Below are 110,542 nucleotides of genomic sequence, written 5' to 3'. Positions count from 1 at the left end.
TCAGAGGCTTGACCAGCGGGCCGCGGTTGATCACTTGGAGCGTTGTGTTGAGGAGCGGTCGGTGAGTGTGCGTCCTGCGCCTGGCGATATGGCTTATCTGACTGCGCTGCTGCCGATGCCGCAGGCGGTTGCAGCCTACGCGAACCTGAAGAAGTCGGCGCAGTCCGTCATCGCCACGGGCGATGCTGGCGGTCGGTCGCAGGGCCAGGTCGCTGCGGACCTGCTGGTCGAACGTCTGACGGGGCAGGAGTCGGCTGCGGCGGTGCCGACCGAGGTTCACCTCATCATGCAGGCGAGCAGCCTGTTCGAGCCGGGGGAGGAGCCTGCGTGGTTCCCTGGGGTTGGTCCGATTCCGGCCAAGGTTGCGCGTGACTTCGTGGCCGAGAACGACGCCGCAGTCTTCCTGCGCCGCCTCTACACGCGGCCCGAGGACGGACAGTTGGTGCGCATGGACTCGCGCCGCAGGGAGTTCGCCGGTCTGCTCAGGCGCATGGTCGTCATCCGCGACGATGTGTGCCGCTCGCCGTGGTGCGAGGCTCCGATCAGGCAGACCGATCACGCGGTCTCTTTCGCCGCCGGCGGAGACACCGACTGGGACAACTCCTCCGGCCTGTGCGCGGCCTGCAACTACGCGAAGGAACTCGACGGATGGCGGCACGATGCCACCCCGGATGCGCTTGAAGTGGTCACGCCCACGGGCCACCGGTACCGCTCGCGCACCAAACCGATCAGTGAGCCCGACCCGGGCTTGGTCCACGGCGAGGTCGTCGGCGAGACGACCGGCCCGCCGCGGATTCCGGCAGGAGCCGGTCCGCCGGGGATTCCGGCAGGAGCCGGTCCGCCGGGGTTTCCGGCGGGAACTGGTCCGCCGAGCCCGGTGGTCGGGTCCGACCTGCCATCGACCGACCCACCAGCCACTGAGGCTGGAACACCACCACCGACAGCAAAGATCGGGGAGACGACGACACCGGCAGACGGGGCCGGAGGGACTCCACCGACCGCTGACTCCGGCGTGACACCACCGGCGGAGGGGGTCGAAGAGACTGACGACCCGACGTGGCAGGTGCACATTCCCTGGCGATACATTCGCCGGGCCGAGCAGCCCCCACCGTTGAGGCTCGGGCGGACGACCGTCAGTGTCGATGTCTACGACGCCGATTACGAACCGCTGAGTCCGATCGAGAAGTCGCTCCTCACCGGAATCCGCAAGCACCTCGGACTCCGGTGAGGCGGGCGGCAGACGGTAGACACCGAAAGTTCAACTGTTCGTCTCCCGTCTCAGCTAAGGTGATGGCCATGAGCGAGGCGAACGGGCCCTCCTTGGCCGACGATCAGCACTCCGCGCCCCCGGTTGGTCAGGACTCCGCGCCCCCGGCCGACGACGTCTCGGTTGACGTTGTCTGGGGTCTCCCCGCCGGCCTCGGACCGTACTGGGAAGCGGTGCCCTCCAGCCCCGGCGTCTCGGGAGTCCTCCCGCCGCGCAGCGAGGTCGAGGAGCTCTACCGTGCCGCGGCCGCCGAACCGCCCCTGAACGAAGACCCCGAATACGCGAAGCTCTTCGCCGACGTCTACGATGTCTCTGTTCGCAACGGCCAGGTGCTGATGGCCCTGACCCGGGCCCGAACCGACGGCCGACTGACGTCTTTCGCCTATGGCCACTACTGGAAATGGGAAGAACAGAAGTATCCGTGGGCATTCGAGCTCCAAAGCAGTCTCGGCGAGAGCTCGCTCGACCTCGAATCGACGTTCGCGCTCAACCTCCTCGCCCGAGATCCGAACCATCGCAACCGCGGAATCGGGCGGCGAACGCTCGAAACCTGGCTGCAAGAAGTCGTTGGTTACGGCTGCTGGCTGCAGACCGATGACATCGACAGCTCTGCCCGTCGCCTCTATTCGAGTCTCGGCTTCACAGACCTCGGCCACGGTCCTAAGGCCCCGAACGGACGCCCTGGCCTCGTGATGCATCGCCCGGCCAGGTGACGAGCGGCTGATGCTGGTCCATTGGTGAACTCGACTGAGGTCCGACGAAATGCTGCGGCCCTGGGCAGCACAGAATACTTGACCGCGCAGAATTCATGACCACACAGGGCGCTGGGCTGTCCGATCACTAGGATGGGCATTATGCGTGATGACGACCCCACATCGACAGGCCCGATGACGAGCTCTGAACTGACCGAAGCTGAGCAGAGCGAATCCGAGCAGACCGAAGCTGAGATGCCCGAAGACGAGAACCTCTGGCTCGAAGACATCCACGGCGATGACCAGCTCGCCTGGGTCAAGGACCAGAACCAGAAGACGCTCGCTCGTTTCCACGACGACCTCTTCGACTCCATTGCCGGGGACCTGCGCACCGCGCTCGACTCCGACGACCGGATCCCGATGGTCACCAAACGCGGCGACCACTTCTTCAACTTCTGGCGCGACAAGACCAATCCCAAAGGCCTGTGGCGACGCACCACCTGGGACAGCTACCGCACCGAGGCTCCTGACTGGGAGATCCTCCTCGACATCGACGAACTCGCCGCCCGCGAGGACACCGGCTGGGTCTGGGCCGGTGCAATGGTGCGCCGCAGCGACAACCGCCGCGCTCTCGTCCTCCTCTCACCCGACGGAGGAGACTCACACCGCGTCCGCGAATTCGACGTCGTCGACAAAGCATTCGTCGACGGCGGCTTCGACATCCCCGCTGCGAAGACCCGGCTGGCCTGGCTCGACGACGACACCGTCCTCGTGGCGACAGAGACCGACGAGGACTCGCTGACCACCTCCTCCTACCCTCGCCAAGCCCGCGTGCTGCGGCGCGGCCAGGACATCGCCGAGGCCCCGATCGTCGCCGAGGTTCCCCGCGACCACGTCGCCATCTTCGTCGGCAGCGATGTGCGACCCGGCGACGAGACCACGGACCGTGCCGTCATCGTCGACGCTCTCGACTTCTTCAACTCCCGGCTGAGCTTCGTCGATCTCGATGAGATCAGGACGGCCGACGGCTCGCTGCCGACCGATCCCGAAGCCTGGTCGAACGCGCTCACCACGGTCGACGTCCCCACCGACGTCGAGGTCGGCTTCGAACGCGACCTCGTCCTCTTCCGATCCCAGTCGACCTGGACCGCCACCACCGCCGAGGTTCCCGCCGGAGGTCTCGCCGTCGCGGACATCGCCGACGTCAAGGCCGGCCGGATCAACCCGCGGGTGATCTTCGCCCCCGACTCCCACACCTCCCTGCAGTCGTTCACCTTCACCCGCGACTACCTCGTCCTCGAACTGCTCGCCGACGTCCAGTCGAGGCTCACTGTCCTCGACCTGCGCAACGACTTCTCCACATCCACACTGCCCGGAGTGCCCGCCAACCACATGGTCGGACTCGGTGCCGTCGACAAGTTCGACCCGGCCACCGCCAACGACTATTGGATGGTGAGCACCGGATTCCTCACCCCCTCAACCCTGTCGTACGGGACGCTCGGCGCTGATCCCGGAGACACCCACTCCGCCGAGGTGGTCAAGCCCGAGACGTCCGGGCCAGCGGTGCCCAGCCCCGAGGTGGTCAAGTCCGCACCCGCCTTGTTCCCGGCCGAAGGGCTGAGCGTCGAACAGCACTTCGCCACCAGCACCGACGGCACGACGATCCCGTACTTCCAGATCGGTTCCGAGGACCTCGAACTCGACGGCAACAACCCGACTCTGCTCGACGGCTACGGTGGTTTCGAAGTCAGCCGCACACCCGGTTATTCGCCCGTTGTGGGCATCGGCTGGCTGGGCAGAAGCGCCCTCGGGCAGGCCACTACTTCGATGCCATCCGGCCGCCGTGGCGTCTACGTCCTGGCCAACATCCGAGGCGGCGGCGAATACGGCCCCGAATGGCACACCTCGGCGATGCGGGAGAACCGGATGCGCTGCTACGAGGACTACTCTGCCGTCGCCCGCGATCTCATCGACCGCGGCGTGGCTAGCCCGCAGAAACTCGCCTGCGCCGGCGGCTCGAACGGCGGCCTGCTGGTCGGGAACATGCTCACCCAGTACCCCGAACTCTTCGGCGCTGTCTCATGCGGCGTCCCACTGCTCGACATGCGCCGGTATACGAAGCTGAGCGCCGGCTACTCGTGGAAGGCCGAGTACGGCGACCCCGACATCGCCGAGGACTGGGAGTTCATCCGCCGTTTCTCTCCCTACCACCTCATCGAAGACGACCGGAACTACCCGCCGGTGCTGTTCTGGACGGCGACCTCGGATGACAGGGTCGGACCTGTCCAAGCCCGAAAGATGGCCGCCCGAATGCAGGCGAAGGGGATCGAAGACGTGTGGTTCTTCGAAGACACCGAAGGCGGGCATTCGGCCGCCTCGGACAATGAGCAGACCGCGTTCACCCGAGCCCTGAGCTACCGCTTTCTGTGGAACGCACTGACAGGGGAGTAGGTTGGGAGACATGACGAACGAGACGCAGGAATTCCACGGCGAGTACAAGGTCATCGGCGGCAAACTCGTCGTCGCCGATGTCACCACCGACGGCCGGACCATCACCGAGGTGAAGATCTCAGGTGACTTCTTCCTCGAACCCGAGGAAGCCTACTTCGACCTCGCCCCGGCACTCGTCGGCGCCAGCGTCACCGCCGACAATGCCACTCTGCGTCACCGCCTCGACGACGCCCTGGCAGGCTACGGCTCCGAACTGGCGATGCACGGGTTCTCCACCGCCGACATCGCCACCGTCGTCCGCCGTGCCCTCGGTTCGGCCGCGAACTTCACCGACTTCGACTGGCAGGTCATCCGCGGTGAAGTGCTGCCCACCCAACTCAACGTCGCCCTCGACCAGGTGCTGCTCGAAGAGGTCGCGGCCGGCCGCCGTCAGCCGACCCTGCGCTTCTGGGAATGGGACGACACCGCCACCGTCATCGGCGCCTTCCAGTCCTATGTCAACGAACTGCGCCCCGAAGGCGTGGAGAAGTACGACGTGCAGGTCGTCCGCCGCATCTCCGGGGGAGGGGCCATGTTCATGGAGGGCGGCAACTGCATCACCTACTCGATGTTCGTCCCACCCTCCCTCGTCGCCGGCCTCGACTACGAAGAGTCCTACGTCTTCCTCGACCAGTGGGTGCTCGCGGCGCTGAAGACCCTCGGCGTCGAAGCCTTCTACAAACCGATCAACGACATCTCCTCGACCGGCGGCAAGATCGGCGGTGCCGCGCAGAAGCGGCTGCGCGACGGCACGCTCCTCCACCACGCGACGATGAGCTACGACATCGACGCCGACAAGATGGTCGAAGTCCTGCGCATCGGCGAAGCGAAGATCTCGGACAAGGGCGTGGCGAGCGCGAAGAAACGCGTCGACCCGCTGCGCAGCCAGACCGGTGAGGCCCGCAAGGACATCATCGACGTCATGGCCGACACCTTCGCCAGCCGCTACGGAGCCAGCTACGGCACCTACACTCAAGCGGAACTCGACCGGGCCCAGGAACTCGTCGACGAGAAGTTCGCCACGGAGACATGGACGCACCGCGTCCCGTGACGGTTAGGGCTGACTTCCGCGGCACGATCGTCGCCCTCGGCGGGGGCGGGTTCTCGATGTCGGAGACAGGGGAGTCAGCCATCGACGGCGCTCTGCTGCGGATGGCGCGGAACCGCCGACAGACGGTGCCGAGGCGGGAGAGCAGTCCCGAACTCCCACACATGTGCTTCGTCTCCACCGCCTCCGGCGACAGTCGGGACTACATCGGACGCTTCGAAGCCGCTTTCGCGGGGAGGGCCCAGACTCATGTGCTCTCCCTGTTCGGACAGAGCCCGTGGGACTACCAGGACCCGGCGATGCTCGAGGACATGGACCTCGTCTACGTCGGCGGCGGATCGACGGCGAACCTGCTGGCCCTGTGGCGCCGGCACGGCGTCGACGAGAACATGCGCCGAGCCGCTGCCGGTGGGACGATCCTCGCGGGCATCAGCGCGGGAGCCAACTGCTGGTTCGACGCCTCATCGACGGACTCCTTCGGTTCGCTCGCCCCGCTGCACGACGGGCTCGGATTCCTGCAAGGGAGTGCGTGCCCCCATTTCCACGGCGAACCCGGACGGGAGGAGTCCTTCCTCCGCTGGATCGCCGATGAGAGTCTGCCCGGCCCCGGGATCGCCATCGACGACCATGCCGCTGTCGTCTACGTCGACGGCGAGGCCACCTCGGTGATGGTGGAATCCGACGGTGCGCAGGCCTATGCCGTCGACGAGGGCGGCTCGCTTCGGCTCCTCGACGAACTGCTGCGGGTCAGCGCCGTCGACGTCGACGGGTGAACCGGGGAGGAAATCAACCCGGACCGATCGTCGAATCACGCCCGGCGGTCTGTAGGATTGGGAACCAATCACGTCCCCTTCACGAGGAGAACCATGCGCCAGGTCGAACCGTCCGTTGAACTGCTCGCCAAGCCCAGCATCGACTGGGAAGCGATGAGGACTTACCTCGACGAGGTGGGCGGAACCTCCTGGGCCGATCGTGTCGAAGATGCCGAGTCGCCCGACGCCGAGGATCTCCTCGAGTTCTCCGGACGCATGTGCTACCGCTCGTGGGAGCCCGGACTCAACCCGAACGTGTCCCGCGTGCGCACCGATTCGGCGCAGTACCTGGGCAATGTGGTGAAATCCCAGCACGGCTCGGTCCTCGAGCACGCGAACTTCACTTTCGTCCTCCACAACGTCTCCCGTGTGCTCACCCACGAGCTCATCCGCCACCGCGCGGGCTCGGCGTTCTCGCAGGAGTCGCTGCGCTACGTCCGCCTGGCCGACATCCCGTTCTGGTTCCCCGAATGGGCGCGCGAGGACCCCGAGCTCATGGAGCGCAGCCTCAAGGTCCTCGACACCCTCGAGGAGCACCAGAAGTGGATGGCCGAGCACTTCGAACTCGACGAGGACGGCACGAAGTTCTCGCACAAGAAGCACATGACCTCGTTCATGCGCCGCTTCGCCCCCGAGGGACTGGCCACCGGCATCGTCTACACCGCGAACCTGCGCTCGCTGCGCCACGTCATCGAGATGCGCACGGCCAAGGGCGCCGAGGAGGAGATCCGCCTCATCTTCAACAAGATCGGTGAGGTGATGCGGGAAGAGGCTCCCGCGGTCTTCGCCGACTACGAGGTCGTCGACGGAGAATGGATCCCCGGCACCCGCAAGGCCTGAGACCGGACCCGTGGGACTCGAGACCGGACCCGTGGGACTCGAGACAGGGCCCGCTCCACCCACCAGCAGCACCGCGCCGCCACTACCATCACCCGACGGTGAAGTCGGGCAGAGATCAGGAGGAACTCCCATGGCCGACATCTATGCAGCGCAGCTCGATCCCGGCAAGCTCGAGGTCATCACCGAGTGGGTGAAGCGACAGGACTGGGCCGTCGAGCTCGACCTCGAAGCGAATCCGCTCGAGACGGTCACCGCGTACCGGTTCGACGATCCCGCTGGTGAGGTGGGCATCGAAGTGCACATCGTGGCCAGCGGCGACCAGCTGCTGCAGGTTCCGCTGACCTACCGCGCGGCCCCGCTCGAGGGCGGAGACGATGCCTTCGTCGCGAACATGGAGCACTCGATCCTCGGCAAGCGCTGGGTGTACGCGGGCATGGGCGATCCACTCTTCCGCCAGCGCCTCGACCACACCATCGCCACCGCGTCGACCGCAGCGAAGCAGTATCGCGTCGATGACGCGGGCAATAGGCAGAATGAGATCACCGAGGTGGCCCACGCCTTCGGAACGGGGCCTCTGCCCGGCGCCGGGGACGTTGAGATCCTCTACCGGCTCTCGCCCGAATCCCCGGCCGAGAAGTCCGACGCCGGTCTTCTGCTGGGACGCTGGGACGGGCAGGACACGAACGTGGTTCTCGCAATCATGGTGTGAGGAGACGATGAGCGAGAACTGCATCTTCTGCCAGATCGTCGCAGGTGAGGCGCCGAGCGCACCGATCGCCGAGACCGATTCGACGTTCGCGTTCATGGACATCCAGCCGGGATCGGACGGGCATCTGCTCGTCGTGCCCAAGCGGCACAGCACGGACCTGCGCGATATCCCTGCCGACGATCTGGCCGCCGTGGCAGTCGAGTCACAGCGCATCGCCACACACGCCTTCGACGCGTGGGGCGCCGACGGGGTCAACCTCCTCAACTGCTGCGGGGCCGAAGCGTGGCAGTCCGTGTTCCACTTCCACATGCATGTCATCCCTCGCTACCGCGACAAGGACCGCGACCGCCTGCGACTGCCGTTCGAACCCGGCGTCCGCGGAGATCAGGAGCTCATCGTTGGGCTCGCCGCGAGCATTCGGGAGTCACTGAGCCACGGATGAGGCGAAGGTCGCCGAGGCGGCCGATGGGGTCCCCGTGAACCTTTGAGCATCCCGGGCGGGCCGACGTCACCCAGCGCTGCTCATCGGGCAAGGTCGATGATCGTCATCCCGGCCGTACGAGCCGGGATGTTCATCGCCTCCATCGCCTCCGGTGCCTCTGCGAGGCCGATGACGTTGGTGACGAGATCCTGCGGCCGCAGCCTGTCCTGGACGACGAGGTCGACGAGCTCGGGGTACTCGGCGGCAGACATCCCGTGCGAACCGAGCACACTGAGTTCGAGTGCGATCACCCGCGGCACATCGACGACGGGTTCATCCGGCAGCAGACCGATCTGCACATGCCGGCCCAGGGGAGCAAGCGCCCCGATCGCGGCTCTGATCGTATCCGCCCGACCCAGCGCGTCGACGGTCACAGCCACCCCATCGGGGTCGGTCGACGCGAACTGTGCGACCACCTCGGCGCTGAGATCCTCCGGACTGAGATCGCGGGCATTGACGGTGTGCGCGGCGCCGAGCTCACGGGCGGAGGCCAGGGCAGCATCGTTGACGTCGACGGCGACGATCTTCGCGCCGAGGGCGCGGGCGATCATGACCGTCGACAGCCCCACTCCGCCGCAGCCGAACACGGCCACCGTCTCACCGGCGGCCAGCCGAGCGCGCACGCACAGCCCGTGGAAGGCCGTGGCGAAACGGCACCCGAGCCCGACCACCGCGGCCGCCGGCAGATCCTCGGGCACGGCGACGAGGTTGGCGTCGGCATTGTGGATGACGACCTGATCCGCCCACGATCCGTTGTGGGTGAAACCCGGCTGCGTCTGCTCCGGGCACACCTGTGCATCGCCGTTGACGCACCACTGGCACGTTCCGCACCCGCAGACGAAGGGCACCGTCACGCGCTGGCCGACGTGGAATCCCGTGACACCCGACCCTGCCGAGGCGACCCGACCGACGAGCTCATGCCCGGGAACATGGGGCAGGGTGATCGTCGGGTCGTGGCCCGCCCACGCGTGGTGATCGCTGCGGCACACCCCGGTGGCCTCGACGTCGATGACCACCCCCGCATCGGGAGCGGTGGGTGCGTCGATGTCCCTCAGCTGGGGTCGGGCAGAGAACTGATCGAAGATGATGGCGCGCATACGCCTGATCGTAGGTGGTGTAGTCGGCCGGAACCGCACGTGTCCGCTCTGTGGCGGTAGGGGTGACGAGGCGGCCCACGATGTGTGCGCCGACGGGGCTGCCGACAGCTCAGCACCGACACGTCGCCGACAGCTCAGCGCGGATGCACCCCGGCCGCGGCGAGTACCTCGAGCAGGCGCCGACGCAGCTCCTGTGCCCGGGCGGAGAACTCCTTCTGCCGCGCCATGTACTCGGCCTTGCCCGCTGCGGTCTCGATGGCGACGACTCCGTAACCCCATCCGCGCAGGTCATACGGGGAGGCCTCCATGTCGAGGGTGCGGATGTCGAGTGCCAGGTCGAAGCAGTCGACGACGAGGGCCGAGTCCGCGATCGGCGAGATCTTCATCGCCCACTTGTACAGGTCCATCCCTGCGTGCAGGCAGCCGGGCTGTTCGTTGGCGACCATGCCTTCACGGCTCGGCTGCAGGGTGTTGAGCGGCCTGGCCGGTGCGGTGAAGAAGCGGAACGCATCATGGTGGGAGCACTGGATCCGGTGGCCCTCGACCACGGCGTCGGTCTCGGCCGGGCTCAGGCGCAGCGGCACCTGCTGATGCCGCCGTTCCTCGTCGGTCAGACGGTAGACCATCGCCCATTCGTGGATGCCGAAGCACCCGAAGTTCGCCTCCCGATCCAGCGTCGATGCCAGCAGGGAGGCGATGAACTTCGCCCCGTCCCCACGGTCGGCACGCCAGGAATCGAGGTCCACCTCGGCGATCTTCCGGTCATCATCGATGCGATACCAGCGCCGGTCGAAGTACCGACGATCAGCCTCGGTGAGCAGTTCGATGCGCGCCCCTGGCCCGGGATGCCATTTCTTCAGCTGCCCGACCTTGAACGGGTAGTAGGTGAAGAGGAAATCCTCGACCGGATGGGTCTCCTGCCGCATCCGCCGTGCAATGTGCGCATCCGTGCGCTCGCCGATCGCGGCCTCGTGGGCATCGCGCAGCGGCCGCCACACAGAGGCAGGCACGACACCATCGCCGAGGCGGCCCGACCCAAGGTCGGCGCGCTCGGTTGCGATGGGGGTCACGGACGGTGCTGAGGTCACCGATCCATTGTCCCAGACGGTGGGTGGGCACGCATGTCCGCCGGGCACGGGGCGGAGAGGCTCAGTGTCCCGAACGTTTCGTACCCTTCTGCGCCGGTGCGGCCAACGGGTCCTCCGGCCACGGGTGCTTCGGGTAGCGGCCCCGGTTCTCGGCCCTGACGTGGGCATATGCATTCGTCCAGAATGATGCGAGGTCGCTCGTCACTGCGAGGGGTCGCCCGGCAGGGGAGAGGAGGTGCATCGTCACCGGCACCCGGCCCTCGCAGATGCGGGGAACATCGGTCCACCCGAAGCACTCCTGGAGCTTGACGGCGAGGACGGGGCTCCCGGCCGCGCCGTCGGTCCCGGTGCTGCCGGCTTCATTACTGTCGCCCTCGGGGCTGAACCCATCGGGATCGGCATAGTCGAGGCGGATGCGTGAGCCGGTCGGCACCTCGAGATGAGTCGGAGCGAGTTCGTCGAGGCGGGCCGGCTCGGGCCAGGGCAGCAGTGTGCGCAGCGCGGTGACGAGGTCGACCCGGCCGGGATCGGTGCCCCTCGCGATCCGGTCGAGGGCCTCGGGGCACCAGTCGGGCAGCGTCTGCGACAGGTGCTGCCAGCCGACATCAGGCCACGGCTCACCGAAGACATTGCGCAGCAGACCGAGTCGTGCGCGCAGCGATTCGAAGGCTTCCGACGGTCTCAGCACCTCTCTCGCGCCGCGTTCGCCCACCGATTCGGCGATGGCTCGACGCGCCAGTTCGGCGCTCGCCCGAATCGGGGTGGCCGAGAGCTCGATCCCGCCGAGGCGCTCCCGCCGGATGGCGCGGACCTTGCCGTCGTCGAAGGTCGCGCTCTCCTCCGTGGCCAGCAGCCCAGCACCGGCGAGCTCAGCGACGTCCTGATCGATAGGGGCCGCGGCGCGGATGATCGCGCGCTGGCCGGTCAGTCCCACCTCGGCGATGGCCAACCATGGACTGCCCTGCAGGGAAGAATCGCGTGGCAGGGTGGCGGCGGTGCCCGAGGCGAGCAGATATTCGGAGTCCGAAGAGCTGCGCAGACGAGCGATCTGCAGCGGGAAGGACAGGGCGGTGACGAGCCCGAGATCGTCGGGGGTGAGGGTGCCGCCGCTCGGCGCAGTGCCGTTGTTCGACGCGAACTCGCGCGCCAGCCCGGCGAAACGCTTTCGGTCTTGAGCGAAGCGGGCGTCTTTGCTGCGTCGCAACTGCCGCAGAAGTGCTGTGAGATCGGCGCCGGGAGCCCGCTGATCGGACTCGATGACCGCGATGGCTTCGGCTGCGAGTCCCGGAGAGAGCAGCGACGCCCCGTCGAGGAGACCCCGCGCCGACCACACCGAAGAGGGAATCGTCGCGATCGCCCGGCCGGTCTCGGTCACATGAAGATCGGAGATCGGGAGGTCGGCGGCACCGCGGACAGAATCGCGCTCGCCGCCAACGCCGGTGGGTTCGTCGGCGAGTTCCGGCGTTTCGACCGCACCCAGCGCCCCAAGGTTCTCGATTGCCTGCCGTTTCGGCCCCGATGGCAGAGGCTCGGGCAGCAGGGATTCATCCCCACCCCACGTGGCCAGCGCCAGCACCGCGGCGGTGAGGTCCGAGGTCGCGACCTCGGGCGGAGTGTGCTCGGGCAGGCTCGCCCAATCCGCCTCCGAGAGGCACCGATAGGCCACGCCAGGGCCCTGCCTGGCCGCGCGACCGGAACGCTGCGTGCCCGATGCCTTCGACTCGCGCATCGTCACCAGCCCCGACATGCGACGGCGCGTGTCCAATCGCGGACCGCGGGAGAGACCCGAGTCGACGACGATGCGCACACCCGGCACCGTCAGGGCCGACTCGGCCACTGAGGTCGTCACGATCACCCGCCGCACCGCATCCGAGCCGGTCGGGCGGAGGATCGCATCCTGCTCCTTCGACGGTGTCCGCCCGGTCAGCGTGTGCACCTCGACCGCCGAGGCAGCTGACTCCACACGCCGCCGCACACGAGAAGCCGCTTCGTCGACCTCACGGGCACCCGGTGCGAAGACGAGCACATCTCCGGCACTGTTCTCACGCAGCGCCTGCACGGTCGTCTCCGCCAGATGATCGAGGAAATCCCAGGTGACACCCCTGGCATCGAGCGGTCTCTGCTTCGCCGGCGCCCACCGGATCTCCAAGTGATGGGCATCGGCGGCCACCGACATGACCCGCGCGGGAGACTGCGGCCCGGCCCCGAGCCGCTGCGCCCACAACCCGGCATCGAGCGTCGCCGACATCACGACCAGCGACAGATCGGACCGGAGTTCGATGAGCTCCCGACACATCGCGAACGTGAGATCCGTGTCCAGCTGCCGCTCGTGCACCTCATCGAGCACGACCGCCGACACCCCGGACAGCTCCGGATCCCGCAGCAGCCGAGCCATGAGCACACCCGTGGTGACGAACTCGATGACCGTTGCAGCCGAGGTCCGCGACTCGCCGCGGACAGTGAAACCCACGACCTCGCCGAGGCGGGTCCCCGTCAGCGACACCAGTCGCCTGGCCGCGGCGCGGGCGGCCATCCGCCGCGGCTGAGTGACGATGATCCTCCCCGGTGCGACCCGAGCGTCGGCCGATCCGGACGATCCAGCCGATCCGACCGATCCAGCCGTTCCAGGCGATCCGGACGAGGACTGGGCGAGCACCTGGGCGATCAGCGGCGGGACGAGGGTGGTCTTGCCGGTGCCGGGAGGAGCCTCGACGACGAGCCTCGGGGAGGGGCCCACCTCGGCGATGGTGAGCTCATCGATGAGCTGGGCTGCGGGCAGGGAGCCGCCGATGCGGGCCAGGTCGAAGGTGTGCGGAGTGGGCGAATGCGGCATGGCACCAGTCTCTCAGCCCCGTCGCTCGAGCCGCGCAGCCCACTCCGCGAGAACTCGGTGAGAACCCGCGCGCGGAGGCGGGCCGTCACTGACTAGACTGGGGCACATGCGTATCGCCAGATTTGTGCATCAGGACGAACCCAAATACGGAGTGGTCGAAGGTGAGGTGCCGCCGATCGCCGACGGCAGCTGGGACACCTCAGGACTCGAACTCGCGGTCCTCGACTCGGACCCGTTCTTCTCTCCGGCCCAATCGACGGGGGAGAGGCTGAAGTTCGACGATGTGCGTCTGGTCAGCCCCATCCTGCCGCGGTCGAAGGTCATCGGCGTCGGCCGGAACTTCGCCGACCACGCCGCCGAACTCGGCAACGAGGTGCCGGTGTCCCCGCTGACCTTCTTCAAACCGAACACCGCCGTCATCGGCCCGGGCGACCCCATCCGTCTGCCCGCCATCAGCGAATACGTGAGCTACGAGGCCGAACTCGCCGTCATCATCGGCCGAGTGGCCAAAGGCGTGAAGGCCGAGAACGCCTTCGATCACGTGCTCGGCTACACCGCGGGCAACGACGTCACCCTGCGCGACATCCAGAAATCCGACAAGCAGTGGTCGCGGGCGAAGGGCTTCGACACCTCGTGCCCGCTGGGTCCGTGGATCGAAACCGAACTCGACGTCGACGATCTGGGCATCCGCTCCTGGGTCGACGGGGATCTCAAGCAGGACGGCACCACCGCCGACTTCATCTTCGACATCCCGACCCTCATCGAGCACCTGTCGGAGACGATCACCCTGCTGCCCGGCGACGTCATCCTCACCGGAACCCCCGCCGGAGTCGGCCAGATCGTGTCCGGCAACCGCGTCGACATCGCCATCGAGGGACTCGGCGTCCTGTCGAACCCGGTCATGGATGCCTGAGCCGACCGCCGCCTCGGCGATCGCATCCACGGAACACCACGCGCCACCGCGCACACCACAGACTCACACCCGAGAAGATCACGCAAAGGACAATCGTGAGCGTCACAGTTCGTTTCTGCCCATCACCCACCGGCACCCCGCACGTCGGCATGGTCCGCACCGCCCTGTTCAACTGGGCCTACGCCAAGCACACCGGCGGGAAGTTCGTCTTCCGCATCGAAGACACCGACGCCGCCCGCGACTCGGAGGAGAGCTTCGGCCAGGTCGTCGAGGCGCTGAAATGGCTGGGCCTGGACTGGGACGAAGGTATCGAGGTCGGCGGTGACAACGGCCCCTACCGCCAGTCCCAGCGGAGCGAGATCTACGCCGACGTCATCGAGAAGCTCAAGGCCGGCGGCCACATCTACGAGTCCTACTCGACCAACGAGGAGGTCGAGGCCCGCCACAAGGCCGCCGGACGCGACCCGAAGCTCGGCTACGACGGGTACGACCGCGACCTCACCGACGAGCAGAAGGCCGCCTTCCGCGCCGAGGGCCGCGAGCCCGTGTGGCGCGTGCGCATGCCCGATGAGGACATCACCTTCACCGACCTCGTCCGCGGTGACATCACCTTCAAGGCCGGTACCGTGCCCGACTTCGTCGTCGTCCGCGCGAATGGGCAGCCGCTGTATACCCTGGTCAATCCCGTCGACGACGCGCTGATGGGTATCACCCATGTGCTCCGCGGCGAGGACATCCTGTCCTCGACCCCGCGTCAGATCGCACTGTACGAACACCTCAAGGCCATCGGCATCGCCGAGGCGACCCCCGAGTTCGGCCACCTGCCCTACGTCATGGGCGAGGGCAACAAGAAGCTGTCGAAGCGCGACCCCGAATCGAACCTCTTCCTCCACCGCGAGAACGGGTTCATCCCCGAGGGACTCATCAACTACCTCGCCCTGCTCGGCTGGTCCATCGGACCCGACCGCGACGTCTTCAGCGTCAAGGAGTTCACCGAGGCCTTCGACATCCACGATGTCCTGCCCAACCCGGCCCGCTTCGACGTGAAGAAGGCCACCGCCATCAACGCCGACCACATTCGTCTCCTCGACGTCACGGACTTCCGTGACCGTCTGGTGCCCTATCTCCAGGCCGCCGAGGTGCTTCCTGAGTCACCGTCGGAGGCTCAGCTGGCGATTCTGGATCAGGCGGCGCCGCTCGTGCAGACCCGCATGAAGGTGCTCGGCGAGGCCCCGGACCTGCTCGCGTTCCTCTTCACCTCCGACGCCGACCTCGTCATGGCCGAAGACGGGCTGAAGACGCTCAAGGATTCGGCCCCCGAGGTGCTCGCCGCCTCCATCGAGGTCCTCGAGGGACTCGAGGAGTGGACGACGGAGAAGCTCGAAGAGATCCTCGCCGCGAAGCTCGTTGACGAGATGGAGATCAAGCCGCGCCTGGCCTACGGTCCGCTGCGTGTGGCCGTGTCCGGCCGCAAGGTCTCCCCGCCGCTGTTCGAGTCGATGGAGATCCTCGGCAAGGACTCCTCGCTGACCCGTCTCAAGGCTCTCGCCGCACAGCTGTGAGCCTGAGGAATTGAGCATGAGCGAGCAGACGAACTGGACCCGTGGGGGAATGCACTTCTCCGATGTCACCGTCGATGTGCCCTTCGATCATTTCGGACGGGCGGAGGGCGCCGCCTCGGCGGGTGTGAACCTGCCGCAGACGCTCACCGTCTTCGCCCGGATCATCGCCGCCGAGGCGGACAGCCAGAAGCCCTACCTCGTCTACCTCCAGGGCGGGCCCGGCGTCGAGGCTCCACGCCCGGTCACGCCGGTGAGCCCCGGATCCTGGCTGGCGCGCGCCTTGGAGGAGTTCCAGGTCGTCATGCTCGACCAGCGCGGCACGGGCCGGTCGAATCCGATCGGTTCCGTGGACGGGGCCATCACGGGACTCGAGACCGTCGGTGAGGATCCGGCCGCAATCGCCGAGGCGCTGTCGTTCTTCCGCGCCGATTCGATCGTCGAGGATGCGGAGATCCTGCGCGGCCACCTCGGCGCGGATTCCTGGTCCCTGCTCGGCCAGTCCTTCGGTGGGTTCACCACGCTGCGGTACGTGTCCGCGCATGCCTCGTCGTTGCGCGAGGTGTACTTCACCGGTGGGCTGCCTGCCATCGGACTCGACCCGGCCGAGGTCTACGGACGGACCTGGGAGGGCATGATCCGCAAGTCCGAAGAGCACTACCGTGCCTTCCCCGGTGACCGGGAGAAGATGCGTCGGCTGGTCGATCTCGCCTCCTTGGGGGAGGGCATCGCCCTGCCCGGCGGGGCGCGGGCGACGGGGGAGCGGATCCGCCTGCTCGGACACTTCCTCGGAGCCTCCGACGGACCCGAGAAGCTGCACTATCTGCTCGACCTCGACCCCGCCTCGGCGGCGTTCCGCCACGACCTGGCGGCGTCGCTGCCGTTCTCCGGACGCAACCCGCTCTACGCGGTCATCCACGAGTCCTGCTGGGCCGACGGCACCGTGACGAACTGGGCGGCCCGGCGGGCGATGCCCGACGCCGTCCGCGAGGATCCCACCCTGCTGGCCGGCGAACATGCCGGACCCGAATCCCTGCACGAGGATCCCGAGCTCACCCCCTTCGCCGAGGTGGCCGACCTCGTCGCCGGGCGGTCGTGGCCGAGCCTCTACGACGTCGATGCCCTGCAGGCCGCCGAGGTTCGCGGAGCTGCGGCGGTGTATTTCGAGGACGCGTACGTGCCGGTGGAGTATTCCCTGGCCACAGCCGAGCACCTGTCCGGCGTGACGCCGTGGGTGACGAACGAGTACGAACACAACGGCCTGCGCGCCGACGGCTATCGGGTCCTCGACCGGCTCATCGGCCTCGCTCGCGGGTGAGCGGTCCACGCTGGTGGGGCCGGGGCTGGGCGCCGGAGGCTGGGTGTCGAGCAGGTGCGATTCTGTTAAGAAGGTCACACTCAAAAGGGGCTCCTGCGATTTGTCCGGAAGCGGTCTGCTTGTGTAGAGTTATATCTCGTTGCTCAGGGAAATCTCCTCGGGGATGACCTTGAAAAGCATTGGGCTATGGTGTAATTGGCAGCACGAGTGATTCTGGTTCATTTAGTCTAGGTTCAAGTCCTGGTAGCCCAGCGGACATCATCCGGAGGGAACTCCAGGTGTGTTGTTCTGAGCCCCCGTCGTCTAGTGGCCTAGGACGCCGCCCTCTCAAGGCGGTAACGGCAGTTCGAATCTGCTCGGGGGTACGGTTGAGCCCCGCATCGATTCTCGGTGCGGGGCTCACTCTAATTCACCGGCGTGTGTGGGCCGGAGGCGCGGGGTGCGGTGGGTCACTGTAGGCCAGAAGTGCACGCGTAGGGCACAAATGCGGGGGCACGCGCACTTTCGATGCACAGTTGCGGTGTGCGCAGTCGATCGCAGCTGGATGCGCCGAGGCGGCACCGCTGAAATCAGCGATTCGCCTCGGCGCAGTGATTGCACGTGGGCACTTCTGTGCAGCCCACAAACGGGCTGAGCGAGACTCAGCTGAGCGAGACTCAGCGGGAGACGGAGTCGGCGATCCTCTTCGTGTTCTCGGCCGTCTTGATGTTCGAGACAATGAGCTCGAGGACGAGGCGGACTCCGATGACCCAGAGGGCCGGGATGATCCAGCCGAAGACGATCGCGAGGATCAGCGGCAGGATATTGAAGCTCGGTCCGTTGCTGTAGTACGCCATGGCCGAACCGGCTGCCACGCCGGCGCTGATGCCGGCGACGATCGTGCCGATGTAGGACAGAGCCGCGACGATCATCGCGATGATGTAGATGAAGCCGGCCCACTTGACCGCAATGAAGCTGTCGAAGCGGAAATCGAAGAGTGACTTGAAGAAGCCCTTCTCTCCGGTTCCGGGTTGCGGGGTCTGAGCGTATCCGGGCTGACCGTAGGCTCCGGGCTGAGCGTAAGCCTGCTGGTAGCCGTCGGCCTGGCTGTACCCCTGCTGGTAGGCGCCCTGCTGATACGCATCCGGCTGAGCGTAGGCGCCCTGCTGGCTGCCCTGCTGATGGGTCTGCTGCTGATAAGCGTTGGGGTCGTAGGTTCCCTGCTGGTAACCGTTCTGAGCGTCCTGGCCCGGCTGGGAGTAGTCATATTGAGCGGTCTGGCCGGTCTGCCCGTAGTCGTTGTGTCCCTGCTGGGTCGCGTCGGGCTGTTCGCCGGTGGACTGCGGCGAGGACGCGTCCTGCGGGTCGTGTGCCATGGGCTGATCCTCCCCGTGATCAGGGACCGAGGATTCCTGAGCGCCGGGGTTCGACTCGGACTGGTCTGGCCGGCCTGAGGTCGGGTCGTTCGGGTTCTGCGGTGTCGACATGGTCGCCCCTCTCGCGAATGGTCTGCAGTCCGGGCGGAATGCAGCGGCTGGAAAACTGCCTGTATTCGCAACCTATCAGGGCGCCACCTGCCGAGGAAGGTTCACTGTCATGTTGGCTGCGCACTCCAAGCGACGACTCAGGCAGCTCCATCGGTGTCGGCATTGGAATCGGCACCGGCACCCTCGGTGCCATCAGCGCCAGCATCAGCGGACTCGCCGCTCGTCTCCAGCGAAATGCTCCAGGCCACGCTGAGCTCCTCACCGGGGCCGACGGCGTCGAAGTCCTCACCGGGCTCGCCAGCGGCGAAGGCGTTCGGCGGGCACGTCATCGGTTCGATGGCGATCGCTCGCCGCGCCATTTCCGGGTCGAGCCCGTCCCCGGTGCACACCTGCCAGGTGCGGAACTCCGGCCCCATGCCGATGATGATCTCACAGTCATCGGCGCCCCTGAGTCGAGCCCGCGACCATCCGTCGGGCCCGCGGCGAGGAGCGCCGAAGGCATCGTCGAGCACGGCGCCGCCGATCGATCGCAGCGCCCGGAAGTCTTTGCACATGATGCACGCGGATTCATCGGCGACGTGATCGGCAGGGATCACCGTGCCGTCATCGAACGGGCGCAGCCCCGTCGGAATGAGTCGATCATCGGTCTCGTACCAGGTGGTGGCGGGAATGAGGAGCTGAGCGTCGTCGACGAAGCCGGGGGCGCTCGTGTCGGCCGAGTGGACAGGGGCGCCGGCATCACCCTCGGCTGCCGCCGCATCCGCACCCGCACCCGCATCCGCACCCTCACCGGGGGAGAGCCAGGGGTGGAAGCCGAACCCGAACGGGGCTCGTACCGACCCCGTATTCACAGCACTCGCGCTGATGTGCAGCCCGGCCTCGGCGAGGTCGTAGGAGACGGACAGGGAGAACGGGAACGGATACCCCTCCGACGGGGCCAACGCGTATTCGAGGCGCACCGAGGATTCGGTGCGCTCGGCCACGGTCCAATCGACGTCGGCGACCAACCCGTGCAGAGCAGTGTCGCGCTCGGGCTCAGTGATCGGCAGCCGATGTTCGATGCCGTCGAAGTCGAAGCGACCGCCGTCCATCCGATTCGGCCAGGGAGCGAGCACGGCCCCGTCGAAGGCCTCCATCGACACCACGATCGGGCGATCGCCCACGGTGAAGCTCACCAGGCTCGCGCCGATGGGGGAGATGACCGCCGAGGACTCATCACGGGCGAGTTCGATGCAGGTGGTCATGAGTCTCCGTGATCGGCGGCGGCAAGCGGGTCGGGGTGGGAAGCGCAGTTGCAGATATTCTACGCGCAACGCCCGCTCCGAGGGCGTCAGATGTTAGCATTATGATCGAAAATGATCAGTTTTGGGAGGTCTGATGGCAGCGACACATCACCGTTCGAGTCTGGCCGACGGCCGTGAGGTGCTGTTCTTCCAGGACCCCGATTCCCCGACCCCGACGATCGATGCCGATCCGCGTCCCAGCGAAGCCCGGCCCGACAGCGGCACCCTCCGCTTCGACGTGCTCACCGGGGAATGGGTGGCCGTGGCCACGCACCGCCAGTCGCGCACGCACCTGCCCGCCGCCGCCGACTGCCCGCTGTGCCCGTCCACACCCGGCCGCCACACCGAGATCCCGGCCGCCGACTTCGACGTCGTCGTCTTCGAGAACCGATTCCCCTCGCTCGGGCCCGGGCTCGGCGATGTTCCCGCCGCGCCGATCTCGGCAGATTCCCTCGCCGAGGCGGCTCCCGGTAAGGCAGGATTCGATTCCTCCGCGCTGACGGCCCCGGCCTATGGCCGCTGCGAGGTCGTCGTGTTCTCCTCCGAGCACGAGGGATCGTTCGCCGGCCTCGGGCTGACCCGGGCGCGCACCGTCATCGACGCCTGGGCCAATCGCACCGCCGAGCTGTCGGCGCTTCCCGGCATCGAACAGGTCTTCGTGTTCGAGAACCGGGGAGAGGAGATCGGGGTGACGATGAACCACCCGCACGGACAGATCTATGCTTACCCGTATGTCACCCCGCACACCGCCATCACCAGTGCCCGCGCTCAGCGGTATCATGCTGAGACCGGTCGGGTGCTCATGGGTGACGTCCTCGACTTCGAACAGGGTGCAGGGGAGCGGATGATCGTTCGGTCCGAGCACTTCTCCGCCTTCGTGCCCTTCGCCGCGCGCTGGCCGATCGAGGTCCACGTCGTCCCCCATCGCCGGGTGCCGAATCTCGCCGAACTCGACGAGGCCGAACGTGACGATCTCGCCTGGGTCTACCCCGAGATCCTGCAGCGCATCGACGGTCTCTACCCGACACCCACCCCCTACATCGCGGCCTGGCATCAGGCCCCGGTCAACAGCCCGGACGCATCCGCCGAATGGCTCCACCTCGAGATCACGAGCCCGCGACGAGCGGAGAGCAAGCTGAAGTTCCTCGCCGGCTCCGAAGCGGCCATGGGTGCCTTCGTCGGCGACGTCTCCGCCGAGGAGACCGCGGCCCGGCTGCGCGCGGTGAACGTGCCATCCGAGAGCGCGGCGACCGGGAGCGTGGCGAGCGGGAATGCTGCGACCGAGCGTGCTGCAACGACGACCACGAGCGAAGGCGGCGACCGATGAACCAGTCCTCTGCTCCGAGTGCCGCGAGCCTGTCGGCCGAATTCACCACCCTCTTCGGCTACGAGCCGCTCGGCTGCTTTCGTGCCCCCGGCCGGGTCAACCTCATCGGTGAGCACACCGACTACAACAACGGGTTCGTCCTGCCTATCGCCATCGACCGTGCCGTCCATATCGCGATCGGACGACGACCCGAGAAACACAGCGCCGAGGTAGGAGAGCCTGACCGCGGAACGGCACAGCCGCCGCTGTGCGCTGAGAGCATCCGGATCATCTCGGACCATCGCGACGATTCCGGGCTCCGGCTGTCCGGCCAGTTCACGGCCGAGGAACTCGCACCGGGAGTGCTGCGAGGCTGGCTCAATCACCCTGCAGGAGTGGTCGACGAGATCAGGAAGACGACGGGGACGATCGTCGGCGGCCTCGACCTCTACATCGAATCGACGGTGCCGGTCGGTGCTGGACTCTCGTCCTCGCATGCGCTCGAGGTGGCGGTGCTCATCGCGCTCGACGATGTCTACGGTCTCGGACTCAGTGATGCGGAGAAGGCGCTGCTCACTCAGCGGGCGGAGAACGACTTCGTCGGAGCGCCCACGGGCATCGTCGACCAGGCCGCCTCCATCATGACCGAGGACGGGCACGCGCTCTTCCTCGACTGCCGCGACCTGCGCACCCGGCAGATCCCGTTCGACCTCGATAGAGAGAGCCTCAAGCTGCTCGTCATCGACACCCGCGTCTCCCACTCTCACAGCGAAAGCGGCTACGGGGTACGGCGAAAGACGTGCGAAGACGTCGCCGCGATCTTCGGAGTCGACAGCCTGCGCGAGGTCGACGACACGACCGATCTGAGCGGTCTGACCGAGGAGCAGCAGAAACGGGTGCGCCACGTGTTCAGCGAGAACGCCCGTGTGCATGCCATGGTGGACCTGCTTGAAGCGGCGGACCAGAAAACCGAGGCCGGCGGCAGGATCCGCGGCATCGGCGACCTCCTGCTCGCCTCCCATACCTCTCTGTCCGAGGACTACGAGGTCTCGTGCGTCGAACTCGATGCCGCTGTCGCGGCCGCAATGGGCGCCGGGGCCATCGGGGCGCGGATGATCGGCGGCGGCTTCGGCGGCTCGGCGATCGCGCTCATCGACGATGACGCCGTCGATCGGGTCAGTGCCGCCGTGATCGATGACTTCGCGGCACGCGGATACCGTGCGCCGGACATCTTCGCCGTCAGCGCCGGCCCCGGTGCCGGACGCCTCGACTGAGAGCCCGCCGACGGCCATCAGCCATCGGTCCACCGCCATCGGCTGACCGGCGACTATTGACCAACCACCCTCATGGGTTCATCATTGAAATCGAGGTTCTTTTTCTGAACCGAACTCGATGAGGAGGCCATGATGGACACGTGCGAGGTCAATGGAGTCGTACTCGGCCTCGAGCGCTTCGGCGAGTCGACCGCGCCACCCGTCCTCTGCCTCGGCGCCCCGACGATGCTGTCCTGGCCGGACGCCCTGTGCGAATCACTCTCCGACCGCGGGCGACATGTCGTGCGCTGCGATCTGCGCGGATCCGGGGCATCGACGCGCGGAAACCCCGAAGCCCCTGACTACACGCTGCGCGATCTCGCAGCCGACGCCGCGGCTCTTGCCGCCTGCCTCAGCAGCGCTCCCGCACACCTGGCGGGCATCGGCATCAGCGGCATGGTCGCCCAGGTCGCCGCGCTCGATCATCCTGGTGCCTTCTCTGCGCTCACCCTCATCGGGTCCCGCCCCGTGGCACCCGGCCCGGTGGACGAGGATCTGCCCGATCATGACGATGCCGCGATGGGACGCCTCTTCTCGCAGACGATGCCGGAGTGGACGGACATCGATGCGGTCGCCGATCATGCCGCCGAAGGTGCGCGGGTGCTCGGGAATGATCCCGAGGAAGCGCGCAGGGGCGCGATGCGGATCTGGCAGCGGACACGGTCGGCCGATGGGAAATCGCCGTCATCAGATCCCGCCGCACACATGGCCGATCAGCTCGGGATGGTCTTCTCCCGGCTCGACTGCCGACCGCGCTGGCGCGAACGTCTGCCCGACATCGGCCTGCCCACGCTCGTCGTCCACGGGAGGCAGGACCCGTTCTTTCCCGTGGGCAACGGGGAAGCTCTCGCTCGCGAGATCCCGAACTCCCGCCTGCTCGTCCTCGACGAGGCGGCGACGGCGATTCCCGCAGGTGACATCGCCGAGGTGGCGAAGGCGATGGCGAGCCTCTGAGCGGGTCCGGCGCGCAGAATCCCCGCCGGCGCGCGAGTATGTCGGCCAGCGGGGGTTCTGAACGATCAGTCGGCCTTCGGCCCCGCCTCGGTGCCGGTGACATCGTCGGTGTCCTCGATGATGCGGAGCGGGCGGATCTTCGCCCAGGCGAGGAAGACGACCGCGGCGACGAGGAGTCCGATCCCGGTCCACAGATTCGCGTCGATGCCCCCGGTGCGCTCAGCCTCGTCGGGCGTGAAGCCGACGATCCCGGCGATCGTGAGGATGATGCCGAAGATCCCCAGCAGAATGCCGATGAAGTTGCGGATGTCGAAGGCACCTGCGGTCTTCGTCAGTTCGTTTGCTTTGCTCATGGTGTTCACTGGCTCCTTCACCCGAAGGTCACATTGAGGATGATGACGAGGACCAAGGCGACTCCCGCAATGGGCACCGGACGCTTCCAGACCGGGGGCTTCGGTTCGCCCAGATCCTCGAAGTCGGTCTTCGGAGTCTCCGAATAGACGAGCCCGCGCAGCTCATGGGCCGGCTTCGGCGCAGTTCTGAAGGTGACGATGACGGAGAGGATGATGTCGACGACGAACGCGGTGCTGGCGGCAAGGAACGCCGCACCCTGACCGGGCAGATCGAGCACCCCGGTCTCAGCGAGGACGAACACGGCCACGGCCGAGAGTGTTCCGCCGACCAGACCGACCCAACCGGCGGTCGCGGACATCCGCTTCCAGAACATACCGAGGATGAACGTGGCGAACAGCGGTGCGTTGAAGAAGCCGAACAGCGTCTGCAGATAGTCCATGAGGTTGGAGAAGTTGCCGGCGATGAGGGCGGTGAAGATCGCGACGATGCAGGCACCGATCGTGGCGTAGCGGCCGACCTTGAGGTAGTAGCCGTCCTCGCGGTCCTTGACCACGTACTGCTGCCACAGGTCGTAGCTGAAGACCGTGTTGAACGCGGAGATGTTCGCGGCCATTCCCGCCATGAACGCGGCGAGCAGACCCGCGATCGCGATGCCCAGCAGACCGTTCGGCAGGACCTCGCGCATGAGCAGCAGCAGTGCGTCGTTGTAGGTCACACCCGTCTGCGCCTGCGCGGCCGCCTCGCCGGCGGTGGACGAGATCTCCTTGAACTTCGTCATCTGCGTTACGAGGACCGCGGAGATCATGCCGGGGATGATGACGATGAAGGGGATGAGCATCTTCGGGAAGGAGCCGAGGATGGGCGTCAGCCGTGCGGCGTTGATCGACTTCGACGCCATGGCCCGCTGGACCTCGACGAAGTTCGTCGTCCAGTAGCCGAAGGAGAGCACGAAGCCGAGACCGAAGACGATGCCGACGACGGAGAGCACCGGATTGGAGAAGCCGGAGAGCTGTTCCCCCGGCCAGCTGCTCAGCTGCTCGGCGCCGAGCATGCCGTCGCTGCTCACGCGCTCCTTGAGGCCCTCCCAACCGCCGACGCGATTGAGTCCGATGATCGTCAGGGGCAGAAGCGCTGCGACGATGACGAAGAACTGGAGCACTTCGTTGTAGATCGCCGCGGTCAGCCCGCCGAGCGTGATGTAGGAGAGCACGATCACGGCGGCGACGACGAGGGCGATCCACAGCGGCCATCCCAGCAGACGATTGACGATCGTGCCGAGCAGGAACAGGTTGACGCCGGCGATGAGGATCTGCGCGATCGCGAACGACAGGGCGTTGACCAGGTGGGCGCCGGTGCCGAAGCGCTTGCGCATGAACTCCGGCACGGATCTGACCTTCGAACCGTAGTAGAAGGGCATCATCACCACGCCGAGGAACAGCATCGCGGGGACCGCGCCGATCCAGAAGTAGTGCATCGTCGGCATGCCGTACTGCGCGCCCGTGGCGGACATGCCCATGATCTCAACGGCGCCGAGGTTGGCCGAGACGAACGCGAGAGCCGTGACCCAGGCCGGAAGGCTCCGACCCGAGAGGAGGAACTCAATGCTCGAGGAGATGCCGCGTTTGGCGAACCAGCCGATTCCGAGGACGAAGATGAAGTAGACCGCTATCAGCAGATAGTCGATCCACTGTGCGTCCAGGCGGATTGCTTCCAAGGTTCCTCCATATGCGTCAGTGCATTCGTGCAAAGTGCGTCAGCGCAAGGCTGTGTGTGGTGTGTGACACCCCGAGTGGACACTTTAGAGGATTGTGAGCCTGATCGCTAGTGATCGAACGTGAACAGTTTTGATCGTTTGCTCCGGCCTCACACGGCTTCGACCTCGACGCCGGCGGCGCGGAGCGCGTCGAGCTCAGCATTCTCGCTGTTCACGTCGGTGATGAGGTGCTGGATCTCATCGGTCGGAACAGTAAGCACCGAGGCTCGGAGGCCGACCTTCGTGTGGTCGACGAGCGCGATGACTCGGCCGGCGCCAGCGGCCATGGCCCGGTCCGTGTCGGCGACCGGGAACGCCGGGGTTGAGAGGCCGAAGTCGGCGGCCAGGCCGTTGCCGGAGAGGAACACCGTGTCAGCGCGCAGGCCGAGGAGCTGAGAGACCGTGCTGCCGCCGACGAAGGCACGGATCGAGTGTCGCAGGGTGCCGCCGACGACGATGACCTCGTTGTCGGGGGAGGAGACCATGGCCTCGGCGACGAGCAGGGAGTTCGTCACCACCCGCAGCCCCGAACGGGTCACGAGCTCCTTCGCCAGCAGCTCCGTCGTCGTACCCGGGCCCAGCGCCACGACATCGCCGTTGCGCACATAGGTCGCCGCTGCCCGGGCGATCGCGGTCTTCTCCGCCAGCGCCTGCTCGAGCTTCTCCGCGTAACTGGACTCCCGGGCGCTCGAGGCGAGCACGGCACCGCCATGGGTGCGCACGAGGCGCCCCTCCTCGGCGAGCTGGTCGAGGTCGCGACGAATCGTCACGGCCGAGGTGTCGAGCCTCTCGGACAGGGCGGTGATGGAGACGGCGCCGTCTCGCTCGATCGTATCGACGATGATGTTGCGTCTCTGGGCGGCGATCATGGGGTCATAGTACAGACCGCGGGCCCGAGGAGGAGTTCCCCAGGCCCGCGGGCGTGCGCAGGCGCGCATACGAATGATCAGACGCTGCAGGCTCAGCCGCGCACGAGGGCTTCGGTCAGCGTCCTGGCCGCATCGATGACGGACTTCGCATGCAGGCGTCCCGGCTGACGGGTCAGACGGTCGACGGGTCCGGAGATCGAGACGGCGGCGACCACACGGTTGCTCGGTCCCCGCACAGGAGCCGACACCGAGGCGACGCCGCGCTCACGTTCGGCGATCGACTGGGCCCAGCCTCGGCGACGGACGCCGGAGAGCATCGTCGCGGAGAACCTGGCCCCGCGCAGTCCCGTGTGCAGACGGTCCGGCTCCTCCCAAGCCAGCAGCACCTGAGCCGCAGAGCCGGCGCGCATCGACAGGGTCGCGCCGATCGGCACGGAGTCGCGCAGGCCCACGGGCCGTTCGGCCGCGGCCACACACAGGCGCAGATCGCCCTGACGGCGGAAGAGCTGAGCGGACTCGCCGGTCTGATCGCGCAGCTGCCCGAGCACGGGGCCGGCCGCTGCGAGCAGACGGTCCTCCCCGGCGGCCGAGGACAGCTCGGCCAGGCGCGGACCGAGCACGAATCGGCCCTGCAGATCACGGCCGACGATGCGGTGGAATTCGAGGGCAACAGCCAGGCGGTGGGCAGTGGGGCGTGCCAGTCCGGTCAGCGTCACCAGTTCGGCGAGAGAGGCGGGTCCGGCCTCAAGTGCGGAGAGAACCATTGCGGCCTTGTCGATGACTCCGACGCCGCTACCATTGCTTGTCATAGCACCTATTGTGCGCGTCTCAGTGGGCGAGATGCAAGTTCGAAATGCGATACGGGCGAGTAGATTTCTTCGCATCACCACAGAACCAGAGCAAGGACAGGCAATCCCTGTACCGGCGGGAGGAACCATGCCACGCACATTGGCCGAGAAGGTCTGGGCCGATCACGTCGTCTCACTTGGTGTTGACGGTGCGCCGGACCTGATCTACATCGATCTCCACCTCGTCCACGAGGTCACGAGTCCGCAGGCATTCGACGGACTCCGACTCGCCGGGCGCCCCGTGCGCCGCCCCGATCTCACCATCGCCACCGAGGACCACAACACTCCGACGTGGGACATCGACAAGCCGATCGCCGAACCCACCTCGGCCACGCAGATCAACACCCTGCGCAAGAACGCCGAAGAATTCGGGATCCGCCTGCACAGCCTCGGCGACGCCGACCAGGGCATCGTCCACGTCGTGGGACCGCAGCTGGGCCTGACCCAGCCGGGCACGACCGTCGTCTGCGGCGACTCGCACACCTCGACCCACGGCGCCTTCGGGGCCCTGGCCTTCGGCATCGGCACCTCCGAGGTCGAACACGTGCTCGCCACCCAGACCCTGTCCCTCAAGCCCTTCAAGACGATGTCGATCACCGTCGACGGCGACCTGCCCGAAGGCTCGAGCGCGAAGGACATCATCCTCGCCATCATCGCGAAGATCGGCACCGGCGGCGGTCAGGGCTACGTCCTGGAATACCGCGGCTCCGCGATCCGTCAGCTGTCCATGGAGGCACGCATGACGATCTGCAACATGTCGATCGAGGCCGGTGCCCGTGCCGGCATGGTCGCCCCCGACGAGACGACCTTCGAGTACGTCAAGGGCCGTCCGCACGCCCCCGAAGGCGAGGACTGGGACGCCGCCGTCGAGTACTGGAAGACCCTCTACACCGACGAGGGCGCCGAATTCGACCGCGAGGTCGTGCTCAAGGCCGAAGACATCGAACCCTTCGTCACGTGGGGCACGAACCCCGGCCAGGGCCTGCCGCTGTCGGCCTCGGTGCCCAGCCCCGATGACTTCCACGACGAGAACGACAAGGCCGCCGCGGCCAACGCGCTCGCCTATATGGGGCTGACCCCGGGCACGCCGCTGCGTGAGATCGAGGTCGACACCGTCTTCCTCGGTTCGTGCACGAACTCGCGGATCGAGGACCTGCGCGCCGCCGCCGAGGTGGTCCGCGGCCGGAAGAAGGCCGATAACGTCCGCTTCATGGTCGTCCCCGGCTCCGCGAAGGTCCGCCTCCAGGCCGAAGACGAAGGCCTCGACGTCATCTTCAAGGACTTCGGCGGCGAATGGCGTTTCGCCGGCTGCTCGATGTGTCTGGGCATGAACCCCGATCAGCTCGCCGAGGGGGAGCGCTGCGCCTCGACCTCGAACCGCAACTTCGAAGGCCGGCAGGGCAAAGGCGGACGCACCCACCTCGTCTCACCGCTCGTGGCAGCGGCCACCGCGGTGCGCGGCACCCTGTCCTCACCCGGCGACGTCAGCGACCTGCCCCGGGACGCCGAACCTGTGGAATGGGCCGACGAGCGCCTGTCCCTGACCCTGACGCCTGTGTCGGCGAACGACTGACGAAGGAGCACCGATCATGGAAGCATTCAGCACCCACACCGGCGTCGGCGTTCCCCTGCGCCGATCCAATATCGACACCGACCAGATCATCCCCGCGAAGTTCCTCAAGCGGGTCACCCGCACCGGCTTCGAAGACGCCCTGTTCTACCGGTGGCGGACCAATGACGACTTCGTGCTCAACGACCCGGACTTCGCGAACGGCTCCGTGCTCGTCGCCGGGCCCGATTTCGGCACCGGTTCCTCGCGCGAACACGCCGTCTGGGCGCTCAAGGACTACGGCTTCCGGGTCGTGCTGTCCTCGCGCTTCGGCGACATCTTCCGCGGCAACTCCGGCAAGGAAGGACTGCTCGCGGCGCAGCTGGCCCAGGACGACATCGAACTGATCTGGAAGATCCTCGAGAACCACCCGGGGACCCCGATCACCGTCGATCTGGGTGAGAAGACGGTCACCTGCGACACGGTGACCGTGTCCTTCCAGATCGATGACTACACGCGCTGGCGCCTGCTCGAAGGCCACGACGACATCAGCCTCACCCTGGCCAAGGAGGACGAGATCGTCGGCTACGAATCCTCCCGGTTCGCGTTCAAACCGACGACCCTGCCCGCGAAGGTCTGAACCCTCGCCGAGGTGGGGCCTCCATCTCGACCCCGCACGGTGCGCGAAGCCGACTGGCCGCCTCGGCGAATCGATGACGGCCCCTCGTCTGCGATAGTCTTAGACGGTGTCCGAACCACAGTTCGGGCACCGTCTCCGAGTCTCCGCAGGCTCGGAATCGCACGTTGGAAACAGGGAGGAACATGCTCGAAGTACGTGGGGGAAATCCGCTGGACGGCACCGTCCGAGTCCGCGGCGCCAAGAACCTGGTGCCCAAGGCGATGGTCGCCTCCTTGCTGGGTGAGACCCCATCAGTGCTCCGCGGCGTGCCCAACATCCGCGACGTCGAGATCGTCACCGGACTCCTCGAACTCCACGGTGTGCGCGTCAGCTCCGCGCCCGACGGCGACCTGCCCGACGGAGAACTCCACCTCGATCCGGCCGACGTCGCCCAAGGCTCCATCGTCGACATCGACGCCCACGCCGGCTCCTCGCGCATCCCGATCCTCTTCTGCGGTCCGCTGCTCCACAGCCTCGGGCAGGCCTTCATCCCCGATCTCGGCGGCTGTCATATCGGGGACCGACCCATCAACTTCCACCTCGACGTGCTCCGCAGCTTCGGCGCCGAGGTCGACAAGACCCCCGGCGGCATCATGCTCAAGGCCTCGCGTCGCCTCCAAGGCACGAAGGTCGAACTGCCCTACCCCTCGGTCGGAGCCACCGAACAGGTCCTGCTCACCGCGGTCCGCGCCGAAGGCGTGACCGAGCTGCGCAACGCCGCGATCGAACCCGAGATCATGGACCTCATCGCCCTGCTGCAGAAGATGGGCGCGATCATCACCGTCGACACCGACCGGGTCGTGCGCATCGAGGGCGTGGAGACCCTGCGCGGCTTCATCCACCGCGCCCTGCCCGACCGCAACGAGACCGCGTCCTGGGCCTCGGCGGCCCTGGCCACCGGCGGAGACATCTTCGTCTCCGGAGCCAGCCAGCCTGAACTCATCACCTTCCTCAACATCTTCCGCAAGATCGGCGGCGAATTCGACGTCCAGGAGACCGGCATCCGCTTCCGGCACCCCGGCGGCAAGCTCTCCTCCTTCGCGCTGGAGACCGACGTCCACCCCGGGTTCATGACCGACTGGCAGCAGCCCCTCGTCGTCGCGATGACCCAGGCCGGAGGCCTGTCGATCATCCACGAGACCGTGTACGAGAACCGCTTCGGCTTCACCGAGGCCCTGCGTGACATGGGGGCTCAGATCCAGCTCTACCGCGAATGCCTCGGCGGCACCCCCTGCCGCTTCGGTCGGATGAACTACCAGCATTCGGCGGTCGTGTCGGGACCCACCGACCTCAAGGGCACCCGCATCGACGTGCCTGATCTGCGCGGCGGCTTCAGCCACCTCATCGCCGCACTCGCCGCCCAGGGCACGAGCGAAGTCCACGGCATCGAGCTGATCAACCGCGGATACGAGAACTTCCTCGACAAGCTCACTGGCCTCGGCGCCGAGGTGTTTGCATGAGGGCCGAGCACGATCCCGGACGCGAAGCGGACGTGGACGATCACGCACTCGTCTCCTTCGACCCCGCCTCGGTGCGGTCGCAGAACCGGGCCGGCACCGTCGCGGCCACAGCCGCCTACGGCCTGATGCGCACGGCCACGAGGATCCGCGTGAAGGGCCTGGACAACCTCCCGCCCGAGGGAGAGGGCATGATCGTCGCCGCGTACCATGCGAACCACCTCGACCCGATCCTCGTGGGCCTCGCGCTCAAACGCAACGGCCGGATGCCGCACTTCCTCGCGAAGTCCACCCTGTTCACGGGCATCCTCGGCACGATCCTCAAACGCATCGGGCAGATCCCCGTCCTCCGTGCCTCGGCGCAGGCAGGGGACTCCTTGGCGTATGCGAAGCAGGCCCTGGCCAAGGGCGAGACCGTCGTCATCTACCCCGAGGGCACGCTGACGAAGGATCCGGACTTCTGGCCCCAGCACTTCAAGACCGGCACCGCCCGCCTGGCGCTGGAGACCGGAGCGCCGATCATCCCCGTCGCCCACTGGGGGCTGAACGAGATCTACCCGCGCGGGGACAAGAAGCGTCTGCGCTTCAGGCCCTTCAGCCACGACTGCGTCGTCGAGTTCGGGCCCGCCCTGGACTACTCGGACCTGTGGTCCCACCGGGACGAGAAGTCGACCATGGGGGAACTCTCCCACCGGCTGAAGAACACGATCGCGGCCATGGTCGCCGACCTCTCCGGCCGTGAGCTGCCGACCCGATTCGCAACTGAGGAGACGGACGAATGAGCGTGGATAAGATCGCAGTCCTCGGAGCCGGTTCGTGGGGGACGACCTACGCCGCGGTCATCGCCGACGCCGGATTCCCCGTCACCCTCTGGGCACGCCGGCCCGAGGTCGCAGAGGAGATCAACTCCTCCCATACGAATGAGCGCTACCTCGGCGATCGGGTCCTGCCCGAGCTGCTCAGCGCCACCGATGACGACATCGCCGCCGTCACCGACGCCGACGTCATCGTCCTCGCCGTGCCGGCGCAGACGCTGCGTGAGAACCTTTCGCGGTGGAAGCCTCACCTGCGTGACGGGGTCAGGCTGGTCAGCCTGATGAAGGGCATCGAGGTCGACACCGGCAAGCGCATGTCCGAGGTCATCGCCGAGGTCGCCGAGGTCGCCGATTCCCAGATCGCCGTCGTCTCCGGACCGAACCTCGCCCGTGAGATCGCCGATCGTCAGCCCACCGCCACCGTCGTCGCCTCGGCCGACATCACCACCGCCGAGGTGGTCGCCGAGATCAGTGCGAACGCGTACTTCCGTCCGTACACGAACACCGACGTCGTCGGCGTCGAGCTCGGCGGCGCGGTCAAGAACATCATCGCCCTGTCCGTGGGCATCGCCGATGGTCAGAAGCTCGGCGACAATTCGAAGGCCTCGATCATCACCCGCGGACTCGCCGAGACCTCTCGTCTGGCCGCGGCCATGGGTGCTGAAGCCCACACCCTGTCCGGGCTCGCCGGGCTCGGGGACCTCGTCGCCACGTGTGCGTCCCCGCTCTCGCGCAATCGCACCTTCGGGCGCCACCTCGGAGAGGGGATGAGCCTCGAGGAGACGATCGCGCACACCTCGCAGACGGCCGAGGGCGTGAAGTCGGCCCCGGCCGTGCTCGCGCTCGGCAAACGCTACGGCGTCGACCTGCCCATCACCGAGGCGGTATGCGCGGTGCTCGCCGGCAGACTGCAGGTTGACGAACTGGCAGGATTGCTGTTGTCTCGGAAACGTAAGCACGAAGGACCACCGCCAAAGGAGCAGCCATGAGCGCGAATTCCCCGTTCTTTAACCTTCCCGAACTCCCGACCTTCACGCTGACCAGCACCGACATCGAGAACGGCGGTGTGCTCACCGGCCCGCAGCTCTCCGGTGCGATGGGTGTGCCCGGCGGTGAGGACATCTCCCCGCAGCTGTCCTGGTCCGGGTTCCCCGAGGAGACGAAGGCGTTCGCCGTGACCTGCTACGACCCCGACGCCCCGACCGGGTCGGGGTTCTGGCACTGGGTCGTCACCGACCTCGACGCCTCGGTCACGAGCCTTGAGGCCAACGCCGGCGACCCGAGCGCGAACCTGCTGCCGGCCGGTGCCGTGACCCTGCGCAACGACGCCGGCGAACCGCGCTTCGTCGGTGCCGCACCTCCGGAGGGCCACGGTCCGCACCGCTACTTCTTCATCGTCACTGCACTCGGTGAGCCGCTGGGAATCGACGACTCCGCCACTCCCGCCTTCGCCGGTTTCAACATGTTCTTCAAGGCGATCGGACGGGCCTGGCTGGAGTGCACCTTCGAGCTCAAGTGAGCTAGAGTTCTTCAGTCCGCGCACTCGCCCTCAGATCGTGCGCACCCCGTGTCCGGCTCAGTTCGCGGGAGTAACACACAGCAAGGAATCGCATGGCAGACAACGATCACCGGCCTCTCATCGCAGTCCTCTTCGGCGGACGATCGAGCGAGCATTCCGTCAGCTGCGTCACCGCGGCCGGCGTGATCGGCGCCATCGACACCGAGGCCTTCGACGTCCTTCCCATCGGGATCACGAAGACCGGGGTGTGGCGGATCGTCGAGGACTGGGCGGACATGCGCTTCGACCCACAGGCGATGCCCGAGGTCACCGACGACGGCACCGAGGTGATCCCGCCGATCTCCGCGAACGGCGCACCGCTGCTGCACCGTGATGCCGACGGCCGGTATTCCGAACTCGGCACCGTCGACGTGTACTTCCCGCTGCTGCACGGCCGCTTCGGTGAGGACGGCACTCTGCAGGGGCTCTTCGAGATCAGCGACACCGCGTTCGTCGGCTCCGGAGTGTTCTCGTCGGCGGCGAGCATGGACAAGCACTATACGAAGTCGCTCATGGCCAACGCCGGAATCCCCACCTGCGACTGGGAGCTCGTCACCGAGACGATGTGGGAGGCGGACCGAGCCGACGTCGAATCCCGCGTCGCCGGCCTCGGCCTGCCCGTGTTCGTCAAACCCGCCCGTGCGGGTTCGTCGATGGGAGTGAGCCGGGTCGCCTCGGCCGACGGTCTGGAAGCGGCCCTGGTCGGAGCCTTCGAACACGACTCCAAGGTCATCGTCGAACCCCAGGTCAACGGCCGTGAGGTCGAATGCGCCGTGCTCGGGTCCCTCCACGACTCACACCTGCGCACGTCCTCTCCGGGGGAGATCAGTGTGTCGGGGGATCATGCGTTCTACGACTTCGATGCGAAGTACCTCGACCTCGCCGACGCCGAGGTGACCTGCCCGGCGACACTCGACGAGGCGACCACGGCACGGGTGCAGGAGTTGGCTGCCTCGGTGTTCCGGCTCTTCGACTGCACGGGTCTGGCTCGCGTCGACACGTTCGTCACGGACTCCGGCGAGGTCTTCATCAACGAACTCAACACGCTGCCCGGGTTCACCCCCACCTCGGCGTACCCATTCATGTGGGCCCAGTCAGGGCTCGAATACTCCGAGCTCATCGCCGAACTCATCTCCATCGCCCTGGTCGATCACGCCCGCGTGAAGTGAGCGGGCGCGAAGTGAGCGGGCGCGGCTAGCCCTCGAGGTCGTCGGCGCCGACGCACTTCTCGTCGGGCTTGATCTTCGCGAGTGCCGGTGAGATCGCGGCGAGCACATCATTGCCGGACTCGGCCTTGCGGTTGACGAGCACCTCGACGGCGGGCGTGCGGCCGTAGCTGGTGAACATCCACGTCGAATCGTCATCGTCGGTCGGTTTCGAGATCCAGTCGACCCCGCTCACGCTCACGCACTGATCGGTCGTCGGTCCGGGCGGCGTAACACCGCAGCGCAGCACCGCGATGTTCGGATCCCCCCACGCCTTCGTGCCCTGCGACGAGGTGGTGCGTGCCTTCGCTCCCGAGATCTCATCGGGCAGGGTGAGCATGATGTCAGCGCACTCGGGATTCGCCGCATCCTTGGCCGGGTCGACGATCACCGTGCGCGAACAGCCCGAGAGTGCGACGCCGGCGAGCACAGTGGCCACGGCGGCGGCGGCGAGAGTGCGCGGGCGGCGCGTCTCTCGTCGGGTGCGGTGCGGCGAAGCCGAAGCGCTGAGCGACGAAGTCGAGGCGCCACACGGCGAAGATGAGACGCGGCGCGTCGAGGCAGGGCGAGATCTCATAGGACAACCGTATCTCCCGATAGCCTTGAGCCATGACCCGACTGTCCGAACTTGGCGAATCACACGTTCTGGGGCGCATGCTCACCCACAACCGGAGCGGATCCCAGGTGATCGTCGGACCCGGAGACGACGGAGCCGTGACCCGGCCCAGCGGAGACCTCGTGTCCACGGCGGACATGCTCGTCGAGAACGAGGACTTCACCCGCGACTGGTTGGACTGGGGAAAGCTGGGGCGCAAGGCCGCGGCCCAGAACCTCGCCGACGTGTGCGCGATGGGCGCGGTGCCGCACGGACTGCTCGTGTCCCTGGCCGTGCCCGATGACACGGACATCGCCGACCTCGAAGCGCTGTTCTCAGGCATCGTCGCCGAGGCGTCCCGCGCAGGTCAGGCGCTCGAGCGCGACGTACCGATCATCGGCGGGGATCTGTCCTCATCAGGCCTCATCGTCGTGGCGATCACGGCGCTGGGGACCGTTGCTGCCGGGACCGGGGCGTCCGGTGTGGGCGGTGCGGGGTCGACGACAGCGATTCTCCGCTCGGGAGCTGCACCGGGAGACGGCGTCTACCTGGCGGGCACCGTGGGCAGGGCCGCCGCGGGACTCGAGCTGCTGTTCGCAGGGCTGCGCTCTGACACGGCACCCCCCGATCTCGCGGCCCTCATCGATACCCAACTGGCACCGCAACCGGACTATGCGTCGATGTGCACCCTGCCAGCCGCCTCGGCGATGATCGACGTCTCCGACGGGCTGAGCACGGACCTCGCACGCATCGCCGACGCCTCCGGGGTCGGCATCGACCTCGACCGTTCGGCACTCCAGGGGCTCATCGACCCGCTGCTGCCCGCGGCCGAGTATATGCTCGACTCCCGCACCCGTCGTGGCGGTTCCAACAGCAGCGGCGTGCACGCCGCGGATGGGGCGGCCGGCACAAACGATGCGACTGAGGTGGAGAGTCTCGCACTGTCCTGGGTCCTGGGCGGGGGAGAAGACCACGGCTTCGCCGCGTCGGCACGCCCGAGTCAGAGCCCTGGAGTAGGCTGGCGAAGGATCGGAGAGGTCCGCTCCGGACACGACGTCAGCCTCGACGGCACAGCCGTGCCGACGAGCGGTTTCAGCCATTTCGGGAAGTGACATGAGCAACGCCATCAGCCTCAACGGTCGCCTGGCCGCCAGATGGGCCCGCCGGGCGGTCGACCGGCTGCGCAAGGATCGCACCGAGATCGACGAGCTCAACGTCTTCCCCGTTCCCGACGGCGACACCGGCACGAACATGTACCACACGCTGCGCTCGGCCTACCTCGCCGTCGAGGAGCTCACCGGACCCGTCACCCTCCCGCAGGTCGTCGCCGCCCTGGCCGCCGGCGCAGGACGAGGAGCCCGCGGCAACTCCGGACTCATCCTCGCCGTCGCCCTCCAAGGTGTGGCCGACGCACTGGCCGGGGTCACAGTCGCCACCGCCGACGCCATGGCCACTGCCCTGGAGACCGCCTCCGACCGGGCCCGCGCCGCCGTCGCCCGACCCGTCGACGGCACCATGCTCACCGTCCTCGACGCCATGGCCACCGAGGCCCGGGAACACGCGGATGACGGTGAGAGCCTGTTGGCCGTCATCACGGCCGTGCGCGAACGCTCCCGCTCGGCTCTGCGCGAGACCACCGGTCAGCTGACGGTGCTGCGCGAAGCCGAGGTCGTCGACGCCGGCTCCACCGGGATCGTCGAACTCTTCGACCTCCTCTACGCCACCGTCACCGGCCGCACCCCTCAGGACTCCATGCTCACCGAGGTCTCCCGCGCTCCGCGCATCCTCCACGAAGCCACGGCCGAGGAACTCGAGATCGTCGCGATTCTCGCCACCGTTCCACCGGACGGACTCGCGAGAGAACTCGACCGCCTCGGCGGGACCTCGATCGTCATCAACGGCACCAAGGTCCACGTCCACGTCGCCGACGAAACGGCCGCCGCGGCCGTCATCGACCACCTCGGCGAATCCGGCATCGCCCGCTTGGACATGGAGGATCTGCGCCTCCACGAAGAGGAGGGCGAGACGAAGCTCATCGCCCTCGTCCAGGGCACGGGACTGCTCATGCATGCCGCGCTCAACGGGGCCACCGCACTCACCCCGGCCGTCGAGGAACTCACCGAATCGATCGCCGAGATCGTCGCCGCCGAGGACCGTGAGGTCATCGTCGTGCCCAGCTCCACCTCGGCGCTCAAGGCATTGTCCGGATTCAGGGCGCAGGTCGTGCGCTCACGCAACGTGGCCACCCTGCTCTCGGCTCTGGCCGTCTACGATCCCTTCGCCCCGGCGGCGGAGATCTTCGCCGACATGACCGAAGCGGCGGCCGGCACCAGGGTGGGGACGATCCTCTCGGCCGAGCAGCTCGCCGCGAACCCGCCGACGGGGGCCCTGCCGGTCATCGACGAACGGGTTCACGCGGTGGACGGCGCCGCCTCGGCGGTCGAACCTGCTCACCGCGCGGCGGGCGCGACGGCTTCGGCTGTCGGTGGAGCACATCCGGCGCAGTTCTACCGGGTCTACATCGAGGGGAAGGCGAAGACGCAGAGCACGGAGCTGTCCACGCTGGTCGAGAAGCTCGCCGACCGGCTCCTCGGCGCGGGCGGGGAGCTGCTCACTGTCGTCCACGGACCCGACTGCGCACCCGAGGTGCTCGAGCACCTGCGCGGGTGGATCGCGAAGTCCCACGACAACGTCCACTTCCAGGACATCGATGCCCGGGACTCCGGCGTGCTCGTGATCATGGGGGTCGAATGACGACCCGACTCGAGGACAACTTCCGGCCGGGCGATCGGAAGAACCTCGCCAAACGCGGGGTGCATACGGTGACCGACCTGTTCCGGTTCTTCCCCCGACGGTACCTGGTGCCGGGGGAGAGGACCGAGCTCGGAGCCCTGCCGCTCGGGGAGACCGCGATCATCCAGGCCGAGGTCATCTCGGTGAACACGCGGCGGATGAAGCAGCGACGCGGCACGATCACCGAGGTCATCGTTCATGATGGCCAGCAGTCGATGAAGATCGCCTTCTTCAATCAGCACTGGCTGGAGAAAGCACTGACCCCGGGGCTGACCGTGGTCTTCGGCGGCAAGGTCGAGTCGTATCGGGGGCAGCTGACCCTTGCCTCGCCGGTCTGGCTCAACCGCACCGAGGACGACCACGAATGGACGCCCGACGACCTCAACTCGCCGTTCCCCATCTACCCGGCGGTGAAGAAGATCGCGCAGTCACGCCTGTGGGGTGCGATCAAGACGCTGCTGCGTGTCGCCGGTTCCGAAGAGTTCGAGGATCCGCTGCCGAAGGGCCTGCGGGAGAAGTTCGATCTGCCGGATCTGCGCACCGCGCTTGAGGACATGCACAAGCCGCGGACGATCGAGGACGTCGAACGGGCCCGGCAGCGGTGGAAGTGGGAAGAGGCCCTGGCCCTGCAGACCGAGTTCGCCTCCCGCAAGGCCTCCTTCGCCGCCGTCCAGGCGACACCCCTGCTCACCCGTGGTCCGAAGAGCCGCCGCTTCGACGAATCCATGCCCTTCACACTCACCCCCTCGCAGGTCACGGTCGGTGAGGAGATCGGTGAGGACATGGCCAGGGACCAGCCGATGCACCGCTTGCTGCACGGCGACGTCGGCTCCGGTAAGACCCTCGTGGCGCTGCGGGCCATGCTCACCGCAGTCGATTCGGGCGCCCAAGCGGCCATGCTCGCCCCCACCGAGGTGCTCGCGACCCAGCATTTCCACTCGATCCAGCGCCTCCTCGGCGAACAGATGGCGCTCTCGCCCCTGCTCTCCGACGATGACCAGGTGACGGTGGCGCTGATGACCGGGTCGATGCCGGCACGTGAACGGCGCGAGCTCGCCCTCGACCTGGCCACGGGGAACATCGACATCGTCGTCGGCACGCATGCGCTGCTCTCGGAATCGACGATCTTCGAAAGCCTCGGCCTCATCGTCGTCGACGAACAGCACCGCTTCGGCGTCGAGCAGCGTGAGGCGATGCGTGCGAAGGGCGGAGTGACCACCCCGCACACGCTCGTGATGTCGGCGACCCCGATTCCGCGCACCGTCGCGATGACCGTCTTCGCCGACCTCGACGTCTCGACGCTGACCGAGATGCCCGCCGGGCCGAAGGACATCGCCACCCACGTCGTGCCGATCGTCGCCCAGCCTGCCTGGTTCGCCCGCGTTCGTGCGCTCATGCGCGAGACGATCGAGGCGGGACGCGGAGTCTTCGTCGTCTTCCCCCGAATCGAACCGAGCGACATCGAGGACCCGGAGACCGGTGAGGTTACGGGTCAGAAGCAGGGAATCGAGGACCTCAGCCGCAAGCTCGAGGACACCCCGGAGCTGGCAGGAACGAGGTTCGGGCTGCTGCACGGGCGGATGTCGACGGGTGAGAAGGACAAGGTGCTCAAGGACTTCTCCGCCGGAGACATCGACGTCCTCGTGTCGACGACGGTCATCGAAGTCGGCGTCGATGTGCCGCGGGCGACGATGATGGTCATCGCCGAGGCCGAGAACTTCGGGGTCGCCCAGCTGCACCAGCTGCGCGGACGCGTCGGACGCGACGGCAGTGCGGCCATGTGCTTCATGCTCACCGAGCTGAGCGAGGACAACGAGAGCTACGCCCGCCTGCAGGCAGTGGCCGAGACCCTCGACGGCTTCGCCCTGGCCGAATACGACCTCGACTCCCGCGGCGAGGGCGACGTGATCAGCGGCTCCCAGTGGGGCGGATCCTCACTGCGGCACCTGTCGATCCTCCGCGATTCCGAGATCGTGGCAGAAGCGAAGACAGTCGCCGAACAGATCGTCGCGGTCGACCCCTCACTCGAGGCGGTGCCCGCGCTGCGCGCCTTCATCCGTCGTGTCCTGCCCGAGGACGACGCACACTTCATCGAAGCAGGCTGAGGAGGCAGGTATGAGAATCATCGCCGGAGCGCACAAGGGAGCCAGGCTGTCCTCCCCATCGGGGGCGAACACCCGGCCCACTTCCGACCGGGTTAAAGAGTCCCTGTTCTCGATGCTCGAGGGCTACGGGGTGCTGCAGGCCGCGAACGTCCTCGACCTCTTCGCCGGATCCGGGGGCCTGGGATTCGAAGCGATGTCCCGCGGAGCCGCGCAGGTCGACTTCGTCGATTCCTCGCTCGCCTCGATCCGCTCGCTGCAGGCCAACGCGGACAAACTCGGCCTCGACCACTCCGTCGACGTCCACGCCGGCGACGTGCTCCAATACCTCGCCGGGCTGCCGGGATCCGAGCACCCCGAGGCGCGGATCTTCGACCTCGTGTTCATGGACCCGCCGTACCCGCTCGGCGAGGACGCGGTGACGCAGATCCTCGGCCGCCTGGCAGCACACCTGGACATGGAGTCGATCGTCATCATCGAACGCGCCGCACGCTCACCGGAACCGACGATGCCGGTCGGGCTCGAAGTGTTCCGGTCGAAGACCTTCGGCGAAACCGCAGTCCATTTCGTCCAGCTCGTCGGGGAGACGGACTAGAACACGCTAGCTTGGTGAAACTGCAGCAGCTTGGTCCATGCGCCGAGCTGCTGCAGTTCCACCAAGCTGGAGTGAAGTGTTCGGGCCTCAGAGCACGCTGGAGAGGAACGATTTCGTGCGTTCGTGGCTCGGGTTGTTGAAGATCTGGTCGGGCGGACCCTCCTCGAGGACCTGACCGCCGTCGAACATCATCACCCGGTGGGAGACGTCGCGGGCGAACTGCATCTCGTGGGTCACCAACAGCATCGTGATGTCCGTGGTCTCCGCAATGTCACGCAGCACCCCGAGCACGTCTCCGACGAGCTCCGGATCGAGCGCCGAGGTGACCTCGTCGAGGAGGAGGATCTCCGGGCTCATCGCCAATGCGCGGGCGATGGCCACACGCTGCTGCTGACCGCCGGAGAGCCGGGTCGGGTGGGCATCGGCCTTGTCCGAGAGCCCGACCTTCGCGAGCAGGGCCTTGGCTTCCTTGACCGCTTCGTCCTTGGACGTTCCGAGCACGTGGACGGGAGCTTCGATGATGTTCTCGAGCACCGTCATGTTCGGGAACAGGTTGAACTGCTGGAAGACCATGCCGATGCGTGTGGTCATCTCGCGAGTGCGCTTCTTCGGCAGCTCGACGCGTTTGCCGTCACGTTCCTCGAAGGTCAGCGGTTCGCCGTCGACGAAGATGTAGCCGCCGGTGAGCTCCTCGAGCGTCATCACAAGCCGGAGGATCGTCGTCTTGCCCGAACCGCTGGGCCCGATGAGGGTGACGCGCTCGCCGGGTGCGACGGTGAAGTTGAGGTTCTTGAGCACGGTCGTGGGCCCGAAGCTCTTCTCCACGTCCTTGAACTCGATCGCCGGGGTCGCCGAGGCTGAGGTATTCGGCCCGGAGGGGGTGGCCGAGGAGGAAGGAGTGTCTGGGGTGTTCTCAGTAGGTGGCAAGGCGTCGATCCAATCTCTGAATGAGCAGTGAGGTCGGGTAGCTGGCGACGAGGAAGATGATTCCGGCCAGGGTGAAGGCTTCCGTATACGCGAAGGTCGAACCGCCGAACTCCTTCGCGGCCGTGACGAGTTCGACGACGGAGATCGCGAAGAGGAACGGGGTGTCCTTGAACATCGCGACCGCATAGTTTCCCAGCGAAGGGATGGTCGCGCGCAGCGCCTGCGGCAGCACGATCGCGGTGAAAGTACGCACCGGCGGCAGCGACAGCGCGGTCGCCGCTTCGAACTGGCCCGGCGGCACCGAATCGATGCCGGCCCGGTAGCTTTCGGACATGTACGTCGAATAGTGGATGCCGATGACGATGAAGCCGATGACAAGGGCTGGGACATTGACGAGGCCCGGGATGTCGGCGAACGCGTAGTAGACGAACAGCAGCTGCACGACCAGCGGGGTATTGCGGATGAATGCGACGAGGAGTCGGACGAGCCAGTTGATCCAACGCGGCAGGCCGCGGATGGCCACAGCGAGGATGAGTCCGAGGATCGCGGCGATGACGGTGCCGACGACTGTCGCGATGAGTGTGTTGACGAATCCGCGGAGCAGGATCGGCAGCGCCTCAGCGGCGAATTCCCAATTCCACATCAGAGGCCACCTCCCTGACCGGGGAAGGGTCCCTTGGTGGGATCCGTGCCGGTGCCGTGGTTGGCGCCTTCACCGGCGGCCGTGTGAGAGGCGAGCCGGTCGCGGCGCGCGGCGTCTGCGCGAGCGAGGCGTCTGGCTTCGCGGCGGTCGGTGCGCGAATTCGGACGTCTGCGGCCCAGCGCCGCCGTGGCTCTGCGTTCGAGGAAGTTCATGAATTCCTGGAGCAGCCAGGCGAGCACGAAGTAGATGATGAGACTGACAGAGTAGGAGAAGAAGGTGTCACCGGTCGCTTGGCGCAGCTGACCGGTCTTGTCAGTGAGATCGGACAGCGTGATGAAGGAGACGGCCGCAGTGCCCTTGAGCAGCTGGATGAGCAGGGTCGCGATCGACGGGATCATGAGCGCCCAGGCCTGCGGGAAGATCACCCGGATCATCCGGCGAGTGGGGGAGAGGCTGAGCGCGATCGCGGCCTCCCACTGCCCCGGGGCCACGGTCTTGATCGAGGAACGGACCACCTCGGCGCAATAGGCTCCGTAGTTGAGCGCCAGCGCTGCGATGCCGCAGACCATCGGATCGAGATCGAAGCCGAAGAGCGGCAGGACGAAGAACAGCCAGAACAGCTGCACGAGCAGTGAGGTGCCACGAAAGAACTCGACGATGATGCGGGCCGGGATGCGCAGCCAGGCGTTCGGCGAGGTCATCGTCAGTCCGAGGATGAGGGCGATGATCACGGCCCCGATGCTGCCTGCGACCGTGAGGATGATAGTTGTCTGAACTCCCTCCCACAGCTGTGGGAGGAAGTTCAGCAGCGTTGAGACATTGTCGTCCATGGTGCGTGACTACAGTGCCGACTCAGGAATCAGCGGTGGGAAGTTCGCCCTTGCACAGCTGATCGGTCGTGATCGAACCGTCGGGGCGCTCCTCCTTCGTGAACCCGTAGTCGCCGACGGCATCGAGGTAGGACTTCTCATCGGAGACGATCTTCTCCAGACCCTTGTTCCACTCGTCGCGCAGCTCGTCGTCATCGGTGCGGAAGACCGTGGCCCCTGCGCCGACCTGCGGGACTCCGTCGATCTCCTGGACGAAGGAATCGCTGACCTCGACACCGGCGTCGGCGTTGTTCTTCGCCATCCAGTTGAGCGAGATCGCGGTGAGGGCGAAGACATCGGCGCGACCGGTGGTCACGGCGTCCATACCGTCCTGCGGGGTGCCGACCTGCTGAGTCTTGATGCCGAGGTCCTTCGCGTAGTCGGACTCGATGGCACCGGTCATGGTCGCGAGCTTGACGCCCTTCTTCTTGACATCGTCGAGGTTCTTCATCCCGTCCTGCTTGCCCTTCTTCGTCATCAGGGCGGTGGTGTACATGAACTCGGGATCACCGAAGGCGGCCTGTTCACAGCGGTCAGGCAGGATCGACATGCCGGCCGAGATCGCGTCGAAGCGGTCGGCGTTGAGGCCGGGGATGAGCGAACCGAACTCGGTGTTGACGCCTTCGACGTCATCGACGCCGAGCTCCTTGAACACGGCCTTCGCCAGGGACACGGAGGCACCTTGGAGCTCACCGCCCTCTTCGAAGCTGTACGGAGCTTCACCGGCGAAGCCGACAGTGATCTTTCCGTCGTCAATGGCCTTCTGCAGGGTCGACTTGTCCGAGTCGCCCCCTCCGCAGGCACCGAGCGAGAGCGTCAGCGCGAGGATCGAGGTCGCTGTGGCCAGTCCCTTGATGGATTTCATAGCTGTCCCTTTCGTCGAACTTCGACACACCATCGTGACGTGCGTCTCATGGACAGTATTCAATACTGATGTTGTCCGAATGTCACACTGTCTGACAACGTTATATGATCGTGATCGTGACGAACCCTCCGACTTCCGAACTGCCGGTCCTGCGCAGAGTGGTCCGATCGTCGACGATCGACCTCATCGCCGACCAGCTGCGCAATGCCATCTACAGCGGATCGCTCGAACCCGGTCAGTCCATCAACGAGGTGCGCACGGCCGAACTCCTCGTCGTCTCCCGGCCCTCCCTGCGCGAGGCGCTGCAGAGGCTCATCAGCGAGGGCGTGATGACGCACGCTCCCGGACGCGGGGTGCACGTGAGCCGTATGCGCGCGTCCGACATCGACGACGTCTACGCCGTCCGCGAGGCGATCGAATCGCAGGCGGTCAGACTCATCATCCGCCACGGGCGCTCCGTGCACAGGATCTCGACTGCGCTGACTGAGCTGGAGCGGGCGATCGAGGACAATGTCGCGCGCACCATCGGCGACGCCGACCTCACCTTCCATCATGCGCTCGTCGCCAGTTCGGGGTCGGTCCGACTGAGCGATCTCATGAAGGTCTCGATGGTTCACACCAGACTGCTGTCGCTGTCCGATGAGCGCGGGTACGAGGTCAGGTGCGACCTCATCGACAGCCACCGGGAACTCGCCGAGGCGGTCGCCGCGGGGGAGGAGTCGCGTTCCCTGACCGTCCTGGCCCGGATCATGGCCGAGGCGGCCTCTCGTCTGCACGATCCCGAGGACGGGCTTGAGGCACGGGTGGTTCGCGGCCGCGAGGGCGAGGCGTCCGTCGATGACCAGTGGCTGCGTCTCCGGGAGAGCTCGCAGTAGGGGTGAGCGTGCAATAGCGAGAGCACCGACGACCGGTGTCGGACTCGCCGTCGCCGGCTAGCGACCTGGACCCTCAGGCGTCTGAGCCGGGGCTGCCGATACGATGGGGGCATGAAGGTCGTCTGTCCCGGTTCCTATGATCCGATCACCATGGGTCATCTCGATATCATCGCCCGCAGCTCTCGCCTCTTCGACAAGGTGGTCGTGGCTGTCGTCCACAATCCTTCGAAGGCCGGACGCTTCGCCCCCGAGGTTCGCGCCGATCTCATCCGGAGTTCCCTCGATGAGGATGAGCGGACCCGCAGCGTCGAGAACGTGAGCATCGACATCGTCTCCGGCGGCCTCCTCGTCGACTACTGCACGTCCATCGGCGCCCCGGCAGTGGTCAAGGGGCTGCGCTCGGGCACGGACTTCGCCTACGAACTGCCGATGGCGCTGATGAACAAGCACCTGTCCGAACTCGAGACGATCTTCGTCCCCGGCAACCCCCAGTTCGAACACGTCTCGTCCTCACTCATCAAGGAAGTCCACGCGAACGGCGGGGACATCGAGGGGCTCGTCCCCGCCTCGGTGCTCGAGGCGCTGCGCAGTACCGGAACCGATGCCGGCGACGGCGCTCGCTGAGGGATGAGCGCGGCAGCTCCAGCCAACAGGGCCTGGTTCACGGGCCTCGTCATCCACACGATCATCGCCCACGCCACCTACAACGGTGTGCGCGTCCTCATCTCCTACCGCACCCTCGAACTCGGCGGATCCGGAGTCGTCCTCGGTCTCATGACCGCCTGCTACTCCCTCGTCCCTCTACTCACGGCTCTCCTCGTCGGCCGCCTCGTCGACCGGGGCTATGCCACGGCGGTGCTGTGGACGGGAACGGTGCTGTCGATCCTGCCCGTCGCGCTCGCGGCGATCGCGCCCAACCTCGGCGTGCTCCTCCTTGCCACGATGAGCCTCGGTTTCGGCCAGCTGCTCACCACCGTGGCCTCCCAGGCGCTCATCCCGCAGAGTTTCACGGCCTCGCAGCTGACCGCGAAGTTCGGGCACCTCACCCTCGGCGTCTCGATCGGGCAGACCATCGGCCTGCCCGTGGCCGGCATGATCGCCGACGCCACGGCCGGGGACGCCCACATCACGAACGCGCTGTGGTTCATGACCGGGCTCTCGGCGCTCACCCTCATCGCCGCCGTCATCGTCATGCTCCGCGGGCTCACCCCGCACGTCTCCCGCGCCGAGGCGGCCGAAGGCGCGCAGGCCCCGTGGACGCTGCTGTCGCTGCGGGGGATGAAACCTGCGATCTTCGCCTCGATGGCCACGCTCGCCGCCGTCGACCTCATGACGGCTTATCTGCCGCTCATCGGTGAGCAGAACGGCCTGTCCGTCACCCTCGTGACCTGGCTGCTCGCGCTGCGGACGCTCGCCTCGGTGATCTCACGGCTCTTCATCGGCTACCTCACGCGCAAGTGGAAGAACCTCTCGCTGCTGTGGACCGCCTCGGCGGTGGCAGGGCTGAGCGTCGTCCTCATCCCCGCGCTCAGCCAGCCATGGACGCTGGCCCTCCTGCTCACCATCGCGGGCTTCTGCTTCGGCCTCACCCAGCCGCTGACGATGACGTGGGTGTCGACCCTGGCCGACCCGGCGAACCGGGCGGCGGTGCTCTCGATCCGCTTGGCGGGAAACCGACTCAGCCAGGTCGCGATCCCCTCGGCCGCCTCGGCGCTCACCGCCCTTGCCGGATCCGGGATCGTGTTCACGATCTCGGGGGCACTGCTCGTGCTCGCCGGGGGAGTGACCTGGCGCAACCAGCACGAGAAGTGGTGAGCGCGCGGGGAACGGTCCGGTGCACAACCGGGACGGCGAAGGTGAGCAGGAACACTCGGCCGCCTCGGCGAACCCGATTGGTAATGGTGGGCGTTGATGATTAGAATGGTGAGTCGCGTGTGAACGCAGGAGCGACATCCTCAAACGCACCAGGAGGACGGGGCATGAAGAACAGATCTGAATTCGTCTATGATCTCAGATCCATGGGACTGCTCGGTCATCCGGGTGAGTGGGAACGGGTGAACACCACCTTGTCGGCTCCAGCGGATCTCAAGATCGAAGTGATCGGGGTTGCGGAAGGTTCACCACTGACGCTCGAGCTGATGTTCGAGAGTGTGTCGGAGGGGATCTACGTGTCGGGGACAGTCTCGGCTACGGCCCGCGGCGAAGACGCGAGGACACTCGAGCCCATCGAGCTGCCGATAGATGTCGACATCCAGGAGATGTACGTCTATGAGCAGGCCGAAGGCGACGAGGACTCCTACGTCATCGACCGGGATCAGCTCGACCTCGAGCCCGCGATCAGAGACGCCGTCGTGATGGCTCTGCCGTTCAATCCCTCACGGGATGAGAGCGAGGAGTTCAGCTACACCCTGGGGGAGGACCTCGAGGTGGACGATGACGAATCCGAATCGCCGTTCGCATCATTGAAGAATCTGTTGGATGAGAAGAAAGAGAGCTAGACGTGGCTGTTCCGAAGCGTAAATTGTCGCGCAGCAACACCCGCCACCGTCGTTCGCAGTGGAAGGCCAAGGCTCCGAACCTGGTCAAGACTGTGGAGAACGGTCGCGTTGTGTACTCGCGCCCTCACCAGGCCAAGGTCGTCGAAGACGCAGCCGGCACCCCGCTGTACCTCGAGTACAAGGGCCGCAAGGTCGCTGACGTCTGACACTGTGGACACAGACACCACAGCAGCACTGAAGAAGAGTCTCGGGATCGACATCGATCCCGAGACTTTTCGTCTCGCTCTCACACATCGCTCCTTCGCGTTCGAAGCCGGCGGGATCCCGACCAACGAGCGCCTCGAATTCCTCGGCGACTCCGTGCTCGGCCTCGTGGCCACCGAGTCGCTGTTCTACGACAACCCGGATCTGCCCGAGGGGCAGCTCGCGAAGATGCGCTCGGCCGTGGTCAACACCCGTGCCCTGGCGTCGATTGCGCGCAAGCACGGCATCGGCGAGCACATCCTTTTGGGTAAGGGTGAGGAGCTCACGGGAGGTCGGAACAAGGACTCGATCCTCGCCGACACCGTCGAGGCCCTCATCGGCGCCACCTTCGTCTCCCGCGGACGCGAGGTCGCCTTCGCCTTCGTCCACCGCCTCATCGACGGCATGCTCGACGATGCGGTCAACCTCGGCGCTGGGATGGACTTTAAGACGACCCTGCAGGAGGCCGCGGCCGACCTCGACCTCGGAGCCGTGAGCTACGAGATCACGTCATCCGGCCCGGACCACGCGATGGTCTTCACTGCCGCCGCGATGCTCGGCGACAACAGCTGGGGCGCGGGCGACGGATCCTCGAAGAAGGCCGCCGAAGCCGCCGCCGCCGAGGTCGCCGTCAAGGCCATCCGCACCATCTACCCGGACTACCGGCGCTGAGTATTCGGGGCCGACGCTGATGCCTGAGCAACATGCCTGAGCTTCCCGAGGTCGAAAGCGTCCGCCGCGGCGTCGACGAATGGACGGCCGGAACCACGATCACCGGCGCCGAGGTGGTCGACCCCCGAATCCTGGGCACGACGTCCCGGCGTCGCATCGATTCTTCTGCCGTCGACGCCTTCGCCACCGCGGTCTCCGGGGTCCGGATCCTGGGTGCCGAGAGGCGCGGGAAGTTCATGTGGCTCAGCCTCGGTGAGCAGGTCGGGCTCTCAGCCGGTCCTGAGCTCGGCATTCTCCTTCATCTCGGCATGAGCGGTCAGCTGCGCATCCACTCACCCGGTGAGGAAATCCATCGGCACACTCGTGCGGTCCTGCACCTCGACAGCGATCGCGAACTGCGCTTCGTCGACCAGCGGATCTTCGGCCATATCGGTGTCCAACCGCTTGTGCACGGGTACGGTCGTCTCGTCCCCGCCTCGGCGATCCATATCGCTCCGGACCCGTTGGAGCCCGCGTTCGATCCGGAGATCGTCGTGGCGGAGCTCGGCAGGAAGCGCACGGCGATCAAGGCCGCGCTGCTCGACCAGACGCTGATCAGCGGAATCGGGAACATCTACGCGGACGAGGCCCTGTTCCGGGCCGGCGTGCACCCCCTGGCGACGCCTGCGCGGACCCGGAAGAGCCGCCTCGTCGCCGTCCTCGAATCGGCAGCGACGGTGATGGGTGACGCCCTGGCCGTCGGCGGGACGAGCTTCGACAGTCTCTACGTCAACGTCAACGGCGAATCAGGGTATTTCGATCGGGCGCTGCTCGTCTACGGCCGCGGCGGACAGGAATGCGTACGCTGCGGGGCCGCGATCGAGAAGATCACCGTCGGCGGCCGGGGTACGCATTTCTGCCCCATCTGCCAGAAGCCCCCGCGGTACCGGTAGGGGCGAATCTCGGGGAGCCCGGCTGGAAAGGATCGCCGCCGGTCAGATAGGGGTGAGCTATCGAGGGCCCGATTGGGTGAAAGACCGTAGGTCTGAGACGGTACATGCGTCGCCTCGAAGCATCAGTCACTGTTTGCCTCACCTCGCACCGTGACCGGCTCTTCGCACCGCTCCCGAGTCTGCGTACCGGTGTGAGGCTCTGAAGAGCTGCTTACGGTGAGGCATGCCGAGTGAGTAGACTCGGGCGAGAGATCGCCGGCTCGGCACTGACTCGGAGAGGAACGCTCATGTTCACGGTTCCAACGATCGTCGCAGGGGTGCTTCTCCTGCTCGTCCGCGCTCTGCTGGCAGTGGCGTTCGTTCGCGAATTCATCGTCAAGGCCAAGGACATTCCGCGGTTCGCCAAGGCCGACGGACTGAATGTCCCGACCGCGTGGTTCGTCGCGATCGCCGAACTCGCTGCAGCGGTCTCGTTCGCGACCGGCGTCCTCGCCCAGTGGGCGGGCATCGGCGTGATCATCCTGATGCTCATCACGACCTGCCTGCACGTGTTCAAATGGCACTCGACGTACTGGGCATCGGCCGGAGGCCCCGAATACGACCTGCTCCTGCTGATGCTTGCCGCGGTCGTCACCGTCTTCGGAATCGGACCGATCGCGATCCCGACCCTTTTCGGCATGTGAGCCGAGGCGGTTCCAGAGGAGCAGTCAGCGGTGCGGGGCATCTGCCACCGGCCCTGGCGGTGCGAAGAGCCGCTTCCGGTGAGGGGGCCGATTGGCAAGTGCGGCAGGTACTCAGGACGTGCGGGTCAGGCGGCGGATGAAGAACAGCGTCGCCACGGTCAGCACGCCGGGAACGACGAGCCCGAAGATGATGAACCCCGGCAGGCTGCCGAGGCGATCGAGCATCCATTGGAAGTTCATGCCGAAGAACCCGGTCGCCAGAGTCAGCGGCAGGAAGATCGTCGCCACGAGAGTCAGCCGCTCGGACACGACGCTGTCCTGCTCATTGAGGACATCGCCGAGCATCGCGTAGAGGCGAGTGGTCATCGAATGGTTCGCGCCGAAGGCCGTCGCCGCACGGGCGATGAGGCGCTGCTGATCCTCGCCGAGGCTCTGCGCGAGCTCTTCGTCCGCCGACAGCAGATTCTTCTGCGCCGCCTGGGTCTCACCGATCCGGAACAGTTCCGCGCGCAGTCGTCCCATGGACCGGCGCCTGGGTGATGACGCATACCCGACTGCCTGTGACTCCAGTTCCTGACATTCGTCATCGATCTCTTCGAGGGCCTCTTCGCAGCGACGCGCGACAATGAGGATGAGTCCGACGAGAACCGACCAGACATCCTCGTCCGAGTCGACCGACAGGTGGCGTGAGATGGTTTTCAAAGCCTTGTCGTCTCCGATGACGAGCAGTCCTCGGTCGCTGGTGTGAATGTGCAGAGTGTGCTGCGTCCGCTCACCGTCGAGGACGAGCAGCGCCACGCTGATCTGATCCCCGATGACGCTGACCAAGGGCCGGCGCGGACTGGGATGGTGTGTCGGCAGAGTCAGGTTGAGAACTGCTGAGGCCTCGGTCGAAAGTTCGTCATCCGTGTTGCCGGCGAGGACGCAGAGCCTACTGTCCCTGTGCTCGTGGATAGCAGCGATGTCATCGGCGATGTGCATCCGTGGTGCCCTTCTTGTCTCCGTGGTTCAGCGGCGCAGGGCCGGTCACATCTGTCTACAGTACCGGCGCCGAGCCCGGACTACCTGGACATGCCTGAGAGAAACGCCCGATGGCCATCGACGAGGGTTCTGCGCTCCTGGGACAGATCAGGTGGGCTGAACAGGTTTGCGGGGTTGGTCGGGGAGACCCAGAGGGCATTGATCTCCACGATGGAACCGTCCCGCAGACGTGCGGCCGCGACTAGTCGCGGACGAGAACCAGGAGCCGGAAGGAGAATCCGGTCGAGATCGCGCCACCCGATGCGATGCGCACGACCGACGAAGCCGCACCAGATGAACTCCTCGGGAGTGATCTCCAATCGTGCCCGCGAACCCATCCGGAAGTTCACTCCGGCCCCGATGAGCAGGATGAGAGAACCGAAGAGGATGAGGAGGAACCAGGTATTGATGACGAACGCCAGAACGATCGCCACGATGACCGCCAGCAGTGCCATGACGACGAGCATCCAGCCGACGGTGATCGAGACCTTTCCCTCGCGTCTGATGATCATGTTCATCCGAGCAGATCCTTTCGTCCAAAACACCTGACGGCGGCCCAGCAACCTCGCGCGAGGTTGCTGGGCCGCCGTCAGGTAGTAAGAGGGGTCACTTTTGGGTTGTGTCCGCCTCCGTGTCGTCCTCGGTGTCGATCTGGAGTTCCGAGGTTTCGAGGCCGAACATCTCGCCGTCGTACTCGTCGACCGCGGTGGCCACCGAGGTCTCGAGCACGTGCGCGGCCAGCTGCTCCTGGATGATGAGCGGATCCTTCGACAGGTCCTTCCACACCGCCACACACAGAAGCAGCATGACGATGACGAAGGGCAGCGCGGAGACGATCGTGATGTTCTTCAGACCGTCGAGCGCCTCGGCGGGATCGGAACCGCCCGCCAAGAGCATCACCGCAGCCACGGCACCGGTCGCGGTGCCCCAGAAGATGACGAGGCCCTTGCCCGGCTCCTGCATGCCGTTGGCGGACAGGGTGCCCATGACGATCGAGGCCGAGTCCGCACCGGTGACGAAGAAGATCGCGATGAGAATGACCGTGACGATCATGAGGATGATCGCGATCAGGTTCGGCAGCGGCAGGGCGCCCAGCAGATCGAACAGGATCGTGTCCATATTGATATCCGGCTCGCCGTCGACGATCTTCGCCAGGGCCTTGACCGTGCCCTCTCCGCGTTCCGCACGCTCCTGGATGCCGATCGCACCGCCGCCGAAGATCGCGAACCAGATGGTCGAGACGACAGAGGGGACGATGAGCACGCCGGTGACGAACTGACGCACCGTGCGACCGCGCGAGATTCGTGCGATGAAGAGACCGACGAACGGCGACCATGACACCCACCATGCCCAGTAGAAGACCGTCCAGGACGACAGCCACTCGTTGACACCCTCACCATTGGCCGCGGTGCGCGAGGCCATCTGCGGCAGATCCTGGATGAACGAGCCCACCGAGGAGGGGATGACGTTGAGGATGAACAGCGTCGGTCCGCCGATGAAGACGATGAGAGCGACGATGACCGCGAGCACCATGTTGATGTTCGACAGCCACTGGATGCCCTTCTCCACACCGGAGACCGCCGAGGCGACGAAGGCCGCGGTGAGGATGGCGATGATGATGACGAGGACAGGGGAACTGACCTCGGACATGATCCCCGCGGACTCGATGCCGCCGCCGATCTGGATGGCACCCAGACCCAGTGAACAGGCCGAGCCGAACAGGGTCGCAAGGATCGCGAGGATATTGATGACCTTGCCGCCGACGCCGTTGACCGCACGCTCGCCGAACAGCGGGGTGAACATCGACGAGAACAGCTGCGAACGCCCGAGGCGGAACGAACCGTAGGCCACACCGAGGCCGACGATGGCGTACATCGCCCACGGGTAGAGGGTCCAGTGGAAGAGCGTGGTGCCCATGGATGTGCCCATCGCCTCGGCGGTGGAGCCGTCGACGGTGTTCGGGGGAGGAGACATGTAGAAGAAGAGAGGCTCGCCGACCGCGGAGAACACCAGTCCGATGCCCATGCCCGTGGCGAACATCATGGCGATCCACGATGAGGTCTTGAACTCCGGCTTCTCATCGTCCTTGCCCAGTGGGATGCGCCCGAAACTGCTCATGGCCACGACGATGACGAAGATCGTGAAGATCGTGGCGGCGATGACGAAGAGCCATCCGAAGTTGTCCATGACCCCGGTCAGCAGCGTTCCCGCCACCGCGCCGAGGCTCTCGGGAGAGACGAATCCCCAGGCGACGAAGGCGACGGCGAGGACGCCTGCCGCGAAGAAGACGACCTTGTCGAGACCTTCTCGTCTGAAAGGTCTCAGCTTCGTCGTCGGATTCTTCAGGTGCTCGATGAGCTCCTGGATCTTTGTGTGTTCACTGCTCATACTCGAAATTGCCGAACGGAATCGCTGCTCGTGACTGTGACGAGAACAGACTCCCTCCTCGGCATTCCTTCCTTGGGTGGACGGCATCGGACTGGCTGCCGAAGCGGCCCGAGCCGACTGCACTCGAACGCTTCTCGTCCATGGTCTTGGCAGACATCGGGCGAAGATTGCGGGAATTTCGACTCACGCGCACGATTTCGCCGCCTCGGCTGTGCTTCACCGCTGTCAAAGCGCGGCGACATGTCGGAGGCCCTGCCGCATGCGGCAGGGCCTCTTCCAGCTCCCCCGGCTGGGCTCGAACCAGCGACCCTTCGATTAACAGTCGAATGCTCTGCCAACTGAGCTACGGAGGAACAGCGTGGTTTCCCACGCACGAAGAGCGAGCCTACCAAAATTTCAGGGAGTTCGCAGAATTCTGCGGCGATTGCGGCATTCCGACCGCCCGTGAGCCCGTCTCACGCGGGCGAGACGGATATGCTGGGTTCCACGATGCATCTCAAAAGCCTGACCCTGCGTGGATTCAAGTCCTTCGCCTCGGCCACGACTCTCAAGTTCGAGCCGGGGATCACCTGCGTCGTCGGTCCCAACGGTTCGGGCAAGTCCAATGTCGTCGACGCCCTGTCCTGGGTGATGGGGGAGCAGGGCGCGAAGAACCTGCGCGGCGGGAAGATGGACGACGTGATCTTCGCCGGAACCTCGAAAAGGCAGGCCCTGGGCCGCGCCGAGGTGACCCTGACCATCGACAACAGCGACGGAGCCATTCCCGTCGACTACACCGAGGTCACCATCTCGCGGACCCTGTTCCGCACGGGCGGTTCCGAATACGCGGTCAACGGCGCTCCCGCCCGCCTGCTCGACATCCAGGAGCTGCTCAATGACTCCGGCCTGGGCAAGGAGATGCACGTCATCGTCGGTCAGGGCCGCCTCGACGCGATCCTCCATGCCGACCCGCTCGAACGTCGCAGCTTCATCGAAGAGGCCGCTGGCGTCCTCAAGCACCGTCGGCGCAAGGACAAAGCGGTGCGCAAGCTCACCGGCCTGCAGACGAACCTCGACCGACTCACCGACCTGCGCAGCGAACTCAACCGGCAGCTCGGACCCTTGGGCCGCCAGGCCGAAGCCGCGGCGAAGGCCGCCACCGTCCAGGCCACCCTGCGCGACGCCACCGCTCGTCTGCTCGCCGACGACGCCGTGCGGATGCAGTCCTCGCTCGCCTCGTCGACCGAGGGGGAGGACCACAGTGATCGCATCTCCGACCTCGACCACCGGCGGATGCGCACCGAGGCGCGGCTGAGCGAGATCGAGACCCGTCTCTCCGGTCTCGACGCCGAGCTCGAAGCTCAGCGGACCGCGGAATCGCGGACCCAGACCCAGATCGTCCGCGCCCAGGGGCTGACCCAACGAGCCGAGGACAAACGCTCGCACCTGCTCTCGGAGGTCACTAGCCTCGGCCGCCGCGAATCGAAGTCACCCGATGAGCTGCGTGCCCAAGCCGAACGCTTCCGCTCCGAGCTCACCGACGCCGAGGCGGCAGTGACCGAGACGACGACCGCCCTGAATGCCAACCAGCAGCGGAAGGAAGAGCTGACCGGAGCCCTGCGCAGTGCCGAGGACGAGGTCAAGGCCGCACAGATCGCCATCACCGAGGCGGTGAAGAACCGATCGGCGCTCGTGTCCAAGCTGACCCAGGCCGAAGAGCGCATCACGGACCTCACGACCCGCATCGAGTCCAACCAGGCCGAGATCGAGACCGTCACCGAGCGCATCACCGCCCGCAGCACCGAACTCGAGGCCGCCGAGACCGGAGTCGAAGACGTCGAAGCCGGCGAAACCGAACTCGACTCCGCCTACGAATCTGCTCAGGAGACCCTCGAGCAGCTCGAAGCCGAACGCACACAGCTGCAGGAGAGACAGGCGCAGACGGCGTCCGAACTGTCCTCGGCCAAGGCCCGCGCGGAAGCCCTCGCCCTGGGCACGGCGCTCGAGGCCGACCTCGAAGAGATCGTCAATGCCGACCTGCCCGGAGTCGGCACGGCCGTGACCGAACGTCTGAGCGTGACCACCGGCTACGAGATGGCCGCGGCAGCGGCCCTGTCGACCACCGTCTCCGGTGTCATCGTCGACAATCCTGAGGTCGCGCTGGCCGTGCTCGACCACCTCGGCGAGGACACGAACGTGTCCCTGACCGTGCCCTCCGGGGCGAATGCCGTCGCCGCACGCTCGACAGGCGGCGCACGCTCGACAGGCGGCAAGGGCGGCGACAGCCCTGCCGCGCTTCCCGACCTCGCGAGCCTGCCCGGAGCCGATGCCGAGGCGGGAGCGCTGACCTGGCTGCGCGATCTCGTCAGCAGCGACGTCCCCGAACTGCAGACGCTGCTCGATGAGTCCCTGCACGCCGTGGTCTGCGTCCCCGATGCCCGCACCGGGGTCGCCCTGACGACCGCCCGCCCCGATCTCACCGCCGTCACTGCGCACGGGGAGGTGCTCTCTGCCACCCGCATCAGCCGCGCCCGTACCGCCTCGGGCACCCGCCTGGCCTCCCAGACCGCCCTCGAGGACACGCAGGCGACGATCACCGCACTCGAAGAACGCGCCGTGAGCATCGACGCCGAACTCGCCGAGCTCGAACCGCGCCTGGCCACCGCCCGTCACGACTCGGCTGCGGCATTGGACGCACTGCACTCCTCGGATGCGAAGATCATGGCCGCCGCCGAAGAGGTCTCGCGCATCACCGGCGAGATCGGCGTCGCCCGCACGCGCCTGCAGCGAGCTGAGGAGAACGCGGCGGAGCTCAAATCCCGCCTCGACGCAGCCCGCAGCGAAGCCGAAGCCGCGCAGGCTGCGCTCGCCGGCGCCGCCGAGGTCGACGAAGTCGTCGACACCACCCGGCGGGACGAACTCAGCGCCGAGGTCTCACAGTCCTCGGAGGACCTCGTCGAAGCACGCATCAGCCACAAGTCCGCGACCGACCGGGCGCGGTTCTTGAGCGACCGGGTCGAGTCCCTGCTGCGGGCGGCCAAGGCCGAAGAGGCAGCACGGGAGCAGACGCAGCGCACGATCGCGAAGAAGAAGCGAGCGGCCGCCCAGACGCTGCTCATCGCCGAGACTGCGGCCGACGCGGTCACGCTCGCGACGGACACAGTCGCCGAACTCGGTGAGGCCATCCAGCTCCTCGTCGACGAACGCGGCGGTCTGCGCGAGGAGAAGAGCCGCCTCGGCGAGGAATTGGGTCAGACGAGGACCGAGCTGCAGAAGCTCAAGGACGCCGCCGCCGAGGCGGAGCTGGCCAAGGAGCGGTACCGGCTGAAGCTCGAGGAGATCGCGCATCGGTCGGAGGAGGAGACGGGGCTCGGCATCGAGCGGCTCATCGACGAATTCGGACCGCACCTGTCCGTGCCCTCCTTCGAGGAGGGCGTGGAGGATCGGCCGTACGTGCGCCCCGAGGTCGAGAAGCGGCAGAAGCAGGCGGCGGCCTCGCTCAAGCGCATCGGCACGGTCAATCCGCTTGCGCTCGAGGAGTACGAGGCCCTGAAGGAGCGGCATCAGTTCCTCGAGAAGCAGATCGCCGACATCGAGGCCTCGCGCAAGGACCTCATGCAGCTCGTCGAGGAGGTCGACAAGCATGTCGAACGCGTCTTCGCGGAAGCCTATGCAGACACGGCCCGCGAGTTCGAGGACATCTTCTCCCGGCTCTTCCCCGGCGGCGAAGGGGCGCTGAGCCTGACCGATCCCGACGACATGCTCACCACCGGTGTCGACGTCCACGCGCGACCCGCGGGCAAGAAGGTCAAACGGCTGTCGCTGCTCTCGGGCGGGGAACGCTCGCTGGTGGCCGTGGCCATGCTGGTGGCGATCTTCAAGGCCAGGCCGAGCCCGTTCTACGTCATGGACGAAGTCGAAGCCGCCCTCGACGATCTCAACCTCTCGCGCCTGCTCACCGTGTTCGAAGAGCTGCAGGACTCCTCGCAGCTCATCGTCATCACCCACCAGAAGCGGACGATGGAGATCGCCGATGCGCTCTACGGCGTGACGATGCACGGCGACGGGGTGTCGAAAGTCATATCGCAGCGCATCCCCTGAGTCCGATTCCCGACGATCGCATGGTCCGCCGTGGCCACAGGCCGGTTTGTCGGTGATGCCCAGGAGGATCTCAGGGAATTCTCCAAGTGCCATGCGGGGGCGGAACACAATTGTCGTGTTCTGGGACTATAGACTTGGCTCGGAAGACAGGTATTCGAAGAACGTGAGGAGCGAGACGTCCATGGCCGAGGCTGCTGATCTGCGAGGTGGCTCGAGGGCATGAATGCAGTACTGGTCGTCATCGTCGGACTCGCGATCTCGTTCGCTCTGGCACTCTTCGTCGTCCTTCTCGTCGCCCTGCCCGGCCTGCGTGCCGAAGGCCGCCTGCGCTACTCCTCGGATGTGCAGCGGTTCCGCCTGCCCGCGGAATGGACCGGCTACGACGACGAAGTCCACGAATTCTTCGGCCACGACGACGGAACCTCGCACTTAGCGACCCGCGAACAGGCCGCCGTGACCGCGATCCGTGACCATTCGTATGTGCTCAGGCCGCAGCCCAGACGTCATGCCGCCCCCTCACTCATCACCGTGCGGCCGCGCACACGCCATTGGAAGATCCCCGAGTCGGGAACCGGGTGGAGGACCACCGCCGGCCTGCTCTTCGGCAGCCGGGGCTCCTGACACACAGACGACAGCGGCCCCGCACGACCGAGGCCGATCGCGACGGGAGCTGCGCCGACCGATTCGGGCGTGCGGACCCGGTGCGAACCGACAGATGACACCAGCCCGGTGAGAACCGGGAACTCGAGTGCCGTGGGCAGACCCGCGGGTGCTCAAAGGAGGACGGAAGAACAATGGATCAGCCGATCATCTTGCTCATCGTTTTGGCCATCGTCTTCATTCTCGTCGTCGCGCTGGGCATCAGCCTGCGCGTCAGCGGAAAGAGGAAAGGGCTGCGCGACGAGCGCACCATCGATGCCGATGTCACCGGCGAGCTCAGTGCCGATGAGATCGCCGAGGCGGTCGAGAAGGAGAAGGCCGAAGCCCGCGGTTCCGAGGTCCCCACGGAGCCGGCCGGTCGGCTGGTGCGCCTGCGTGAGAGGCTCGCGAAGTCGAACACCGGGCTCGGACGCGGGCTGCTCAACCTCCTGTCGCGGGACAACCTCGATGAATCGACGTGGGAGGAGATCGAGGACACCCTCATCCTCGCCGACGTCGGAGTCGAACCGACCACCGAACTCGTCGACCGACTGCGCGAACGCGTCAAGGTCCTCGGCGCCCGCGACCCCGAAGAGGTGCGCGGGCTGCTCCGTGAGGAGCTCATCACCCTCGTCGACCCCACCATGGACCGGTCCCTGGCGAACCAGGCCACAGGCGGTGATCCGGCGGTCATCCTCGTCGTCGGCGTCAACGGCGCCGGCAAGACGACGACGGTGGGCAAGATCGCCCGTGTGCTCGTCGCCGAGGACAAGACCGTGCTGCTCGGTGCCGCGGACACCTTCCGCGCCGCCGCAGCCGAACAGCTGGCGACCTGGGGCGAGCGCGTCGGCGTCGAGACCGTGCGGAAGGAAGAAGGCGCCGATCCCGCCTCGGTGGCCTACTCGGCCGTGGAGAAGGGACAGCAGGACGGCGCCGATGTCGTCCTCGTCGACACCGCCGGCCGACTGCAGAACAAGCGCGGACTCATGGACGAACTCGGCAAGGTCAAGCGTGTGGCCACCCGCCCGTTGGGAGAGGGCCATGACATCGACGAGGTCCTCCTCGTCCTCGATGCCACCACCGGTCAGAACGGCATGCAGCAGGCGAAGGTCTTCGCCGAGGCGGTCGACATCACCGGCATCGTGCTGACGAAGCTCGACGGCACCGCGAAGGGCGGAATCGTCGTCGCGGTCCAGCGTGAGCTGGGCGTGCCCGTCAAGCTCATCGGACTGGGGGAGGGCGCGGACGACCTCGCTCCTTTCACCGCCGAAGGATTCGTCGACGCTCTACTCGACTGAGGGCCTCGATTGAACGCTCAGCAGTCCTGACGGCACCGTCGCGCGACTGATCCCGCGCCTTCTTCGAGTCTGGTCTCACTCGCGTATTCGCAGGGTGAGACCAGGCTCGTCACATTCCGGAAACATTTGCGACTCACCACTGTGACATGCGTCATGGAGACTGTGTCTGCCCGGTTCGATTCGGAACCGGCCGAGACACGAAAGAGACGACATGGAACTCGATGCAGTGAATGTATGGATGATGGTCGCCGCGGGGTTGGTGCTGCTCATGACCCCCGGGGTGGCGTTCTTCTACGGAGGAATGACGCGGATCACCTCGGCGATCAATATGATGATGATGGTCTTCTCCGCGATGGCCGTCGGCGGACTCGTCTGGGTCCTCTTCGGGTACGGACTGAGCTCCGGTGACTCGATCGCCGGAATCGTCGGCAACCCGCTGTCCGAACTCGGACTCACTGGCTCGGTCGCGAACGACCCGGCCTCGCTGATCTCCATCGGCTACGGCTCGACGTTCGCGATGATCGCGATCGCCCTCATCGCCGGAGCCGTCGCCGACCGCGCGAAGTTCTCCACCTGGCTGGTCTTCTCCGCCGCGTGGGTGACCCTCGTGTACTGCCCCCTGGCATTCATGGTCTGGGGAGACGGACTGCTCAGCGAATCGGGTGCGATCGGCAGCCTGTTCGGACCGGCCATCGACTTCGCCGGAGGCACGGTCGTCCACATCAACGCCGGCATCTCCGCCCTCGTGCTCGTCGTCGTCATGGGTCGCCGCGCCCGCTTCTCGACCCCGCACAAGCCGCACAACATCCCGATCACCGTGCTCGGGGCCGCGCTGCTGTGGTTCGGCTGGTTCGGGTTCAACGGCGGTGCGGCCACCACCATCGAACAGGGCGGACTCATCTGGATCAACACGCTGGCCGCACCTGCCGCCGGCATGATCACCTGGATCATGATCGAACGCCTGCGGGCCTCGCGACCGAGCAGCATCGGCAGCGTCTCGGGAGCGATCGCCGGCCTCGTCGCGATCACCCCGGCGTGTGCGAACGTCGACCCCTATGCGGCCGTCCTCATCGGCATCGCGGCAGGCGCCGGTGCGATCTTCGCCGTCGAAGCGAAGAACCGTCTGCGCTATGACGATGCGCTCGACGTCGTGGCCGTCCACCTCGTCGCGGGAATCATCGGCACCGTGATGATCGGGTTCTTCGCCTTCCCGAACGAGGACGGGCCCGCCGGGCTCTTCTACGGAGGCGGCTTCGAACTCCTCATCGCACAGGTCCTCGCGTGCCTCGTGGCCATCGTCTACGCCGGTCTGCTCACGCTCGCGATCTCCCTGGTCCTGCGCTCGACGATGGGGCTGCGGATCGACCCGCGAGAGGAACTCGAGGGAATCGACACCTTCGAACACGCGGAGCAGGCCTACTCGTTCCGGTGACCCCAACAGACGCCCGTCCAGGCGGCCGGTGGGTCTCGCCGGCCGCGTGAACGGGGGAGAGTGCGACGTCGTGCTCATTGATCGCCTCGGCAGGGTGGAAGCAGACCACCCCGCCGAGGCGATCGGCCGTTCCGCGTGCATGGGAAGCATTCGTGCCGCCTCGGCGTTCGGCAGTTGACGAATACGGGAAGGTCAGCGCCACCTCGGCGAGGGTTCACGGGGCATTGCCAGCACTCTTGGTTTCAGCCCGGCACGGGTGAGTTGCTAGTCTAGAGAGTCGACCAAATCATCGTGAAGAAGGCTCGTTCGTGTTTAATTCTCTGTCCGACAGGCTCACCGCGACTTTCAAGAATCTGCGCGGGAAGGGCCGACTGTCCGAAGCCGACGTCGATGCCACCATCCGCGAGATCCGGCGCGCACTGCTCGACGCCGACGTCGCTCTGCCTGTGGTGCGAGCCTTCACCGGGCGGATCCGCGAGCGGGCGCTGTCCGAGGAGGTCTCGGGCGCACTCAATCCGGGCCAGCAGGTCGTCAAGATCGTCAATGACGAACTCGTCGCCATCCTCGGCGGACAGACCCGCCGGCTGACCTTCGCCAAGCGACCCCCGACGGTCATCATGCTCGCCGGCCTCCAGGGTGCCGGTAAGACGACCCTGGCTGGGAAGCTCGCGCACTGGCTGAAGTCCGAGGGCCACCGGCCGATGCTCGTCGCCGCCGACCTGCAGCGACCCAACGCCGTCAACCAGCTCCAGATCGTCGGCGAGCGTGCCGGCGCGGTCGTCTACGCCCCGGAGCCGGGCAACGGCGTGGGCGATCCGATCCAGGTCGCCACCGACTCGATCGAGGTCGCGAAGTCCAAACTCCACGACGTCGTCATCGTCGACACCGCCGGTCGCCTCGGCATCGACGAAGAACTCATGCAGCAGGCCGCCGACATCCGCTCGGCGGTCAACCCCGACGAGGTCCTCTTCGTCATCGATGCGATGATCGGCCAGGACGCGGTGAAGACCGCCGAGGCATTCCTCGAAGGCGTCGACTTCACCGGTGTTGTGCTCTCGAAGCTCGACGGCGACTCCCGCGGCGGTGCAGCCCTGTCGGTCGCCGAGGTGACCGGCAAGCCGATCATGTTCGCCTCGACCGGCGAATCGATGCAGGACTTCGAACAATTCCACCCCGACCGCATGGCCGACCGGATCCTCGACATGGGTGACATCCTCACCCTCATCGAGCAGGCCGAGAAGAACTTCGACGAGAAGCAGACCGAGAAGCTCAAGAAGAAGGTCGAAGCCGGCGAGGACTTCGACCTCAACGACTTCCTCACGCAGATGGCGGGCCTGAAGAAGATGGGCTCGATGAAGAAGATGCTGGGCATGATGCCCGGCATGAGCCAGTACAAGGATCAGCTGGAGAACTTCGACGAGCGTGAGGTCGATCGCGTCGAAGCGATTGTGAGATCGATGACACCGCACGAGCGGACGAACCCGAAGATCCTCAACGGCTCCCGCCGCGCCCGCATCGCCAAGGGTGCCGGAACCACGGTCACCGCGGTCAACCAGCTCATGGAGCGCTTCACCCAGGCGCAGAAGATGATGCGACAGATGACCCGCGGCGGCGGAATGCCCGGCATGCCCGGTGGCGGCGGCATGCCGCAGATGCCCGGAATGGGCGGAATGCCCGGTGGCGCCGGAAATCGTAAGAAGAAGGCGGTGGGGAAGAAGAAGGGCCGCAAGGGCGGCCAATCGGGCAACCCCGCCAAGCGCGCGCAGGAGGCGCAGGCTCTGGCCGACAAGAAGTCGGGCAAGACCAAGGACCCGGTCGGTTCGGCCTTCGGCGGCGTCGATCTGGGCAAGGACGAGGAATTCGATCCGGCGAACCTGCCCAAGGGATTCGGCGGAATCTTCCCAGGTGGCAAGAAGTAGAGCCTTCTGGCACAATTGACTCTTGTACTTTTGCTCTCGGTCCGGGCCCTCTCATCCGCGCCGAAGTGATAGTCCGAGCCGCAGCTTCCGGCAGGTCAACCCCACGACTCTCCTGGATCAGCTGTGCACACAGAACACAAAAGGAGACACCACTAAAGTGGCAGTCAAAATTCGTCTGACCCGCATGGGCAAGATCCGTGCACCCCACTACCGCGTCGTTGTCGCTGACTCGCGCACCCGTCGTGACGGTAAGGCCATCGAGCAGATCGGCATCTACCACCCGACCCGTGAGCCCTCGGTCATCGAGATCGATTCCGAGCGCGCCCAGTACTGGCTCGGTGTCGGTGCTCAGCCGAGCGACCAGGTCAAGGCCCTGCTCAAGCTCACCGGTGACTGGCAGAAGTTCACCGGCGAGGGCGAAGCGGTCAACACCGTCAAGCCGCAGCCGGAGAAGGAAGCCTACGTGGCTCCCAACGCCGATTCGGTGATCAAGGAAGCCATCACTCAGAAGGGCGGCAAGTCTGCGGACGCCGCTGCTGACGACGCTGCCGAGGCTCCGGCCGAGGAAGCGGCCCCCGAGGCCGCTGAAGAAAGCGCTGAAGCCTGAGATGTTGCCTGATTCGCTCGAGCATCTGGTCCGCGGCATCGTCGATCATCCCGATGATGTCTCCGTACGCTCGCGTTCATCGCAGCGTGGCACGACTCTCGAGGTCCGGGTTCACCCCGAAGACCTCGGTCGGGTCATCGGCCGTGCAGGCAGGACCGCCAAGGCCCTGCGCACCGTGATGAACTCACTGGCCGGCCGTGAGTCGGTGCGAGTGGACCTCATCGAGGCGTAACACCTTTTCTGCGTGAGGGGATGCAGTGCGAAAGCGCTGCATCCCCTTACGTGCATTCACACTCGGGACGCCGATTACACTGGTGCCTGACCGACAACCCCGACCCTCGAGGAGCAGCATGGACACGGTCATCGCCCGGCTGGGCAAGCCGCATGGGATCAAGGGCGAGTTCACCGTCGAGGTGCGCACCGACCGGCCCGAGGAGCGACTGACTCCCGGGTCGACCTACGCCACCGACCCCGACATCGGGCCGCTGACACTGAAGTCGGCGAGGTGGCACCGCGACCGCCTGCTCCTGGCCTTCGACGAGGTCCCCGACCGCAGCCGCGCCGAGGAGATCCGCAACACACTCATCCTCGCCGACCAGGATGATGACGACGAGGACACCGACGCCTGGTACCTCGATGACCTCATCGGGCTGAAGGTGTATGAGAACGACGCCCTCGTCGGAGAGATCGTCGACGTCACCAACGGCACCGCCCAGGACCTCCTGCACATGAAGCACACCGCCGGGCACGTCGTGCTCATCCCGTTCGTCACCGCAATCGTCCCCGAGGTCGACATCGAGACCGGACGCATCGACGTCACCCCGCCCGCCGGCCTCCTCGACGCCGAATGAGCGAGAACCCACCCGTGACCGGTGGCGACGCTGCCGCGCCTGTGACGGACACCCGCGCCGAGGCGGCCGATCCCCGGATGTCGATCGACGTCGTATCGATCTTCCCCGAATACCTCGCCGGCCTGCAGCTCTCCCTGATCGGCAAGGCCGTCGACCGCGGGCAGCTGGGTCTTGCCGTCCACGATCTGCGCGACTTCACCTTCGACCGGCACAACACCGTCGACGACTCACCCTATGGAGGGGGAGCGGGCATGGTGATGAAGGCAGAGCCGTGGGCGTTGGCCCTCGAACACGTCCTTGCCGGCGGGTCCGGCGAGAAGCCGACGCTCATCGTGCCCAGCCCCGCAGGTGCCGTGTTCGATCAGCGCATCGCCGAGGACCTCGCCTCCCGCAAGCACCTCGTCTTCGCGTGCGGCCGGTACGAAGGCATCGATCAGCGTGTCATCGACTGGGCCGGCGAGCACTTCGAACTGCTGCCCATGAGCATCGGCGACTACGTCCTCAACGGCGGCGAGGTGGCCTCGATGGTGATGATCGAAGCCGTCAGCCGCCTCATCCCCGGCATCATCGGCAACCCCGAGTCCCTGACCGAGGAGAGCCACGAAGACGGCCTGCTCGAATACCCGATCTATACGAAACCGGCCGAATGGCGTGGACGCGAGGTCCCGGAGATCCTGCTCAGCGGCAACCACGCCGCGATCGCCCGCTGGCGACGTGACCGACGTCTCGAACGCACTGCCGAGGTCAGGCCCGATCTGCTCGCCCGACTCACCGACCTGAGCAAAGAGGATCTGGCCGCCATCGAACGGTTTGAGTCCGAGCGCTGAGCCGTGGCAGAATGAAACGTCGCGTTTGTTGGCGTTCACCTGCTTCAGGGGGATGGGCGCCCACACTGATCCGCCCGGTCTGAAACGGCGGGTCCACGGGGAGAGATCCCGACAGACGATCCAGTCACCGGTTCACCGGTCCGATATGCGTGTCCTCGACCTGAAGCAGGGGCCACAGGAGAAACCACAATGCAGAAGCTCGATGTTGTAGATGCAGCCTCGCTGAAGTCCGACGTTCCCGAATTCCGCCCGGGCGACACCCTCAACGTTCACGTCAAGGTGATCGAGGGTACCCGCTCGCGTATCCAGGTCTTCAAGGGAATCGTCATCCGCCGCCAGGGCGACGGAGTCCGCGAGACCTTCACCGTCCGTAAGATCAGCTTCGGCGTCGGAGTCGAGCGCACCTTCCCGGTGCACTCGCCCAACGTCGACAAGATCGAGGTCCTCGCTCGCGGTGACGTCCGCCGTGCGAAGCTCTACTACCTGCGCGAACTGCGCGGCAAGGCTGCTCGCATCCGCGAAAAGGCCTGATCTGCCTGGCACCGTGGGATACGATCACACTGTGCCGAACAGACGAGAAGACGCGACCTTCGGGTCGCGTCATCTGTCTTCGGGCCGGTTCTGGAAGACCGTCGCGATCATCGCCGTCGTCATCGTCATCCTCGGCGGGTCGGTCCGCGGGTTCATCATCCAGCGCTTCACCATTCCCAGCGCTTCGATGGAACCGACGCTCAAGGTCGGCGACTCGATCACGGTGTGGCGACCCGATGCGCTGCGCGGTGACATCCGACGCGGCGACATCGTCGTCTTCGACGGCCGCGGCTCCTTCGTCGACGACCCGCTGCCCACCCCGCTGCAGAAGATGGGATCCTGGGTCGGCCTCGGCCCCCGGGACGTCTACTACGTCAAACGGGTCATCGCCCTCGGCGGCGACACCCTGCAGTGCTGCGACGCGCAGGGCCGGCTGCTGCTCAACGGCAGACCGCTGCGTGAGGACTACGCGCCCAACCCCGCCTCGACGGTGGAGTTCTCCATCGAAGTCCCGGCTGACACGATGTGGGTGATGGGCGACAACAGAGGCGACTCGGCCGATTCGCGATCCCTGCTGGGGCGCCCCGGTGGGGGATTCATCCCCACCGATCGAGTCATCGGCCCCGTGATCGGGCACGGCTCCTCGATCGACTGAGCCCCACCTCGGCGCGGGTGGCGAACTCACCTGAGCGCGTGGTCAGGCTGGTGCTGGTACGCTCATTTCATTCCCTGGAGGAGCAGTCCTCAGCGACAACTGTGGTCCGATGTGAAAGCGAACGAATGACAAGCGAATCCGAAGCTTCCCCGCCCCCAGCCTCGAAACGGTTCGCCCGCGGCCTGCTCGAGACCGCAGCGATCATCGTCATCGCCCTGCTCATCTCGACGGCATTGAAGACCTGGGTCGTCCGCTCGTTCTACATCCCCTCCGAATCCATGATGACCACCCTCCAGGTCGATGACCGGGTGCTGGTCAACCAACTCGCACCGCGATTCGGTCCGCCCAACCGGGGCGACATCATCGTCTTCGACGATCCCGACCATTGGCTCTCGGCGATGGAGACGGCAGAATACACGCCCAACCCGCTCCTCGAGTTCATCGGCCTGGCTCCCTCGGACGCGGGGAATCAGCTGATCAAGCGCGTCATCGGCGTCGGCGGCGACACCGTCGAATGCTGTGATGCGCAGGGCCGCATCAAGGTCAACGGGGAACCGATCGACGAGACGTACCTCGACGACGGCACCGCACCCTCCGAGACGGACTTCAAGGTCACCGTGCCCGAGGGCCACTACTGGGTGATGGGCGACAACCGCAGCAACTCCGCGGATTCCCGCTACCACATGGATGCCGATCCGTTCGTCGCCGATGACGACCTCGTCGGCACCGTCTTCCTCATCAACTGGCCGTTCAAGCACTTCGGCTGGGTGTCCGATCCCGAAGACGTGTTCGCCGATGTGCCCGCCGCCGAGGGAGTCACCGGGAACTGATGGGTACACGAGGACTGAGCGACCTCAGCGTGGAGAACGCACTGCTGAGCGAGGGCTTCGACTTCGTCATCGGCGTCGACGAGGTGGGCCGTGGTGCCCTCGCCGGTCCCGTCAGCGTCGGGGCCGCCCTGTTCGACCTGCGAAAGCTCACCGCCGCCGAGGTGCCTGCGGGCATCCATGATTCGAAGCAGCTGAGCGCGGCGTCCCGGCAGGCCGCGACCGCTCGTGTGCGCAGTTGGGCGGCCGCCGCGGCAGTGGGTTCGACGAGTCCGAGCGAGCTCGACGAGCTGGGGATGACGATGGCGCTCAACCTCGCCGGTCGCAGGGCGTTCACCGCGATGCTGGAGGAATGGGCCGGCGGGTCAGGTGCCGCGTCTGCGGGTGGGTATGCCTCGGTCGGGACAGCTGACTCTGTCGGTGGTTCGAGTCGTGGGTCTGCAGGCGTGTTCCCGGCGTCGACGACGGTCCTGCTCGACGGCAGCCATGATTGGCTTTCCGCCCCACTCACCCTCGATTGCCTGGGGATATTCGGCGACTTCGCCGATCTCGATCTGCCGGAGGTACGCACGATCGTCAAGGGCGACGGCAGCGTTCCCGCGATCGCGGCGGCGAGCATCGTGGCGAAGGTGACGCGCGATGAGGTGATGATCGCACTCGCTGCCGAGAATCCGCACTATGGTTGGGAGTCGAACGTCGGATACGGGACGGCGAAGCATCGGCAGGGCATCGTTGATGTCGGCCCGAGCATCCACCACCGGAGAAGCTTCCGCTTGCATGCGGTTTGAGTAAGGAGGGCTCAGCATGAGCGCCGATGATCTGGACGACTACGAAGCGCAGCTCGAACTCCAGCTGTACAAGGAATACCGCGACGTCGTCGGCCTCTTCGCCTACGTCGTCGAGACCGAACGCCGCTTCTACCTCGCCAACCACGTCGACCTCAAGGCGCACAACGACGCCGGGGACGTGTACTTCGAACTCACTCTGCGCGATGCGTGGGTGTGGGACAGCTACCGTTCGGCACGGTTCATCAAGACCGTGCACGTGCTCACCTTCAAGGACGTCAACATCGAGGAGATCGCGAAGTCCGACCTCGAGCCCCCGACGTCCATCCGCGGCTGAACGGACCCGACTTCGGCAGCCGGACTCCATCCAGGTGTGCGCACCGACTCGCACGTGTTCTGCTGTGGAAGGTGCGCCGACTCGAGCGTGATACGCCTGTGGACGGTCACACCGAATCCACAGGCACCGAGGTCGCTCTTCCCCTGACTCGTCTGCCCATGGTCCTCTGGCCGACATGGGACAGAGACGAACTGCAGGGCGAGCACCCACCGCCCGAGGGATGCGCAAGCAGGCGCTGGGCGAGCACGGCGAGGACCTCGCGGCGGCGTTCCTCGAAGCAGCTGGTCTGGTCATCATCGAACGCAACTTCCGGTGCCCGCGCGGCGAACTCGACATCATCGCCCGAGACGGAGACACCGCGGTCTTCGTCGAGGTCAAGACCCGACGCACCGGGGCGTTGGGTTCCCCGCTGGAGGCCGTGACCGCGTCCAAACTCGGACGCATCCGCACACTGGCCGGTATCTGGCTGAGCGGCCAGGACGAATTCTTCCCAACCACTCGCATCGATGCGCTCGGGATCATCATCGAACCGAGTCTGCAGTACTTCCACTGCCCGAACATCCAGGTCGACTCATGAACGGCGAGGTCCTCGCTTCCGACTCGGGCGACAGCACTGCCACCCACGTGATCGGGAGGGCCTCGGCCGTCGCCCTGTGGGGACTGAGCGGAAAGATCGTGTCCATCGAAGCCAGCGTCAGCGCCGGCCTGCCCGGCATCGACATCGTCGGCCTGCCGGATGTCTCGGTCAGCGAATCCCGCAAACGACTGAGGGCGGCACTGGCCTACCTCGGCACTCCCGTGGCCACCCAACATCTGACGATCAATCTCACCCCCGGCACCGTGCCGAAGGTCGGCACCGGCTTCGACCTCGTCATCGCCGTCGCCGTGCTCAAAGCTCTGGGCAAGATCTCCTCCGACGACACCGGCGAGGTCATCCACCTCGGCGAGATCGGACTCGACGGAAGGATCCGTCCCGTCACCGGGGTGCTGCCGTCGCTGCACTCGGGTGTCCAAGCAGGTTTCGAGCGTTTCGTCGTACCCGTCGGCAATGCCGATGAAGCCGCCCTGGTCGTCCGGGCCCGTGTGCAACCGGTCGCCTCGCTGGCCGACGTCGTCAATCTCTATGGCGGATCGATGGCAGTGCCACCGCTGCCTGCCGTCCTCGAGATGGACCGACCCGTCGCCGTCACACCAGACCTCCACGACCTCGCCGAAGTCCAAGGCCAGGCCGAGGGCCGCTTCGGACTCGAGGTGGCAGCTGCCGGTGGACACAATCTGCTCATGCGCGGGACACCCGGTGCGGGGAAGACGCTGCTCGCACAATGCCTCCCAGGAATCCTGCCGCCGCTCGATGACGACGAAGCCGTCGAAGTCGCCACCGTCCGATCCCTGCACGGTGAACTCGACGGCAGCAACGGACTCGACCATCGACCCCCGTTCGAGGCACCGCACCACCGGAGCACCGCCTCGGCGCTCATCGGGGGACGACGCCCGGGCACGGTCGGCATCCTCAGCCGAGCCCACCGCGGGGTGCTGTTCATGGACGAAGCCCCGGAATTCTCCCGCGACGTCCTCGAAGCGCTGCGCCAGCCGATGGAAGCACGGCGTGTGCACATCAACCGGGCGTGGGGGTCGATGGTGCTGCCGGCCTCGTTCCAACTCGTTATGGCCGCGAATCCGTGCCCGTGCGGAGTCGGCATGGCCGGGGCCGGTACGGACTGCCGGTGCACGCCGTTGGACAAACGTCGCTACCGCAACCGCCTGTCCGGACCGCTGCTCGACCGAGTCGACCTGCAGCTCGAACTCTTCCCCGTCTCACCGGCCGATCTGCGACTCGGCGGAGGCCAGGAGACCAGTGAGACCGTGGCGGCGCGGGTCAGCCAGGCGCGCGAAAGGCAGGCCGAACGCTACGCGGACTGCGGGTGGCGGCTCAACGCCGAAGCACCGGGAGCCTGGCTGCGTGACCACTTCGCGTTGACACCTCAGGCACTGTCCGACCTCGACAGGGCCTTGGACACCGGTCGGATCACGATGCGCGGCTACGACCGGGTGCTGCGGGTCGCCACCACGCTGGCCGACCTCGCCGGAGCCCCCGGCCCCGACCCGGAGACGATGAGAATGGCGCTCGCCCTGAGGACACAGGAGTCATGACCGATGAGCACGAATGATGAGGTCCGCACCGCGATCGCCGCACTGCTGCGCATCGGCGAACCCGGAGACGGCCTGCTCAGACGATTGGTCGACGACATCGGCCCGGTCGCCGCCCTGGCGATCATCACGGCCGTCGCCGGCGGACAGTCCTCCTCGGACGAAGCGGTCGCCGGACTCGCATCGAACGGCACCGGCGCAACTGCGGGTGGGGCTGTCGCACACGGGGAGCTCGGCGGAGCCATCGAGCGATGGTCGATGCGCGTGGATGATGAGGACGGGGGAGGGGACCTCGACAAGGTCGCCCGCCTCGGCGGTCGCCTCATCATCCACGGCGACGCGGAATGGCCGAGCATGCTCGACGACCTCGGACCGGCTGCACCGCTGGGGCTATGGGTGCGCGGGGCAGCGGAACTGGGTGTGGTGCTCACCCGCGCGGTCGCCGTCGTCGGTGCCAGAGCTGCCAGCAACTACGGAACCAAATGCGCCTCCGACCTGGCGTGGGATCTCGCCTCGCGCGGCATCACTGTCGTCTCCGGGGGAGCGTTCGGCATCGACGCCGCCGCACATCGTGCCGCCATCGCCCGCGAAGCCCCGACGGTCGCCTTCATGGCCGGGGGAGTCGACCGCTTCTACCCGGCGGCCAACGCCGACCTGTTCGAACAGATCCTGGCCACCGGCGCCATCGTGTCCGAAACCGCTCCCGGGATGACCCCGATGCGCCACCGCTTCCTGCTGCGCAATCGGCTCATCGCCGCCTCCGCCCAGGTGAGCGTCATCGTCGAAGCCGGATGGCGCAGCGGGGCCCTCAACACCGCCCGGCACGCACTCGAACTCTCCCGGCAGGTCGCCGCATTCCCCGGGTCGGTGTACTCGGCTTCATCGACGGGTGCGCACCGGCTCGTGCGCGAACACGAAGCCGAACTCGTCACCTGCTGTGATGATGTCGTGGCGCTCATCGACGATGAGGCCCCGACGCTGTTCGACACGACCGGTAGCGGCAATGCGTGGGCCGGGTCGGAGGGCGTGGACCCCGTCGATGACCTCGATGAGAGGGAGAAGATCTGCCTCAACGCACTCTCGGCGACCAAGGCTCTCGATGCGGGGACGGCCGCGGCTCGGGCGGGGCTGACCATCGCCGATGCGCTCAGCGCACTGAGCGCTCTCGACCTCGCCGGCCTCGCCGAGCGCCGTGACTCGGGGTGGGTGAAGCTGCGGAAACCACAGCGGTGAATCCTGGGCCGTCAGTGGTCGCCTGCGTATCCTGGAGGTGTGAGCACAACGTCGACCGTCGCCGAGGTGGTGTCCGGCTATTCCGACCACCTGCGGTCCCGTGACGTCTCCGCACACACCGCTCGCGCCTACGTCTCCGACGTCACCGACTTCCTTGACCATGCCGTCCACTCGACGAAACTGCGCCGCGGCACCAGTACGGGGGAGGAGCGCTCGCCGGCTGACGCGGGCGCGAGGCTCGATCTGGCGGCAATCGAACTCGATGACCTGCGTTCCTGGCTCATCGCCCTTGATGACGCCGGTGCAGCGAAGTCGACGGTGGCACGCAAGATCGCGGCAGTGCGCTCGTTCTTCGCCTACGGAGTCAACAGCCGGGGACTGCCGAACAACCCGGCCGCGCGTCTGCGCACGCCGAAGAAGGACTCCCGTCTGCCCACGGTGCTCAAACCACAACAGGCCGCGAGCCTCATCTCTGCCGCGGAGACACAGACTGATGGGACTGCAGCGGGAGACCCTGCGCAGGGTGACTCTGCTCAGGGCGGAGACGTCGATCCGCTCGAAGCCGCGAAGCGGATCCGCGATGCTGCGATTCTCGAGATGCTCTATGCCACCGCAGTGCGCGTCTCCGAACTCACTGGGCTCGACCGCGCCGACGTCGACCATCGGGCGTCGATGATCACCGTGCTCGGCAAAGGCAACAAGGAACGACGCGTCCCTTTCGGTGCCCCGGCGCGGAAAGCACTGGACGACTGGCTGAAGGTCCGGGCGCTGTTCGCCGGACCCAGCAGCGGCGATGCTCTGTTCCTCGGCGTCCGCGGCGGGCGCATCGGAGCCAGGCAGGTACGCGAGCTCGTACACCGATATGGTGCCGACGACCCCAGCGCACCGGACATCGGACCCCACGGCCTGCGCCACTCCGCGGCCACCCACATGCTCGACCGTGGTGCCGATCTGCGGCAGATCCAAGAGCTGCTCGGCCACTCGACGATGAGCAGCACCCAGATCTACACTCACGTGTCCATGCAAAGGCTGCAGGAGACTTACCGCCGGGCACACCCTCGGGCGTGAGCCGGTGCGCCCGCAGCGCTCGAGTGGGCGCATGACCTGTGTCCGGCCTGGACACTACTTGCGGAATTCCCAATGCCAGGGTTCGGGCAGCGAACCGGACTGCCTCGCCCACCCGGGATGGATCCATCCGAACTTCGGCGCGTTCTCCCGCATCCACTCATGCTGAGCCGTGCCGAAGGAGTTGATCCCGCTGCCGAGATCGACCGCCAGCGCCCACCCGTGATTCGACGTCCCCGGAGTCGCCGCCATCCGTCCCTTGCGTCGCTTGAGAATCACCTGCGTCGCATAGTCGCGATAGGCATCGGTGACCGAGATCGGAGCACCGAAACGAGCCTCGAACGCGTGGGAGAGCCGGTCGAACGCGGCCTGCGCATCGCAGCGCAGCATCTGCCCGGGAGCGGTCTTCAGCTGACACATCGCCGATGTTGGTATCCGGCCGTTGCTGTGTCCGCCCCAGGCACCGGCACCTGAGGTCGTCGAGTCCCCACCGCCCTTCGGCTCCTCGGCGGGTTTGCGAGACAGAGGCAGCAGTAGCGACGTCTCCTGCCCGAAGAGCTTCCCGGGATCGATGTAGCGCTTGTCGCTGTCGGCCGGCCACGCCCCGATGTGCAGACACGACTGCTCACAGTGGCTGCCTGATCCGACCTCGCCGATGCGCTCGCCCGCCTCGAAATCCTCACCCTGCCGGAGATCGGTCGTAACTGGTTGGAACGAGAGCACATGCCCCGAAGCGGTGAGGATGCTCACCGTGGCCATTCCCGCGACGGTGCCGGCAAAGCGGATGGTCCCTTTCGTCGGGGCACGCAGCGGCTCGCCCTCAACGGCGAGCACATCGATTCCTCGGTGTCCCTTGAGCCACGGCTTGTCCGGTGGGTCGAAGGCCGTGATGATCTCCATCGCCGGAACCGGCGTAACCCAGCTCTGCTTGGTCGCATTCGCAGCCTGCGCTCGTGAACCCGAAACGATGCTCGTGCTGGAGACTGCAGCGGTGCTTGAGCGTGAAAACGGTGTGGAGTTCGCGCCCGGTCCCGGCAGCGATGCACCGGATGCCGGGGGAGTGAGCGTGAGCATGAGCGCCAAGGCGAGAATCGCGGTCACGAGCAGAGTGGGACCGACGCCGCCATTGCCGCCATGTCGGCAACGTCTGCGAGAGTTTCGGCGGTGGTGCAGGCAACGAGGCGGATCAGGTGCGAACGGATTCATACGAGCATGGAAGCCGACCCCTAAGCCTCTGTCACCCCCGGCGACGGACCCTGTGGAGGAGGAAGATTCGTCCACAGGGTCCAGGCGTGCGAGTGAGCGGTCTGTCCCCAGTGATCGGCGTGAGAGTCGCCTGTGCAGTCCGCTGGGTTGAGGGTGGAATCGCGCCGCGGAACGGACGCGGACTCCTGGACCGGGGCCGTTCAGCGACGGTCAAGGGGCAGGCCACGGCAGCGCCTGTCCACACGGGTCGACGCACGACTCGGCGGGTCGATGCGGGGCGGAAAGCCGCCTCGGCGAGGGTGGGCCTTCGATTGGAAATGGCTTGCCCGAACGGGATAGACTGATCACAGCAGGAGCATGTCTTCTGACTACGCGTATTCGAATTCTTCTCCTTCCCATGGTGCAGGCCACCCGATGGTGAGCCTGTGGGGCGGATGAACCGGATACCAGGAATCAACCGAAAATGTCATCGACGCCGTCATCAGGTCGAACCGATCCGAGATCGCATAGATTTCGAATCGCTGCGATCACGATTGTCGCGCGCATGACGTAAAAGCACCTGAAGGTGCACAGAAAGGAGGGCGTCGGCATGGCCGTCGTCACCATCCGCCAGCTGCTCGACAGCGGCGTTCACTTCGGACACCAGACCCGTCGTTGGAACCCGAAGATGAAGCGCTTCATCTTCACCGAGCGCAATGGCATCTACATCATCGACCTGCAGAAGTCGCTGGGCTACATCGACAACGCCTTCGAGTTCGTCAAGGAGACCGTCGCCCACGGTGGCTCGATCCTCTTCGTCGGCACGAAGAAGCAGGCCCAGGAATCCATCGCCGAACAGGCCAAGCGCGTGGGCCAGCCCTTCGTCAACCAGCGTTGGCTCGGCGGTATGCTCACGAACTTCCAGACCATCTCCATGCGTCTGCGCCGCCTGAAGGAACTCGAAGAGATCGACTTCGACGACGTGGCAGGCTCCGCTCACACGAAGAAGGAACTGCTCATCCTTCGCCGTGAGAAGGACAAGCTGGAGAAGACCCTCGGCGGTATCCGCGACATGCAGCGCACGCCGTCGGCCGTCTGGATCGTCGACACCAAGAAGGAACACCTCGCCGTCGACGAAGCCAAGAAGCTGGGCATCCCGATCATCGGCATCCTCGACACCAACTGCGACCCCGACGACGTCAACTACCCGATCCCGGGCAACGACGACGCCATCCGCTCGGTCTCGCTGCTCACCCGCGTGATCGCCGACGCCGTCGCCGAGGGCCTCATCGCCCGTCACTCCTCCGAGGACGAGGGTGGAGAGAAGAACGTCTCCGCCGTCGAGCCGATGCCGGAGTGGGAGCGCGAGCTGCTCGAAGGCAAGTCCGACGAGGAGAAGCCTGCAGAGGCCGCCGCCGAAGCTGCTCCGGCCGCGGAGTCTGCTGAAGCAGAGGCCGCACCTGCCGCTGAGGCCGAGACCGCTGAGGCCGCACCTGCCGCTGAAGCCGCTGCCGACTCCACCGAGTCGACAGAGTCCTGATTTCCTTTAACTCCACCACCCTGAGGAGAAAGAATGGCAAACTACACTGCCGCTGACATCAAGGCACTGCGTGAGAAGACCGGCGCCGGAATGATGGACGTCAAGAAGGCTCTCGACGAGTCCGACGGCGACCAGACCAAGGCCATGGAGGCCCTCCGCGTGAAGGGCCTCAAGGGCGCCACCAAGCGTGAGGGACGCTCGACCTCCGACGGTCTCGTCGCGACCCACGTCGACGGCGGCGTCGGCACCATGATCGAACTCAACTCGGAGACCGACTTCGTTGCGAAGTCCGAGCCCTTCATCAAGCTCGCCGACCAGGTCCTCGAGCTGGCCGTGGCGAACAAGGCCGACTCGGCCGAGTCGCTGCTCGCCGCCGAGACCGACGGCAAGCCGGTCTCGCAGTTCATCACCGAGTCCGGTGCCACCCTGGGTGAGAAGGTCGACCTCCGTCGCGTCGGCCGCATCGAGGGTGCCAACGTCGCTTCCTACCTGCACCGGACGAACAAGGACCTGCCCCCGCAGGTCGGCGTTCTGCTGGCCTTCGAAGGTGACGATGAGACCGTGGCACACGATGTCGCCGTGCACATCGCCGCCATGAGCCCGAAGTACTTCTCCCGCGAGGACGTTCCGACCGACATCGTCGAGAATGAGCGCCGCATCGCCGAAGACACCGCGAAGAACGAAGGCAAGCCCGAACAGGCCCTGCCGAAGATCATCGAGGGTCGCGTCAACGGCTTCTTCAAGGAGAACTGCCTGCTCGACCAGGGATTCGCCAAGGATCCCAAGCAGTCCGTGGCCAAGGTGCTCGAGGCTGCAGGCGTCAAGGCCACCGGCTTCCTGCGCTACCGCGTCGGAGCCTGAGACGACACTGACCGCTGAAGCAGACACCCGTCTGCTTCGCAGGTTCCTCGGGTGAGTGAGAACTCATCCGTGAGGCGGGGTCGGACCGAGAGGTCCGGCCCCGTTTTTCGCTAGACTGTCCCAGACGCACAGCCCGGGCGGCGATCCGCCCGGGTCTCGATCTGCCTGCACGGAAGAAGGACTCAATGACAAGCACTCCGGTTCACGAATCCGGCCACCTCAGCCATCCTGTCCGCACCCACCGCCGACGCGTCCTGCTCAAGCTCTCCGGCGAGGTCTTCGGCGGAGGCCGGATCGGAGTCGATCCCGATGTCGTGGCTGCAGTGGCCCGAGAGGTCGCCCCCACCGTCGAAGACGTGGAAGTGAGCATCGTCGTCGGCGGCGGCAACTTCTTCCGCGGCGCCGAACTCTCCCAGCGCGGCATGGACCGCACCCGCGCCGACTACATGGGCATGCTCGGCACCGTGATGAACTGCCTGGCCCTCCAGGACTTCCTCGAGCAGACCGGAGTCGACACGCGCGTGCAGACCGCGATCCCGATGTCCCAGGTCGCCGAGTCCTACATTCCCCGCCGCGCCATGCGACACATGGAGAAGAACCGCGTCGTCATCTTCGGCGCCGGCGCCGGCCTGCCCTACTTCTCCACCGACACCGTCGCCGCCCAACGTGCCCTCGAGGTCCACGCCGACGAGGTGCTCATCGCCAAGAACGGCGTCGACGGCGTCTACACCGCTGATCCGAAGGTCGACCCGAACGCGGAGAAGCTCGCCTCGATCACCTACCAAGAGGCCCTGCAGAAGGGACTCAAGGTCGTCGACGCCACCGCTTTCAGCCTGTGTATGGACAACAAGCTGCCGATGCACGTCTTCGGCATGGAGGGCGAAGGCAACCTCCGCAAGGCCATCAGCGGCGAGAAGATCGGCACCATCGTCCACTGAGACAGTGCCATCGTCCACTGAGTCGGCACCTCGCCGAGGCGGCCGCACCGCGCCCGATCCACCCGACGTCTGCGCAGGTGAGGACACTCCTGCGAGGATTCGGTGCGGCAATTTTCAGTGATGACCCATAGAATGAACCCAAAGCTTACAGAGATGGAAAGAGTGAACCGTGATTGAAGAGACACTGGCCGAGGCCAGAGAGAAGATGGACAAAGCCGTCGAGTTCACGCAGGATGACTTCGGGTCGATCCGCACCGGTCGCGCCAACCCCGCGCTGTTCGCCGACATCGAGATCGAGTACTACGGCGCTCCCACCCCGCTGCAGCAGCTCGCGTCGTTCCAGACTCCCGAGGCTCGCACGATCCTGGTGACCCCCTACGACAAGGGCACGCTCCAAGACATCGAGAACGCTCTGCGCAATTCCGACATCGGTGCCAACCCTGCCAACGACGGCAACATCATCCGCGTCGTCCTGCCGGAGCTCACCGAGGAGCGCCGCAAGGAATATGTCAAGATCGTCAAGGGCAAGGCCGAAGACGGCAAGGTCTCCATCCGAAACATCCGCCGCCACGCCAAGGATGTCCTCGAACGCATCAAGAAGGACGGCGACGCCGGTGAGGACGAAGTCACCCGCGGCATCTCCGAACTCGACGACCTGACGAAGAGCAAGGTGGACAACATCGACCAGCTGCTCTCACAGAAGGAAGCCGAGCTTCTCGAGGTCTGATGATTGCCGTGACCGGGACCGACAGCCCCGCAGCGAATCCGGCTCCCTTCGGGGAGCCGGATCCATCACGTGACGCTGCGCGTGCTGAGAGCCCCTTCCCCAGGCGCCGGGATCTGCGCAATTCGGACAAGCCGTATTCGCCCGATGACCCGGATTTCAACCCCACCCCCGAGGCGGCCGCCGCCGAAGAGGAGCCACCACCGAAGGACTACGGTCGGGCCGGGCGCAACCTGCCCGCCGCCATCGGCATGGGTCTGCTCATCGGGGGAGTGGTGCTGGCCTCCCTGATCTTCCTGCCGATCTCGTTCCTCTTCCTCATCCTCGTCGCCATCGTCGCCGCGATGTGGGAGCTGGCCAACGCACTGTCGCGTTCGGGCTCCCTCGTCTCCCGCGTGCCGACGATGGTCTCGGCCGCGTGTATGGTCGTCGCCACCTACATCGGCGGCAGGGAAGCACTGTGGGTGACGTTCGCGGCCAGCGCCGGCGCCATCATGCTCTTCACGATGGTCGAGCGTCGCAAGAACGCGGTCAAAGACGTCTCGCTCTCCCTCTTCGCTCTCACCTATGTCGGCCTCATGGCCTGCTTCGTCGTCTACCTGCTCACCCAGCCCGGCGGCAACTACCTCGTCATCGTCTTCCTCGCCTCCGTCGTCGCCTCCGACACCGGCGGCTACGTCTTCGGCGTCCTGTGGGGCAAGCACCCGATCGCACCGCGGATCTCACCGAAGAAGTCCTGGGAGGGCTACCTCGGTTCGGTCGTGTTCTCCGCCGCCGTTGCCACGGTGTTGGTGGTCACCCTCTTCGATGCTCCGTTCTGGACCGGTCTCGTCTTCGGCGTCGTCATCCCCGCCTTCGCCACCCTCGGCGACTTCAGCGAATCGATGATCAAACGCGATCTCGAGCTCAAGGACATGGGAACCCTGCTGCCCGGCCACGGCGGTGTGATGGACCGTCTCGACTCGATTCTGCCGACAGCGCCCGTCGCGCTCGTGCTGTTCTCGGTCCTGCCCGGCTTCCTCTGAGGTCCGCCGCTGGAAGCGGAACGGCACAGTCGGGGCGAATCTGGGCCTCGCCTCGGCGAGGGAATGAGTCCCCGTCCCAGGCGTGGCACCGCCCACACGACAGGCCCCGCCGCATCATGAGACAATGGGGGCGTGAGTTCTCAAGCAGGCAGAAGGCAGACCAGGCCCGTCGTGGAGCATCCCGACGGCACCACTTCGAAGACGCCCACCCGTGACGGGCGTCCCCTTCTCAACTTCAAGTCCGCGCGCGTCCAGCAGCCGCCGGAGCACCTGGCGGACATGACCATGGACGAACGCGTGGCCGCGGTCACCGAGATGGGCCTGCCCGCCTTCCGCGCCAAGCAGATCTCCACTCACTACTTCAGCCATTACGTCACGGACACTGAGCAGATGACCGATCTGCCGAAGGACCGGCGCGCGGAGATCCAAGAGCGTTTCTTCCCGCACCTGCTCACCGAGGTCCGCCGCCTGCGCACCGAGAACGGCGACACGATCAAGTTCCTGTGGCGCCTCTTCGACGGAGCTCTCGTCGAATCCGTGCTCATGCGCTACCGCAACCGAGTGACTTTGTGCGTGTCCAGCCAGTGCGGCTGCGGCATGAACTGTCCCTTCTGCGCCACCGGCCAGCAGGGCCTGACCCGCAACATGTCAACGGCAGAGATCGTCGAACAGGTCGTGCGCGCCAACCAGGTCATCGCCGCCGGCGAACTCGCCGCGGCACCGTCATCGGACATGCCCGGTGCGGGGGAGACCGCGCTCGGCGCGGAATCCGACGAAACGGACTCCGACGCTGAGTCGGCATTCGACGGGGACGGCGCGGCCACCTCGGCGAGCGGACCCGAACGGGTCTCGAACATCGTCTTCATGGGCATGGGCGAACCCCTGGCCAACTACAAGCGTGTGATGAACGCGGTGCGCCGGTTCGTCGGCACCGGACCCGACGGCTTGGGTATGTCGGCGCGGCGGATCACGATCTCCACGGTGGGGCTGGTGCCCGGCATCAACAAGCTCGCCGCCGAGGACATCCCCGTGACCTTCGCGCTCAGCCTCCACGCGCCCGACGACGAACTGCGCGACGAGATGATCCCGGTCAACACCCGGTGGAAGGCCGACGAGGCGATCGACGCCGCCTATAACTACTTCCAGGTCACCGGTCGACGCGTGAGCATCGAATACGCGCTGATCAAGGACATGAACGATCACGTGTGGCGCGCCGAGCTGCTGGCGAAGAAGCTCAATGCCCGCGGTCGCGGCTGGGTGCACGTCAACCCGATCCCGCTCAACCCGACCCCCGGTTCGGTGTGGACGGCATCGGAGCCCGAGGTCGCCGACGAATTCGTCCGCCGCCTCGTCGACCACGGCATCCCGACGACGATCCGCGATACCCGCGGTTCCGACATCGACGGTGCCTGCGGTCAGCTCGCCGCAGCGGACTGATCCGAGTCCCGGGCTGATCGACTCTGAGCCGAGCCCCGGGCTGACCGACTCTTGGCCGTCCGGTCAGCCGGAGTCGGCCTGGTCAGGACCTCACGTGTGAGCCGCGAGCACGCAATTTCCACGCCATCCATCTATCATGGTGGAAACGACACAGCCACTCGCTTCTGGAGGAGACATGGCGGACACGACTTTCCCTCGAATGTCCGGTTGGAAGAACGGATACGACCCCAAACAGGTCGACAGCTTCTTCAAGCGGGCACGTGAGTCCTTCGAGCGCCCGACACCGCAGCCCGGCGACCTCGACTCGCGAGCCGTGCGCACGGTCGGCTTCGACCTCGTCCGCAAGGGCTACCACGTGGCCGTCGTCGACGCCGCCCTCGACCGGCTCGAGGACGCGTTCGCCAAACAGGCCCGCGACCGCCTCATCGCGCAGTCGGGTCAGGATGCCTGGGTCTCCGAGCTCACCCGCGTCGCCGCGTCCCTGCGGGGACGCCTGGTTCGCGAAGCCGGGGAACGCTTCGACAACCCGGCTCCCGGCGTCATCGGCTACGACATCGTCCAGGTCGACGACATGTGCGACAAGGTCAACTCCTACTTCACGCAGGGCGTGGCGATGAGCGTCGACCAGGTCCGCCGCGTGCTGTTCAAGACCGCGAAGGGCAAGAAGGCCTACGACGAGGACCAGGTGGATGCGTTCATCGACCGCGTCGTCGAGGTGATGGCCTCCGTTGACTGACTTCCATTACTTCTCCGTTCCCACCGCCGATCAGCCGGGAACCCTCAATCCGGTCTACGAACTCCTCGACTTCCCGATCGTCATGGGCCGAGCCGACGATGTCGTGCTCACCGGCCCCGCTCCCGAGAAACCCCTGGTCGACGGCCGTGAGGTCACCGATCCGCGTCTGATCGCCGCCCTGTCGGTGCCCGTCGAACTCGACCGCGCCGAGGTGCTCGACCGCAGCTCGAAGCTCGCCGGGGTGCTGCGCACGATGGGCGTGATCCCCGAATCCGGTGCGGTGCTCACCCTCGCCGAGGATGTCCCGGCCCTGGCGCGTGCGCTGACACTGGTGGCTGCCGCCCGAGTCGGGCTGACGGTTGATCTTCGCAGTGGTGCGAGTAGTGATGCGCCGATCGTCGTCCACGGCATTGAGGCCGAAGCGGTTGAACCCGGGCGTGCGTCGATCAAGGTCACCCGCTCCCGTTTCGAAGGCGTGGGTGTGACCATCGATGGTGAGATCGCGAACCTCGACCAGGCGATGCGCGACTCCCGCGTCGAATTCGCCGCCGTTGTTCCGCTGCCGCCCGATCAGACTCTGCTGTTCACGGACTCCGGTGAGATCGATGCGATGTCGAGCCTCGAATGGCTGCGACGCGAGGTGCTCTCTGAGCCCTGAGCTGCCGCGGTCCGGCGCCCACTCGCCTGAGGCGTCAAGCGACCCGAGGTACCACCCGACAGTGGAAGCGTTGCGCTCCGCAGGCTGTGTCTTCGCCGAAGAAGAAGCCGCCATCCTCCTCGAGTCGGAGGGCAACGGTGCCGGTTCGGGGAAGGGGATCGGTTCTGGTGTCGGTACAGGTTCGGGTGGCCGAGCCGATTCACTGCTCGAAGACCGGGTGGCCCGGCGGGTCGCGGGCGAACCCCTCGAACAGATCGTCGGCTGGGTCGACTTCGCAGGACTCAAGTTGCGCACGCTCCCAGGCGTCTTCGTTCCCCGACAGCGGACGCGACGTCTGGCCGAACACACGGTGCGCGTCATCGAACAGATGCCTCGGCGGCAGGCTGTCGACGGACGACCCGGTCGTCGCGGTGGCTCCGGCGAGCCGTGTGGGCCCAGCAGTCTGAGTGGGCTCGGCAGACTGGGTGGGCTCGGCACCGAGGCTCAGATTACCCAACACGGTACCGAACCGTGGGCACCGGTCGTCGTCGAAGCCTTCTGCGGGGTCGGTCCGGTGGGATCCTACGTGGCTGCCTCAGTTGCTGAGATGAACCTCCACCTCGGCGACACGGACGCCCACGCCGTCGAATGTGCCGTCGACAACGCCCGGAATGCCACTGGCGGGCTGCCGAACGCGAGTGACGATCTGCCTGCCGCCGCGTCGACCGGCCATCCGGCTTCGTTTCGGAATTCGGACTCTCCCGGCGGCGTCGTCCGGGGCCACCGCCTCGACTGCCTCGTCGGCCTCCCGCACGAACTGCGTCACAGCGTCGATGTCATTGCAGCCGTTCCGCCCTATGTGCCCACCACTGCGGCGGACTTCCTGCCCCGAGAAGCCGTGGACTTCGAACCCGGCACCGCCCTGTTCGGCGGCGTCGATGGGCTCGACCTCGTCCGCCGCCTCATCGCCGAGGCCGACCACTGGCTGGCTGCGGACGGAGTGCTGCTCATCGAACTCGGCCGCGAACAGGCCCCCGAAGCGCTCACGTACGCGGCCGCGCATGGGCTGGTCGGGTCCGACCGCCTCGGCGAGGGCGACGACAACGGGGAAGAAGTCGCTAACGGCGGTCCGCACGGTTGCTGCGGCGACCACCTCGGCGAGGGTACCGTTGGCACGGACGACCACCTCGGCGCGGGTACCGACGGCACGGACGACGACCCGGACGAGCACACGGTCGTGCTCGAACTGCGCCGCACACTCTGACCCGATTGGGCGGAGGCACACTACTGTCCACTGAAAGTGTGTGCGTACAGCATTCGATCACTACGTGTGCATTTTCGATAGACAGTTGCGGCGTGGGCAGTCGCGCCGAACGCTCTGGTGGTGCTGATGAGGCTGGAAACGACGACCGCCCGCCGAACTCCGCAGAGTCGACGGGCGGTCGTGGTGCAGTGCATGCGCGCCGGGCACGATGCCCGATGCAACAGGGCGCCCAGCGCAACAGGGTGCCCAGCGCACCGCCTGAGCGTAGGGCGTGGTGCTCAACGCACCGTGATGCTCAGGCCTCAGCACCGCGCCTCGCACCGCGGGCTTCAGCCTCAGCTGATCAGTTCGCGAAGGCGTTGATGCCGGTCATGGTCCGGCCCAAGGTCAGCTGGTGCACCTCGTGGGTGCCTTCGTAGGTGAGCACGGTCTCGAGGTTGACCGCGTGACGCAGCGGCGGGTACTCGCTCGTGATGCCCGAACCGCCGAACAGGGCACGCAGGTCGCGGCAGACGTTCATCGCGGTGTCGACGTTGACCATTTTGCCGAGGCTGATCTGCTCGGGGCGCACGCCCTTCTCCGAATCCTTGATCTTGCCCAGGTGCGCGGCGAGCAGCGTGATCTGCGAATACTGGCCGAAGGCCTTCGCGAGCTTCTGCTGGGTGATCTGGAACGATGCCAGCGGGCGGTCGAACTGGATGCGGGTGCCGGTGTACTCCAGTGCCGAGAGCAGGGCATCGCGGGCGGCACCGGTGACACCGAAGACGATTCCGTAACGGGCCTCGGACAGGCAGGACAGGGGGCCTTTGAGCCCCTTGGCCTTCGGCAGCATCGCATCCTCGGGCAGGCGAACATTGTCGAGGACGATCTCACCGGTGATCGAAGCACGCAGCGAGATCTTGCGGTGGATCTCCGGGGTCTGCACGCCCTCGGTGTCCGAGGGCACGACGAAGCCGCGGACGACGGGCTTGCCCTTGTCATCGACCTCTTCGGTCTTGGCCCAGACGACCATGACATCGGAGACTGGGGAGTTCGTGATCCACATCTTCGCGCCGTTGAGGATCCAGTCGGAACCGTCCTTCTTCGCCGTGGTCTTCATCCCCGACGGGTCGGAACCGACATCGGGTTCGGTCAGACCGAAGCAGCCGATCGCTTTACCGGCGGCCATCTTCGGCAGCCATTCTTCCTTCTGCTCCTCCGAACCCCAGTGGTGGATGGCAAACATCGCCAGCGACCCCTGCACGGAGACGAGCGAACGCAGACCGGAGTCGACAGCCTCGAGCTCACGGCAGGCCAGCCCGTACTGGGTGGCGGTCGATCCGCCGCAGCCGTAGCCGTCGAGGTGCATGCCCAACAGGCCGAGCTCGCCGAGTCCTTCGGCCAGTTCACGGGCGGGGATGGTGGCGTCGAGGAAGTAGTCGCCGATCTTCTCCCGGACGTTTTCGTCCAGCCACTTCTTCACTATCGATGCGAACTCGAGGTCATCGGGTTCGAAGACCGAATCCAGTCCGAGGATGTCGTCGGGGCTCAGCGTCGTGCTCATATCCATCTCTTTCGCCATTGATTGTGTTCATTCTCAGTTTTACCGGAACTGTCTCACCGGAACCCCGAATCAGACCGGAGTCCCGAAGCAGTGCAGATGACCAAGATCCGAGGGGCGACGCACAGGGTGGTGTCGAGTCATTTCCCAGAGAACTTTGGCATCATCGGTTGGCGTGAGTAAACGTCAATTCATTGTAGTCGGCTCCACCGGGTCGGTCGGCACCCAGGTCCTCGACGTCCTGTCCGACCACGCGGAAGACCATGCGATCGTCGGTCTGGCCGCCGGCTCCCAGCTCGACCTCCTCATCGAGCAGGCGCTCGACTTCCGCGTTCCCGTCATCGGGCTCACGACCCCGCCGGATCAAGGCGAGACCGCCGTCCGTGCCCGGTTGGCAGAGGCTGCCGCTCAGCGCGGGGTGAGTGATCCCGTCGAGGTCATCCACCTCGGGGACACCGCCGCCGAGGTGGTCGCCGGCCTGGACGCGGATATGGTCGTCAACGCGATCACCGGTGCCGCCGGACTGGGAACGACGCTGGCCGCACTAGCGCAGGGCACCGACGTGGCCCTGGCGAACAAGGAGTCCCTCATCATCGGCGGATCCATCGTCCTCGACGCCGCCCGCGCTACCGGCGCCCGGCTCATCCCCGTCGACAGCGAACACTCGGCCATCGCCCAGGCGCTGCGCGCCGGCACCCATGGTGAGGTCAGCAAGCTCATCATCACCGCCTCGGGAGGTCCCTTCCGCGGCATGACCCGCGATGCCCTGCGCCGCGTCAGTCCGACTCAGGCGCTCAACCATCCCACCTGGTCGATGGGGTCGATGATCACCATCAACTCCGCGACCCTGGTGAATAAAGGCCTCGAGGTCATCGAGGCCCATCTGCTCTTCGATATCGACTTCGACCACATCGAGGTCGTCGTCCACCCGCAGTCGCAGATCCACTCGATGGTCGAGTTCACCGACGCCTCGACGATCGCGCAGATCTCCCCGCCCGATATGCGCCTGCCCATCTCCTACGCTCTGGGCACTCAAGACGATGGAACCTCGACGAGGCTGCGCTCGGGTGCCGTACCGCACAACTGGGGCCAGCCCATGCACTGGTCCTTCGAACCGGTCGACCACCTCGCGTTCCCGGCCCTCGGACTGTCCATCGATGCCGGTCGGAAGGGGCACAGCTACCCTGCTGTGCTCAATGCCGCCAATGAAGTCCTCGTCGCCGCGTTCATCTCCGGAGACATCCCCTTCACCGGCATCGACAAAGGCCTCGCCCGGGCGCTGGCGACTCATGAACCGGCCGCCGAGCACACCGTGGACACCGTGCTCGCCGCCGACGCATGGGCGCGTGAGTTCGCCACCGCCGATGTCACCGAACAGAAGCGCGGCGCCGAACAGCGGAACGGGGGCCGCGCATGACCGTGCTTCTCTACATCATCGGGATCATCCTCTTCCTCATCGGCATATCGATCTCGATCGCCCTACACGAACTCGGCCACCTCACCCCGGCGAAGAAGTTCGGGGTCAAGGTCACCCACTACATGGTCGGCTTCGGCCCCACCCTGTTCTCCTTCCGCCGCGGCGAGACCGAGTACGGCATCAAGGCGTTCCCACTCGGCGGCTTCATCGCGATGCCCGGCATGTACCCGCCGGAGGAGGCGACGACGAAGCGGGTCGACCGGGCAGGTGCGGTGGCCGCGGTCGACGGTGACCCCGCAGGATCAGGCGCAGTCGACGGCGGTGTCACGGGGACGGCGGGCCACCTCGGCGAGGGAATGACCGGTGAAGGAACCACCGGGGATGATGCGGCGCCGCTGCGTCGGGATCGGAAACGACGTAAGGGGCGCCTGTTCGAGAACACGATGGCCGATGCCCGGGAGTTCTCGAATCAGGAGATCGAGCCGGGGGAGGAGCACCGGACGTTCTACGCCCTCAGCGTGCCCAAGCGGCTCGTCGTCATGTTCGCCGGGCCGTTCGTCAATCTGGTCCTCGGCATCCTCATCATGGCGATCTCGCTGCTCGGCATCGGGGTGACGACTCCGACGACGACCGTGCAGACCGTCGTCGAATGCGCTGTGCCCGCGTCCGAGGCCCAGCAGCGGCCGGCCGATGAGCAGAACACGTGTCGCGATGACGATCAGCGCACTCCTGCGTGGGAGGCCGGGATGAAGCCCGGGGATGAGATCACCGCGATCGCCGGCGTTCAGACGACGGACTGGGATCGGCTGTCCGCGGTCATCAAGGACCATGCCGGTGAGCGCGTCGAGGTCGACTTCATCCGCGACGGCGAAGCACAGACGGTGACGGTGCCGATCATCGCCACCGATCGGCCGAAGGTCGACGACTCCGGCAAGGCACTGATGAACTCCGACGGCACCCCGCAGACCGAGACCCAAGGATTCCTCGGCATCGGACCCGTCCAGGAGCGTCAGCCGCTTCCGCTCGGCGAATTCCCCGGGGCAGTGTGGGACCAGGTCTCCGGCGTCTTCCACGCGATCGTCACCCTGCCGGTCAAACTCGTCGACATCGGCGAGGTCGCGGTCGGTTCGAAGGACCGCGATGCCGAAGGTCTCGTCGGCATGGTGGGTGTGGGCCGCATCGCCGGCGAGATCGTGTCCACCGACAAGATCGACGTCATCGACAAGGCGCAGATGGGGCTGGGCATGCTCGGCTCGCTCAACATCTTCCTCTTCGCGTTCAACATGATCCCGCTGCTGCCGCTCGACGGCGGACACATCGCCGTCGGCCTCTACGAGGGTGCCCGCCGACGGATCAACCGGTGGCGCGGACGCGGGCTGATCGGACCGTTCGACACGGCGAAGCTGCTGCCGCTGACCTACGTGTGCATCGGGCTGATGCTGTGCATGACGGCGCTGCTCGTCTACGTCGACCTCGTCAAACCCATCACCCTCGACGCGATCTTCAACTCCGGGGGATAAGGGCGCGGGGCTCAGGCCGGTGCCCGAGATAGGATCGGTTCAGACACCGATAGGACAGGACGGATGCTGGTGCAGAATCTGCCGAGCGAGGAACGTGAACGTTTCATCTCATCGACGGGATGGAAGTTCCTCGGATTCCTCGCGCTCGCGTTCGCACTGACTCCGATCTTCTACGGACTGCCCTTGTTCAGCCCGCTGTTCGCCATGGGCACGAGCGTGCGACTGCGCAAAACGAAGATGGTGTGGCTGTGGGTGGTCGCATCACTGCTCGTACTGATGTCGATCGCGCCGTACATCCTCAGGATCGCCGGAGTGAGCAACTTCGTCGTCGACTGACGGCGTGCCTCGCCGGTTGCCTCAGGCGCTGAGGTTGATCGCCTGCACCTCGCCGAGGTGGTTGAGCCCGACTGTGATCGTCGCCGTCTGATCCGGTGTGCCCGGCACCGTGACCACTCCGCGCAGCGGGGAGACCAAGGTCAGGTCCGCCTCGGTGAACGGGGCCGTGACCTGCTTGGCCGCACGCCACCGGGAGAAGCGCTCACGCCGTTCGTTCCGGGGCTCGTCGAGATCCATGTTCATCGAGAACAGCTCTTCGGCGACCGCGTCGTCGAAGGCCGCGACGAGGTTCGCCGCGGCCAGGACCGTCTGGATCTGTGCAGGCTTCGCCTCATAGCGAGGCACCGGCGCCGAGGTGGTGCTGCGCTCAAGTGTGAGATCGGGCGTCCCGATGGCTGCCGCCCATCCTGCGTCAACGGCGTTCTGGACGCTGCGCTGAGCCGGATAGTACGTGGTATTGCCGAGCACGACGATGCTCAGCCCCAGATCGGGGAACCACCGCATGTGCGAACCGTATCCCGGGTAGCCGCCCGAATGGCAGACCACTCGTCCGAAGCGAGAATCCAGTCGGGTCTCCAACCCGTATCCGTAGATCAGCGTCTCCGCATGGTGGTCGCTGCGTTGGGTCTCCATGAGCCGTCGGCCTTGCTGGTTGCCGGCGAGAACGTGCGGCAGCGATCCCGGCTCCGCCTCGAGATCGTCGAGCGCGTCGAGGTGGGCTGACATCCACGTGCCGATGTCGCTCACCGTGGAGATCACTCCGCCGATGGGGGAGAAGACCCCGGGCCCGGTGAGCTCGGCCAGGTGCAGACCGCCGTCGAGGTCGACACGGAATCCCGGTGCCAGGTCGGGGAAGTCGGTGTGGTCGAACCCGGTGCGCATGAGCCCCAGCGGCCCGAAGACCTCGGTGCTCACAAGCTCGGTGAACGTGCGGCCGGTGACCGCCTCGGCGACCATGCCGAGCATCGCATAGCCGAGGTTCGAATATTCGTAACCGGTGTCGGCGGGTGCCGTGGCGATCGCACCGCGGCGCAGCCAGGCGATCAGCTCATCCGGGGTCATCGACTCCATCCGGTCGGCCCACGGATCGTCCTTCGTAAACCCGGTGCCCATGGTCAGGGCCTGTCGGCAGGTGCGGTCAGCGATCGCGGTGTCGGCCAAATCGGGCACGAGCTCGCCGAACGGCCGGTCGAGGTCGAGCCCGTCCGCGACGAGGAGACCGATGGCCGCGGCGGTGAACGACTTCGTCATCGACGCGATCCGGTACGGAACCTCAGCGTTTGCAGAACGTGTGGGGCCGCCTCGGCGAAAGATTCCCCACGCCAGAGATCCGCCCTGGTCAGACAGCGCGCTCGCCTCCTCATCAAGGGAGGCAGTCATCGCTTCGATGTCGAGGTAGGCACCTTCGCTCACGGGTCCGCTCCTTCACATCTTCGGCACGCTTCTGGCAGGTCAGCTTCACACTACCGTGGTTGATGCGCGGCCGGGCACGGACTCAACGCACGACGGGGACTCAACCGGGAGTCCTACAATGGTCGTGGTTCGAACAATCCGGCCACAACGAGGCGCCACCTCGGCGTCGGCATAATCATCGTCGCTGGTCACCAGCCAGACGGAAGGATCGTCCTCGTGACAACGGTGAATCTCGGAATGCCCGCCCCACCACCTCCCGTCCTCGCGCCCCGGCGGAAGACGCGGCAGATCAACGTCGGTCGGGTCGGTGTCGGATCCGAATCGCCCGTGAGCGTGCAGTCGATGACGACGACGCCGACGACGGACATCAACGCGACCCTGCAGCAGATCGCCGAACTCACCGCCACCGGCTGCGACATCGTGCGCGTGGCCTGTCCCACCGCCGACGACGCCGCGGCCCTGCCGATCATCGCCGGCAAATCCCAGATCCCCGTCATCGCCGACATCCACTTCCAACCCAAGTACGTCTTCGCCGCGATCGACGCCGGATGCGCCGGGATGCGCGTCAACCCGGGCAACATCCGCAAGTTCGACGACCAGGTGAAGGAGATCTCGAAGGCCGCCGCCGAGGCGGGGGTGTCCATCCGCATCGGCGTCAACGCCGGTTCCCTGGACAAGCGGCTGATGGAGAAGCACGGCAAGGCCACGCCCGAAGCGCTCGTCGAATCCGCGCTGTGGGAGGCGTCCCTGTTCGAGGAACACGACTTCTACGACTTCAAGATCTCCGTCAAACACCACGACCCGGTGATCATGATCCGGGCCTACGAACTCCTGGCCGAACGCGGGGACTGGCCGCTGCACCTCGGCGTCACCGAAGCCGGGCCCGCCTTCCAGGGCACGATCAAGTCCGCAACCGCCTTCGGACACCTGCTGGCCGAGGGCATCGGCGACACCATCCGGGTGTCCCTCTCAGCGCCTCCCGCCGAAGAGGTCAAGGTCGGCAACCAGATCCTCGAATCGCTCAACTTACGTCCTCGCAAGCTCGAGATCGTCTCCTGCCCGTCCTGCGGACGCGCGCAGGTCGACGTCTACACCCTCGCCGAGGAGGTCACCTCCGGGCTCGAAGGTATGGAGGTGCCGCTGAGGGTGGCGGTCATGGGCTGCGTCGTCAACGGTCCCGGCGAGGCCAGGGATGCCGACCTCGGGGTGGCCAGCGGCAACGGCAAGGGCCAGATCTTCGTCAAGGGCGAGGTGATCAAGACTGTGCCCGAGGCCGAGATCGTGCAGACCCTCATCTATGAGGCCAACCGGATCGCCGCAGACGCAGCGGACGGGAAAGACGACGCGTCCGGGGCGTCGTCGGGGGCATCGTCGGGACGGCCGTCGGGGCCGCCCGAAGTCGTCGTCGGCTGAGTGCGATACGTTAAGGCGAAGAGGTTCATCATCAACAGGCGCGGTTAGGGAAGAGTTCGAGAGCAGATGGTGCTGAGGATTGCGCGGCTGGGACATCAGCACACCGGGTGGCTGAACGATCTGCTCGCGCGCAATCCCTGCGAGAACGTCTACCTCATCTCCCTCATGGAGGTCACCGGAACCGCTCAGCTGAGCTCACCGGCAGGCACCCTCTTCGGCATCTTCGACGGGGACCGCCCCGTGGCCGCGTACTGGGTCGGCGGGAACATCATCCCCGTGGCGGCGACACCGGCGACGAACGACGTGCTCGCCGGCAAACTCAACGCCGACGGTCGCGTCGGGTGCTCGCTCATCGGGGACCGGACGGTCATCCTCGACCTGTGGGGCAGGCTGAACTGGGGCCGCCCACGCGGCGTGCGGGAACGCCAGCCGCTGCTGGCGATCAGCTCCGATCCGCTCGTGACCCCCGACGAGGAGGTCGTGCGAGTGACACTCGATGACCTCGGGGCGGTGTTCCCCGCCAGTGTCGACATGTTCACCAAAGAGGTCGGGTTCTCACCCATCGAGGGCGGAACCGCAGGGTACCTGTCGCGAGTGCGCGGGATCATCCGTGGCAAGAACTGCTACGCCCGCATCTCCGACACTCTGCCCCAGGGAGGTCCGGTGCCGCGCTGGCCGGCGACCGAGCAGGATCAGCAGGTGCTGTTCAAAGCCGACATCGGCATCCGCGCTCGCCGCATCGTCCAGGTCCAAGGAGTCTGGGTCCATCCCGAGGTGCGCAATCAGGGACTCGGGGCCGCCGGCATGGCCGCCGTCGTCCAGCGCACCCGCGACAAGGGTCACTCCACCGTGAGCCTATATGCCAATGACTACAACGAGGCGGCCCTGCGCATGTACGCCCGCGTCGGCTTCGAGCAGGTCGGCACCTTCGCCACCATCATGTACTGAGTCGGCTCACGCTCGCCGACCGCTCAGTCGCGGCGGTTGCGCGACTGCGGTTTGGCCAGGTCGCCCAAGAACTTCTCCATCTCGCGACGGTCCTTCTTCGTCGGCCTGCCCAGTCCCTTGTCACGGCGGGGCACGAAACCGCGCAGCGCCGGATCCGGTGGGGGAGTGAGGTCCTCGTAGCACTGCACGGCCACCGACGCCTGCATTCGGGTGGGGATGAAGCCGGTGATCGTCCAGATGAACTCGGATCCGGCCTTGCGCACCCGCACCTCCTGGCCGATGCTCACCTTCTGCGCGGCCTTGACCCGCTGGCCGTCGACTTGCACGTGCCCGCCGCGGCAGGCCTGGGTGGCGAGGTTGCGGGTCTTGAACATCCGCGTCGTCCACAGCCACATGTCGATGCGCATGTGCTTGCCCGCAGACCGGTCGATCTCGGTCATAGTCGCCGATCCTCGGGTGTGCGGCCCGCATCCTCGGAGACATTGAGTCGGGAGTCGGCGCGCAGGGCGAGTTCGGAGCGGCGGGTGAAAGTCTGGGCGGGGCGTCCTCGCCCCTGGCTGACAGCCTGCCCGGTGGGATCGAGCAGCGGCAGCATCGTGCGCCGGAACGTATCGGCCTGCAGGCTCTCACCTGCGACGATCTCATGGAGCTCGCGCAGCTGCCGCAGCGAGAACTCGGATTCGAGCAGACCGAACGGATCGGGGGTGCGCTCATGCAGCGCCCGCAGACGGTGAACGGCCACGCGCACGATCTCCTGATGCTCGGCGCTGAGCTCGTGCACCTCGTGCACGGGAACGAGCCCACGACGGTGGACAGGTGAGTCGGCGTGATCGGAATCCCTGGCGGCCGCCTCGGTGGGGGAATCGTCGGAGTCGGGACCGGCAGCAGAACGGCCACCAGCCGCCTCGGCGGGGGTGCTGTCATCATCGGTGCGCCCGATATCGCTCGGGGCGAGCACGTCGAGGTGGGCCACGGAGATCACCCAACCGCGATCGTCGCGGTCGGGCTGGTCGAACACGTGCAGCTGCACCGGGGCACGATCGACGAGGCGCGCCTTCTCGCGCAGGCACCGGGCGACCGCCTCGGCGAGGCGCTCCTGCGGCCGCAGGATCGACCCCGGCAGCTGCCACACACCATCACCAGGATGAGTGAGGAGAACATGCAGGCCACGGCCGGGCACGGGGCAGAGGACCGCGGTGTCGACCGCGACCGAGGGCCGCGGGAACTGCGTGAGTTGGCTCGGATCAGGCATGCTCTTCGTATCGTTCGCACTCGTCGTCGATGGATCCGGCCGGCGGACGGTGACGTCCCGACCGGTGCCGCGCTTTCGCACAGCACGCACCAGTCTAATTCTCTTCGCGCAGGTGACGAATCCACGGCCGCATCAGACTGTGCTGTCGTGCCGGCAAGCAGACGATCGGGCGCACGATCGACACACCTTCGATGGTGATAGTTTCGGGCCCGATCCGATTCCCTGCCCCTCGCCCGCGTGCGATAGTGTTCGATCTGAGTCCTGACGAGTTGAGGAGAAACACCCATGGCCCTGCGCATGTCGTCCCTGTTCGTGCGAACCCAGAAGGAGGACCCGGTCGGCGCCGAGGTGGCCAGCCACAAGCTGCTCCACCGCGCCGGATACATCCGCCGGTCCGCACCGGGGATCTACACGTGGCTGCCGCTGGGCCTGGCCGTGCTCGGCAAGATCGAGGCCATCGTGCGTGAGGAGATGGCGCTCGCCGGCTCCCAGGAAGTCCACTTCCCGGGCCTGCTGCCCGCCGACCCGTACAAGACCTCCGGCCGCTGGGAAGCCTTCGGACCCGACCTCTTCCACCTCAAGGACCGACGCGAGAACGACTACATCCTCGCGCCCACCCACGAGGAGGTCTTCACCCTCCTGGTCAAGGACCTCTACTCCTCGTACAAGGATCTGCCGCTGTCGATCTACCAGATCCAGACGAAGTACCGCGACGAGGCCCGCCCCCGCGCCGGTCTGCTGCGCGGACGTGAGTTCATCATGAAGGACGCCTACTCCTTCGACGTCGACGACGCCGGACTCGACGCCTCGTATGAGGCCATGCGGGTGGCCTACCTGCGTGCCTTCGCCCGCCTCGGCCTGCCCTGCCTGCCGGTCAAGGCCACCCCGGGCGCGATGGGCGGCTCCGGCACCGAAGAGTTCATCTACCCCTCCGAGGTCGGCGAGGACACCTTCGTCCGCTCACCCGGCGGATACGCCGCGAACGTCGAGGCCGTGACCTCGATCGTGCCCGAAGCGATCCCGTACGAGCAGTCGCCTGCCGCCCATGTCGAGGACACCCCCGACACCCCGACGATCGAGACCCTCGTGGCCGCCGCGAACGCCTCGCATCCGCGCTCCGATCGCGAGTGGACGGCCGCGGACACCCTGAAGAACGTCGTCTGCGCCGTCACCCACCCCGACGGCACCCGCGAGATCATCGTCATCGGCCTGCCCGGCGACCGCGAGGTCGACCTCGACCGCGCCGCAGGCACAGGGATGCTCGGCGACGGTGAGGTCGACCTCGAAGCCGCCACCGCCGAGGACCTCGCCGCCCATCCCGAGCTCGTCAAGGGCTACATCGGACCCGGCAACTCGCTCGAGGCACCTGTCCTCGGACTCGAATCGGCGTCGAAGATCCGCTATCTCCTCGACCCCCGCGTCGTCGACGGCACCCGCTGGATCACCGGCGCGAACGAACCCGGACGCCACGTCTTCGACCTCGTCGCCGGTCGCGACTTCACCTCCGACGGCACGATCGAGGCCGCGCAGGTCGTGCTCGGCGATCCCGCGCCCGACGGTTCGGGACCGCTGGAGCTGGCCCGCGGTGTCGAGATCGGTCAGATCTTCAAGCTCGGCCGCAAATACGCCGAAGCCCTCGACCTCAAGGTGCTCGATCAGAACGGCAAGACCGCGACCGTGACGATGGGCTCCTACGGCCTCGGCGTCACCCGGGTCATGGCCTGCATCGCCGAGGAATACCATTCGGAGAACGGCCTGCTGTGGCCTCAGCACCTGGCCCCGGCCGACGTCCACATCATCGTCGCCGGCAAGGGTGAGGAGATCGCCGCGGCCGCCGAGACGATGACCGCCGAACTCGAAGCCGAGGGCGTGTCCGTCCTCCTCGACGACCGGAACAAGGTCTCACCCGGGTTCAAGTTCGCCGACGCCGAGCTCATCGGCATCCCCACCGTCATCGTCATCGGCCGTGGGCTGGCCGACGGGCTCGTCGAGGTCCGTGACCGCCTGGCCGATGAGAAGTCCGATCTTCCCGTCGCCGAGGTGGTTTCCACCACCGTCGCCCGCGTCCGTGAGGCGTACGCAAAGGCGAATGCGGCCGCCGATGCTGCCGTCGCCGCCGACGGCGCGGACTCCGCTGGGGTCGGTGCGGACTCCGCTGCCGTCGTCAACGGCTGAGCCGCCTCGGTGTTCGAAGCACTCACCGGCGGCATCGATGTCACCGTGTCCATGGTCCTGTGGCTGCTCGTCGCGGGAGGCCTGGCCGGGTGGATCGATGCCGTCGTCGGCGGGGGCGGGCTGATCCAGCTGCCCGCGCTGCTGCTCGTGCCGGGGATGAGCCCGGTGCAGGCGGTCGCGACGAACAAGATCGGGTCCATTGCGGGCACGACTGCCTCGGCGATCACCTATCTGCGCACGATCACCCCGGACCGGTCGGCGACGATCCCGGCGGCCGCCTCGGCGTTTCTCGGGGCAGTGGGCGGGGCGAAGCTCGCCACGCTCGTCCCGAGTGAGGCGTTCACCCCGATCATCCTGGCAGCCCTCATCGGGGTCGGCGTCTTCACTGTGCTCAATCCCAGCCTCGGCGCCGATGCCACCCTGCGCTTCGGTGAGTCCTCGAAACGCCATCATGCGCTGTCGTGGCTGATCGGACTCGTCATCGGCATCTACGACGGGGTGCTCGGGCCGGGGACGGGGTCCTTCCTCGTCATCGCGTTCGTCTCGATCATCGGATTCTCGTTCCTCCAGGCCTCGGCCACGGCGAAGGTGATCAACTGGGCGACGAACTTCGGCGCACTCGTCTACTTCGTCCCCGACGGTCAGGTCGTGTGGCTGCTGGGTCTGGTCGTGGCGGTCGGCAATGTCGCCGGAGGCGTCGTCGGCGCCCGCACCGCGCTGAAGAGGGGATCAGGGTTTGTCCGCGTCATCTTCGTCGTCGTGGTCTCGGCGATGATCCTCAAACTCGGCTACGACATCGTCGCCGGCCTCATCCACTGATTTGCTACCCGACGGCGGCCCAGATACCTCGCGCAAGGTTGCTGGGCCGCCGTCGGGTAGTAATCAGCCGATGGGTTTGAGGGCGTGGGCGTTGACTCCGGCGACGTCGGCTCCGGACAGGGCGCGGGCCACCCACAGGGACCGGGCTGCATCGGCCAGGCTCGACTGCGAACCGCTCGAGGCCGCCCGCAGGTACCAGAACATGTTCGTGATCTCCCGGGCCACCGTCGCGCCCATCCCGTACTGCGGGTCGATGCCCGCGCACAGGGCGAGGTCCGTGGCGAACCCGCGCAGCCATGCCGCCTGCGCCTGCGGATGCTCGGACGGGATCTCTGCCAGCCGGTTCCACAGCACCGGGGCCATCGTGTACGCCGTCGGTCCGGCCAGCGGCTGCGGGTCGATGGCCTTCCACGTCGACACCCCCGTCGGATCGGGATTGCCGGCGAGGATGTTGTAGTAGTGCAGGTCAGCGTGGATGAGCCAGTTCTCGTCCGATGCCGCCAAGGTCTGCATCCAGTTCCGCGCGAAGGACAGCAGCAGCGAGTCCTGATGACCGGCCTCCGACCACCCGGTGAGCAGCCCGGCGTCGGCGTCGAAGCTGTTCAGCCACCCGGCGACGACGTCCTGGACGCGCAGGAACTCCGCACTCGCCGGAATCTCCAACGATCGCTGCAGGGCACCCCACACCGGCGGCACATCGGCCAGCGGCAGCACCGAGAGATTGTCCTTCGTCCGCAGTCGCTCCTGCAGGGTCACCCGGAAGCTGCGGTCATCGCGGATGACGCGCACCGCCCCGTGCCCGTTCCACATCTTCAGCGCCCGCAGCACCTGCGCATGCGCGGCCGTATGCGCCGAGGTGGGAGCCGCGAACCGCAGCACCCCCTGATAGTTCTCCTGGGTGAGCACCGGAATCACCAGCGATTCGCAGCCGGCCCACGGAGCACCGGGCACATCGTCGAAGCGCAGCTTCCACCGGTCGAGGACCTCATTGGCCATATAGTCGAGCGCGGCGACCCACGCATCCGTGCGGTATTCGCCGATGATGTCGCGCGTCGAGCGGTAGAGGACCGGTGGCACCTTCACTTCTTCGCCTCCGCCTGACCGGCCTCGCCGTACTCGAAGCGCAGCGGCTGCGGCTGGGCGAAGATCGCCCGTGTCCTCGCCGATTCCCACAGGCGCAGAATCGCCGAGGTGTCCCCGCCCAACCATGGCAGCAGCGCCGAGGCGAGCCCGTCCTCGAGGTTCAGTGCGAGCTCCTTCGCCGACTGCGCATCCGTGGGGGTGGGGTCGAGCTTCCACGCCGAAGCGTTCGGATCCGCCTTCTTCTCCCCGAGAGCTTCGAGCATCTGCCCCGACAGCGATCCGAGGGATTCGAGCCGAGCCAGCGCTCCCTTGCGTTCGGCAGACTTCGCCTCGAGGTTGACCGCCAGCCGTTCGTAGCCGTAGGCAGCGGCCCGCGACTGGTCGAGGATCGCGTTGAACACCTTCGTGCGGTCGTCGTCTGCGTCAGTCGCGTCGTCGCCATCCGAGCCGTCGGCGCCCTCGCTCTTGCCGCCGTCCTCGCCTTTGTCTGTGTCGCTCGCGTCATCGGCCCCGGCCCGGATGAGTTCTGCGGCGGTGCCGACGAGCTCGGGCTTCTTCTCACCGGCCACGAGCGTCATGCCGGTGGCCACATCGGCGAGCACCGGGATGAGACCTGAGCCGAGCCGGGACGAGGCTTCGAACACGGCCTGCGAGACCGCCTCGGCGGCCTGAACGAAGGTCCGATCCTCTTCGGTCGGGGCGGGTTCGGTGGCGAACTCGCTCGGCGGATTCCACTCGGGACCGATCGCCTTGGTGAACGCGGCGAGGTCCTCACCTGCGGTTTCAGGGTCTCCCGAACCCGGAGTCGTGGAAGAGAGGATGCGGGCGATGCGATTGCGCAGCTGCTGCGTGGAATCGAGGGTGGGGATGTCGGGATCCGTGTCCAGCCGCAGCCCGCATGCGCTGAGCAGACCCAGGCTCACGCCGCTGACGCCGACGGTGAGGAGGGCTCGGCGGGTGAGGGGAGAACGCATACGGCAATCCTATCGGATGCTTAACCTGCACCGAGGCTGTCGCTTAGGGTGGGGGATAGGCGGTCAGCAGGCGAAACGAGCCGACCGTCGGATCCCTCCGCCCCACCTCGGCGGGCGGGAAGGCCAGCGAAGAGGAGGAGAAATGGACGAGGACGTCGAACGGATCACAGGTCTGCTCGCACCGCCCTTGGAATCGGCGGGATTCCACCTGGAGAACGTCAAGGCCGTCGCGGCCGGGCCCCGTCGCACCCTCACCGTCGTCGTCGACCTCGACGAGTCGAGCACCGACCCGATGTCGATGGAGAAGATCGCCGAATCGACGAAGATCGTCGGCGACACCCTCGACGAGGTCGAGATCTTCCGCGACAAGCCCTACCAGCTCGAGGTCACGAGCCCGGGCGCGACCCGGAAACTCGAGACGCCCCGCCATTTCCGGCGCGTCATCGGGCGACGCCTCGACATCACCACGAAGAAGGACACGTTCAAACTCGACCTCGCCGAGGTGGCCGACACCTCGATCTCGGGCACGGACCCGGCGAAGCGGGAGGCCCGGACGATCCCCCTCGACGACATCCGCAAGGCTCAGGTCGAACTGAAGTTCCGCTGACGGCGCCGAGGCGGTCCGGCGACGAAGCCGGACCCCGCGGTTCCGGCTCGGCCCGGCGGTTCCGACCGGCGCCGAGGCGGCTGAGCCCTCGCTGACAGGATGCGGGCGGAGACTGGGATAGACTGTTACGCCTGCATAAGTGAACACAGACAATTCAATGCTCGAATGAGCCGGAGAGGACATAGGCACATGGACATCGATCTCAATGTTCTGCGCGTGATCGAACGAGAGCGTGAGATTCCGCTGGACACCCTCGTCGAACTCATCGAACAGGCTCTCTTCCTCGCCTACCAGAAGACCGAAGGCGCCTGGCCCGACGCCCGCGCCGAACTCGACAAGTCCACCGGTGAGGTGCGCATCCTCGCCGTGGAGTTCGACAACGACGACAACCCCATCGGCGAATTCGACGACACCCCCACCGGCTTCGGCCGCATCGCCGCCCAGACCGCCCGCCAGGTCATTCACCAGCGCCTGCGCGATGTCGAGGACGAATCGCTGCTCGGGACGTTCAAGGGCCGTGAGGGCGAGATCGCCTCGGGCACCATCCAGCAGGGCAACGACCCGCAGATGGTCCAGATCGACCTCGGCGATGTCGAAGCCGTGCTGCCCCCGCACGAGCAGGTCCCCGGCGAGCAGTATCGCCACGGCACCCGGATGCGCGTCTACATCGCCGACGTCCACAAGGGGCAGAAGGGCACCTCGGTCACCGTATCCCGCACCCACCCGAACCTCGTGCGCCGGCTCTTCGCCCACGAAGCCCCCGAGATCGCCGACGGCACCGTCGAGATCGTGTCCCTGGCCCGCGAGGCCGGCCACCGCACGAAGCTCGCGGTGCGCGCTACGAAGCCGGGAGTCAACGCGAAGGGTTCGTGCATCGGCGAGCTCGGATCCCGGGTGCGCGCGGTGATGAACGAACTCGGCCAGGAGAAGATCGACATCGTCGACTACTCCGACGACCCGGCGAAGTTCATCGCCCACGCACTCTCGCCGGCCAAGGCCAAGCGGGTGGAGATCCTCGACGCCGCAGCGCAGGAGTCCCGCGCCGTCGTCCCGACCGATCAGCTCTCGCTGGCCATCGGCAAGGAAGGGCAGAACGCCCGCCTGGCCGCGAAGCTCACCGGCTGGAAGATCGACATCGTCGCAGCGGACTGAGGTCACCGAGGCGGTCGACTGACCATGCCGAGGCGGTCGACTGACTCTGCCGAGGCCGCCGAACGGCGGCATCGTCGCAGTCCAACCGCCTCGGCGAGTGATTCGCACCACTGGCCCCCTTGGCGCGAGCCGGGGTGCCGGTGCTGTAGAATCATTCATTGTGAATGCTGGCGATGGACCCGTACGGACGTGCATCGCCTGTAGGCAGAAGGACGATCGGAACGCACTGACACGCTTCGTGTTCCGTCCCGATCAGCACCCGGCCGTCGTCCACGACGTGTCAGCGACACTTCCCGGACGTGGTGCCTGGGTGCATCCCGATGAGAAGTGCCTGACGAAGGCACGGACCACTGCCGCCTTCGCTCGAGCCTTTCGAACGAAGATCACCGCTTCGGACCTTCCGAGGCCGGACACCGAACCCAAAGAGAACGGGTAGCCGAATGGATGACAAGTTGTGAGTGTCGCACGATGACACCCAGACGGAAATCGAGAGAGCAGTGAAATGAGTACTGCTCTTCATTGATGAGGTTCTTTCCTGACCGGGAAGGAACCCGGACAGGAGAACTGTGGCAAAGCCCCGTGTCCATGAGCTCGCGAAAGAGCTCGGCACAACAAGTAAGAACGTCCTCGAGAAGCTCCAGGACATGGGCGAATTCGTTCGCTCTGCTTCCTCGACGCTCGAAGCGCCCGTCGTGCGCCGAGTGAAGGAAGCCTTCGCCGATTCCGGATCAGCCGAGGGTCAGAAGTCCTCCGGCGCGAAGAAGTCCGCCAAGCCGGCCGCGAAGCCCGGAGCCCCGAAACCAGGCGCGAAGCCCGCACCCAAGCCCGCCGCGAAGCAGACCCCAAAGTCGACCCCGGCGAAGTCGACCCCCGCCGAGGCGGACGCCCCCGCTGCGAAGTCCGCACCGAAGCCTGCCGCTGAGCCGGCAGCCGAGGCGAGCCCGGCACCGGCCGAGTCCGCGGACTCATCTGCACCCGAGGCATCCGAGGCATCCGAGACGAAGTCCTCGCCGAAGCCCGGAGCACCCAAGCCCGGTGCCGCAGCGAAGCCGGGCGCACCGAAGCCGGGAGCTCCGAAGCCCGGCGGCGCTGCCAAGCCAGGCGCCCCGAAGCCCGGCGGCCGTTCGGCTCGTCCCGGCAACAACCCCTTCGCATCCTCGCAGGGAATGCCGAAGCCCGGCCGCGGCCCCAAGCCCGGCGGACGCTCCGGCGGCCAGGGTCAGGGTGGACAGGGAGGCCAGGGCGGACGTCCCGGCAACAACCCGTTCGCACCCTCGCAGGGAATGCCGAAGCCGGGTCAGAAGCCCCGCTCGGGCAGCGAAGAGTCCTCGGGCGGTCCGCGTCCGGCACCGCGTCCCGGTGCGCCTCGCCCCAACCCGTCGATGCTCAAGAACTCGGCACTGAACAAGCCTGCTCCCGGTCGCGGTCGCGGCGGCGGACGCGGCAACGCTCCCGCCGGCGGTCCCGGTGGACCGGGCGGAGCACCGGGCGGCGGTCCTCGTCGCGGACCCGGCGGCGGACCCGGTGGTCGCGGCTCGGGTCGCGGTCGCGGAAGCACCCAGGGTGCGTTCGGCCGCGGCGGCGGTCCCCGTCAGAAGGGACGGAAGTCGAAGCGGGCGAAGCGCGCAGAGCTCGAGCAGATGCAGGCTCCCTCGGTCGGTGGCGTCACCGTTCCGCGTGGAGACGGCAACACACCGCTGCGCCTGCGTCGCGGCTCCTCGCTGGCCGACTTCGCCGAGAAGATCAACACGGATCCGACGAACCTCGTCACCGTGCTCTTCCACCTCGGTGAGATGGCGACGATCACCCAGTCCCTCGACGAGGCGACCTTCGAGGTCCTCGGCGAGGAGCTCGGCTACAAGATCGAGATCGTCTCGCCCGAGGACGAGGACCGTGAGCTGCTCGAGACCTTCGACATCGATCTCGACGCCGAGGCCGCGGAGGAGGACGACGAGGATCTCGCCGCCCGCCCGCCGGTCGTCACGGTCATGGGTCACGTCGACCACGGTAAGACCAAGCTGCTCGACGCGATCCGTTCGGCCAACGTGGCCGGTCGTGAGGCCGGTGGCATCACCCAGCACATCGGTGCCTACCAGGTCGAGGTCGAGCACGAGGGCCAGGAGCGCAAGCTCACCTTCCTCGACACCCCGGGTCACGAGGCGTTCACCGCCATGCGTGCCCGCGGTGCGAAGTCGACCGACCTCGCGATCCTCGTGGTCGCCGCCGATGACGGTGTGATGCCGCAGACCATCGAAGCGCTCAACCACGCTCAGGCGGCCGAAGTGCCGATCGTCGTGGCCGTGAACAAGATCGATAAGGACGGGGCGAACCCGGCCAAGGTCATGCAGCAGCTGACCGAATACAACCTCGTGGCCGAGGAATACGGCGGCGAGACGATGTTCGTGCCGATCTCCGCGCTCAAGCGTGAGGGCATCGACCAGCTGCTCGAATCCGTGCTGCTGACCACCGATGCCGCACTGGACCTGCGGGCCAACCCCGACAAGTCTGCTCGCGGCATCGCGATCGAGGCCAAGCTCGACAAGGGCCGCGGCGCTGTTGCGACCGTCCTCGTCGAGTCCGGCACGCTGCGTCAGGGCGACGCGATCGTCTGCGGCACCGCCTATGGACGTGTGCGTGCGATGTTCGATGAGAACGGCAACCAGGTCGACGAGGCGGGTCCGTCCCGTCCCGTCCAGGTGCTCGGTCTGTCCTCGGTCCCGCGCGCCGGTGACTCGTTCATCTCCACCGATGACGATCGCACCGCACGTCAGATCGCTGAGAAGCGCGACGCCATCGAGCGCAACGCCGCTCAGGCCCGCGGTCGCAAGCGCATCAGCCTCGAGGACTTCACCAAGGCACTGGCCGAGGGCAAGGTCGACATGCTCAACCTCATCCTCAAGGGCGATGTCTCCGGTGCCGTCGAGGCGCTCGAGGATTCGCTGCTCAAGATCGATGTGGGCGACGACGTGGACCTGCGCATCATCCACCGCGGCGTCGGTGCGATCACGGAGAACGACATCAACCTGGCCACGGTCGACAACGCGATCGTCCTCGGCTTCAACGTCCGTCCGGAAGCGAAGGCTCGCGACCTGGCCGACCGTGAAGGCGTCGACGTCCGCTACTACTCGGTCATCTACCAGGCGATCGACGACATCGAGAACTCGCTCAAGGGCATGCTCAAGCCCGAGTTCGAAGAGGTCCAGACGGGCACCGCGGAGATCCGCGAGGTCTTCCGGTCCTCGAAGTTCGGCAACATCGCCGGCTCGATCGTCCGCGACGGTCTCATCAAGCGCAACTCGACCGCTCGCGTCACCCGCGACGGAGTCGTCATCGGCGACAACGTCAGCATCGAATCGCTGCGTCGGTTCAAGGATGACGCCACCGAGGTCCGTGAGGGCTACGAGTGCGGTATCGGACTCGGCAAGTTCAACGACCTGCGCGAAGGCGACATCATCGAGACCTTCGAGATGCAGGAGAAGCCGCGCGACTGATCGCGGCCGATACCTGACCGCGTAGGACTCCTGAACGCAGAGAGTCGACATCGACGGCTCCGGCCGGTTCCACGACGGGACCGGCCGGAGCCGCTTCGATTCCACAGATACCATTGGGCCAGAGAAGTTGCTCCGGCCCCGACGCAAAGGACATCAACCATGGCAGACCCGACCCGGGCTCGCAAGATCGCCGACCAGATCAAGGTCATCGTCGCGAGCACCATCGAGCGCAGGCTCAAGGACCCGCGCCTCGGCTTCGTCACCGTCACCGATGTGCGGGTGACCGGCGATCTGCAGCACGCCACGATCTTCTACACCGTCTACGGTGACGACCAGGACCTCATCGGCACCGGCAAGGCGCTCGAATCCGCAAAGGGATTCATCCGCTCCGAGGTCGGCAAGGGCCTGACGATCCGTCTGACCCCGAGCCTCGAATTCATCGCCGACGCCGTCCCCGAGGCGGCCGCCCGTCTCGACGGACTGCTCGCTCAGGCCGCAGCCGACGATGCTCGCGTGGCCGGTCTGGCGAAGGACGCGCAGCATGCGGGGGAGTCCGACCCGTACAAGAAGAACGACGACACCGACGAGGACTGACCTGGGACGTCGTCGCTGCGGACGGCGACTCCCATCGTCGGGTCCACTCGGGACGAGCACTTGATCTTCGTCACGTGCGGAAAAAACTTCCTGTAACAGTTTTGTTATCTTTCCCCTGTGTCGTAGACTTTTTCCGGTAACGAAATGATTACGACTCTGTTAAGGGATTTCTGCATTGGGTAAGCACTCTTCACCGAAGCCGTCGTTCGCGAAGCAGCTCGTCCGGGATCTCACTCCCAACAAGCGCTCCTCGGGCCGGCACTCAGCGAACGTGCCGTCGACGGCGACGTCTGTGCTGGCGACCGTCAAGCAGCGTCCCGTCGTCGCTGCCATCGCCGTTCCGGCAGCCGCGACCGCAGCCGTGGTCGGTTCGACCGTCGTCATGGGACCGCCCGACACGGGCAATGTCACCACCGAGGCCGCGAACACCACGTCCGAGGAATCGACCAGCCCCTCGCAGGTGAGCCAGGACGAACTCGACGCTCAGCGCGAGAAGGCCGGCGAGGAGTACCTCGACAAGGTCAAGGACGACCCGAAGTACAAGAACACGTCCTCGAAGACGACTCTCGAGGTCAAGAAGCCCAAGCCGACCGCGGAGTCCTCGGCCGAATCGAGCAAGAGCGACGACTCGTCGTCCTCGGATGAGAAGTCGAAGAAGGATGAAGGCACCTCGAGTGACACGTCGGCGCCGCCGTGCAGCGTGTCCTCCTCGATCGAATCCGGCCTGCTGCCGAACGCCGTCAACGGCTACCGTGCCGTGTGCGCGAAGTTCCCCGAGGTCAAGACCTTCGGCGGACGCCGCCCGGGCACCGGTTCGGACCACAACACCGGTGAGGCCGTGGACATCATGATCACTGGATCCACCGGCGACCGCATCGCCGACTACCTCATCAAGAACCAGGGCAGCCTCAACGTCAAGTACGTCATCTGGAAGCAGCGCATCTGGATGCCCGGACAGGGTTGGAAGGGCATGGAGGACCGCGGATCCGCGACGGCCAATCACTTCGACCACGTGCACGCCTCCTTCAACTGATTCCTGCCTTCGTGAGCGATTCTTCCCCGCAGGGCATCCTCGTCTGCGATAAGCCGCAGGGCCTGAGCTCCCACGGCGTGGTCTCCCGCATCCGCCGCTGGTACGGAACGAAGAAGGTCGGCCATGCCGGCACTCTCGACCCGATGGCCACTGGTGTGCTCGTGCTCGGTCTCGGCCGCGGCACCAAGCTGCTCACGTACATCACGGGAGTCTCGAAGACCTACCTGGCGACGATCCGGCTCGGCTCCTCGACGCCGACCGACGACGCCGACTCCGACCCCGACCGGTTCGCCGCACCCGCGGACCTCTCCGCCGTCGACACCTCGACCGTCGAGGCGGCGGTTGCGAAGCTGCGCGGACCCATCGACCAGGTGCCCAGTGCCGTGTCGGCGATCAAGGTCGACGGCAAACGCTCCTACGCCCGTGTCCGCGCCGGCGAGGACGTTCAACTCAGGGCCCGCCGCGTTGAGATCTCCTCCTTCGAGGTCATCGACATCCGTTTCGCCGCCGCCGACGGTCACATCGATGTCGACGTCGAGGTCGACTGCTCCTCGGGCACCTACGTTCGCGCCCTGGCCCGCGACATCGGCAACGACCTCGGTGTCTACGGGCACCTCACCGCGCTGCGCCGGAGTCGAGTCGGTGACTTCGAGCTCGACCAGGCGGTGACTCTGCCTGCCGACCTCGACACTGCGGCCCCCGCACTCATGTCCCTTGCAGAGGCGGCCCGGACCTTCCTGCCCGTCGTCACGGTCGGCACCGATCAGGCCACCGCCCTCATGCAGGGCAAGGTGGTGACGGCGGCCGACTGGACTGCCGACGCGCCGGAATCATCGTCGGTTGCACGCGGGGAAGTGGTGCACGGGGAAGTGGCAGTCATCTGCGATGACGTGCTCGTCTCCGTCGCCGAGGTGCGCCGCGACGGCGGGCTCAAGTCGCTGACCGCCTTCGCCATCGACCTCGCCTGACTCGGCGCAGCTGCGCCGATCTCGCATGGGCTGTCGCACCCGCTCACTCTACACAATTTGAAAGCTTGTATTTTGTCAATACAATCAAAAGGCTTGTTTCGGTCCGCGGGATCTGCTGTACTGAAGTCATGTTCGTCCTCACCATCGATCAGCAGGACTCACGCACGAGCGATGACGCCGTGCCTGGCGTCCTCGCGGTACTCGAGCCCATCGACACCGTCATCCCGTTCGCCCGCACGATCGGCGACGAGGTCCAGGGGGTCCTCGACGATCCGGCCGCTGTCGTCGAAGCAGTGCGCCGCATCGCCGTCGCCTCCGGCTGGCACATCGGCCTCGGTGTCGGTGATGTCGAGCAACCGCTGCCGACGGCGACCACCGAGGCCAGAGGCCAGGCCTTCTACGCCGCCAGACAGGCCGTGGAATCCGCGAAGTCCGCGCCCGCCCACCTCGTCGTCCGCAACGACAGCGAATCCGCCGAGCGCGAGTCCACCGAACGCACCCTCGCCGAGGCTGCCCTGCGCCTGCTCGTGACGACGCTGGGGGAGCTGCGTACCCACTCGCGCGGCTACGTCGACCACCGACTCGACCACCCCGATGCGACTCAGGCCGAGATCGCCGCACTCTTCGGGGTCTCACAGCAAGCCGTATCGAGAGTGCTCGCCCCCGGCACCGCCGAGATCGTCGCCGGCGCTCAGAATCTCGCCGCACATCACCTCGGGCAGCTGGACCGATCCATGCGGGCGGATCGGCCCAGTCAGGCGGAAGGAGGCGCCCATGTGGACTGACGTGCTCGTCGCCATCGCGGCCGCAGTGGCCGCGGCCCTCATCGGCTGGCCGCTCGTGCCGGCGTTCCTGCGCCTGACCCATTCCGGTCCGGGCGGCAAGCCCGAACGGACAGGGGCTGAAGACGTCGAGGTCCTGCGCGGCGGCATGTGGATCGGCATCGTCGAACGCGCCCTCATCGCCGGCGCCATCGTCCTCGGTCGCCCCGAACTCATGGCCGTAGTCATCGCGGTCAAGGGACTCGGCCGCTTCGCTGAGATCAAGTCCTCGGCTGCGGCGGGGGAGCGATTCATCATCGGCACCTTCGTCTCCATCGCCCTGTCTTCCCTCATCGGCGTCATCGGCTGGGCAGTCATCGCCTGACCGGAGGGCCGCCGGCTCGATCGCGACCGCACGGCTGCCCGCACCGCCTCGAGCCCACGGCGACCAGACCTCCTGACCTCACGGGCCCACCCTGGCCCGACCCGACGGTGACCCGAGGCCCGAGATCGGGCGGAGCCGCCTCGGCGAGGTGCGGGTTAGGAGCGAAACCATGTCTGCGATAATCTGAGTCGGTGCACGGAAGGAGCGATCGTCTGGTGAAGCTGTATCACGGACTCGATGAGGTCGACGTCGACGATGTCGGCACTGTCGTCACCCTCGGCAACTTCGACGGCGTCCACCGCGGACACCAGACGGTCCTCGCCGCCGTCGCCGCCCGCGCTCGGGAAGAAGGACTGGCATCGATCGCGATGACCTTCGACCCCCACCCGCGCACCGTCCACCGGCCCGACGAACCGACGGTGAAGATCACGAGCAGCGGACAGCGCGCCGACCTCATCGCCGCCACCGGCATCGACGCCCTCCTCGTCCAGCCCTACGACCTCGACTTCGCCGCCCAGACGCCCGAGGAATTCGTCCGCACCTACTTCGTCGAGGCACTCAAGGCACGCATCGTCGTCGTCGGCGACGATGTCCGCTTCGGCCGTGACAACGAAGGCACCATCGACACGCTGCGCCGCCTCGGCGAGGATTACGGCTTCCGCACGGAGACGATCGACGAGGTCGGACGCGGGGGGCGGTATTCGTCCTCCCGGATCCGCGAGCAGCTCACCTCGGGCGACGTCGCCGAGGCGGCCGATCAGCTCGGCCGCTACCACGCCGTCCACGGCACCGTCGTCCACGGTGATGCCCGCGGTCGCGACCTCGGATTCCCGACGGCGAACCTCTCGGACGATCACGCGGGACTCGTGCCTGCCGACGGCGTCTACGCCGGCTGGGCCACGTTCTCCGGCGAGAGTCAGCCGTACCCGGCCGCGATCTCCGTGGGCACGAACCCGACCTTCCAGGGCAGCTCCCGCCGGGTCGAGGCCTATGTGCTCGACAAGGAATTCGGCGAATTCGATGTCTACGAGCGTGAGATGACTCTCGAATTCGTCGCCCGCATCCGCGGCCAGGTCGCCTTCACCGGGATGGACGACCTCATCGTGCAGATGCACGAGGACATCGCCGATGTGCGCGAGGTCCTGCACACCTGATAAGCTGATCTCTGCCGTTTTCACCGGCCGCGGTCCCATAGTGCGACGATTTCAGGTCGTCGCGCCGCGCAACGATACGAAGGAGAACCCATGGCTCTCGACACTGCTGTGAAGCAAGAGATCATCAAGGAATACGGAACTCACGAGGGCGACACCGGTTCTCCTGAGGTTCAGGTTGCACTGCTGACCCGCCGGATCTCGGATCTCACCGAACACTTCAAGGATCACAAGCACGACCACCACTCGCGTCGCGGCCTGCTGCTCCTCGTCGGACAGCGTCGCCGGATGCTCAAGTACCTCGCGAAGGTCGACATCGAGCGTTACCGTTCGCTCATCAAGCGCCTCGGCCTGCGCCGCTGATTCGGCCGGCGGCCGGCATGGTCGCACGCTGAGACGACAGCCACGGAAGCGTCCCACCTTCGGGTGGGGCGCTTCTGTGCTTCTGCGGTTTCGTGCTTCTGCGGTAGACTCGTCAGCGGACAACCCTGACATGGACGTTTCGGTCTTCGGTAGTGGCCTCCGGAGGAATGCGCACCCCGACTTCTGGGGTGCCGGTTCCGTGGGCCCCGATCGATGACCGGCGTGGATCCATGGGGTGTCCGAAGCAAATATCCCGCCGACTCCACACGGAATCGCGCACTGCATCGAGCAGGCCGATGTCTCATGCCTCGAGGATTCTCCTCGAGCGCCGAGGTCCGCCGTGTGCCGGCACAACAGAGGAGACTACGTGGGACTCAACCCTGAATCCGCCGTTGCCCATATCGACAATGGCAGCTTCGGTTCGCACACCATCCGCTTCGAGACCGGACGGCTCGCTCAGCAGGCCGCCGGTTCCGCCGTCGCCTACCTCGACGACGACACCATGCTGCTCTCGGCCACCTCGGCCGGCAAGAACCCCCGTGAGGGCTTCGACTTCTTCCCCCTGACCGTCGACGTCGAAGAGCGCATGTACGCCGCGGGACGCATCCCCGGCTCGTTCTTCCGCCGCGAGGGACGCCCCTCGACCGACGCGATCCTCACCTGCCGCCTCATCGACCGCCCGCTGCGCCCGTCCTTCGTCAAGGGCCTGCGCAACGAGGTCCAGGTCGTCGTCACCGTGATGTCGGTCAACCCCGACCACCTCTACGACGCTCTGGCGATCAACGCGGCCTCGATGTCGACCCAGCTGTCGGGTCTGCCGTTCTCCGGCCCCATCGGCGGCGTGCGCATCGCGCTCATCGACGGCCAGTGGGTCGCGTTCCCGAACCACTCACAGCTGAATGACGCCGTGTTCAACATGGTCGTCGCCGGTCGCGTGGTCGGTGACGACGTCGCCATCATGATGGTCGAGGCCGAGGCCACCGACAACGCCATCGACAAGATCAAGACCGGTGCCCAGGCCCCCACCGAGGAGGTCGTGGCCGAAGGCCTCGAAGCCGCGAAGCCCTTCATCGCCGAGCTGTGCCGCGCACAGTCCGAACTCGCCGATCGCGCCGCGAAGCCGACCGTCGAATTCCCCGTCTTCCGCGACTTCGAGGACGACGTCTACGAGGCCGTGAAGGAACTCGGCGAGGCGAAGCAGACCGAGAACTTCCAGATCGCGGACAAGCAGGAGCGCGACGCCGCCGGCTCCGCCCTCCTCGACGAACTCCTCGAGAAGCTCGGAGAGCGCTTCGCAGGCCGTGAGAAGGAGATCGCGAACGCACTCAACGCCCTGACCAAGCAGGTCGTGCGCAAGCGCATCCTCACCGACCAGATCCGCATCGACGGCCGTGGGCTCAAGGACATCCGTCCGCTCACAGCCGAGACCAACGTCGTCCCGCGCGTGCACGGTTCGGCTCTGTTCGAGCGCGGCGAGACCCAGATCCTGGGCATCACGACGCTCAACATGCTCAAGCTCGAGCAGACCATCGACTCCCTGTCGCCGGTGACGAGCAAGCGCTACATCCACCACTACAACTTCCCGCCCTACTCGACCGGTGAGACCGGCCGTGTGGGCAGCCCGAAGCGCCGCGAGATCGGCCACGGAGCACTCGCCGAGCGCGCCCTGGTCCCGGTCCTGCCCAAGCGCGAGGACTTCCCGTACGCGATCCGTGAGGTCTCCGAGGCCCTCGGCTCGAACGGATCGACCTCGATGGGCTCGGTCTGCGCCTCGACGCTGGCCATGCTCTCGGCAGGTGTGCCGCTGCAGGCACCCGTGGCCGGCATCGCCATGGGACTCGTCTCCGACGTCATCTCCACCGACCAGGGCGAGCAGACCGCATACGCGGCTCTGACCGACATCCTCGGTGCCGAAGACGCCTTCGGCGACATGGACTTCAAGGTCGCCGGAACCCGGGACTTCGTTACCGCGATCCAGTTGGACACGAAGCTGGACGGCCTGCCCGCCTCGGTGCTCGGTGCCGCGCTCAAGCAGGCCCGCGAGGCCCGCATGGTCATCCTCGACGTCATCGCCGATGCGATCGACGCTCCCGCCGAGATGGCACCGACGGCTCCGCGGATCATCTCCGTGAACATCCCCGTCGACAAGATCGGTGAGGTCATCGGCCCCAAGGGCAAGATGATCAACCAGATCCAGGAGGACACGGGCGCGGACATCAGCATCGAAGACGACGGCACCGTCCTCATCGGCGCCACCGACGGACCGGCCGCCGAGGCCGCTCGTTCGATGATCAACGCGATCGCGAACCC

The 110,542-nt window shown here is 66.5% G+C and carries 103 protein-coding genes and 3 tRNA genes (1 of these 106 running past the window's edge); 81 read left to right on the top strand and 25 right to left on the bottom strand.

What is annotated here, in order from left to right; genetic code table 11:
• Positions 1 to 88 precede the first annotated feature (88 nt).
• The 8 genes from HK401_RS20865 (at position 89) to HK401_RS17270 (ending at position 8,300) form a co-directional block, all read left to right on the top strand.
• Positions 89 to 1,228: an HNH endonuclease gene (locus HK401_RS20865; RefSeq protein ID WP_258234296.1), complete on the top strand. Its 1,140-nt coding sequence runs from the start codon at positions 89 to 91 to the stop codon at positions 1,226 to 1,228.
• Between the two features lie 68 nt (positions 1,229 to 1,296).
• Positions 1,297 to 1,980, top strand: a complete 684-nt coding sequence (locus tag HK401_RS17300; protein WP_181275888.1) for a GNAT family N-acetyltransferase — start codon at positions 1,297 to 1,299, stop codon at positions 1,978 to 1,980.
• A 174-nt stretch (positions 1,981 to 2,154) separates the two neighbouring features.
• Positions 2,155 to 4,410: a prolyl oligopeptidase family serine peptidase gene (locus HK401_RS17295; protein ID WP_181275887.1), complete on the top strand. Its 2,256-nt coding sequence runs from the start codon at positions 2,155 to 2,157 to the stop codon at positions 4,408 to 4,410.
• A 10-nt stretch (positions 4,411 to 4,420) separates the two neighbouring features.
• Complete coding sequence (gene lplB / locus HK401_RS17290; RefSeq protein WP_181275886.1) at positions 4,421 to 5,500, top strand: lipoate-protein ligase small subunit; 1,080 nt, start codon at positions 4,421 to 4,423, stop codon at positions 5,498 to 5,500.
• Positions 5,479 to 6,270 carry a Type 1 glutamine amidotransferase-like domain-containing protein gene (locus HK401_RS17285; protein WP_181275885.1) on the top strand — a complete coding sequence of 264 codons (792 nt, stop codon included), beginning with the start codon at positions 5,479 to 5,481 and terminating at the stop codon, positions 6,268 to 6,270. The genes lplB and HK401_RS17285 overlap by 22 nt, the downstream gene beginning before the upstream one ends.
• A 93-nt stretch (positions 6,271 to 6,363) precedes the next feature.
• Positions 6,364 to 7,149 (top strand): FAD-dependent thymidylate synthase, encoded by a 786-nt coding sequence (gene thyX, locus HK401_RS17280; RefSeq protein ID WP_181275884.1) that lies wholly within the window; start codon positions 6,364 to 6,366, stop codon positions 7,147 to 7,149.
• 130 nt (positions 7,150 to 7,279) lie between these two features.
• Positions 7,280 to 7,858, top strand: coding sequence for a maltokinase N-terminal cap-like domain-containing protein (locus HK401_RS17275; protein ID WP_181275883.1), 579 nt, complete (start codon positions 7,280 to 7,282; stop codon positions 7,856 to 7,858).
• A 7-nt stretch (positions 7,859 to 7,865) separates the two neighbouring features.
• Positions 7,866 to 8,300, top strand: coding sequence for an HIT family protein (locus HK401_RS17270; RefSeq protein WP_181275882.1), 435 nt, complete (start codon positions 7,866 to 7,868; stop codon positions 8,298 to 8,300).
• A gap of 80 nt (positions 8,301 to 8,380) precedes the next feature.
• Here HK401_RS17270 and HK401_RS17265 read toward each other — a convergent pair whose 3' ends face one another.
• The 3 genes from HK401_RS17265 to HK401_RS17255 all read right to left on the bottom strand — a co-directional run bounded on the left by HK401_RS17265 (position 8,381) and on the right by HK401_RS17255 (position 13,357).
• Positions 8,381 to 9,436: a zinc-binding dehydrogenase gene (locus HK401_RS17265; protein ID WP_181275881.1), complete on the bottom strand. Its 1,056-nt coding sequence runs from the start codon at positions 9,434 to 9,436 to the stop codon at positions 8,381 to 8,383.
• A gap of 134 nt (positions 9,437 to 9,570) precedes the next feature.
• The gene (locus HK401_RS17260) at positions 9,571 to 10,524 is read right to left on the bottom strand and encodes a 3-methyladenine DNA glycosylase (RefSeq protein ID WP_309136033.1); all 954 of its coding nucleotides are present in this window, start codon (positions 10,522 to 10,524) and stop codon (positions 9,571 to 9,573) included.
• 61 nt (positions 10,525 to 10,585) lie between these two features.
• Positions 10,586 to 13,357, bottom strand: a complete 2,772-nt coding sequence (locus HK401_RS17255) for an ATP-dependent RNA helicase (protein ID WP_181275880.1) — start codon at positions 13,355 to 13,357, stop codon at positions 10,586 to 10,588.
• A gap of 106 nt (positions 13,358 to 13,463) precedes the next feature.
• On the opposite strand from HK401_RS17255, the gene HK401_RS17250 reads away from it, so the two are divergent.
• The 5 genes from HK401_RS17250 to HK401_RS17230 all read left to right on the top strand — a co-directional run bounded on the left by HK401_RS17250 (position 13,464) and on the right by HK401_RS17230 (position 17,512).
• On the top strand, positions 13,464 to 14,270 hold the full coding sequence (locus tag HK401_RS17250; protein WP_166972824.1) for a fumarylacetoacetate hydrolase family protein: 807 nt from the start codon (positions 13,464 to 13,466) through the stop codon (positions 14,268 to 14,270).
• Between the two features lie 95 nt (positions 14,271 to 14,365).
• A complete protein-coding gene (gltX, locus tag HK401_RS17245) occupies positions 14,366 to 15,832 on the top strand; it encodes a glutamate--tRNA ligase (protein ID WP_181275879.1) in 1,467 nt (488 codons plus the stop codon).
• Positions 15,833 to 15,848: 16 nt separating this feature from the next.
• On the top strand, positions 15,849 to 17,147 hold the full coding sequence (locus HK401_RS17240; protein ID WP_181275878.1) for an alpha/beta fold hydrolase: 1,299 nt from the start codon (positions 15,849 to 15,851) through the stop codon (positions 17,145 to 17,147).
• Positions 17,148 to 17,327: 180 nt separating this feature from the next.
• Positions 17,328 to 17,399, top strand: a tRNA-Gln gene (locus HK401_RS17235).
• Between the two features lie 40 nt (positions 17,400 to 17,439).
• Positions 17,440 to 17,512, top strand: a tRNA-Glu gene (locus HK401_RS17230).
• 291 nt (positions 17,513 to 17,803) lie between these two features.
• Here the strand turns inward: HK401_RS17230 and HK401_RS17225 are convergent.
• Together HK401_RS17225 and HK401_RS17220 are read right to left on the bottom strand one after the other, a co-directional pair.
• Positions 17,804 to 18,502 (bottom strand): DUF4282 domain-containing protein, encoded by a 699-nt coding sequence (locus tag HK401_RS17225; RefSeq protein ID WP_181275877.1) that lies wholly within the window; start codon positions 18,500 to 18,502, stop codon positions 17,804 to 17,806.
• Positions 18,503 to 18,750: 248 nt separating this feature from the next.
• The gene (locus HK401_RS17220) at positions 18,751 to 19,857 is read right to left on the bottom strand and encodes an aldose 1-epimerase family protein (RefSeq protein ID WP_181275876.1); all 1,107 of its coding nucleotides are present in this window, start codon (positions 19,855 to 19,857) and stop codon (positions 18,751 to 18,753) included.
• Between the two features lie 133 nt (positions 19,858 to 19,990).
• On the opposite strand from HK401_RS17220, the gene galT reads away from it, so the two are divergent.
• The 3 genes from galT (at position 19,991) to HK401_RS17205 (ending at position 23,469) form a co-directional block, all read left to right on the top strand.
• A complete protein-coding gene (gene galT / locus HK401_RS17215) occupies positions 19,991 to 21,223 on the top strand; it encodes a galactose-1-phosphate uridylyltransferase (protein ID WP_181275875.1) in 1,233 nt (410 codons plus the stop codon).
• The gene (galK, locus tag HK401_RS17210) at positions 21,220 to 22,476 is read left to right on the top strand and encodes a galactokinase (protein ID WP_181275874.1); all 1,257 of its coding nucleotides are present in this window, start codon (positions 21,220 to 21,222) and stop codon (positions 22,474 to 22,476) included. The genes galT and galK overlap by 4 nt, the downstream gene beginning before the upstream one ends.
• A gap of 129 nt (positions 22,477 to 22,605) precedes the next feature.
• The gene (locus tag HK401_RS17205; RefSeq protein ID WP_258234295.1) at positions 22,606 to 23,469 is read left to right on the top strand and encodes an alpha/beta fold hydrolase; all 864 of its coding nucleotides are present in this window, start codon (positions 22,606 to 22,608) and stop codon (positions 23,467 to 23,469) included.
• Between the two features lie 65 nt (positions 23,470 to 23,534).
• Here the strand turns inward: HK401_RS17205 and HK401_RS17200 are convergent, their stop codons facing one another.
• From HK401_RS17200 to HK401_RS17185, 4 genes are all read right to left on the bottom strand, one after another.
• A complete protein-coding gene (locus HK401_RS17200) occupies positions 23,535 to 23,822 on the bottom strand; it encodes a hypothetical protein (protein ID WP_181275873.1) in 288 nt (95 codons plus the stop codon).
• A gap of 17 nt (positions 23,823 to 23,839) precedes the next feature.
• A complete protein-coding gene (locus tag HK401_RS17195; RefSeq protein WP_181275872.1) occupies positions 23,840 to 25,537 on the bottom strand; it encodes a sodium:solute symporter family protein in 1,698 nt (565 codons plus the stop codon).
• Positions 25,538 to 25,686: 149 nt separating this feature from the next.
• Positions 25,687 to 26,445 (bottom strand): DeoR/GlpR family DNA-binding transcription regulator, encoded by a 759-nt coding sequence (locus HK401_RS17190; protein ID WP_181275871.1) that lies wholly within the window; start codon positions 26,443 to 26,445, stop codon positions 25,687 to 25,689.
• A 92-nt stretch (positions 26,446 to 26,537) separates the two neighbouring features.
• On the bottom strand, positions 26,538 to 27,254 hold the full coding sequence (locus HK401_RS17185; RefSeq protein ID WP_166972796.1) for an IclR family transcriptional regulator: 717 nt from the start codon (positions 27,252 to 27,254) through the stop codon (positions 26,538 to 26,540).
• A gap of 127 nt (positions 27,255 to 27,381) precedes the next feature.
• On the opposite strand from HK401_RS17185, the gene leuC reads away from it, so the two are divergent.
• From leuC to HK401_RS17150, 7 genes are all read left to right on the top strand, one after another.
• Entirely contained in the window at positions 27,382 to 28,866 is a 1,485-nt protein-coding gene (gene leuC, locus HK401_RS17180; RefSeq protein WP_181275870.1) for a 3-isopropylmalate dehydratase large subunit, read from the top strand.
• Between the two features lie 16 nt (positions 28,867 to 28,882).
• On the top strand, positions 28,883 to 29,482 hold the full coding sequence (gene leuD, locus HK401_RS17175) for a 3-isopropylmalate dehydratase small subunit (RefSeq protein WP_181275869.1): 600 nt from the start codon (positions 28,883 to 28,885) through the stop codon (positions 29,480 to 29,482).
• 182 nt (positions 29,483 to 29,664) lie between these two features.
• Positions 29,665 to 30,981 (top strand): UDP-N-acetylglucosamine 1-carboxyvinyltransferase, encoded by a 1,317-nt coding sequence (murA, locus tag HK401_RS17170; protein WP_181275868.1) that lies wholly within the window; start codon positions 29,665 to 29,667, stop codon positions 30,979 to 30,981.
• Positions 30,978 to 31,760 (top strand): lysophospholipid acyltransferase family protein, encoded by a 783-nt coding sequence (locus tag HK401_RS17165; RefSeq protein WP_181275867.1) that lies wholly within the window; start codon positions 30,978 to 30,980, stop codon positions 31,758 to 31,760. The genes murA and HK401_RS17165 overlap by 4 nt, the downstream gene beginning before the upstream one ends.
• Positions 31,757 to 32,782, top strand: a complete 1,026-nt coding sequence (locus HK401_RS17160; protein ID WP_210602689.1) for an NAD(P)H-dependent glycerol-3-phosphate dehydrogenase — start codon at positions 31,757 to 31,759, stop codon at positions 32,780 to 32,782. Before HK401_RS17165 ends, HK401_RS17160 begins: the two co-directional genes overlap by 4 nt.
• On the top strand, positions 32,779 to 33,312 hold the full coding sequence (locus tag HK401_RS17155) for a YbhB/YbcL family Raf kinase inhibitor-like protein (protein WP_181275866.1): 534 nt from the start codon (positions 32,779 to 32,781) through the stop codon (positions 33,310 to 33,312). The genes HK401_RS17160 and HK401_RS17155 overlap by 4 nt, the downstream gene beginning before the upstream one ends.
• A 92-nt stretch (positions 33,313 to 33,404) precedes the next feature.
• On the top strand, positions 33,405 to 34,520 hold the full coding sequence (locus HK401_RS17150; protein WP_181275865.1) for a D-alanine--D-alanine ligase family protein: 1,116 nt from the start codon (positions 33,405 to 33,407) through the stop codon (positions 34,518 to 34,520).
• 25 nt (positions 34,521 to 34,545) lie between these two features.
• Here the strand turns inward: HK401_RS17150 and HK401_RS17145 are convergent, their stop codons facing one another.
• Positions 34,546 to 35,133 (bottom strand): DUF3515 domain-containing protein, encoded by a 588-nt coding sequence (locus HK401_RS17145; protein WP_181275864.1) that lies wholly within the window; start codon positions 35,131 to 35,133, stop codon positions 34,546 to 34,548.
• 32 nt (positions 35,134 to 35,165) lie between these two features.
• Between HK401_RS17145 and HK401_RS17140 the strand changes: the two genes are divergently transcribed.
• The 4 genes from HK401_RS17140 to rsmD are packed head-to-tail and all read left to right on the top strand — an operon-like array spanning position 35,166 to position 40,641.
• Positions 35,166 to 36,263, top strand: coding sequence for a thiamine-phosphate kinase (locus tag HK401_RS17140; protein ID WP_181275863.1), 1,098 nt, complete (start codon positions 35,166 to 35,168; stop codon positions 36,261 to 36,263).
• Between the two features lies 1 nt (position 36,264).
• Positions 36,265 to 37,905, top strand: coding sequence for a DAK2 domain-containing protein (locus HK401_RS17135; RefSeq protein ID WP_181275862.1), 1,641 nt, complete (start codon positions 36,265 to 36,267; stop codon positions 37,903 to 37,905).
• On the top strand, positions 37,902 to 40,049 hold the full coding sequence (locus tag HK401_RS17130; protein WP_181275861.1) for an ATP-dependent DNA helicase RecG: 2,148 nt from the start codon (positions 37,902 to 37,904) through the stop codon (positions 40,047 to 40,049). Before HK401_RS17135 ends, HK401_RS17130 begins: the two co-directional genes overlap by 4 nt.
• A 10-nt stretch (positions 40,050 to 40,059) precedes the next feature.
• The gene (gene rsmD / locus HK401_RS17125) at positions 40,060 to 40,641 is read left to right on the top strand and encodes a 16S rRNA (guanine(966)-N(2))-methyltransferase RsmD (protein ID WP_181275860.1); all 582 of its coding nucleotides are present in this window, start codon (positions 40,060 to 40,062) and stop codon (positions 40,639 to 40,641) included.
• A gap of 87 nt (positions 40,642 to 40,728) precedes the next feature.
• On the opposite strand, the gene HK401_RS17120 is transcribed toward rsmD, so the two are convergent.
• From HK401_RS17120 to ehuB, 4 genes are all read right to left on the bottom strand, one after another.
• The gene (locus HK401_RS17120; RefSeq protein WP_309136035.1) at positions 40,729 to 41,466 is read right to left on the bottom strand and encodes an amino acid ABC transporter ATP-binding protein; all 738 of its coding nucleotides are present in this window, start codon (positions 41,464 to 41,466) and stop codon (positions 40,729 to 40,731) included.
• 88 nt (positions 41,467 to 41,554) lie between these two features.
• Positions 41,555 to 42,211: an ectoine/hydroxyectoine ABC transporter permease subunit EhuD gene (ehuD, locus tag HK401_RS17115; RefSeq protein ID WP_181275858.1), complete on the bottom strand. Its 657-nt coding sequence runs from the start codon at positions 42,209 to 42,211 to the stop codon at positions 41,555 to 41,557.
• A complete protein-coding gene (gene ehuC / locus HK401_RS17110) occupies positions 42,211 to 43,041 on the bottom strand; it encodes an ectoine/hydroxyectoine ABC transporter permease subunit EhuC (protein WP_181275857.1) in 831 nt (276 codons plus the stop codon). Before ehuC ends, ehuD begins: the two co-directional genes overlap by 1 nt.
• Positions 43,042 to 43,063: 22 nt before the next feature.
• Positions 43,064 to 43,945, bottom strand: a complete 882-nt coding sequence (gene ehuB / locus HK401_RS17105) for an ectoine/hydroxyectoine ABC transporter substrate-binding protein EhuB (RefSeq protein WP_181275856.1) — start codon at positions 43,943 to 43,945, stop codon at positions 43,064 to 43,066.
• Between the two features lie 116 nt (positions 43,946 to 44,061).
• On the opposite strand from ehuB, the gene HK401_RS17100 reads away from it, so the two are divergent.
• The 8 genes from HK401_RS17100 (at position 44,062) to HK401_RS17065 (ending at position 49,848) form a co-directional block, all read left to right on the top strand.
• Entirely contained in the window at positions 44,062 to 44,820 is a 759-nt protein-coding gene (locus HK401_RS17100) for a GntR family transcriptional regulator (protein ID WP_181275855.1), read from the top strand.
• Between the two features lie 111 nt (positions 44,821 to 44,931).
• Positions 44,932 to 45,444 (top strand): pantetheine-phosphate adenylyltransferase, encoded by a 513-nt coding sequence (gene coaD, locus HK401_RS17095; RefSeq protein ID WP_181275854.1) that lies wholly within the window; start codon positions 44,932 to 44,934, stop codon positions 45,442 to 45,444.
• 3 nt (positions 45,445 to 45,447) lie between these two features.
• Positions 45,448 to 46,635, top strand: coding sequence for an MFS transporter (locus HK401_RS17090; RefSeq protein WP_181275853.1), 1,188 nt, complete (start codon positions 45,448 to 45,450; stop codon positions 46,633 to 46,635).
• Between the two features lie 119 nt (positions 46,636 to 46,754).
• On the top strand, positions 46,755 to 47,318 hold the full coding sequence (locus HK401_RS17085) for a YceD family protein (RefSeq protein WP_246490370.1): 564 nt from the start codon (positions 46,755 to 46,757) through the stop codon (positions 47,316 to 47,318).
• A gap of 2 nt (positions 47,319 to 47,320) precedes the next feature.
• A complete protein-coding gene (gene rpmF / locus HK401_RS17080) occupies positions 47,321 to 47,524 on the top strand; it encodes a 50S ribosomal protein L32 (protein WP_025777330.1) in 204 nt (67 codons plus the stop codon).
• A gap of 4 nt (positions 47,525 to 47,528) precedes the next feature.
• Entirely contained in the window at positions 47,529 to 48,233 is a 705-nt protein-coding gene (gene rnc, locus HK401_RS17075; protein WP_181275852.1) for a ribonuclease III, read from the top strand.
• A 32-nt stretch (positions 48,234 to 48,265) separates the two neighbouring features.
• Positions 48,266 to 49,165: a bifunctional DNA-formamidopyrimidine glycosylase/DNA-(apurinic or apyrimidinic site) lyase gene (gene mutM, locus HK401_RS17070; RefSeq protein ID WP_181275851.1), complete on the top strand. Its 900-nt coding sequence runs from the start codon at positions 48,266 to 48,268 to the stop codon at positions 49,163 to 49,165.
• A 287-nt stretch (positions 49,166 to 49,452) separates the two neighbouring features.
• On the top strand, positions 49,453 to 49,848 hold the full coding sequence (locus tag HK401_RS17065) for a DoxX family protein (protein ID WP_181275850.1): 396 nt from the start codon (positions 49,453 to 49,455) through the stop codon (positions 49,846 to 49,848).
• A gap of 111 nt (positions 49,849 to 49,959) precedes the next feature.
• On the opposite strand, the gene HK401_RS17060 is transcribed toward HK401_RS17065, so the two are convergent.
• The 4 genes from HK401_RS17060 to HK401_RS17045 form a co-directional block, all read right to left on the bottom strand.
• Positions 49,960 to 50,829: a CorA family divalent cation transporter gene (locus HK401_RS17060; protein WP_181275849.1), complete on the bottom strand. Its 870-nt coding sequence runs from the start codon at positions 50,827 to 50,829 to the stop codon at positions 49,960 to 49,962.
• Positions 50,830 to 50,909: 80 nt separating this feature from the next.
• Complete coding sequence (locus HK401_RS17055) at positions 50,910 to 51,386, bottom strand: hypothetical protein (RefSeq protein ID WP_181275848.1); 477 nt, start codon at positions 51,384 to 51,386, stop codon at positions 50,910 to 50,912.
• An 88-nt stretch (positions 51,387 to 51,474) separates the two neighbouring features.
• Positions 51,475 to 53,256, bottom strand: coding sequence for a BCCT family transporter (locus HK401_RS17050; RefSeq protein ID WP_181275847.1), 1,782 nt, complete (start codon positions 53,254 to 53,256; stop codon positions 51,475 to 51,477).
• A 280-nt stretch (positions 53,257 to 53,536) separates the two neighbouring features.
• Positions 53,537 to 53,609, bottom strand: a tRNA-Asn gene (locus tag HK401_RS17045).
• A gap of 136 nt (positions 53,610 to 53,745) precedes the next feature.
• Between HK401_RS17045 and smc the strand changes: the two genes are divergently transcribed.
• The 18 genes from smc to HK401_RS16955 all read left to right on the top strand — a co-directional run bounded on the left by smc (position 53,746) and on the right by HK401_RS16955 (position 72,493).
• On the top strand, positions 53,746 to 57,336 hold the full coding sequence (gene smc, locus HK401_RS17040) for a chromosome segregation protein SMC (RefSeq protein WP_181275846.1): 3,591 nt from the start codon (positions 53,746 to 53,748) through the stop codon (positions 57,334 to 57,336).
• A gap of 219 nt (positions 57,337 to 57,555) precedes the next feature.
• A complete protein-coding gene (locus HK401_RS17035; protein WP_166972741.1) occupies positions 57,556 to 57,957 on the top strand; it encodes a hypothetical protein in 402 nt (133 codons plus the stop codon).
• A gap of 173 nt (positions 57,958 to 58,130) precedes the next feature.
• Positions 58,131 to 59,273, top strand: a complete 1,143-nt coding sequence (gene ftsY / locus HK401_RS17030) for a signal recognition particle-docking protein FtsY (protein WP_181275845.1) — start codon at positions 58,131 to 58,133, stop codon at positions 59,271 to 59,273.
• Positions 59,274 to 59,484: 211 nt separating this feature from the next.
• A complete protein-coding gene (locus tag HK401_RS17025; RefSeq protein WP_181275844.1) occupies positions 59,485 to 60,705 on the top strand; it encodes an ammonium transporter in 1,221 nt (406 codons plus the stop codon).
• A gap of 308 nt (positions 60,706 to 61,013) precedes the next feature.
• Positions 61,014 to 62,624 (top strand): signal recognition particle protein, encoded by a 1,611-nt coding sequence (gene ffh / locus HK401_RS17020; protein ID WP_181275843.1) that lies wholly within the window; start codon positions 61,014 to 61,016, stop codon positions 62,622 to 62,624.
• Between the two features lie 157 nt (positions 62,625 to 62,781).
• A complete protein-coding gene (rpsP, locus tag HK401_RS17015) occupies positions 62,782 to 63,231 on the top strand; it encodes a 30S ribosomal protein S16 (RefSeq protein ID WP_181275842.1) in 450 nt (149 codons plus the stop codon).
• A 1-nt stretch (position 63,232) separates the two neighbouring features.
• The gene (locus HK401_RS17010) at positions 63,233 to 63,463 is read left to right on the top strand and encodes an RNA-binding protein (protein WP_039210974.1); all 231 of its coding nucleotides are present in this window, start codon (positions 63,233 to 63,235) and stop codon (positions 63,461 to 63,463) included.
• Positions 63,464 to 63,581: 118 nt separating this feature from the next.
• Positions 63,582 to 64,082 (top strand): ribosome maturation factor RimM, encoded by a 501-nt coding sequence (gene rimM / locus HK401_RS17005; RefSeq protein WP_181275841.1) that lies wholly within the window; start codon positions 63,582 to 63,584, stop codon positions 64,080 to 64,082.
• A 77-nt stretch (positions 64,083 to 64,159) separates the two neighbouring features.
• Complete coding sequence (gene trmD / locus HK401_RS17000) at positions 64,160 to 64,909, top strand: tRNA (guanosine(37)-N1)-methyltransferase TrmD (protein ID WP_181275900.1); 750 nt, start codon at positions 64,160 to 64,162, stop codon at positions 64,907 to 64,909.
• A gap of 189 nt (positions 64,910 to 65,098) precedes the next feature.
• Entirely contained in the window at positions 65,099 to 65,440 is a 342-nt protein-coding gene (gene rplS / locus HK401_RS16995) for a 50S ribosomal protein L19 (protein WP_181275840.1), read from the top strand.
• Positions 65,441 to 65,471: 31 nt separating this feature from the next.
• Positions 65,472 to 66,095 (top strand): signal peptidase I, encoded by a 624-nt coding sequence (gene lepB, locus HK401_RS16990; RefSeq protein WP_181275839.1) that lies wholly within the window; start codon positions 65,472 to 65,474, stop codon positions 66,093 to 66,095.
• A 125-nt stretch (positions 66,096 to 66,220) separates the two neighbouring features.
• A complete protein-coding gene (gene lepB / locus HK401_RS16985; RefSeq protein ID WP_181275838.1) occupies positions 66,221 to 66,925 on the top strand; it encodes a signal peptidase I in 705 nt (234 codons plus the stop codon).
• Positions 66,925 to 67,710, top strand: a complete 786-nt coding sequence (rnhB, locus tag HK401_RS16980) for a ribonuclease HII (protein ID WP_181275837.1) — start codon at positions 66,925 to 66,927, stop codon at positions 67,708 to 67,710. The genes lepB (HK401_RS16985) and rnhB overlap by 1 nt, the downstream gene beginning before the upstream one ends.
• A 16-nt stretch (positions 67,711 to 67,726) precedes the next feature.
• On the top strand, positions 67,727 to 68,044 hold the full coding sequence (locus HK401_RS16975) for a DUF2469 domain-containing protein (protein ID WP_166972721.1): 318 nt from the start codon (positions 67,727 to 67,729) through the stop codon (positions 68,042 to 68,044).
• A gap of 175 nt (positions 68,045 to 68,219) precedes the next feature.
• Positions 68,220 to 68,621 (top strand): YraN family protein, encoded by a 402-nt coding sequence (locus HK401_RS16970; RefSeq protein WP_258234293.1) that lies wholly within the window; start codon positions 68,220 to 68,222, stop codon positions 68,619 to 68,621.
• A complete protein-coding gene (locus HK401_RS16965; RefSeq protein ID WP_181275836.1) occupies positions 68,618 to 70,195 on the top strand; it encodes a YifB family Mg chelatase-like AAA ATPase in 1,578 nt (525 codons plus the stop codon). The genes HK401_RS16970 and HK401_RS16965 overlap by 4 nt, the downstream gene beginning before the upstream one ends.
• A gap of 3 nt (positions 70,196 to 70,198) precedes the next feature.
• The gene (gene dprA, locus HK401_RS16960) at positions 70,199 to 71,425 is read left to right on the top strand and encodes a DNA-processing protein DprA (RefSeq protein ID WP_181275835.1); all 1,227 of its coding nucleotides are present in this window, start codon (positions 70,199 to 70,201) and stop codon (positions 71,423 to 71,425) included.
• A 39-nt stretch (positions 71,426 to 71,464) separates the two neighbouring features.
• The gene (locus tag HK401_RS16955; protein WP_181275834.1) at positions 71,465 to 72,493 is read left to right on the top strand and encodes a tyrosine recombinase XerC; all 1,029 of its coding nucleotides are present in this window, start codon (positions 71,465 to 71,467) and stop codon (positions 72,491 to 72,493) included.
• A 54-nt stretch (positions 72,494 to 72,547) separates the two neighbouring features.
• Here the strand turns inward: HK401_RS16955 and HK401_RS16950 are convergent, their stop codons facing one another.
• Entirely contained in the window at positions 72,548 to 73,591 is a 1,044-nt protein-coding gene (locus HK401_RS16950) for a D-alanyl-D-alanine carboxypeptidase family protein (protein ID WP_309136032.1), read from the bottom strand.
• Positions 73,592 to 74,285: 694 nt separating this feature from the next.
• On the opposite strand from HK401_RS16950, the gene rpsB reads away from it, so the two are divergent.
• The 9 genes from rpsB to HK401_RS16905 all read left to right on the top strand — a co-directional run bounded on the left by rpsB (position 74,286) and on the right by HK401_RS16905 (position 82,837).
• Positions 74,286 to 75,215, top strand: a complete 930-nt coding sequence (gene rpsB / locus HK401_RS16945; protein ID WP_181275833.1) for a 30S ribosomal protein S2 — start codon at positions 74,286 to 74,288, stop codon at positions 75,213 to 75,215.
• 33 nt (positions 75,216 to 75,248) lie between these two features.
• The gene (tsf, locus tag HK401_RS16940; protein WP_181275832.1) at positions 75,249 to 76,076 is read left to right on the top strand and encodes a translation elongation factor Ts; all 828 of its coding nucleotides are present in this window, start codon (positions 75,249 to 75,251) and stop codon (positions 76,074 to 76,076) included.
• A 185-nt stretch (positions 76,077 to 76,261) separates the two neighbouring features.
• Positions 76,262 to 77,014, top strand: coding sequence for a UMP kinase (gene pyrH / locus HK401_RS16935; protein WP_181275831.1), 753 nt, complete (start codon positions 76,262 to 76,264; stop codon positions 77,012 to 77,014).
• 169 nt (positions 77,015 to 77,183) lie between these two features.
• A complete protein-coding gene (gene frr, locus HK401_RS16930; protein WP_166972707.1) occupies positions 77,184 to 77,741 on the top strand; it encodes a ribosome recycling factor in 558 nt (185 codons plus the stop codon).
• Positions 77,741 to 78,763, top strand: coding sequence for a phosphatidate cytidylyltransferase (locus HK401_RS16925; RefSeq protein ID WP_181275830.1), 1,023 nt, complete (start codon positions 77,741 to 77,743; stop codon positions 78,761 to 78,763). The genes frr and HK401_RS16925 overlap by 1 nt, the downstream gene beginning before the upstream one ends.
• A 132-nt stretch (positions 78,764 to 78,895) precedes the next feature.
• Positions 78,896 to 80,200, top strand: coding sequence for a 23S rRNA (adenine(2503)-C(2))-methyltransferase RlmN (gene rlmN / locus HK401_RS16920; RefSeq protein ID WP_181275829.1), 1,305 nt, complete (start codon positions 78,896 to 78,898; stop codon positions 80,198 to 80,200).
• Between the two features lie 175 nt (positions 80,201 to 80,375).
• On the top strand, positions 80,376 to 80,936 hold the full coding sequence (locus tag HK401_RS16915) for a DivIVA domain-containing protein (RefSeq protein WP_166972701.1): 561 nt from the start codon (positions 80,376 to 80,378) through the stop codon (positions 80,934 to 80,936).
• Positions 80,929 to 81,594: a hypothetical protein gene (locus tag HK401_RS16910; RefSeq protein WP_181275828.1), complete on the top strand. Its 666-nt coding sequence runs from the start codon at positions 80,929 to 80,931 to the stop codon at positions 81,592 to 81,594. The genes HK401_RS16915 and HK401_RS16910 overlap by 8 nt, the downstream gene beginning before the upstream one ends.
• Positions 81,595 to 81,655: 61 nt before the next feature.
• On the top strand, positions 81,656 to 82,837 hold the full coding sequence (locus HK401_RS16905) for a class I SAM-dependent methyltransferase (protein WP_181275827.1): 1,182 nt from the start codon (positions 81,656 to 81,658) through the stop codon (positions 82,835 to 82,837).
• Positions 82,838 to 83,180: 343 nt separating this feature from the next.
• Here the strand turns inward: HK401_RS16905 and HK401_RS16900 are convergent, their stop codons facing one another.
• Complete coding sequence (locus tag HK401_RS16900; RefSeq protein ID WP_181275826.1) at positions 83,181 to 84,380, bottom strand: acyl-CoA dehydrogenase family protein; 1,200 nt, start codon at positions 84,378 to 84,380, stop codon at positions 83,181 to 83,183.
• 172 nt (positions 84,381 to 84,552) lie between these two features.
• On the opposite strand from HK401_RS16900, the gene dxr reads away from it, so the two are divergent.
• From dxr to HK401_RS16885, 3 genes are all read left to right on the top strand, one after another.
• Positions 84,553 to 85,794 (top strand): 1-deoxy-D-xylulose-5-phosphate reductoisomerase, encoded by a 1,242-nt coding sequence (dxr, locus tag HK401_RS16895; protein WP_181275825.1) that lies wholly within the window; start codon positions 84,553 to 84,555, stop codon positions 85,792 to 85,794.
• On the top strand, positions 85,791 to 87,314 hold the full coding sequence (locus HK401_RS16890; protein ID WP_181275824.1) for a M50 family metallopeptidase: 1,524 nt from the start codon (positions 85,791 to 85,793) through the stop codon (positions 87,312 to 87,314). The genes dxr and HK401_RS16890 overlap by 4 nt, the downstream gene beginning before the upstream one ends.
• Positions 87,315 to 87,377: 63 nt before the next feature.
• Positions 87,378 to 87,650: a hypothetical protein gene (locus tag HK401_RS16885; protein ID WP_181275823.1), complete on the top strand. Its 273-nt coding sequence runs from the start codon at positions 87,378 to 87,380 to the stop codon at positions 87,648 to 87,650.
• A 21-nt stretch (positions 87,651 to 87,671) separates the two neighbouring features.
• Here HK401_RS16885 and HK401_RS16880 read toward each other — a convergent pair whose 3' ends face one another.
• Entirely contained in the window at positions 87,672 to 89,063 is a 1,392-nt protein-coding gene (locus HK401_RS16880) for a serine hydrolase domain-containing protein (protein ID WP_181275822.1), read from the bottom strand.
• 216 nt (positions 89,064 to 89,279) lie between these two features.
• Between HK401_RS16880 and ispG the strand changes: the two genes are divergently transcribed.
• Complete coding sequence (gene ispG / locus HK401_RS16875; protein ID WP_181275821.1) at positions 89,280 to 90,476, top strand: flavodoxin-dependent (E)-4-hydroxy-3-methylbut-2-enyl-diphosphate synthase; 1,197 nt, start codon at positions 89,280 to 89,282, stop codon at positions 90,474 to 90,476.
• Between the two features lie 66 nt (positions 90,477 to 90,542).
• Entirely contained in the window at positions 90,543 to 91,424 is an 882-nt protein-coding gene (locus tag HK401_RS16870; protein WP_219922027.1) for a GNAT family N-acetyltransferase, read from the top strand.
• A gap of 23 nt (positions 91,425 to 91,447) precedes the next feature.
• On the opposite strand, the gene HK401_RS16865 is transcribed toward HK401_RS16870, so the two are convergent.
• Complete coding sequence (locus HK401_RS16865) at positions 91,448 to 91,864, bottom strand: RNA-binding S4 domain-containing protein (RefSeq protein WP_181275820.1); 417 nt, start codon at positions 91,862 to 91,864, stop codon at positions 91,448 to 91,450.
• On the bottom strand, positions 91,861 to 92,766 hold the full coding sequence (locus HK401_RS16860; protein ID WP_309136031.1) for an NUDIX hydrolase: 906 nt from the start codon (positions 92,764 to 92,766) through the stop codon (positions 91,861 to 91,863). Before HK401_RS16860 ends, HK401_RS16865 begins: the two co-directional genes overlap by 4 nt.
• 195 nt (positions 92,767 to 92,961) lie before the next feature.
• Between HK401_RS16860 and HK401_RS16855 the strand changes: the two genes are divergently transcribed.
• Positions 92,962 to 94,851 carry a proline--tRNA ligase gene (locus HK401_RS16855; RefSeq protein WP_181275819.1) on the top strand — a complete coding sequence of 630 codons (1,890 nt, stop codon included), beginning with the start codon at positions 92,962 to 92,964 and terminating at the stop codon, positions 94,849 to 94,851.
• Between the two features lie 9 nt (positions 94,852 to 94,860).
• The gene (locus tag HK401_RS16850) at positions 94,861 to 95,670 is read left to right on the top strand and encodes a TSUP family transporter (RefSeq protein WP_309136030.1); all 810 of its coding nucleotides are present in this window, start codon (positions 94,861 to 94,863) and stop codon (positions 95,668 to 95,670) included.
• A gap of 63 nt (positions 95,671 to 95,733) precedes the next feature.
• On the opposite strand, the gene HK401_RS16845 is transcribed toward HK401_RS16850, so the two are convergent.
• Positions 95,734 to 96,753, bottom strand: a complete 1,020-nt coding sequence (locus tag HK401_RS16845; protein ID WP_181275818.1) for an aminoglycoside phosphotransferase family protein — start codon at positions 96,751 to 96,753, stop codon at positions 95,734 to 95,736.
• Complete coding sequence (locus HK401_RS16840; protein ID WP_181275817.1) at positions 96,750 to 97,727, bottom strand: hypothetical protein; 978 nt, start codon at positions 97,725 to 97,727, stop codon at positions 96,750 to 96,752. Before HK401_RS16840 ends, HK401_RS16845 begins: the two co-directional genes overlap by 4 nt.
• 142 nt (positions 97,728 to 97,869) lie before the next feature.
• On the opposite strand from HK401_RS16840, the gene rimP reads away from it, so the two are divergent.
• The 12 genes from rimP to HK401_RS16780 all read left to right on the top strand — a co-directional run.
• The gene (gene rimP / locus HK401_RS16835; protein WP_181275816.1) at positions 97,870 to 98,334 is read left to right on the top strand and encodes a ribosome maturation factor RimP; all 465 of its coding nucleotides are present in this window, start codon (positions 97,870 to 97,872) and stop codon (positions 98,332 to 98,334) included.
• A 189-nt stretch (positions 98,335 to 98,523) separates the two neighbouring features.
• The gene (gene nusA, locus HK401_RS16830; RefSeq protein ID WP_181275815.1) at positions 98,524 to 99,486 is read left to right on the top strand and encodes a transcription termination factor NusA; all 963 of its coding nucleotides are present in this window, start codon (positions 98,524 to 98,526) and stop codon (positions 99,484 to 99,486) included.
• A gap of 97 nt (positions 99,487 to 99,583) precedes the next feature.
• Positions 99,584 to 99,922: a YlxR family protein gene (locus HK401_RS16825; RefSeq protein ID WP_309136029.1), complete on the top strand. Its 339-nt coding sequence runs from the start codon at positions 99,584 to 99,586 to the stop codon at positions 99,920 to 99,922.
• A 130-nt stretch (positions 99,923 to 100,052) separates the two neighbouring features.
• Positions 100,053 to 102,977 carry a translation initiation factor IF-2 gene (infB, locus tag HK401_RS16820; RefSeq protein WP_181275813.1) on the top strand — a complete coding sequence of 975 codons (2,925 nt, stop codon included), beginning with the start codon at positions 100,053 to 100,055 and terminating at the stop codon, positions 102,975 to 102,977.
• Positions 102,978 to 103,136: 159 nt separating this feature from the next.
• On the top strand, positions 103,137 to 103,571 hold the full coding sequence (gene rbfA, locus HK401_RS16815) for a 30S ribosome-binding factor RbfA (RefSeq protein ID WP_181275812.1): 435 nt from the start codon (positions 103,137 to 103,139) through the stop codon (positions 103,569 to 103,571).
• 175 nt (positions 103,572 to 103,746) lie between these two features.
• Entirely contained in the window at positions 103,747 to 104,604 is an 858-nt protein-coding gene (locus HK401_RS16810; RefSeq protein WP_181275811.1) for a VldE C-terminal domain-containing protein, read from the top strand.
• A gap of 11 nt (positions 104,605 to 104,615) precedes the next feature.
• The gene (truB, locus tag HK401_RS16805) at positions 104,616 to 105,572 is read left to right on the top strand and encodes a tRNA pseudouridine(55) synthase TruB (RefSeq protein WP_181275810.1); all 957 of its coding nucleotides are present in this window, start codon (positions 104,616 to 104,618) and stop codon (positions 105,570 to 105,572) included.
• A gap of 128 nt (positions 105,573 to 105,700) precedes the next feature.
• On the top strand, positions 105,701 to 106,357 hold the full coding sequence (locus tag HK401_RS16800) for a hypothetical protein (RefSeq protein WP_181275809.1): 657 nt from the start codon (positions 105,701 to 105,703) through the stop codon (positions 106,355 to 106,357).
• Positions 106,347 to 106,718 (top strand): hypothetical protein, encoded by a 372-nt coding sequence (locus HK401_RS16795; RefSeq protein WP_181275808.1) that lies wholly within the window; start codon positions 106,347 to 106,349, stop codon positions 106,716 to 106,718. Before HK401_RS16800 ends, HK401_RS16795 begins: the two co-directional genes overlap by 11 nt.
• Positions 106,719 to 106,933: 215 nt before the next feature.
• On the top strand, positions 106,934 to 107,872 hold the full coding sequence (locus HK401_RS16790; RefSeq protein WP_181275807.1) for a bifunctional riboflavin kinase/FAD synthetase: 939 nt from the start codon (positions 106,934 to 106,936) through the stop codon (positions 107,870 to 107,872).
• A 90-nt stretch (positions 107,873 to 107,962) separates the two neighbouring features.
• Entirely contained in the window at positions 107,963 to 108,232 is a 270-nt protein-coding gene (gene rpsO, locus HK401_RS16785; protein WP_181275806.1) for a 30S ribosomal protein S15, read from the top strand.
• 367 nt (positions 108,233 to 108,599) lie between these two features.
• Positions 108,600 to 110,542: the 5' portion of a polyribonucleotide nucleotidyltransferase gene (locus HK401_RS16780; protein ID WP_181275805.1), read on the top strand. Its footprint extends 286 nt past the window's final position; the window shows 1,943 of its 2,229 coding nt (coding positions 1-1,943); it begins with the start codon at positions 108,600 to 108,602; the stop codon falls past the right edge of the window.

The sequence above is a fragment of the Brevibacterium oceani genome (assembly GCF_013623835.1).
GTDB lineage: Bacteria > Actinomycetota > Actinomycetes > Actinomycetales > Brevibacteriaceae > Brevibacterium > Brevibacterium oceani.
Note: the sequence above shows the minus strand (reverse complement) of the source record. Positions and strands in the feature narration are given on the sequence as shown.

Excerpts from the sequence above, each read along its gene's own strand:
- HK401_RS20865 (WP_258234296.1), top strand. The coding sequence starts at position 89 with ATGGCTTATCTGACTGCGCTGCTGCCGATGCCGCAGGCGGTTGCAGCC.
- HK401_RS17300 (WP_181275888.1), top strand. The coding sequence starts at position 1,297 with ATGAGCGAGGCGAACGGGCCCTCCTTGGCCGACGATCAGCACTCCGCG.
- HK401_RS17295 (WP_181275887.1), top strand. The coding sequence starts at position 2,155 with ATGACGAGCTCTGAACTGACCGAAGCTGAGCAGAGCGAATCCGAGCAG.
- lplB (WP_181275886.1), top strand. The coding sequence starts at position 4,421 with ATGACGAACGAGACGCAGGAATTCCACGGCGAGTACAAGGTCATCGGC.
- HK401_RS17285 (WP_181275885.1), top strand. The coding sequence starts at position 5,479 with ATGGACGCACCGCGTCCCGTGACGGTTAGGGCTGACTTCCGCGGCACG.
- thyX (WP_181275884.1), top strand. The coding sequence starts at position 6,364 with ATGCGCCAGGTCGAACCGTCCGTTGAACTGCTCGCCAAGCCCAGCATC.
- HK401_RS17275 (WP_181275883.1), top strand. The coding sequence starts at position 7,280 with ATGGCCGACATCTATGCAGCGCAGCTCGATCCCGGCAAGCTCGAGGTC.
- HK401_RS17270 (WP_181275882.1), top strand. The coding sequence starts at position 7,866 with ATGAGCGAGAACTGCATCTTCTGCCAGATCGTCGCAGGTGAGGCGCCG.
- HK401_RS17265 (WP_181275881.1), bottom strand. The coding sequence starts at position 9,436 with ATGCGCGCCATCATCTTCGATCAGTTCTCTGCCCGACCCCAGCTGAGG.
- HK401_RS17255 (WP_181275880.1), bottom strand. The coding sequence starts at position 13,357 with ATGCCGCATTCGCCCACTCCGCACACCTTCGACCTGGCCCGCATCGGC.
- HK401_RS17250 (WP_166972824.1), top strand. The coding sequence starts at position 13,464 with ATGCGTATCGCCAGATTTGTGCATCAGGACGAACCCAAATACGGAGTG.
- HK401_RS17240 (WP_181275878.1), top strand. The coding sequence starts at position 15,849 with ATGAGCGAGCAGACGAACTGGACCCGTGGGGGAATGCACTTCTCCGAT.
- HK401_RS17225 (WP_181275877.1), bottom strand. The coding sequence starts at position 18,502 with ATGGCACACGACCCGCAGGACGCGTCCTCGCCGCAGTCCACCGGCGAA.
- HK401_RS17220 (WP_181275876.1), bottom strand. The coding sequence starts at position 19,857 with ATGACCACCTGCATCGAACTCGCCCGTGATGAGTCCTCGGCGGTCATC.
- galT (WP_181275875.1), top strand. The coding sequence starts at position 19,991 with ATGGCAGCGACACATCACCGTTCGAGTCTGGCCGACGGCCGTGAGGTG.
- galK (WP_181275874.1), top strand. The coding sequence starts at position 21,220 with ATGAACCAGTCCTCTGCTCCGAGTGCCGCGAGCCTGTCGGCCGAATTC.
- HK401_RS17205 (WP_258234295.1), top strand. The coding sequence starts at position 22,606 with ATGATGGACACGTGCGAGGTCAATGGAGTCGTACTCGGCCTCGAGCGC.
- HK401_RS17200 (WP_181275873.1), bottom strand. The coding sequence starts at position 23,822 with ATGAGCAAAGCAAACGAACTGACGAAGACCGCAGGTGCCTTCGACATC.
- HK401_RS17190 (WP_181275871.1), bottom strand. The coding sequence starts at position 26,445 with ATGATCGCCGCCCAGAGACGCAACATCATCGTCGATACGATCGAGCGA.
- HK401_RS17185 (WP_166972796.1), bottom strand. The coding sequence starts at position 27,254 with ATGACAAGCAATGGTAGCGGCGTCGGAGTCATCGACAAGGCCGCAATG.
- leuC (WP_181275870.1), top strand. The coding sequence starts at position 27,382 with ATGCCACGCACATTGGCCGAGAAGGTCTGGGCCGATCACGTCGTCTCA.
- leuD (WP_181275869.1), top strand. The coding sequence starts at position 28,883 with ATGGAAGCATTCAGCACCCACACCGGCGTCGGCGTTCCCCTGCGCCGA.
- murA (WP_181275868.1), top strand. The coding sequence starts at position 29,665 with ATGCTCGAAGTACGTGGGGGAAATCCGCTGGACGGCACCGTCCGAGTC.
- HK401_RS17165 (WP_181275867.1), top strand. The coding sequence starts at position 30,978 with ATGAGGGCCGAGCACGATCCCGGACGCGAAGCGGACGTGGACGATCAC.
- HK401_RS17160 (WP_210602689.1), top strand. The coding sequence starts at position 31,757 with ATGAGCGTGGATAAGATCGCAGTCCTCGGAGCCGGTTCGTGGGGGACG.
- HK401_RS17155 (WP_181275866.1), top strand. The coding sequence starts at position 32,779 with ATGAGCGCGAATTCCCCGTTCTTTAACCTTCCCGAACTCCCGACCTTC.
- HK401_RS17150 (WP_181275865.1), top strand. The coding sequence starts at position 33,405 with ATGGCAGACAACGATCACCGGCCTCTCATCGCAGTCCTCTTCGGCGGA.
- HK401_RS17145 (WP_181275864.1), bottom strand. The coding sequence starts at position 35,133 with ATGAGATCTCGCCCTGCCTCGACGCGCCGCGTCTCATCTTCGCCGTGT.
- HK401_RS17140 (WP_181275863.1), top strand. The coding sequence starts at position 35,166 with ATGACCCGACTGTCCGAACTTGGCGAATCACACGTTCTGGGGCGCATG.
- HK401_RS17135 (WP_181275862.1), top strand. The coding sequence starts at position 36,265 with ATGAGCAACGCCATCAGCCTCAACGGTCGCCTGGCCGCCAGATGGGCC.
- HK401_RS17130 (WP_181275861.1), top strand. The coding sequence starts at position 37,902 with ATGACGACCCGACTCGAGGACAACTTCCGGCCGGGCGATCGGAAGAAC.
- rsmD (WP_181275860.1), top strand. The coding sequence starts at position 40,060 with ATGAGAATCATCGCCGGAGCGCACAAGGGAGCCAGGCTGTCCTCCCCA.
- ehuD (WP_181275858.1), bottom strand. The coding sequence starts at position 42,211 with ATGTGGAATTGGGAATTCGCCGCTGAGGCGCTGCCGATCCTGCTCCGC.
- ehuC (WP_181275857.1), bottom strand. The coding sequence starts at position 43,041 with ATGGACGACAATGTCTCAACGCTGCTGAACTTCCTCCCACAGCTGTGG.
- ehuB (WP_181275856.1), bottom strand. The coding sequence starts at position 43,945 with ATGAAATCCATCAAGGGACTGGCCACAGCGACCTCGATCCTCGCGCTG.
- coaD (WP_181275854.1), top strand. The coding sequence starts at position 44,932 with ATGAAGGTCGTCTGTCCCGGTTCCTATGATCCGATCACCATGGGTCAT.
- HK401_RS17090 (WP_181275853.1), top strand. The coding sequence starts at position 45,448 with ATGAGCGCGGCAGCTCCAGCCAACAGGGCCTGGTTCACGGGCCTCGTC.
- mutM (WP_181275851.1), top strand. The coding sequence starts at position 48,266 with ATGCCTGAGCTTCCCGAGGTCGAAAGCGTCCGCCGCGGCGTCGACGAA.
- HK401_RS17065 (WP_181275850.1), top strand. The coding sequence starts at position 49,453 with ATGTTCACGGTTCCAACGATCGTCGCAGGGGTGCTTCTCCTGCTCGTC.
- HK401_RS17060 (WP_181275849.1), bottom strand. The coding sequence starts at position 50,829 with ATGCACATCGCCGATGACATCGCTGCTATCCACGAGCACAGGGACAGT.
- HK401_RS17055 (WP_181275848.1), bottom strand. The coding sequence starts at position 51,386 with ATGAACATGATCATCAGACGCGAGGGAAAGGTCTCGATCACCGTCGGC.
- HK401_RS17050 (WP_181275847.1), bottom strand. The coding sequence starts at position 53,256 with ATGAGCAGTGAACACACAAAGATCCAGGAGCTCATCGAGCACCTGAAG.
- smc (WP_181275846.1), top strand. The coding sequence starts at position 53,746 with ATGCATCTCAAAAGCCTGACCCTGCGTGGATTCAAGTCCTTCGCCTCG.
- HK401_RS17035 (WP_166972741.1), top strand. The coding sequence starts at position 57,556 with ATGAATGCAGTACTGGTCGTCATCGTCGGACTCGCGATCTCGTTCGCT.
- ftsY (WP_181275845.1), top strand. The coding sequence starts at position 58,131 with ATGGATCAGCCGATCATCTTGCTCATCGTTTTGGCCATCGTCTTCATT.
- HK401_RS17025 (WP_181275844.1), top strand. The coding sequence starts at position 59,485 with ATGGAACTCGATGCAGTGAATGTATGGATGATGGTCGCCGCGGGGTTG.
- HK401_RS17010 (WP_039210974.1), top strand. The coding sequence starts at position 63,233 with ATGTTGCCTGATTCGCTCGAGCATCTGGTCCGCGGCATCGTCGATCAT.
- rimM (WP_181275841.1), top strand. The coding sequence starts at position 63,582 with ATGGACACGGTCATCGCCCGGCTGGGCAAGCCGCATGGGATCAAGGGC.
- trmD (WP_181275900.1), top strand. The coding sequence starts at position 64,160 with ATGTCGATCGACGTCGTATCGATCTTCCCCGAATACCTCGCCGGCCTG.
- rplS (WP_181275840.1), top strand. The coding sequence starts at position 65,099 with ATGCAGAAGCTCGATGTTGTAGATGCAGCCTCGCTGAAGTCCGACGTT.
- lepB (WP_181275838.1), top strand. The coding sequence starts at position 66,221 with ATGACAAGCGAATCCGAAGCTTCCCCGCCCCCAGCCTCGAAACGGTTC.
- rnhB (WP_181275837.1), top strand. The coding sequence starts at position 66,925 with ATGGGTACACGAGGACTGAGCGACCTCAGCGTGGAGAACGCACTGCTG.
- HK401_RS16975 (WP_166972721.1), top strand. The coding sequence starts at position 67,727 with ATGAGCGCCGATGATCTGGACGACTACGAAGCGCAGCTCGAACTCCAG.
- HK401_RS16970 (WP_258234293.1), top strand. The coding sequence starts at position 68,220 with ATGGGACAGAGACGAACTGCAGGGCGAGCACCCACCGCCCGAGGGATG.
- HK401_RS16965 (WP_181275836.1), top strand. The coding sequence starts at position 68,618 with ATGAACGGCGAGGTCCTCGCTTCCGACTCGGGCGACAGCACTGCCACC.
- dprA (WP_181275835.1), top strand. The coding sequence starts at position 70,199 with ATGAGCACGAATGATGAGGTCCGCACCGCGATCGCCGCACTGCTGCGC.
- rpsB (WP_181275833.1), top strand. The coding sequence starts at position 74,286 with ATGGCCGTCGTCACCATCCGCCAGCTGCTCGACAGCGGCGTTCACTTC.
- tsf (WP_181275832.1), top strand. The coding sequence starts at position 75,249 with ATGGCAAACTACACTGCCGCTGACATCAAGGCACTGCGTGAGAAGACC.
- pyrH (WP_181275831.1), top strand. The coding sequence starts at position 76,262 with ATGACAAGCACTCCGGTTCACGAATCCGGCCACCTCAGCCATCCTGTC.
- HK401_RS16925 (WP_181275830.1), top strand. The coding sequence starts at position 77,741 with ATGATTGCCGTGACCGGGACCGACAGCCCCGCAGCGAATCCGGCTCCC.
- HK401_RS16915 (WP_166972701.1), top strand. The coding sequence starts at position 80,376 with ATGGCGGACACGACTTTCCCTCGAATGTCCGGTTGGAAGAACGGATAC.
- HK401_RS16900 (WP_181275826.1), bottom strand. The coding sequence starts at position 84,380 with ATGAGCACGACGCTGAGCCCCGACGACATCCTCGGACTGGATTCGGTC.
- HK401_RS16890 (WP_181275824.1), top strand. The coding sequence starts at position 85,791 with ATGACCGTGCTTCTCTACATCATCGGGATCATCCTCTTCCTCATCGGC.
- HK401_RS16885 (WP_181275823.1), top strand. The coding sequence starts at position 87,378 with ATGCTGGTGCAGAATCTGCCGAGCGAGGAACGTGAACGTTTCATCTCA.
- HK401_RS16870 (WP_219922027.1), top strand. The coding sequence starts at position 90,543 with ATGGTGCTGAGGATTGCGCGGCTGGGACATCAGCACACCGGGTGGCTG.
- HK401_RS16865 (WP_181275820.1), bottom strand. The coding sequence starts at position 91,864 with ATGACCGAGATCGACCGGTCTGCGGGCAAGCACATGCGCATCGACATG.
- HK401_RS16855 (WP_181275819.1), top strand. The coding sequence starts at position 92,962 with ATGGCCCTGCGCATGTCGTCCCTGTTCGTGCGAACCCAGAAGGAGGAC.
- HK401_RS16840 (WP_181275817.1), bottom strand. The coding sequence starts at position 97,727 with ATGCGTTCTCCCCTCACCCGCCGAGCCCTCCTCACCGTCGGCGTCAGC.
- rimP (WP_181275816.1), top strand. The coding sequence starts at position 97,870 with ATGGACGAGGACGTCGAACGGATCACAGGTCTGCTCGCACCGCCCTTG.
- nusA (WP_181275815.1), top strand. The coding sequence starts at position 98,524 with ATGGACATCGATCTCAATGTTCTGCGCGTGATCGAACGAGAGCGTGAG.
- rbfA (WP_181275812.1), top strand. The coding sequence starts at position 103,137 with ATGGCAGACCCGACCCGGGCTCGCAAGATCGCCGACCAGATCAAGGTC.
- HK401_RS16800 (WP_181275809.1), top strand. The coding sequence starts at position 105,701 with ATGTTCGTCCTCACCATCGATCAGCAGGACTCACGCACGAGCGATGAC.
- HK401_RS16795 (WP_181275808.1), top strand. The coding sequence starts at position 106,347 with ATGTGGACTGACGTGCTCGTCGCCATCGCGGCCGCAGTGGCCGCGGCC.
- rpsO (WP_181275806.1), top strand. The coding sequence starts at position 107,963 with ATGGCTCTCGACACTGCTGTGAAGCAAGAGATCATCAAGGAATACGGA.